We start from the raw sequence: 88756 nt of genomic DNA, 5'->3' as shown, positions 1-88756 counted from the left end.
AGGCGCGGGCCTCGGCGGTGTTGTAGTGGCCCGCACCGAAGTGCTGGGTGCTGTGGCGCACCAGGGCGTCGCCGTCGCGCAGCGCGTCGGACAGGCGCCCCACCAGGATGTAGGCGCGGATGGACTGGAAGGAGCCTTGGCCGAAGCCTTCTTCCAGACGTGTGTCATCGGCCAGCTCGCGCCGCAGCGCGTCGATCATGGGCACGGCTTCCTGCGCCCGACCCACCGCCACCAGCGTGTTGGCCACCCTGCGGCGGGCCTGGATCACAGCGGGGCTCAGCGGGGACTGGCCCGCTTCCGTCAGCGTGCGCAGGCTCCACTCGGCCAGCACGGTCGCCTCGGCGTTACGGCCGCGGTCGCTGTAGATGCGGGACAGGGAGGTGAGCGCGCGCCCCACCTGCCGCGAGTTGCGCCCCTCACGCACCAGCGAGGTCTTGAGCACCTCACGCAATATCACCTCGGCCTCGTCCAGGCGGCCCTGGGCGATGAGGTTGTTGGCCAGGTAGGTCTGGGCGCTGTCCTCCTGTTGCAGCAGGCGGTCTTCCGGCTGGGCGTAGCTGCCCCGCGCCTCCAGGGACGCGAGATTTTGCAGGCTGGTCTGCCGCTGCCGCTGCGCAGCAAGAAAGGCCCGCTCGGCCTCCTGCAGGCGCCCCGCGCTTTGCAGCAGCCGTCCGCGCGTGGTTTCAATCTGCGCCGCCCAGTGCGGCAATTGCAGGGACTTGCCGCGTTTGGCCGCCTGGGTGCGATAGAGCGCATCGAGCTTGTTCAGGACACGCCGGGCGTTGTCCAGCTCGCCCAGCTGGGTGTAGTTCTCGGCGGTATGGCGGTACACGCTGATCTGTATGCCCAGGTTGCTGTCCGGTGTCTGCTCCAGTTCGCGTGCGAAGTCCAGAAACTCGTCCTGCGCCGCAGCGATGCCCCGCGCCGGTCCCAGGTTGCCCGCGTATTCGTTGCGGATGCGCAGGTAGCTGCCCACCTCGGTGCTGTTGCGCCGGCCGGCCTGCCGGGCGTAGCGCAGCGCCTGTGTCAGGTACTCGTCACGGGGCCCCATCTCCTGCAGGGCGTCGGCGGCCATGGCCTTGAGGTGCCAGGCCAGGGCCAGCGCATTGGGGTCGCCGCTGGCCGGCACCGGCTTTTGCATGTCGGCCTTGATCTTGCGCACCCGCTCGAGGTCGGGCACATAACTGCGCAGCAGCAGCACCAGGTCCGCGATGCTGGCCGGGGGCGGGGCCACGGCAGCTTCGGTCGCGGGTGTGGGGGCGGGAGCTGATTCTGGTGCGGCCTGGGCCGGCGTCTGGCTCAACAGGGCAATCGTCAGGCCAAGGGCGTAGCTGCGGAAGTGTGATCGCATCTCAGAGCCGTGTGATGGGGGATCGGCCCATGATAGCGGAGGTAAAACGCCGCCGGCCCGGGCCGGCCATGCCTTACAGTGTCGCCACCCCGGGGCCAGGCCCCGGCCTGCATCTCCAAACAACATGACTTCCCAGAACCAAGAACAAGCCCCCGTCCTCATCGCCGGCGGCGGCATCGGCGGCCTCACACTGGCCCTCACCCTGCATCAGATCGGCGTGCCCTGCCAGGTCTTTGAGGCCGTGCCCGAATTGGCGCCCCTGGGCGTGGGCATCAACCTGCAGCCCAATGCCGTGCGCGAACTCTACGAGCTGGGCATAGGCGCGGACCAGCTGGACACCATCGGCATCCAGGCGCGTGAATGGGCCCTGGTGGGCCGCAACGGCAACGACGTGTACGCCGAGCCGCGCGGCCTGCTGGCCGGCTACAAGTGGCCGCAGTACTCGGTGCACCGCGGCCAGCTGCAGATGCTGCTGCTCCGTGAAGTGCAGCGCCGCCTGGGGGCGGGGGTCGTGCAGCTGGGCCAGCGCGTCACGGGCTACCGCAACGACGCGCAGGGCGTCACGGCCTTCATCGAAACGCGCCATGGCGAGCGGCGCGAAGTGCCGGGCCGTCTGCTGGTCGCCGCGGATGGTTTGCACTCCGCCGTGCGCGCGCAGATGCACCCCACGCAACCGCCCATCCAGTGGGGCGGCGCCATCATGTGGCGTGGTGTCACGCCGGGGGTGGCCCATCGCACCGGTGCGTCCTTCGTGGGCGTGGGCTCACTCAAACACCGTGTGGTGGTCTACCCCATCTCCCCGCCGGACCCGAAGACGGGCCTGTCCATGATCAACTGGATCGCCGAGATCACCGTGGACAACAAGGGCGGCTGGACCCAGGGCGACTGGAACCGTCGTGTCAAGCTGGAAGAGTTCATCCACCACTTCGAGGGCTGGAACTACGACTGGCTCGACGTGCCCGCCATGCTGCGCGGTGCCACGGAAGTGTTCGAGTACCCCATGATCGACCGTGACCCCGTGCCCACCTGGGTGGACGGTCGTGTGGCCCTGCTGGGTGACGCTGCGCACGTGATGTACCCCGTGGGCTCGGCCGGCGCCAGCCAAGCCATCGTGGACACACGCGTGCTGGGCGCGGCCATGGTGCAGCACGGCGTGAATGCGCAGGCCCTGCAGGCCTACGACCAGAAGCTGTGCAAGGACATCTCGGCCCTGGTGCTGCGCAACCGCGGCTCCGGCCCCTTCGCCATCCTTGGGGTGGTGGACGAACGCTGCGGCGGTGTCTTCGACAACATCGACGCCGTCATTCCCAAGGCCGAGCGCGACGAGTTCATGGCCCGCTACAAGCAGGCGGCGGGCTTCGCCATCGAGGCCTTGAACGCGGCGCCGCCCATCATTGCCGCGGGCGCGCGGGTGGGGGGCTGCTGAACCGGGCCTGCCGACCCGTTGCGCATCGCTTGTCTATACTGGCCCGCACCGTACTTGGGGAGGGTTCGCCATGTGGCCGTTCAGCAGCAAGCTGGATAAGAACCGGATCGAGATGCGCCTGCACTACTGGGGCGGGGCGGACGAGCCCACCTGGACCTTCAAGCTGGCCGTGGGCGGGCACGAGGTGCTGGAGAGCGTGGGCCTGATCCTCGGCCGGGACTTTCGCGTCAGCAACATCGTCACCGTGCCCACGTACCGGCGCCAGGGCTACGGCACCCTGGCCATCGGCACCCTCATCGCAGCCGCCCGTGCGCGCGGCTGCGGCAGCTTCACACTGGAGAACGTGTCACCGAAAAATGTGGAGGCGGTGAACCTGTACCGGCGCCTGGGGGCCGTGATCTTGCCGCCGGCCGAGGTGGGTGGGCATTCGGATCATCGGATTGCGCTGGACGCGGCGCCGCCCATCTCCACCCCGCTGGGCGCGCGCGTCGCCTGAGCGGCCGGTTCAACCGTTGAGGCGGGGCAAGAGGCGCAGCGCATTGCCGCGGCCGATGGCCTGCAGATCGGCGGCCGAGAAGCCGTAGTCGATCAGGCCCTTCACGTTGTCCTCGCCGGTGCGGTAGGGGTAGTCCGAACCCAGCAGGATCTGGCTCACGTTGACCAGGCGCGTCAGCGAAGCCAGCGCCATCGGGTGGGCCGACCAGGCGGTGTCGTAATAGAAACGCTGCAGCTCGTGCAGCACGCCCTTGGGCACGCGCGGCTGCAGCTTGGGGTCCAGCACGGGCATCTTGATCAGGCGCTCGGTCAGGAAGGGCAGGGTGCCGCCCGCGTGCGAGAAGATGAAACGCAGGTCCGGGCAGCGCGCGGCCGTGCCGGAGAACACGATGTCGGTGATGGTGCGCGTGGTGTCGGTGCCGAACTCGATCACCGTGGGCGGCACCTCGGGCGTGAGGATGTTGCGGCAGCAGTTGGCGGCGGTGGGGTGCGTGTAGAGGATGGACTTGCGGCGGTTCAGCTCGTCCATCAGCGGCGCAAACGAGGGGTGGCCCAGCCACTTGTCGCCGTAACTCGTCAGCAGGCCGATGCCGTCGGCCTTGAGCACGTCCAGCGCGTACTCCATCTCGCGCAGCGCGCTGTCCATGTCGTGCATGGGCAGCATGGCGAAGCTGCCGAAACGCCCCGGGTGGTCCTTGGCCAGGCGGGCAGCCCACTCATTGCTCTCGCGGGCTATGCGTTTGGCGTTCTCGCCATCGGTAAAGCCCACCTGCGGCGTGGTCACCGACAGGATGGCCGTGGCCACACCGGCCTTGTTCATGTCGTCCAGCGTCTTGGCCAGCGACCAGTTGCGCACGATGGGCGGCGCCTGGTTGGCCTTGGCCAGCTCGGCCACATAGGCCGGCGAGAACAGATGGTGGTGGATGTCGATGCGGTTCGAGATCGCGGCCGCAGCGTCGCTGGAGGCAGCGCAACCGGGCAGCACGGCACCGGCCCCCATGGCCAGCAGACCGCTCAGGAAACCACGCCGCTCGGGCAGGCAGGCGCAGCCGGGCGCCATGGAAAGGACGGGCTCATTCATCACAGTCTCCTCTTCTACTGGTTGTCTGTTGCGAGGCTGCAGGAATTCTGCGGCAGATGGTGTGTGCGTGTGGTGCCGCAAAACTGTTTTGCCGTACGGGTTTCCCCTCTAACAAACCAGGGTGTGCGCAGAGGCCTGTCGATGCGCTGGCCATGCTGCGGCGCAGCGTGCTGGCGCAAGCCCCTTTACCCGACCGGGGCTTACGCGCTACTACATAAGGTGTAATTTACATACTCACGTTAAACTGCGCGCCACAAGGGCAAACGCATCGAAAGGTGCAGTACGCAAAGCCACCGGTCTAAGGCAAAGAGCTACGACAGCGGGGTTGCAGGTAAAACAAATCAAGATGCAGATGCCCTCGTCCAGCCCGCTGGATGAGGGCATTTTTGTTGGGGCAGGGCCGGCGGTGGCCCCGCGGCGTTGGGTGACAGAGGGAAGAACAACAAGTGAAAGACACCGAGAAGGTTCTCGACATCTGCAGGCGCATCGAGCGTGTGCTCCAGCGTGACTGGGGCGGCTCGGGGGAAGGCTTGCGCCAATCGCTCAACTCGACGCAGTACGTGGTGCCCACGGACCTGGACAAACGCATCCGCTACCTCCATGGCCTGCAGAAAAAGGCCAAGGGCAACAGCAGCTTCAGGCTCAAGTCGTCCGAAGACTTTCTGTCCAAGGGCGAGCAGGTCATCAAGGAACTCGCGCTGGCGCGCAACACGGCCAAGCGCCGTTTGCTGCCTTGGCTGCGCGAGCTGGCCCTGCGCTACCGCATCATCCTGGCGGTGGCCTTTGTTGCCCTCGTCGCTGCGCTGGTCGGGGCGTATCTCATCTTCTTCCTGCCCGAACCTCCCCCCCCGCCGCCGGTCCCCACTCCAGCGCCCAAGCGCGTCGTGCCCAAACCAGCGCCCAAGCCCGCAGCGGCTCCGGCCCCTGTGACCGCGCCTGCCCCGGTCGCCAAGGCTTCGGCCCCCGCGCCTGCGCCCGTACCCGCTGCTTCGGCCCCGGCTGCCCCCGCATCTGCCACGGCCGTGGTGGAGCCCGCGCCCGGCCCGGCCGGTGTCAAGGTCCACATCGAAACACCGCCCGAAGTGATCGTGACGGTCAAGCGCGCCGAAGTCGTGCAGGGTGCCTCGGGCCGCGACGAGATCGTGGTCATCGTCGATGTGCAGAACATGGGCTACCCCACGCTCAAGCGCATCACCTTCGACGCCTGGCTTTACGACAGCAACAAACCGCTGCCTGTCATCGCGGCATCGGCGGCGGACGCCACGCCCTGGCACGCCTTCCTGCGTCAGGCCATCGCGCGGGGTCAGAGCGCAGAGGTGCGGCTCAACTACAGCACCTCGTCCAAGTGGTCTTCAGACCAGGCCATCGCGCTGGTGAACTCGGGGCGCTACCAGATCCGGCTCAAGGCCGTTTCGCTTACCGACGATTCGAACAAGTCCCTGGGCAAGTAGGTCGCCCGGCTGCGGGCTTTGTCATTGAGGCGCTGAATACTGCTGCGTTGACTAGTGCGTTGGGGCGCGGGTTAGGGCGAGATGATCTGCGGTCGACGTCTTGCCGAACCACTGCGCTTTTGGACCGTGCGACTCAATGAAGAAGTGGGTTTGTGCGCGCCATTCGAGTGCTCATGAGGATATGTGACAGAGCTGGCGATAACCAGAGCGCCCGCGAGACCTCACGATGGGTGAAAGGCAGGTCTTTTCCTGAGTGTGTGCACCAAACAGAGTTCAGTGCTCATGCACGCCAATTCGCCGTCCAGCTTGGAAGCCTTTCATTGATTGCCATGTAGAGAGTGTCACTCGTTAACCGACTAACACGCAGCCTCCTTTGACAGAGACCGAAGAGGAGAAGAACTCTACCTTTCACTTGTTAGTCTAGCTTATTGGTAGACCTGCTTCAACTCTTTCTTCTCGAGGAGACTCAGTAAATCGACGTCTGTCCAGCTGACCTGCCATTGCTCAGTAGCGAGAGATGTGATGAACCCAACGATCTCGTTCTTGGCGGGCATTGGTGCTTGAAAAGCCTTGCTATATGACTCCCTAATCCATTCGCGCTTCTTTTTGTCCGGAACGTAGGGGCAGCAAAGGGCATCGAGTAGAAGATATGCCTTTTCGCTATTTCTCAAAACATCAGACAAATCAGAGAGCTTGGTTTCGATGGACTTGACCGCACGAGCCCTCAATGAGCTATGGGTGACGCTATCTCGAACGTAATACAGGCAACACATGATCTCAAAATATGAGAGAGATTCCTCTTTTGAATTCATCAGCCCATTCACAGTTGTCTCAGGTAGCAGATATTCGGCCCCTAGTTCTCGAACAGCAAGCAGGACATTCAGCGTCTCCAGCGGGAGGAATCCGTCGACGTTACGGGCGCTGCTTTGACGCTCCTCGGCCAAGTGCGCTTCCGTTAGCTCGTACACCCGCTGGGCGAGCGTTGGATAGTGATCGGGCAAATGCTTCTGGGCGAATCTGATCGCCAAGATCACGGATGTACATAACTTGTAAGACCCGGCGACCGTTGGTGAGACACCATACAAGAAATAGATTACGTCCAGCAGTACAAGCAGAGCATTTAGGTAGTCTCTTCGCTCGTGCTCGTTCGCTTCGGTAAGCTCATTGCTCACTAGCTTCTTCGTTCTTTCGGCTAAGACAGCGATTAGGTATGACGATAACTCGTCGTAATGCACTGAATTTTGAGTGCACAAGGCCTTTGTGGTTGAAATAAAGCTCCGAGTGAGTGCCCAAGGTGAACGAATGGTTCCTGGTGAGAGATTCGTGGTTTCGTCGTCCGAATGCAGAAATTTTTCTAAGAACGAATTGACTTCCACGCTAACAGCGTGAATCAACCTGGACTTTTGACTCATGAATGGACGTTCGAGTCGAGTCGATTTGGCGCTATTGGCATGAAGATTGAACGACACGAGCGCATCGGAGTAACACTCATATACCTCGGCTGCACTTAGTTCGCTCTTGGCAAAGATGAACACATCGTCGACGTATCGTCTGAATGCGTAGTCCTTACCGAACTCAAGGCTTGAGCTGCCGTTAGCCAGTCGTTGGATAACTTTTACATCTACTCGCTGCAAAATGATTTCTGCAAAAACACGGCTTACCTCAGGACCAATAACGATCCCATTTGTCTCGTTATGGTTTGCGAACTGCATCAGAGCATCAAATTCCTGGGCGAATGTGCTATGGCAATTGACGTGCTTTTTCGTGAACTCCTTGTCTTTGATCGCCCATGACAAGCAGTGTGTATAGATGCTGTCAAAGCACTTCGAAACGTCCAAGGTCCACATTAGTTCGTACTTCTTTTCAAGTTCAAAGAAGTCCCTTGACTCGAAGAACTTGTAAAGACGATCGAAATTTCGATAAGTGAAAAATGACGGGCTGTGTTTGGTGAGCTCGTCTAGTGACATTACTGCGACAGCGTCTGTCTTGTACTGGTTAAGGTTTTCCCAAGAGCTTTTCTTGTAGAAGCTTCCAGCGACCTTTTGTGGAGCCCGTATGGATGCCGGACTGATAGAACAGTGATGAAGAATCAGCTTTTCATACTTCTCGTAGAACTGCTTGATCCGCCACTGAGCTCTTGGGTGGATGAGAGCTAGGCGTCGAAATTCCTTTGAATTCTTTCTAATCTTATATAAAAGTGGGATAGTCCCCCCACCTGCTTGCGGTGCATCCTCCCCCAAGATTAGACGTCGTAAGAACGTGTTATGGATGCTGTCGCCATCGCCCATTGCCCTGACTTGATCATAGAGACCTCCACTTGAGAAGATGATCGGCGTTTCGTATGGGAGGGTCTCGGTAATCAGCACACGGGCATAGTCGCGCCTGCTTATCTTGATCGGTTTACGCTTACTCATAGTTCCAGCACTTCTGGATTGCGGAAATTTTCTGCCCGGAAAAATGCGACAGGATCTGTTCCGTATGGCCTCGTCTAAAGCTGTAGCGCAAGAGTTGTCGCTTCTGCTGATTCGACAAATGCCGTGCAGAAAGTCCAAAGACTCGGCCAGTCTTTGATAGGACTGCGGCCCGAAGATACTGATCAAGACCTTCGAGCGCTTTAGCCTCAGGTGTCAGTTGTGGATAGCTGTGGTGAATGCCCGCAAGTCTTTTTCGTCCCGAATTTCTGTCTTGAACACTGAAATTTGAAGTGAGAAATTTGATTCTTTCGTGCAGCAACTGGAAATCCCTGCTTTTTGAGAAGTCAAGGAAGCTTTGGGCGATCCGCGTTTTGACTCGCCTCAGTTTTTGATCGGCTATGTCTACGTGGACATCTCGGTAGATAGGGCGCCTGGTTGCTTTTTTCTTCAACGGATCGAAGACGGTGAATCGATATCCTAGGTATTCAACAACGCAGTTTGGAGAGATCTGTTTGTCGACCGTCTTCACCTCCTCCGGGATTGTGATCATCTGCTGCTTGGAGCTATTCAGGCGAAGCCCAGTCGGGAGTCCTCTTATGAGTTGTTTCAAGAATTCATCGGGCTTCTCTGTCGTATTCGTTAGAACCACAATGTCGTCGACGTAACGACCATAGAAGTAGACGAATGGACTGCGCGAAGCCTGTAAATCAAAGTTCCTCATCATCAGATCAGCCAGGACGGCGCTAATTGCCATTCCCCGTGGTATCCCCGTTCCTCCTAAAGCCGAAAAATATGACAGCAGAGTCCTGAGGTGCCGTTTGCTGATTGGACTAAGGCCTTGCAGTGCCGTAATCCGCGCCAAGATCTCGTCCTGAGAGAAGCTCTCATAGAAGCTCTTAATGTCGAGTCGATACAGCCTGTAAGGAACACCTTCTTCAAGATGCAGTTGGAGATTTGAAATGACAAAATCTCTTCCCCAGTTCGGGGTTCCTATGTATTCAGAAAGATTCTTTGAGAGTTTCCGAATGACGAGATCGTCACCTAAATCTTGGATCCGATAAGTCGACTTCTTTTTGAGGTGAAAAAGTTCAATCGGATTTTTTCCACCAAAGTCTGTTTCCGCCGACTTACTGGCTCTATCCAGTAGGCCTTTTCGATACGCGTTCACGTTAGCGGCGGTCTGCCCTCTGACTGAATGGAAATCGCGCTTTCGCAATACGCCCTTGAGCGCGTTGACACTGTATGAATGGTCGTACATGGCGAGCCCCCCCCTGATTTATTGACGGATTTTGCCCCGTTACTGCAGGGGTGGCTATTGGTGGTTACCTTGGGCGCGCTCTGGGGATGAGCAGTAGATCGTTGGTGAACTCGTTTTGAGTCGTGACCAAAGCGCGTAGAACACTCTGCCCATCCGATGAAGACTTTTGCATGTCATCTATGCATCCTGTTGCATACATCATCAAACTAAATGCAAGCATGTCCCAAAGCAATTTGACCGTGTGTTGACCTCAGACTGACACTCCGCCTCGTTAGACGTGCCCATTCCCTGGGTGCGTCGCTGAACAGCGAGGCAGACATGACAAACAACAGCCAGGTCCAGAGCACCCTACGCCGGGTGCTGGACGACAAGCGCGATATGCCGGGGGCGCTGCTCCCCATCCTTCACGACATCCAGGACGCGCTGGGCCATGTGCCGACCGAGGCCGTGGCCGACATAGCCTTGGCGCTGAACCTTTCGCGCGCCGAGGTGCATGGCGTCATCAGCTACTACCACCACTTCCGTACCGAGGCGCCCAAGGGTGCCGTGGTGCAGGTCTGCCGGGCTGAGGCCTGCCAGTCCTGCGGCTCCGAAGCCCTGTGGGAACACGCCAGCCAGAAGGCCAAGGGCCAGAAGGTGACGCTGGAGTCGGTCTACTGCCTGGGCCTGTGCGCCACGGCACCGTCGATGAGCATCAACGACAAGCCCTACGCCCGCGTGAGCCACGCCAAGTTTGACCATCTGCTGGCGCAGCTGAAGGAGGCCGCATGAACTCCGCCGTGAAGATCTATGTGCCGCGTGACTCCGCGGCCCTGGCCCTGGGGGCCGACGAGGTGGCGGCGCTCATCGTGCTGGAGGCGCGCAAGCGCAAGGTGGGCATAGAACTGGTACGCAACAGCTCGCGCGGTATGTTCTGGCTGGAACCGCTGGTGGAGGTGGTCACGCCCCAGGGCCGTGTGGCCTACGGCCCCGTGCAGGTGGAAGACGTGGCGGGCCTGTTCGAGGCTGCTTTCCACACGGGCGGCAAGCACCCGCTGAACCTGGGCCTGACGGACCAGATCCCCTACCTGAGCAAGCAGGAGCGCCTGACCTTTGCGCGCATGGGCATCACGGACCCGGTGTCTTTGTCTGACTACGAATTGTTCGAAGGCTACGCCGGCCTGCGCAAGGCGCTGACGCTGAAACCCACCGAAGTGGTGCAGCAGGTGCTGGACTCGGGCCTGCGCGGCCGTGGCGGCGCGGCCTTCCCGGCCGGCATCAAGTGGAAGACGGTGGCCGCCGCCCAGGCGGACCAGAAATACGTGGTGTGCAATGCGGACGAGGGTGATTCGGGCACCTTCAGCGACCGCATGACCATGGAGGGCGACCCCTACATGCTCATCGAGGGCATGACGATCGCGGCAATAGCCACAGGCGCCACGCGCGGCTACATCTATGTGCGCAGCGAGTACCCGCACGCTATTCAAACGCTGAACGAGGCGATCCAGCGCGCCACGGCGGCCGGTTTCCTGGGCGACAGCGTGCTGGGTTCGGGCCAGGCCTTCCACCTGGAAGTGCGCAAGGGTGCGGGCAGTTATGTCTGCGGTGAAGAAACCGCCATGCTGGAAAGCATCGAAGGCAAGCGCGGTGTGGTGCGGGCCAAGCCGCCGATTCCGGCGTTGCAGGGCCTGTTCGGCAAACCGACCGTCATCAACAACGTGATCACCTACGCCTCGGTGCCCATCATTCTGGCGCGCGGCGCGGCCTTTTACGCCAACTACGGCATGGGCCGTTCCAAGGGCACGCTGCCCATCCAGATCGCGGGCAACGTCAAGTACGGCGGCCTGGTGGAAAAGGCTTTTGGCGTGACGCTGCGCGAGCTGATGTACGACTACGGCGGCGGCACGGCCAGCGGCCGGCCCATCAAGGCGGTGCAGGTGGGCGGCCCGCTGGGCGCCTATGTGCCCGAAGCGCACTGGGACCTGCCCATGGACTACGAGGGCTGGACGGCCGTGGGCGCCACGGTGGGCCACGGCGGCATCGTGATCCACGACGACACGGCAGACCTGTCCAAGTTGGCCCGTTACGCCATGGCGTTCTGTGTGACCGAATCCTGCGGCAAGTGCACGCCCTGCCGCATCGGCTCCACCCGCGGGGTGGAGGTGATAGCCCGCATCGTCGAGGGCGACCCCCAGGAAAGGCCGCAGCAGGTCAAGTTGCTGCGCGACTTGTGCGACACCATGGTCAACGGTTCGCTCTGCGCCATGGGAGGCATGACGCCTTTCCCCGTGCTGTCCGCCCTCAACCATTACCCGCAGGATTTCGGCATCACCGTGCCGGACCGCAAGGCCGCCTGAAGGAGATCACATGCTGAACCACCTCAAACTCGACATCGACTACGGCACACCCAAGCGGGAGTCCGCCCGGGAAGTGACGCTGGAGATCGACGGCCAGAGCGTCACCGTGCCCGAGGGCACCTCGCTGATGCGCGCGGCGGTGGACGCCGGCGTGAAAGTGCCCAAGCTCTGCGCCACCGACAGCCTGGAGCCCTTCGGCTCCTGCCGCCTGTGCCTGGTGGAAGTGGAAGGCCGCCGCGGTTACCCGGCCAGCTGCACCACGCCGGCCGAAGCCGGCATGAAGGTGCGCACGCAGACCAGCAAGCTGCAGGAGCTGCGCAAGAACGTGATGGAGCTCTACATTTCCGACCACCCGCTGGACTGCCTGACCTGCAGCGCCAACGGCAACTGCGAGCTGCAGGACATGGCTGGCGTGACGGGCCTGCGCGAGGTGCGCTACGGCCTGGAGGGCGACAACCACTTCCGTGGCGAGAACAAGCCCAAGATCGACGATTCCAACCCCTACTTCAGCTACGACGCCAGCAAGTGCATCGTCTGCAACCGCTGCGTGCGCGCCTGCGAAGAGACGCAAGGCACGTTTGCGCTCACTATTAGTGGTCGTGGTTTCGAGAGCCGGGTGTCACCGGGCCAGGACCAGCCTTTTATGGAGTCCGAATGCGTGAGCTGCGGCGCCTGCGTGGAGGCCTGCCCCACGGCCACGTTGCAGGAGAAGTCCGTGATCTGGCTGGGCCAGTCCGAACACAGCGTGACGACCACTTGCGCCTATTGCGGCGTGGGTTGCGGCTTCAAGGCCGAGATGAAGGGCAACGAGGTGGTGCGCATGGTGCCGTGGAAAGACGGCAAGGCCAATGAGGGCCACGCGTGCGTGAAGGGCCGTTTTGCCTGGGGTTACGCCACGCACAAGGACCGCATCACCAGCCCGATGATCCGCAAGAGCATCAACGACCCGTGGAGCGAGGTGAGCTGGGAAGAGGCCATCGCCTACGCGGCCAGCGAGTTCAAGCGCATCCAGGCCAAGTACGGCCGCGATTCGGTGGGCGGCCTGGTGTCTTCGCGTTGCACCAACGAAGAGGGTTACCTGGTGCAGAAGTTGGTGCGCGCGGCTTTCGGCAACAACAATGTGGACACCTGCGCCCGTGTATGCCATTCGCCCACGGGGTATGGCCTGAAACAGACGCTGGGCGAATCGGCCGGCACGCAGACTTTCAAGTCGGTGGAGAAGAGCGACATCATCATGGTGATTGGCGCCAACCCGACCGACGGGCACCCGGTGTTCGGCTCGCGCATGAAAAAGCGCCTGCGCGCCGGCGCCAAGCTCATCGTGGTGGACCCGCGCACCATTGACCTGGTGCGTTCGCCCCACGTCAAGGCGGACCACCACCTCAAGCTGCGTCCGGGCACCAATGTGGCCGTGATCAGCGCCATGGCCCACGTGATCGTTACTGAAGGCCTGGTGGACGAGGCTTTTGTGGCCGAGCGTTGCGAGGCCAAGTCCTTCAGGGAATGGCGCGAATTTGCGGCCAAACCCGAGAACTCGCCCGAAGCCATGGAGGCCATCACCGGCGTGCCGGCGGCGGACCTGCGCGCCGCGGCGCGGCTGTTTGCCACCAAGGGTAAGAATGGCGCCATCTACTACGGCCTGGGTGTGACCGAGCACGCGCAGGGCTCCACCATGGTGATGGGCATCGCCAACCTGGCCATGGCCACGGGCAATGTGGGCCGCGAAGGCGTGGGCGTGAACCCGCTGCGCGGCCAGAACAATGTGCAGGGCAGCTGCGACATGGGTTCCTTCCCGCACGAGCTGCCGGGTTACCGCCATGTGTCGGACGGCACGGCGCGCGCCGCGTTCGAGAGCGTGTGGAATGTGTCGCTGCGCGCCGAGCCGGGCTTGCGCATCCCGAACATGTTTGACGCGGCCATCGACGGCAGCTTCAAGGGCCTGTATTGCGAGGGTGAAGACGTGGTGCAGTCCGACCCGGACACCCAGCACGTGGCCCATGCGCTGGAGTCCATGGAGTGTGTGGTGGTGCAGGACCTGTTCCTCAACGAGACCGCCAAGTACGCCCATGTCTTCCTGCCGGGCGCGTCCTTCCTGGAAAAGGACGGCACTTTCACCAACGCCGAACGCCGCATCTCGCGCGTGACCAAGGTGATGCCGCCCAAGGCCAGGTACGCCGACTGGGAAGTGACACAGCTGCTGTCCAACGCGCTGGGTTACCCCATGAACTACCAGCATCCCAGCGAGATCATGGACGAGATCGCCGCGCTGACGCCCACCTTCAAGGGCGTGAGCTTCAAGAAGCTGGACGAGCTGGGCAGCGTGCAGTGGCCTTGCAACGACGAGGCGCCCGAGGGCACGCCGACCATGCACATCGACGAGTTCGTGCGCGGCAAGGGCAAGTTCATCATCACGCAGTACGTGCCGACCGACGAGAAGGTCACGCGTATGTTCCCGCTGATCCTGACCACGGGGCGCATCCTCTCGCAGTACAACGTGGGCGCGCAGACCCGCCGCACCGAGAACGTGCAGTGGCACAGCGAGGACCGGCTGGAGATCCACCCGCAGGACGCGGAAGACCGCGGCATCAAGGAAGGCGACTGGGTGGGCATCCAGAGCCGGGCGGGCGAGACGGTGCTGCGTTCCACCATCACCGAGCGGGTGCAACCGGGTGTGGTCTACACCACCTTCCACTTCCCCGAGTCGGGCGCCAACGTGATCACCACCGACAACTCCGACTGGGCCACCAACTGCCCCGAGTACAAGGTGACGGCGGTGCAGGTGATGCCGGTGACACAGCCCAGTGAATGGCAGAAGGGCTACGAGCGCTTCAACCGCGAGCAGCTGGAGCATCTGCAGGCGGCGCACCCTGAGGTGGTGGGGAAGTAGGGAGGCAGGCCATGCACATGCATGAACTGCCTTACCCCCCGGTGGCCGGCGCCCGCGCGGCCCTGGTGCGGGGCCTGCGCGGCGGCGAAGTCTTCGAGGCCACCGACTGGGTGGCCGAGGAGGTGCCCGTGGCCCTGGTCTACAACGGCGTCTCGCACGCGGTGATGCTGGCCTCGCCCTCGGACCTGGAGGACTTTGCCATCGGCTTCAGCTGCAGCGAAGGCATCGTGGAAGGCCCGGCGCAGATCTTCGGCATGGAACAGAGCGAGACAGCGCAAGGCATCACGCTCTCGCTCGACATTGCCTCGGCCTGCTTCGCGCGCCTGAAGGACCGGCGCCGCAGCCTGGCCGGGCGCACAGGTTGCGGCCTGTGCGGCACCGACAGTCTGGCGCAGGCGGTGCGCCAGCCCGGTGCCTTGCAAACAGCTTCGTCTTTCGAGGCCGTGGCGGTCTCGGCCGCGCTGGCCCAGATGCGTGAGCGCCAGCTGCTGCTGGGCGTGACCGGTGCCTCGCACGCGGCGGCCTGGTGCAGCGCGGACGGCGCCATCAACCTGCTGCGCGAGGACGTGGGCCGCCACAACGCGCTGGACAAGCTGCTGGGCGCGGTCTGCCGCGCGGGCCTGCCGGCGTCTGAGGGTTTCGTCGTCGTGACCAGCCGCGCGAGTTACGAGATGGTGCAGAAGACGGCCAGCGCGGGCGTGGGCCTGCTGGCCGCCGTCTCGGGCGTGACGGGCCTGGCCATCGACACGGCCCAGGCCTGCGGCCTCACGCTGCTGGGTTTCGCGCGCGGCGCGGACCTGTCGGTCTACAGCCATTCCCAACGCATTTCTCTCGAAGGTAAATCATCATGAACCGCGAACATTTGGTCCGCATGGCCAACCAGATCGGCACCTTTTTCGCTTCCATGCCCGACCAGGCCGAGGCCATGGAAAACCTGGCCAACCACATCGCGAAGTTCTGGGAGCCGCGCATGCAACGCGAATTCCGGGCCCTGCTGGACGCGGGCGGCGAGGGCGTGTTGCCCATCGTGCGCGAGGCGCTGGACAGGCACCGGGCGCTGATGGCCGCCTGAGGGGCGTTGACTTACCAAGGGTTGCTACCGGGCTCGTCCCGGGTGGTGTTGCCTGATATATTGGCCCAACCGCTGCGGGAGCGGGGCTTATATCCATCTCAGTGCGCACTCTGTCGATCCGAACCCATCTGCTGCTGTTGGTCCTCGCGGGTTCCATCCCGTTTGCGACCGTGGTGGGGCTGAGCATCTACTACGACGTCCAGCAGACCATCGCGAGCACCAAGACCTCGCTGCGCACCCTGGCGCAGGCCATGGTCAGCAACACGGGCGGCAAGATCGGCGAGGCGCGCGAGATGCTCGAGCGCATGGCGACACGGCCGCTGGTGCGCAAGATGGACCCCAGGCAATGTGACCCCGCCCTGCAGGGGGTGCACCAGCTGAGTTCGGGCTACACCAATATCTCCTACGCCAACGTTGACGGGCTGCTGTTGTGCGCGGCGGTGCCGCCCCAGGCCGGCCGGCAGGTCCGCTTTTCCGACGGGCCCTGGTTCCATATCCTGACGAAGGAGAAGCGTTTCCATATCAGTCAGCCCTTCAAGGGACCTATCACGGGCAAGTGGGTGGTGGTGCTGGGTGCGCCGGTCTGGAACGACAGGCACGAGATGGTGGGGTCCATCCAGCTGCCGCTGGACCTGGCAACCTTCGATCCGCACATTCCGGCCCAGCATCTGCCGCCCGACAGCCACTACGGGTTTTTCACGCAGGACGGCACGGTGGTCTGGCGCAACCTGGAGCTGCACAAGGTGATGGGCACGCGGCCCACATCGGGCGCCGCACTGATGGTGCCTCGGGTGCGCGACGGAGATTTTGTGGGTGATTCGGCCGACGGCGTGCGGCGCTTTTTCTCCGTGGTGCCCATGCCGGAGACCGGCTGGATCGCCTATGTGGGAGTGCCCGTGGCCGACGTGTACGCGGCTGCCAAGCGGCGGGCCCTCACCGCGGCGGCCATCGCGCTGGTGGCCATGCTGCTGCTGATCTGGCTGGCGCTGTACATTGCGCGCCAGATCGTCGGGCCGATCCGGGCGCTGGAACATGCCTCGCGTGCGGTGGAAGGGGGCAATCTGAAGGTGCGGGCTGCGGTGAGCGGCCCGCGCGAGATCGCGGCGGTGGCGCACGGTTTCAACACCATGATCGAGGCCCAGCAGCGGCATGTGGAGATGCTCAAGGGCAATGTGGAGGAGCTGCGCATCGCGGCCGCGGCTTTCGAGACGCAGGACGGCATGATGGTTACCGATGCCGACTACCGCATCCTGCGCGCCAACCGGGCGATGACGGACATCACGGGTTACACGACGGAAGAGCTGATCGGCCAGACGCCCAAGTTGCTGCGAGCGGATGGCATGGAGCCGCCGGCTTTCCACGAAGAAAGATGGCAGGCCGTCATGCGCGAGGGCAAGTGGCAGGGCGAGGTGGTGGGACGGCGCAAGAATGGCGAGATCTACCCGCGCTGGCTGACCATCACCGCCGTGTATGGGGATGATGGCGCCATCACGCACCTGGTGACGTCCGAATTGGACATCACGGCACGCAAGGCGGCGCAGGAGGAGATCACGCGCCTGGCCTTCTTCGACCCGCTGACGCTGCTGCCCAACCGGCGCCTGCTGATGGACCGGTTGCAGCATGCGCTGGCCTCCAGCGCGCGCAGCCAGCGCCATGGGGCGTTGATGTTCATCGACCTGGACCATTTCAAGACCCTGAACGACACGCTGGGGCACGACATGGGCGACCTGCTGCTGAAGAAAGTGGCCGAGCGCCTGCTCAGCTGTGTGCGCGAGGGAGACTCCGTGGCGCGCCTGGGGGGCGACGAGTTCGTGGTGATGCTCGAAGGCCTGAGCGAGCAGGCCGCCGAGGCGGCCACGCAGGCCGAGCAGGCGGGTGAGAAGATCCTGGCCCTGCTGCGCCAGCCCTACCAACTGGTCGGGCACGAGAACCGCAGCACGCCCAGCATCGGTGTGGTGCTCTTCGTCGGCCACGAGACCTCCATCGAGGATCTGCTGAAGCAGGCCGACCTGGCCATGTACCAGTCCAAGACCCAGGGCCGCAACACGTTGCATTTCTTCGACCCGAAGATGCAGGCCCTGGTGGCCGAACGCGCGGCGCAGGAGGTGCGCCTGCGCGAGGCGGTGCAGGCGCAGCAGTTTGTGCTGCATTACCAGCCGCAGGTGGTGGGGCGGGACCGGGTGTCGGGCGTGGAGGCGCTGGTGCGCTGGCGGCACCCGCAACGCGGCCTGGTCTCGCCGGCCGAGTTCATCCCCCTGGCCGAGGAGACCGGCCTGATCCTGCCGCTGGGTCTGTGGGTGCTGGAGACGGCCTGTACCCAGCTGGCGCGTTGGGCCGCCCGGCCCGAGACCGAGCACCTGACGATGGCGGTGAACCTCTCGGCCAGCCAGTTGCGCCAGCCCGACTTCGTGGAGCAGGTGCTGGCCATCCTGCGCCGTACCAAGGCCAACCCCAAGCGGCTCAAGCTGGAGTTGACCGAAAGCCTGCTGGTGAGTGATGTGGAGGCCAGCATCGCGAAGATGATGGCGCTGAAGGCGCAGGGTGTGGGTTTCTCGCTGGACGACTTCGGCACGGGGTATTCGTCCCTGTCCTACCTCAAGCGCCTGCCGCTGGACCAGCTCAAGATCGACCAGGGTTTTGTGCGCGACATCCTGATCGACAGCAACGATGCGGCCATCGCCCGCATGGTGGTGGTGCTGGCCGAGAGCATGGGCCTGCTGGTGATTGCCGAGGGCGTGGAGATCGAGGCCCAGCGCGATTTCCTGTCGCGTCTGGGTTGCCATGCCTACCAGGGTTACCTTTTCAGCCGCCCGCTGCCGGTGGCGGAGTTCGAGGCCTTCCTGGAGCAACGCCCGGCCCGCTGAAGGCGCTGGCCGCGCCCGGGTTTTTGCCGGGAGCTGTGCAAGCCCGGCCGGGATTGCCTACACTTGCCCGGCTTACCCGTTGCGCGCCCCTGGGCCGCGCGGTTGCATCAACCCCAACGAGACAAAGACCATGAAACTCTATATCAAGCCCGGCGCCTGTTCCCTTTCTCCCCATATCGTGCTCGAAGAGCTGGGCCTGAAGTACGACAGCGAAGTGGTGGACCTCAAGGCCAAGACCACGGCCTCGGGCGGCGACTACCTGGCCGTCAACCCCAAGGGCTACGTGCCCGCGCTGCAGATCGACAGCGGCGAGGTGCTGACCGAAGGCCCGGCCATCGTGCAGTACCTGGCCGACAGCCAGCCCGCCAAGAAGCTCGCCCCGGCCAACGGCACGGTGGAGCGTTACCGCATGCAGAGCTGGCTGACCTTCATCGGCACCGAGCTGCACAAGCAGTTCAGCCCGCTGTTCAACTCGGCCGCGCCCCAGGAGTGGAAGGACATCTGCCGCGCCAACATCGAGCGCCGCCTGAAGTACGTGAACGAGCAGCTGGCCGGCAAGGACTACCTGATGGGCAAGGACTTCAGCGTGGCTGACGCCTACCTGTACACCGTGGCCCGCTGGACCCACCCCGTGAAGATCGACATCAGCGGCTTCCCGAATCTGGTCGCCTATATGGCCCGCATGGCCGCACGCCCGGGTGTGCAGGCAGCGCTGAAGGCCGAAGGCTTGGCCTGAGCCTTGGTGTGAGTGGGACCGGGGCTAGCCGGCGGGCGCGTCCCGGTCGAGCAGGGCCTTGGTCTTCTCATAGGCTTCCGGCGTGATTTCCCCGCGCGCCAGGCGGCGCTGCAGGATTTCCAGCGGTGTCTCCGGATCCCTGCGCCGGGAGCGCTTCTCGGGGCTCAACACCGTGAACCACAACACGATGATCAGCACGAGCCAGATGAACCACCAGAAGCTGTGCATGCCGCCCATGTAATAGCCGTATTCAGAGAACATGATGTCACTCCTTGGTTCCTGTTTGTGGCACTGGGCGACCTGACTGTCAACAGGTTTCTCCGAGGTCACCGGCACCGCATGCCGGTTGGCGGCCTCAACCCTGGAAAACAATCCGGTTGCGCCCGGCCGCCTTGGCTTGCAGCATGGCCTTGTCAGCCAGGTCGATGGACTCGGATAGATCACGGCCGGCCAGAACTTCGGTCATGCCGACCGAGGCGGTGACCGGGGCCGGCCCACCGAGGTCGGTGATGGCCCGGCGCAACTTCTCCGCCACCAGCAGCGCGTCGTCATGTTGTGTGTTGGGCAGGCAGACCAGAAACTCCTCGCCGCCCCAGCGCATCACGCTGTCCTCGGGACGCAGGATGTTGCGCATGGCCAGTGCAATGCTGCGCAGCACCTGATCGCCGACGGCATGGCCCAGTGTGTCGTTGACGGCCTTGAAATGATCGACGTCGACCATCAGCAGGAAGGAGGGCGGCTCGGTCTGCGAGCTGCGCAACAGGCGGCGTTCGACGATGGGCAGGGCGTGGCGGTTCAGCGCGCCGGTCAGTGCATCGTGGTTGACGGCTTCTTCCAGAGAGGTGCGTTCGGCCAGGGATGTGAGGACCGAGGAAAACAATTCGCCCAGTGCCGTGAACAGGCTTTCGCCCACGTCGCGGAAGTAGTGTTCGTGGTCGGCGTAGATGACGAACAGCCCGCCCATGCCGGAGAAAGTTGTGTTCAGCGGCACGGCCATCACGCTGCGCACGCCATGATCCTGCGCCAGTTGGCGCCAGGGGGCGTAGGGGGAATCGCTGGCAATCAGGAACTGCTCCGGGGTCTTGCCGCCCAGGGTGCGAAACGCCGGGCCGGGTTCCGTCAGGCGGGTGCGCCGGATGGTGACGCTCGCGGCGTAGTCGCTGGCGACACCGGCATAGGCCTGCGGGATGATGACGTCTGCGTCTTCACTGCCAAACCAGGTCCAGGCCAGGCGGATGTGCTGGCTGGCGCCGCACATCGATACACAGACGCCGCGTACCAGTTCCAGTTCCCGCCGCACGGCCATCAACCGCGCTGCACTGGCCAGCAGGGTTTCGGCGATCAGGGCACGTTCGGCCAGGGGGTTGAAGGAGGCCTGCTGAGGCGGGGGAGCACCCCATCCCAGTTTGTTGACGAACAGCTTGCGCAAGGACATGGGTGGCTCAGAGATGAGCAGTGACTAGGACGAACCCAGTTTAGCGCTTCCCGGCGGGCGGGGCCCCGCGCTTCGTCGCTCAGCCGCGCTGGCCCAGCTTGCGGTAGACCGTGGCGCGGCTGATGCCCAGGTTGCGCGCGGCCTGGGCCACATTGCCGCGGGCGTCTTCCACGGCCTTGCGGATCAGGTCGGTTTCGACTTCCTTGAGCGGGCGCATGGTGGCCGCGGACACGCTTTGCAAGGTCACGCGCTGTGCGGCGGGCATGTTCTGCGGAACCAGGTGGGCCTGGGCCTGCAGGCGCAGGCCGGACCACAGGGGCACGTCGATGGCGCCGCCCTTGCGCGCGGCGTCGAACAGCATTTCCCAGGGCAGGGCAAAGAGGTCACGGCCATGCAGTTCCATGCCCTGGGTGTTGAGCATGGGCAGCAGCTGGCGCGCGGCGCGGTTGGCGGCGCAGACGCGGCCATCGGCGTCCAGGGTGACCAGGCCGTCGGCGTCGTCGCCCAGGGGCAGGCCGCACCAGTTCAGGCGCAGCAGCAGGCGGTAGGGACGCTGCAGCAGCAGGGCGTTTTCGATGCGGCGTGCGGTGTGCGTGGCCAGGTGGCGCAACTCCGAACGCTCGGCGGCTTCCACGCCCGTGAGATCGAGCATGCCGACGCAGCGGCCGTCGGGCCCGAAGAGGGGGGCGCCGGCGCAGCTGTAGACCGAGGTGTCCTGGAAGAAGTGTTCACCACGGTGCAGCCACACGGGCTGCAGCTCGCGCAGCGCAGCGCTGATGGCCGTGGTGCCCACGCTTTTTTCCGAGAGGTCCACACCTACGCGGGTGATCAGGGCGGCGCGCCGGTCGCTGCGGTCGATGGGGCCGTCGGTGTCGATCACCACGCCGTCATGGTTGGTGAGGATGGCGAAGTAACGCGTGTCGGCCAGCACGCCGCCGAGCTGCTTGAGGATGGGGCGCGCGGCCTGCATGAGCGTGTGGTTGGCCTCCGAGGCCTGGCGCATGACGGTGGTGCTGACGGCCTCGAAGTTGACACGCTCCTGCGGGCGCATGCCGCGCGCCAGGCAGCGCTGCCAGCTCTGCGCGATCCAGGGCTCGACCAGGCCGCCGGCCAGGGGCGATGATTCCTGCATGGCGAGCTGGCGCGCCTGCGCGATGCGGGTCAGGCGGGATGCGGGCGGGGGCGAAGGCGTGGCATGCATGGTGGGTGCGGCTGCGTAGCTGTCCGGGCGCCCATCATGCCAGCCTTTGGCTGACACCGCACTTGCAGGGCGAGCTGCATGGACGGGACCCTAGGGTTCTCCCTAGTGCGGTGTCGGATCTGCTCTACCAGCGGGCCAGCAAGCGCCCGTTGTCCACCCTGGATGCGATGGGCGTCAGCGGCGTCTTGCCGTTCTTGATGCAGGCGCCGCTCTTCACGTCGAAGGCCCATTCGTGCTTGGGGCAGGTCAGCGTGAGGCCCTGCAGGGCGAGCTGCGGTATGTCGGTGCTCTGGTGCGGGCAGATGCTGTCGTAGACCTTGTAGGTCGCGCCCTCGCGGTAGACGAAAAGGCCGCGGCCTTCGCAGTCCATGCGCTTGACCTCGCCATCGTCCAGGTCGGTGGCGGCCATGATGTCGTGCCACTGGGGCGCTGCACCGCGCAGGGCCTCGGGCGCGAAGCCCGGCAGCTTCATGGCCAGGATAATGTCGGTGGCCCAGACGATCTTGGTCAGGCCCAGGGTGGGGAAGGCCATGAGCAGGGCGTCGATGATTTCCATGGGCGTGCAGCCCTCGCGCAGCGCGCGCTTGAGGTACTGGCGAAAACCGCGTTCGGTCTGCGCATCGACCTTGGTGATCACGGAGATCAGGTTGCGTGTCTTCGGGTCCAGGTGCTTGCCGGCGTCCTTGAGGAAGCTGAAGTAGTGGGTCATGGCCTCGGGACGGGCCTGGACGAGGTAGTCGAGCGCGTCGCTCATGAAGGTCTCCTGGAATCAATGGGCGACAGGGGCGGCAGCTGGGCGGCCTCGTCGTGGGTCAGGCGCGTCTGCGCGCCGCTGTGGGGGTCGAACCAGTCGAGCATGCCGTGCAGCTGCACCACATCCCCGACGATCAGCAGGCAGGGGGACGTGAAGCCGCTCGGCGCCACCTTGGCCGGCAGGTCGGCCAGGGTGCCGGTGAGCACACGCTGCGTGGCCAGGGTGCCGTGCTGCACGATGGCGATGGGCCGTGTGGCCGGTGCGCCGTGGGCCATGAGCCGGGCGCAGATCTCGGGCAGGGCGCTCAGGCCCATGTAGATCACCACGGTCTGCTGCGGTCGTACCAGGGCGGACCAGTCCAGTTCGGGGTTGCCGTCCTTGAGGTGGCCGGTGACGAAGAGGCAGCTCTGCGCGTGGTCGCGGTGGGTGAGCGGGATGCCGGCATAACAGGCCACGCCGCTGGCGGCGGTGATGCCGGGAACCACCTCGAAGGGCACACCGTGTTCGACGAGTTTCTGCATCTCTTCGCCGCCGCGGCCGAAGATGAAAGGGTCGCCCCCCTTGAGGCGCACCACCTGCTTGCCTTCCTGGGCCAGTTGCACCAGCAGGGCGTTGATCTGTTCCTGGCGCAGGGTGTGCTCGTTGCGGCGCTTGCCGGCGTAGATGCGCTGCGCGGCGGGGTTGGCCAGCGCCAGCACGCCGTCGGAAACGAGGTTGTCGTAGACCAGCACGTCCGCCAGCGCCAGCAGGCGGGCCGCACGCAGGGTCAGCAGCTCGGGGTCGCCGGGGCCGGCGCCCACGAGGTAGACGCGGCCGGCAGGTGGAGCAAAAGAAGAGCTCATTGGCAGGCCGGGCTCAGCGCGCCAGGAACAGCTCGACGCTCTTGATGCCCAGCACCGTGAGCAGCAGCGAGCCGGCGAGGTGCAGTACCGCTGTGCCCAGGGCCAGCGCATAACGCGCCTGCTGCAGCATGGCCACCACTTCGGCCGAGAAGCTGGAGAAAGTGGTGAGTGCGCCCAGGAAACCGGTGACCAGCAGGAGGCGCCAGGTGGGATCGAGTTGGGGCAGGGCCTGGAACACGGCAACGCACACGCCGATGAGGTAACCACCGACCAGGTTGGCCGTGAGCGTGCCCCAGGGCAGCAGGGCACCGGGGGTGCTGAGCCACAGGCCCAGGCGCCAGCGCAGAAGCGCGCCGGCGCAGGCGCCGAGGCAGATGGCAAAGACGGGAAGCATGGGGGGAGTTTAGCGCCGCGGCGGGGCTGGTACGGGCTGAAGCACAATGTGTTTCCGCTCTGCAGGTCGAGTCAACGGGGGGCAGTCACAACCAGGAACGGAGCGTGTGGAGACGGTGCATGGAGTACACGAGCGAGTTCGACGCGGGCACTGGCATCTGCCGGATCCATGTCACGGGGGACTACCGGCGGGCCCGGGATTCCGATCAGTTCAAACGCTTCATAGGCAGGCATCTGGCCGAGACCGGCTGCTGGCGTTATCTGTTCGACATGCGCGATGCGCAGATGCAGTCCAGCACGGTGGCCACCTACGAGGCGGCCAATCCGGCCCCCGAGATGAAGGCCATGCTCGCCAATGTACGCACGGCCGTGCTGCTGGCCAGGATCAGCCAGGATGACCAGTTCTTCGAGAACGTTGCGGTGAACCGCGGCCTTCCCTTGCGCGTTTTCACCGACGAGGCGCAGGCCCGGGAGTGGCTGACGACACCCTAGGCTAATACCCTGTCGCTGGCGCGGCTATTGACGTCGGCCGTTCGATCTGGTGTACCTTGGGGAAAACAGGGCCGCATATCCCGTGACGGCCCAACTCAGGGGGTACCTTGGCTGCTGCCAACGCCATCGACGCATATTGCTCGGAGGTCATCGATACGCTGTTTGCCAGCGACCTCGATGTCGGTCTGGCCGTTCTGGACCATGACCTCCGTTACCGCCGCATGAACGAGGCGCTGGCGGCCTTCAATGGTGTGCCGGTCAAGGAGGCCCTGGGGCGCACCGTGGCCGAGGTGCTGCCAGCGGTCTATCCCGAGGTGGCCCTCCTGTTCCAGCGCGTCCTGCGCGGCGAGGCCATCGAAAAAATCAAGGTGACGGCCGAGGTGCCCAGCCTGCCAGGGCGGCCCTCGGAATGGGAGGCCAGCTACCTGCCCATCCGCGCAAGCGACGGTGCGGTGGTTGGTGTCCTGGTCAAGGCGGTCAACGTCACGCTGCAGCGGCAGGCGCTGAATGCCTTGCAGGAAAGCGAGAGCCGTGTGCACCGCGTGCTCGACAGCATCCATGCCTTTGTCGGCGTGCTGACACCGCAGGGCGTGCTGCTGGAGGCCAACCGCGCGCCGCTGGAGGCAGCCGGCATCCGGCTGGAGGAGGTCCAGGGCCGCCATGTCTGGGACACCTACTGGTGGAATTACGATCCGGCCCTGCAGGCCTGGCTGCAGGATGCGGTGTGTCGGGTGGCGCAGGGTGAAGTGGTGCGCTGCGATGTGGTGATACGCATGGTCGGTGACACGCGCACGACCATCGATTTCATGATGGTGCCGCTGCGCAACGACGAGGGAGAGATCACCCATCTGATCCCCTCGGGCATCGACGTTTCCTCCCGCATGGCCAGCGAGGCGCGCTTTCGCAGCCTGTTCGACCAGGCGCCCGAAGGCATGACGCTGGTGGACGCCAGCGGCCACATGCTGTTTGCCAACCGCAGCATGGGTGAACTCTTCGCCTGCCGTCCGGATCAGCTGGTGGGCCAGCACGTGAACTCCCTGCTGCCCGAGGCCCGGCGCAGCACGCACACGGCCGTGATGGGCGACTACCTGCACGCGCCGACCAAGCGTGTGATGGCCGCACGGCGCCAGCTGTCGGCGCGTCGGCTCGACGGCAGCGAATTCCCGGTGGAGGTGGCGCTCAACCCCATCCCGGGCCGGGTGCCGCCCGAGATCCTGGCCACGGTGGTGGACATCACGGACCGGCTGGCCGCGCAGGCCGCCATGGAGGCGTCCCTGCAGGAAAAGACGCTGCTGCTCAACGAGGTGCACCACCGGGTCAAGAACAACCTGCAGATCGTTGCCAGCCTGCTGGACATCCAGTCGCGCAGCGCCGGCGAGGCCGCCCGCGAAGTGCTGCGCGACAGCAAGAGCAGGGTGCGCGTGATCGCTCTCACGCATCAGCTGCTGTACGAGGGGACCAATTTCGCCAACCTCGAACTGGGGCCCTATCTGCGCAATCTCTCGCAGCTGCTCAAGCAGACCTATCTGGGCGAGACCACTGGTATCCAGGTGGACGTCCAGGTGCCGGACCAGGGCATGAAGATCGACCTGCAGCGGGCCATACCTTGCGGCCTGATCGTCAATGAACTCGTTACCAACGCGTTCAAGCACGGGTTCGCCGGCCGCGAGAGCGGTTTCATCCGCATCCAGGCCGGACAGGAGGGCGTCGACCAGGGATTTCTGGAGGTGGCCGACGATGGCGTGGGCATGCCCGCCGGCTTTGATGCACCCGCGGCAAAAACCATGGGCTTCCAGCTGGTGCAGATGCTGGCGCAGCAGATCGGTGCCGACTACGTCCTGCATACGGAAGACGGCACCCGACTGCGTTTCACGTTCCCGCTCGAGAGGTCCCTATGAATCCGCCCCTCCAAGACACTCCCGTCCGTGTGCAGATCGTCGAGGACGAGTACATCGTGGCGCACGATCTGCGGCAGAACCTGGAATCCATGGGCTACGCGGTGACAGGTATCGCGGCCAGCGAGCAGCAAGCCATGGAACTGGCCGAGCGCGAACGGCCCGACCTGGTACTCATGGACATCAACCTGGGGCGTGGGGGGGACGGCACGCACGCTGCGGGCCTCATCAAGCAGCGCTTCCAGCTGCCGGTGATCTATCTCACGGCCTACGCTGGCGACGACATCCTGCAAAAGGCCATCCGGGCCGCGCCCTATGGTTATGTGCTCAAACCTTTCGAGCCGCGCGAGCTGAACGCGACCATCCGCGCTGCGATGTCACGCGTCGAGGAGGAGAAGAAGACCCGCAAGGCCGAAAAGCGCTTCCGCCTGGCGCTGGACGCGGCCAAGCTGGGTGTGCTGGAAATCGACCGTGGCCATGGGCAGGTCGCGCTGGATGGATTCTTGCCGTCCATGCTGCAGACGCCGACCCAGAGCTTCTCGATCGACCGGTCGGACTTCCTGACCCGTCTGGAGGACCCGGAGATCCAGGAGCGGCTGCAGGGGATGCTGGTGTCCGGCAACATGGTGCAGCTCTGCGCGGCGTGGCGCGGGGAGGACCAGCGCCGCATCTGGCTGGAGATCCACGCCAGCTATTTTCCAGATGAAGACAAGGTCATCGGCATCCTGCGCGATGTGACTGAAAAGATCCTGGCCGAGGAGCATCTGCGACAGGCCTCGGTGGTGTTTGAATCGGCCGGTGACGGCATCCTGATCCTGGACCAGGACCAGCGGGTCTGCATGGCCAACCGCGCCTTCCAGAAGCTCACGGGCTGGCATCCGCAGGAGGTGATCGGCAAGCGCCCCGACGAATTCCTGCACACGGCCCGGGAAGGCGACCGCAAGGCGCACGGCGATGACACGCGCAAGGAGGCGCCGCATATCGAAGTGACCTGCCGGCGTCGGGACGAATCCATGTTTCCCGCCTGGGAAAACATTGCGCCGGTGCTGAATTCGGCAGGACACGTGACGCACTATGTCCTGACCTTCTGTGATATCACGGCCTTGCGCAGCGCCGAAAGCCGCTTGTCCCACATTGCCCTGCACGACGCCCTGACGGGCCTGGGCAACCGTCACCAGCTGGACATCTGCCTGCGCCACAACATCAGCCAGGCCAGTGCCCGAGGCGGCAGCGACCATTTCGCCTTGCTCTTCATCGATCTGGATGGTTTCAAGAACATCAACGATACGCTGGGGCACAGCATCGGCGACGAGTTGCTGATCGAGGTCACACGCCGCCTGAAGTCAGCGCTGCGGCAGGACGATATTGCGATCCGGATGGGGGGCGATGAATTCCTGGTGATGGTGGACGGCTTGCGTACCGCCGAAGCCGCAGCACAGCTATGCAGCAAGCTGCTGGCGGCGGTGGCTGAACCCATCGAGACCAGCATCGGGCAGACGGTGCGCACGACCGCCAGCATCGGCATCGCGCTGTTCCCGGAGCATGCCGACAGCGCCGACGAACTGATCCGTGCGGCCGACACTGCCATGTACGAAGCCAAGGAAAAAGGACGTAACGGCCACGCCATCTTCTCCAGGAGCCTGGCCAACCGGGTGCTTGAGCGCATGCAACTGGAGCAGGGCTTGCGCAACGCCATTGGCAACCACGAGCTGGAGCTGCAATGGCAGCCGGTGATCGATATGCGGGACGGCAGGATCCTCGGCGCCGAGGCGCTGCTGCGCTGGAACCATCCGGTATCGGGTCGGGTCAGTCCCGAGCGTTTCATCCCCGTGGCGGAAGAGACGGGCATGATCCTCGAGATCGGCGACTGGGTGATGGAGCAGGCGTGCCGGCATGCGGCCGCCTGGGCTGAAGAAGGCCTGGATTTTCGACGCCTGGCCGTGAATGTTTCAGCCAAGCAGCTGCAGCAGGAAGGCTTTGCCGAGCGTGTGCAACGATCCCTGGCGCATCACAAGCTCACACCCAGCATGCTGGAGATCGAGCTGACGGAGTCTTCCTTGCAGCGGGGCGAGCTGGTGCAGGTGTCCTTGCACAAGCTCAGGGCCATGGGCATCCAGCTGGCGCTGGACGACTTCGGCACCGGCTTCTCTTCTTTGTCCATGCTGAAATTCCTGCCGCTGAACCGGCTCAAGATCGATCGCAGTTTCATCCGCGATATTTCCAGCGATCCCAACGACCTGGCCATCGCACGCACGATTGCGGCCATGGCCAGCACCCTGGGGCTGGCGGTGACGGCCGAGGGGGTGGAAACAGATATCCAGCGCAACATCCTGTTGGGGCTGAACGTGCGGGAGGCCCAGGGCTGGCTGTACCACCCGGCCATGCCGGCGAACCGATTCGCCGAACTGCTGCGCGGGCAGAAGGCCGGCTGAGCGCGGTTGCGCTCAGCGCTCCACGCCCATCAGCCAGTTCGGTACGCTGGTGACGATGGAGGGGAAGAGCGTGATCAGCACGATGGCCAGGATCATGCAGGCGAAGAAAGGGAGGGTGACACGCGCAATGCGGTTGCTGTCCACGCCGGTCATGTTCTGCAGCACGAAGAGGTTGAAGCCCACGGGCGGCGAGATCTCGGCGATCTCGATCAGCAGGATGATGAAGATGCCGAACCACACCAGATCAAACCCCGCCTTCTGCACCATGGGCAGCACCACGGCGCTGGTGAGCACGATCATGGAGATGCCGTCCAGCGCGGTGCCCAGGATCAGGTAGACCACGACCAGCACGGCGATGAGGCCATAGGCCGAGAGGTTCATGCTGTGCACGAACTCGGCCAGCTCGCGCGGGATGCCGGTGAAGGCCATGGTCTTGGTCAGGAAGGCGGCACCGGCCAGGATGAACATGATCATGCAGCTCACGCGCGTGGCGCCGGCCAGACCGTCCCAGAAGTTGCGCAGCGTGAGCGTGCGGCTGGCCGCAGCGATGGCCAGGGACCCCACCACACCCCAAGCCGCGCTTTCGGTGGCGGTGGCGATACCGGCCACCAGCACCCAGACGATGAAGACGATGAGCAGGCCGCAGGGGATGAGGCTGCCCGAGCGGCGCAGCTTTTCCTTGAAGCTGGTGGGCGCTTCGGCCGGCGGCACCTTGTCTGGGTTGCGCAGGCTCCACCAGATGATGTAGCCCGAGAACAGGCCCATGAGCAGAAAGCCGGGCAGGAAGCCGGCCAGGAAGAGGCGGATCACGCTGGCATCAGCGGCGACGGCGTAGACCACCATGGTGATGGACGGCGGGATCAGGATGCCCAGGCCACCGGCGGCGGCCAGCGAGCCCAGGGCGATGTTGCGGTCGTAACCACGGCGCTCCAGTTCGGGCAGGGCCACCTTGGCGATGGTGGCGCAGGTGGCGGCCGAGGAGCCCGAGACCGAGCCGAAGATGCCGCAGCCCAGCACCGTGGTGTGCATCAGGCGGCCCGGCACGCGCGAGAGCCAGGGTGAGAGGCCGTCGAACATCTGTTCGGACAGGCGGGTGCGATAGAGGATCTCGCCCATCCAGATGAAGAGCGGCAGGGCTGCCAGTTCCCAGCTGGCCGTGGTCTCCCAGAAGGAGGAGAACAGGTTCATGCCGGGCTGCGTGTTGGTGAAGAAGGCCTGGCCCACCCAGCCGACGATGGCCAGGGTCATGGCGATCCAGACGCCACCGGCCAGCATCAGCAACATGAGGAAGAGCAGCAGGGCCCCGATTTCAAGCAGACCCATCTGAGATCCTTAGAGTTCTTCGGAAAAGTCACCGCGCGCGTGGCGCTCTTCGACACGCGCCACGTAGCTGGGTTTGGCGCCGCGCAGCACGCCCACGCATTCGTCGACCACCGCGATGACCAGGATGGCGGAACCCACCACGAAGCTCATCTGCGGGATCCAGATCGGGATGGCCACCATATTGCCGGCGATGTCGTTGAAGCGCCAGCTGTCGTAGGTGAAACGCGCCGCCCACCAGCCCAGGTAGGCGATGGCCACGGTGGCGACGAGCAGGGAGGCGACTTCCAGCCAGCGCCGCACGGCGGGTGTCACCGATTCCAGCAGCAGGGTGACGCGCACGAAGTCGCCGTTGCGAAAGCTGTAGGCCATGCCCAGGAAGGCGGCCGCGGCACAGAGCCAGGCCGTCACATCGTTGATCCAGGCCACGCGCCAGTTCGCCACGCGACCGACCGAGGCGCCGATCATCAGGACCAGGATGGCCAGTACGCACAGGGCGGCCAGGGCCCCTCCCGTGGCATACAGGCCGTCGAGCACGCGGCGCAGGGCGCCGGGGCGGGTTGCACGCATCTCAGGTGATCAACGCTGGTAGCTGTCCACCAGGGCCTTGCCTTCGGGGCCGGCTTTTTCCAGCCACTCCTTGAGCATGGTGTCGCCGACCTTCTTCAGGTCGGCCTTGAGTGCGGCCGAGGGGGCCAGCACTTCCATGCCGTTGGCCTTGAGCTTGGCCAGGGTCTCGGTGTTCACGCGCTGGCTGGCGGCCAGGCCACGGGCTTCGGCCGTGGCGGCGGCCTTGAGCAGGGCGGCCTGCGTGGGCTTGTCCAGTGCATCGAAGGCCTGCTTGTTCACGATGACCATGTTCTTGGGCAGCCAGGCCTGGGTGTCGTAGTAGTACTTGAGGTTCTCGTAGAGCTTGCTGTCCACGCCGGTGGCGCCCGAGGTCATGGTGGACTCCACCACGCCCGTGGCCAGGGCCTGCTGCAACTCGGCGGCCTGGACGGTGACAGGCTGGGCACCCACCAGGTCGGCGATGCGTGCGGTGGCCGGGCTGTAGGCGCGCCACTTGATGCCCTTGAGGTCGGCTGCGCTGTTGATGGGCTTCTTGGTGTAGATGCCCTGCGGCGGCCACGGCACCGAATACAGCAGCACCAGGCCCTGTTCGGCCAGCTTCTTCTCGATCATGGGGCGCTGGGCCTTGTAGAGCTTGACCGAGGCGTCGTAGCTGTCGGCCAGGAAGGGCAGGCCGTCGGCACCGTAGATCTGCCATTCATTCTGGAAGTTGGCCAGCAGCACCTCACCGGCCTGGGCCTGACCGCCCTGCACGGCGCGCTTGATCTCGGGGGCCTTGAACAGGGAGGCATTGGCGTGCAGCGTGATCTTGAGCTTGCCGCCCGTGGCCTGGTCCACGTCGGTGGCGAACTGCGCCATGTTCTCGGAATGGAAATTGCTTGCCGGATAAGCAGCCGCCAGATCCCATTTGGTCTGGGCCTGGGCGCCGCTGGCGGCCAGGGTAAGGGCCAGGCTGAGGCCGGCGAGTGAGAAATGACGACGCTGCATGAGGCACTCCATAGAGGTTGATGAAGGATGCTGGTGACTGTACGGTGAGGCAAAAACGATGGCATAGGTATATTCCCTAAACGTTGACAAATTGTCAACAAATTGTTTTTATATTTCTATAATCGGCCACAGAACGAGGGGCAGACCGCCCCAGGAGCGTGCTGTTTATGGCCAAGAAACCTACCTCGCCCGCTGCCGACCCGGGCGGTTCTCCCATCGTGTCCTCGGCCCATCTCGTGTCGCCGCGCAGCGCCGAGATGAGCGAGTTCGAATTCGGCCTGATCGTCTCGGGCAATGCCTTCCATCGCTGGATCGTGCATTGCATGTCGGCCGCCGGCCTGAAAGATCTGACGCCGCTGGATGTGCTGGTGCTGCACCACGTGACGCACCGTGCGCGCGACAAGCGCCTGGCCGACATCAGCTTCATCATGAATGTCGAGGACACCCACCTGATCAACTATTCGCTCAAGAAGCTGCAGGGACTGGGCGTGGTGGCCTCGCGCAAGAACGGCAAGGAAGTGACCTATGCCGCCACCGAGGAGGGGAGGCGTTACGTGCAGCGCTACCGCGAAATCCGCGAAAGCTGCCTGATCAATGCGCTCAAGGCCGACGAGGGGTTGAACCGCGACATCGGCGAGCTGGCGCGTCTGCTGCGCGTCTTGTCCGGTGTTTATGACCAGGCGGCGCGTTCCGCTGCGTCACTGTGATGGAGGCTGGCATGGCAAAGGCAGGCGCAAACCGCTGGCAATTCTGGATCGACCGCGGCGGTACCTTCACCGACATCGTGGGCCGCCGGCCCGATGGCAGCCTGGTCACGCACAAGCTGTTGTCCGAGAACCCCGATCAATACCGCGACGCCGCGGTGGCCGGCATCCGGCATCTGCTGGGGCTCCAGGCGACCGAACCCATCACGCCGCAGCAGGTGGACTGCGTGAAGATGGGCACCACGGTAGCCACCAACGCCTTGCTCGAACGCAAGGGCGAACCCACGCTGCTGGTTACTACACGGGGCTTTCGCGACGCGCTGCGCATCGCCTACCAGAACCGACCGCGCCTGTTCGACCGTCATATCGTGCTGCCCGAGTTGCTCTACAGCGCCGTGTTGGAAGCCGAGGAACGCATGGGCGCGCGCGGTGAACTCGTGACACCGCTGGACGAAGCGGCCCTGCGACGCGATCTGCAGGCGCAGTTCGATGCCGGTCTGCGCAGTGTGGCCATCGTTTTCCTGCACGGCTACCGCTACACGGCGCATGAAGAAGCGGCGGCACGCATGGCGCACGAAATCGGGTTCACGCAGGTGAGCACCTCGCATGGCACCAGCCCGATGATGAAGTTCGTGAGCCGCGGCGACACCACCGTGGTGGACGCCTACCTCTCACCCATCCTGCGCCGTTATGTGGACCAGGTGGCGGCCGAGATGCCGGGCGTGCGTCTCTTCTTCATGCAGTCCTCGGGGGGGCTGACCGATGCGCATGCCTTCCAGGGCAAGGACGCCATCTTGAGCGGTCCAGCCGGCGGTATCGTCGGTATGGCGCGGACCGCGGAACTGGCCGGCATGGAGCGCGTGATCGGTTTCGACATGGGTGGCACCTCCACCGACGTAAGCCATTACGCGGGCGAGTTCGAACGCGAGTTCGAGACCCAGGTGGCCGGCGTGCGCATGCGCGCGCCCATGATGAGCATCCACACGGTGGCGGCCGGCGGCGGCTCCATCCTGCAATACGACGGCGCGCGCTTTCGCGTGGGACCGCAGAGCGCAGGGGCCAACCCGGGCCCGGCCAGTTACCGCCGCGGCGGCCCCCTGGCTGTGACCGACGCCAACGTGATGCTGGGCAAAATCCAGTCGGCGCATTTTCCGCATGTCTTCGGCCCGTCCGCCAACGAGGCGCTGGACGACCAGGTGGTGCGTGAGAAGTTCGCTGCGCTGGCGGCACAGACCGGGCGCAGTGCCGAGGACGTGGCCGAGGGCTACGTCAACATCGCGGTGCAGCAGATGGCCAACGCCATCAAGAAAATCTCGGTGGCGCGTGGTTACGACGTGACGCGCTACACCCTGCAGTGCTTCGGTGGCGCGGGCGGGCAGCACGCCTGCCTGGTGGCCGATGCGCTGGGCATGACCAGGGTGCTGGTGCACCCGCTGGCCGGTGTGCTCTCGGCCTATGGCATGGGCCTGGCCGACCAGAACGTGATCCGCGAGCAGGCCGTTGAGCTGCCGCTGGACACAAAAGCACTGGACACCGTTGCCGAGCGTCTGGATACCCTGGCGCGGACGGCACGCACCGAACTGGAGCGCCAGCAGCTCAGCGCCGCCGCGGTGCGTGTGCAGCGGCGGGTGCACGTGCGTTACGAGGGCAGCGACGCGGCCCTGGTCGTGTCCTTCGGTTCCTTGACCGAGATCACGGCCGCTTTCGAGGCCGCCTACCGTCAGCGTTTCGCTTTCCTGATGCAGGGCAAGCGCCTGATCGTGGAGGCCGTGTCGGTCGAAGCCGTGGTGGCCGGCGACGCGCCGGCCGAGCCGCGCCACGCCTTGCATCCCCTGCGCGAGGTGCCACGCCGCGAGACGGTGCGCATGTACTCGGGAGGGGCTTGGCACGAGGCGGCCCTGGTGGTGCGCGAAGACCTGCGCGCAGGTGACCGTATCCCCGGCCCGGCCATCATTGCCGAGAAGAACGCCACCACGGTGGTGGAGCCCGGCTGGGAAGCCGAGCTCACGGCGCTGGACCACATCGTGCTGCAGCGGCGCACGCCGCGCACGGTGACCTATGCGGCAGGCACCACGGCCGACCCGGTGCTGCTGGAGGTCTTCAACAACCTCTTCATGAACATCGCCGAGCAGATGGGCCTGCAGCTGCAGAACACGGCCTATTCGGTGAACATCAAGGAACGGCTCGATTTTTCCTGCGCGCTGTTCGACACGCAGGGCAATCTGATCGCCAACGCGCCGCACATGCCGGTGCACCTGGGTTCCATGGGAGAGAGCATCAAGACGGTGATTCGCGAGAACACGGGCAGGATGCAGCCGGGCGATGTGTACGTGCTCAACGACCCTTACCACGGCGGCACGCACCTGCCCGATGTGACCGTGATCACGCCGGTTTATCTCGCAGACAGGACGGAGCCCACCTTCTATGTCGGCTCCCGTGGCCACCAGGCCGACATCGGAGGGACCACACCCGGTTCCATGCCGCCTTTCTCGACGCGCATCGAGGAGGAGGGCGTGCAGATCCAGAACTTCAAGCTCGTGGACCGCGGGGTGCTGCGCGAGGCCGAGATCCTGGCCCTGCTGGCCAGCGGTGAGTACCCCAGCCGCAACCCGCAGCAGAACCTGGCCGACCTCAAGGCCCAGATCGCGGCCAACGAGAAGGGGGTGCAGGAGCTGCGCAAGATGGTGGGGCAGTTCAGCCTGGAGGTGGTGCTGGCCTATATGCGCCACGTGCAGGACAACGCCGAGGAGTCGGTGCGCCGTGTGATCACGCGCCTGAAGGACGGACAGTTCACGCTGCCGCTGGACAATGGCGCGCAGATCCGCGTGAGCATCCGCGTGGATGCGAAGAAGCGCAGCGCCGAGATCGATTTCAGGGGTACCAGTGCCCAGCAGGTCAACAACTTCAATGCGCCCACGGCCGTGTGCATGGCGGCCGTGCTCTACGTTTTCCGCACCCTGGTGGACGACGACATCCCGCTCAACGCGGGCTGCCTCAAGCCGCTCAAGGTCATCATCCCGCCGGGCTCCATGCTCAACCCCAATCCGCCGGCCTCGGTGGTGGCGGGCAATGTAGAGACCTCGAGTTGCATCACGAATGCGCTTTACGGCGCCCTGGGTGTGATGGCGGCCAGCCAGTGCACGATGAACAACTTCACCTTCGGCAACGCGACCTACCAGTACTACGAGACCATCTCGGGCGGCTCGGGTGCGGGTGACGGGTTCCATGGAACCAGCGTGGTGCAAACCCATATGACCAACTCGCGCCTGACCGACCCCGAGGTGCTGGAGTTCCGCTTCCCCGTGCGCCTGCTGGGTTATGAGATCCGCCAGGGCTCGGGTGGCGCGGGGCGCTGGCGCGGCGGCGACGGCGGCGTACGGCGCGTGCTTTTCCTGGAGGACATGACGGCCAGCATCCTCTCCAACGGCCGCCAGAGCGGCGCCTTTGGCATGTCCGGTGGCCAGCCGGGGCAGCCGGGCATCAATCGCGTGGTCCGTGCCGATGGCCGCATCGAGGAACTGGACCACATCGGTCAGACGGCCATGGCGCCGGGCGATGTGTTCGAGATCCATACCCCGGGGGGCGGGGGCTACGGCAGCCCGGGCTGAACCCTGCCACGACCGGTTAGCATGCGTCTGTCGTCACGAAGGGAGGATGGACCATGGCAGATGTCGAAGAGCAGTTGCGTGCACTGAACCTGCGCCTGGCCCGGCTGGAAGAAGCCGTGCTGAATCTCTCGCCCCGCGCAGCGCCCGCGCCCGCCACCCAGCGCCCGGCCGCATCGGCACTGGATGTGGAAGACCCGCACTTTCGCAACACCGAGCCCCAAGCACCTGCTGCGACGACCCGGGCCCCCAGGTCGGCGCCAGTCTCGCCCTTCTTCGAGAAAACAGTGGACGAGAGCGAGCTCTCGGTCACGCAGATCATGGGATGGACCGGGGCCACGCTGCTGGTGCTGGCCGCAGCCTACCTGATCCGTCTGGTCTACGACGCGGGCTGGCTGACACCGCCGCGCCAGCTGGGCCTGGCGGTGCTGGGCGGCGCGGGACTCATCGTGGCCGGCCTGCGGCTACGGCGTCTGGACAGCGGCTACGCCAGCCTGCTGCCGGCCGGCGGCCTGGTGGTGTTCTTCCTGGCCATCTACGGCGCCCACCTCTACTACCATCTGATCGGCGCCAGCGTGGCCACCACAGCGGTGATCTGCAACTGCCTGCTGGCACTCTGGCTGGGGCGCATCTTCGGCAGCGAGATTTACGGTCTGTTCGCTGTGGTGGGGTCCTACTCCGCACCACTGTTGCTGCGGGCCCTGACAGGGTCGGTGGTGGACCTGGCGATCTACTTCACGGCCTGGAGCGTGGTGTTCTGCCTGTACGCGCTGGCCATAGGCAAGCGACGGCCCTACCTGCTGGCGGCTTACATGGCCCTGATCGCGTTCCAGGTGCTCTGGGAGCAGCTGGCACGCAGCCAGTGGGGCGTAGCCCTGGTGTTCCAGAGTCTGCAGTTCGCGGTGTTTCTGAGCGCGGCCATCGTCTTCTCGGTGCGCCATGCACGCCCGATGACGCAGGCCGAGGGCGTGACGCATCTGCCCTTGCTGCTGCTGTTCTACGCGCTGCAGTACGCCATCCTGAGCCGCCACCTGCCCGCGCAGGCGCCCTGGGTGGCGCTGGGCAGCGCGGCCGTGCTGTTGCTGGCCTATGGGGTGGCACGGCGCGCGCTGGGCGTGGCGCTGCAGGCGGGGGGCTTCATCGTGGGCGCCTATTGCGCGTTGGTGCTGTTCCACGCGGTCTACCTGGAGCTGCTGCCCGAACGCTGGGCACCCTGGGCCGTGTTGCTGGTGCTGCCACCGGCGGCGCTCTTCATCACGCGCCCCACGGCGGACGCCGAGCTGATGCTGCCTTTCAAGCTGCTGTTGGGGGCGCTGTTGGCCCTGAACTTCGCGCGCGTGGTGCTGCTGGGCGACACTGGCGGTGCGGGCCATGGGACGCTGCTCTCGCTGCTGTATGCCGCCGAGCTCTACGCCGCCTACTTTGTCGGGCGCGGCCACGTGGCGTTGCGGCAGTGGATGGTGTTTGCCCTCTACGCCGCGCACATCGGCCTGATGGTGGTGGTCCTGCGCAGCTTTGGCAATGAACTGCTGGTGTCCCTGGCCTGGGGTGCGCTGGCCCTGGCGTCGTTGCTGCTGGCCTTCCGCAACAACGACCAGGACCTGGGCAAGTCCTCGCTTTTCATTTTTGCGGCTTCGCTGGTCAAGGTCATCCTCTACGACCTGGCCGGCGCCGCACCCCTGGTGCGCATCGGCAGCCTGGTGGTGGTGGGGCTGACGCTGTATGCTGGTGGATTGCTCTACAAGCGTGTGGTGGCGCTGGAGCGCTGAGGCGGTCCCGAGACCCAGCCACTACACTAGCCTCTTTGTTTCGTCCGGGTCATTCATGGAGTTTTTGATACTGCTGCTGGTGCCCATCGCGGGCTTCCAGTTCCTCAAGGCGCGCGAGCAACGGCGCCGCATCTATCTGCTGGGGGGCTACCTGAGTCAGTACCAGATCGAGAAGCTGATGGAGAACGTCACCGAAGGCTATCTGCGTGCCCTTGGTGAGGAGGACGACGAGCGCCGCGCGCAGATCTGGAGCATGCTGGGCACGGCCGAGGCCGAGTTGAATAGCCAGTTCCAGCGTTTCGCCGCCGATTTCTCCAAGGTCTGGAACGGGCAGACCCAGGTCAGCACCCTGGGTGTTGCTTTTCCCTATGCCGACCGTATCCTGCCGCGTCAGTCATTCGATATGCGTCACGCGCTGGCCCTCCATGCCGAGGGCATTGCGGCGGCGGCAGAGAACCGCCGCGAGCTGTCGCAACGCGACAAGGCGTTCACGATGTCGGCGGAGCTTTTCCTGATGCAGCACAGTTGCCACTGGTTCTGCCGTTCCCGGGCGGTGGCCTCCGCGCGCCTGCAAGCCCGCCACCAGACCAGCCATGCGCAGGTGCTTGCGGCGGTGTCGCCCGAGACGCGTGAAGCCTACCGCAAGCTCACAGGCATTTGATCCAGTTTTTTGCATTTGGATACACGCAGAGTCGTTAGACTTCAGGGCTTACGTTTCTGTTGTTGATTGGAGAGACTATGCAGCTGTCGAAGAATTTGATGAACGTCGTGGCCCTGGGCCTGCTGGCCGCCGGCTTGACGGGTTGTGCCAGTTCGATGATCGGTGAGCGTGTCGGAGCTGACCAGGTGGTGCTGGCCAAGGACACGGACGTGGCCAAGTGCAGGTCGCTGGGACGTTCCACCCTCAGCGTGCTGTCCTCCCTGGGGCCCATCACGCGCAGCGCCGAGGCGGTGGAAGAGAACCTGCTGCAGATGGCGCGTAACGAGGCCATCGACAAGGGCGGCGACACCGTGGTCAAGGGCAATTCCCTGGAATACGGCAAGCGCTCCTACGAAGTCTTCAAGTGCAAGTGAGGCCTTGAACGTCCAAGGAAAAAAAGCCGGCGGTATGCGCGAGCCGTTCAATTAAAGTGTTGACGCGGCTTAGGATCTGGTAAAACCCCCGGTAATCCACCGGGGGTTTCTTTTTTGACGCGAAGCTACAAGCGCAAGCAGGTTGGGGATCAAGGGCGCATCCCGGCTGAGCATGAAGGGTTGCAGCTCAACTTTTGCCGCAATCTTGAGTGTGAGAACTTCGGAATTCCTCCTCTTGCTGTCGGCGGGTCGGGCAAGGCCTCGGCTGACGGCTATCGCTCAATTGGTGTGTCGGTAGAGTCCACCATGTACTGCTCGCGTTGCAACCAGAGCTTCTCCCTCAAAAGCAACCGCGCCACCATTGAAGAGTTTGAGCGGCAGCGCGCGCCCTACATGCAGCTCAATGATCCAGCATGTCTAAACCCGGTGTGCGTCAACCACACCGTGACCAGTCCGGATCTCTACCAGTCATTTGGCAAAAGCCGAGGTGGGTCGGCACGATACCGTTGTAAAGCCTGTCGGCGTACTTTCACAGTCTCGACGCGATCAACGCTGCGCCAGCGTCACCCTGAGATAAATGGGTTGGTCTTGAACCTGCTGGTCAACAAGGTGCCGATGCGACGAATCTGCGAGGTGGCGAACATCCAGCCTGCGGTCCTGTACTCACGCATTCAGTTCTTTCATAAGCAGGCCGTTCGGTTCGTGGTCGATCGCGAATCGGCGTTGAGAGAGCGGCTAAGCTTTTCGAGGCTGCGAATTGCAGTTGACCGTCAGGATCACGTATTCAATTGGGCTTCCAGTGCGGACCGGCGCAACACCAAGTTGTCCGCCTCCGGTAGCGCGGACTGCGAAAGTGGTTATGTGTTCGGAATCGAGCTTGACTTCGACCCCTCGATGAACCCTTTCGAGGTTGATCTGCACGCACGGGAAATCGGTGACTACCAGCTATCAGGGCCCTTTCGGCGATATGCGAGGTTTTTCCTGCCTGGGGACGAAGAGGCGGACAAGTCTGTTCCCGACGGCGTGGCGCTCGCGGAAGCGGGAACCAAACTACCAGCCGCAGGCCTGCGTATCCATGCCGAGTACGTTCTGATGGGACACTTTCAGTTCTTGCGCTGGCTGCTACCCAGCGTAGAGGCGTTTGAGTTCTACCTCGATCAGGAGCCCAGCATCCGCGGCGCGTTTCTCGCTGCTTGCCTGGATCTTGTGGCCCAACGAAGGGCCGATGCCTATTTTGTGCGCATCGGCAAGACATTGACCATCGATGAGCGCAAGTTGGCCGTCGCACATAGCGAAACCTATCTGGCCCGACTGCAAAAGCAATACCCGACGCTGACCCGGCGTCAGATCGCGCGAGAAGTCATGAGGCAACGCTATCTGCAGGTGCGAAAGGCAGAACCCAACGCGGCCAATCGATGGGTGGCCAGCGCGCTGCCCCATATGGGCGAGCCGCTAAAGGAGGTCAGTTGCCTGACGGACTGGGGTGGTGCAGATGCCGACCGGATCGCCGGCGGCATGCTGTCAGCCAGTCTGCACCCAATCGACCGCTTCTTCATGCAGCTTCGCAGGCGCGTCAGCCTGCTAGAGCGCCCGATCGCCTCCGCCAGTTCAGGCGGCCGGACCTGGCACGGCTACAGCGCCTATAACCCGGAGATTGCACAAAGGATCATGGGCCTGTTTCGCGTCATCTACAACTACTGCCTGGTCGGCAAGGACGGCAAGACTCCGGCCATGCGGCTGAGCTTGGCCGACAAGCCAGTGACGCACAAGGAAATACTGGACTTCGTTTAATCCCCGCCGAATCGGTAAGCGGTCGCCAGTTGCGGATCTTTCAAGGCTAGGTACGGGTGCTGCCCTGGGATCTGCTTGCTTGCTGAGCCGCCGCGCTCAAGTCTGTGGCGATACAGGAAGTAGCCCACCAAGCACTTGCGGATGGGAGAGGACCAAACAAACTCTCCGTTGCTGGTGGCCTTCATCCCGAATTCCCTTGCCACCACCGATTTCTGGTTGTCCGACAGACGGGCTGCTGGGATCACGTCCACGGTTTCCGTTTCGTGCCATCGTTTGTCTTCGGATGCAGCCGAGGGTGCATCCGATGTATCCAGTTTGGCTTTGCTGCATCTGGCCAGGACGAAATCCCGAAACTCCTTGTGACGGTCATCGAAGGCTCGAACATGCCAGCGATCGCCGTTGAACACGAGCGTGTGAGGCCACAAGGTACGGGGCACTGGCTCGGGTTCGTTGAACGATTGGTAAGTCAGGGCAAGACCTGAACCCTCGCGCAGCGCAAGCATCATCAGGCGCAGGACGTCCGGATCGATGCTGCCGGCTGGTTGTGTGATGGATTCGGCGGCTGCAACCTGTCCCAATGCAGGAACCACTGCGGTCGATTTGCTGGTGCTGTAGGCCTGCAGGAGCGACAAGTACTCCTCCGCGGAGCCAGAGGCAAGAAGTGGCTTGAAATCGCGTCCGCGAGTGTAGGCCTTCTTCTCCACGTCATATTCCAGGCAATGGGCGTGGTGGTGGCGGTAACGCCTGAAGTCGCGTGACAGGTGGTTTGGTGTGACGTCGAAGACCTCACACACCTGACCGCGGCGCACGGAGCCATCCCAGATCAGTCGCGCTTCTATGAACTGAAGACGCTGCTTCTGGGCAAAGCTCAACTCATCAAGCCAAGCGACATTCATACCAATCACGACGAGTATGTCATTTCAGACGAGTGTAGCACTACTCTTGATTTATTCAATCATTAGGTTAAACTAACGCAAATTGTTTTGAAAGGTCGGCCTCGTGGAAGGTGTGCTCGATAAGTGGCTAGACGCCTGGGGCTATTCAGATGCCTCTGGTTCGCTGCATGTCCGCTCCGAATCCGTCCCTGGCCAACATCCCTACGGCACAGAAATCCGCAGCCTGCTGGACCCCAAGGGGCAGATTCGCGCCAAGGCCGTGTTCGACGTTGAAGGGGTGCCGACCGTCTGTTTCCTGGAGGGCGACGGTAGCGCCCTGGATGATCAAGGCCTGATGCGCAGCGTGCGCGAGCGCGCCTGGAATCAGAATCTGGTGTCCATCGTGCTGGTGGTCGACGCCACGCATGCGCTAGCGGCGCCGACTTCACTGCCAGATGCATCTTTCGAGCAAATCGAGTTCAAGCAGGCCAAGCCTTTCGGTGCCTTCTCGCGAGCTGACGTCCAGTCGGGCGAGGTGTTCGCCCGACACGCTGACTGGTTCGCCCCCGAGAACAAGGTCGATCGCAAGCTGTTGTCGAACTTGGGGATCATCGTCGGAGCTCTGACCGAGGAGGGTTTGAGCAAAAGCGCCGCTCAGCTGCTCATGGCGCAGGTGATGTTCGTGGCCTATCTCGAGCATCGCGGGATCGTGGGCGATGAATATCGGAAGCAGCGCGAGGTGGGTAGCTTGTTCGAATTGGTCGCCACGGCCGACCGTAAGGGCATGATTTCCTTGATGGCGAGCGTCAAGAAGGATTTCAACGGGGATCTGCTTGAGCCTGACGGTGGCCGGCAGGTCTGGCGTGATTTCAGCGGCGTGGCGTTCGGACACCTCAAAGAGTTCCTGCACCATGTCGACATGGCCGACGGACAGCAAAGTTTCTGGCGCTATGACTTCCGCTTCATCCCGGTGGAACTCATTTCCGGGATCTATGAGTCTTTCCTTGCGGAGGACAAGCGCGATGTCGGGGCCTATTACACGCCGCGCCACCTCGCGACCTTGACCGTGGACCAGGCGTTCGCAGGCTCACAGGACATCCTCTCAGAGCGCGTGCTCGATGGGGCCTGTGGGTCAGGAATTTTGCTGACGACGGCCTACCGCCGTATGCTGGCCTACGGTGAGGCCAAGACTGGTAAGCAGTGGACGTTTGCTCAGCGCATCCAACTGCTAGAGAAGAACATCTTCGGATCGGACATCAACGAATCCGCCTGCCGGGTTACCGCCTTCAGTCTTTACCTGTGCGTTCTGGAAAATCTGCAGCCGGCTGATTTACTCAAGCTGACAGCGCAAGGTAAGGCGCAACTGCCAACCCTTGATGGGCACAACATCATTCGGGGTACCAAGGGCGACTTCTTCTCCGCTGAAAACCCACTGGTCAAGCGTGGTAACTTCACCCTGCTTATTTCCAATCCGCCGTGGCTTGAGCCCAAGGGCAGGCAGCTCCTTTCCTCCGATACGTGGGCTGCAGCCCAGGGATACAAGATCCCACGCCGGCAGGTTTGCCTCGCCTACATGCTTCGCGCGATGGATGCGGTCGACCCAGTGCGTGGACGGTTCTGCTTCATCCTGCCCGTCAGCAGCTTCGGTGCACAGACCAGTCAGCCCTTTGTCCAGCAATGGCTCGAGCGCTGTGAACTCAATACGGCGATCAACTTCGGAGATTTGCGCAAACTTTTGTTCGAGAACGCCAAGCAGCCGACTTTGGTCATCACGGCGAGGCCGCGCCGGCCGCGGACTGAGATTCCATTGCCTGAGACCTTCAATTACTGGACGCCCAAAGCCGATATCAGCCTAGCCTTCGGCCGACTGACGCTGCATGGAACTGATCGGCACACGGTTCAGACCGCCGTTCTTGCTCACGACAACTCGGTCCTCACCACACTGTACTGGGGCACTCCCCAGGACCAAGCGACAATCGCCGGCCTCGAAATGCTGGGCCAGATTGGGGATTTGCTCGATGAGGCCGGATGGCAGATGACCAAGGGCTTCCATCTTAAGGACAGCTCGGTCGAAGAGCCCGTGTCTGTCAAGTCGATTGCGGGCGCACCTTATCTGGACGCCAATAAGTTTGCGTTGCATGGGCCTCTACTGGATGAGGGCGTGCTTGTGCGGTTTCCAGCCAAGGTCACCCATGTCGCCAAGCTCTCGGAAAAGATCGTAGGCACTTTTCAGGGCCCACGCATCGTGTTCAAAGACGGCATGACGTCTGAACGCAGAATTTGCGCCGGCTACAGCTCCAAGAAATTCTCGTTCAACAGCAGTACAACGGCGATCGTAGCACCCAGGAAAGAGGCCGACTTGCTGCGCTTCCTGTCTGTATACCTGCATTCGGACCTGGTCCGCTATCTTCTTCTTCTGACGGCCTACCAAGTCAGCTTTGAGCGCGAGCGGGTGAGCCTGCTCAACGTCAAGCGATTGCCGTTCGTGCACCCGCGTGACCACTCCAACCCGCAACGCGCCGCCGCCATTGTGGCTGAAGTAGCAGCGTTCGTGAAGGAGCTGGAAGACTCACCCACGATCGGGCGCGAAGAGGTGTTCGAAGGCTGGCGCAAGCATGCGGAAAAGCTGATCGGCGAGTATTTCGGCCTGACCGCTTCGCAGGTGGCGCGAATTCATGAGGTTGCCGAACTGGTTTTACCTGGCATCCAGCCTTCTTCGTATGCAAAGTTGCTCACCCCACTTCAGTTGCGTACAAGCGATCGCGACTTGCAGCTGTACGTGAAGGCCCTGCTGTCCGAGCTCGCGCAATGGCGAGACGCGATGGGAGGCTCAGGCGGCTTCAGCGCCGGCTTGACCGTGGGCTCCGCGCAAGCCTATGGGGCGCTGGCCATCCTTCGGCTGGACGTCATAGGGGAAAAGTCTTCACATGCTGCCGTGCGGCCTGAGGTCGCCGATCAGGCAGTTGCGAAGTTGGTGAAAACGCTTCAGGACAAAGGACTGCTGCCGATCGCAGTGCGCGACAACCTGTATCTCGCCGCCGACGTTGTTGTGCGGCACGGTAACGCTCTCTACTTGGTAAAACCGATGGCCCGCCGACTCTGGTTGCAGGCAGAGGCATTCCGGGACGCCGAGCGGGTGGTGCGTTTCGTGCAGGAACAGGCGGCCCAGTGAACAAGGCCTTGGTATCCCGGCTGACATCTCGCGATCAGTGGCTTGAGGCGTTCCCTGTGGATGAGGCACGGCGTGCCGCGCAGTTCGTCCTGGACACTTGGAATGAGCTGTCGACCAAAGCTCCCAAGACATTCAATTCAGGCCAGCGTGAAAACCATATCACGGAACGGTTCGGCATGTACATGCCCAAAGTGTCGCTATCCAAAGCTCGGTTGCTAGGCTGGTGGAGTTACGAGGAGCCGGCCGGCGAGTCGGTAATCATCGACGAAGAGCTCACGGCCCGAGGCCGCATTCGCAAGGACTTGGTCTACAAGTCGAACAAAGGGGCTGTGCGCGTGGAGCTGATCTTCGAGTTCAAGAAGCTGGTTGCAACCCCTGGCAGTTACAAGATCTACCGTGGCAAGGATGGAATGCGGCGTTTCGTGGATGGTGAGTATGCCAAGGGCCTCCCCCTGGCGCTGATGGTAGGCATGCTGATCGGGGACCAAAACGCCTGCATGCAGGGCCTGCGCCAGTCACTGCTGTCAGCTGCAGCGAAGTCAGACCTGCGGATGGTGGGCGATGCGTCCGGCGCACTACTGCGCAATCCGTCAACCATGTTTCCTGGAGTGGCGCAGTTCGATACGGAGCACAATCGACCAGTGGGAAGCGCTCCCTCGCATGGAACCTTGCTGCTTTCGCACATGTTCGTACGATTACCTGCCCCCTAGAGTTGACCAATTAAATTTTTCCGGCCAATAAAGTCGTCGAGCAGCTACTGAGGGGGACAGATTTCGGCGGAATTCAACACTTCTTTATCAACAGTAGACACCATACTTGATCCGCGTCAGGGTATCCATCGCGAATTGCCATTTGGTCTCGTCTGGGATCGCATCAATCGGCTTCTCCCAGCCAAGTGGAAATTGGCGCTCAGTCAGCCAGTTATGCGCAGACTCTGGGTCTCCCAAAACCTCCGTAGCCAAGGCCTCGAGCTGAGCCAGGCGCTCCAGCTCCACCCCTGAGTATCGATGCCTCTCAACAATGGGCGGGAAAACCTTTCCGAGGCAGACGTCGCACAGGTTACCGATCAGCTGCAGAAGCTGGGGTCTATCGTAGGTATCCGCCATCAGGTGAAGGTAGCGCTTTGTGATTCTCGGCCTCCGGATGAAACAGTTCAGCAACTGTTCAGGGGACAGAACACCCGCAACTCGCTCGGGCTCGTTCTGTCCCTTGCCGGTTATGAGGTCACCGTTATCCGATTGGCCCGTCATGTCCTACTCCGTAAATGACTGAGGTCAAGCCTTATGCGCAATTGCGTATTGACCTTAAACGCATGGTCATCTTAGGTGGGTCAACAGGACCTGCAGGGCGTTTCGTAGCGGATGAGCAAGGTTTTGGCCGTTTATCCGTTCAATGAGCAAGCTCCAGGCTTGCGAGGGAGAAAAAAGGGCGCCATAGTTGACACAAGCTTCATGTGCGCGGTCAACGCATCTGCAGCACTTAAAAATTTGGAGGTGGAAGCTATGGAATGGAATTTCCTCCCAACGGAGCTACAGCCTGGAGGGACTGGCGTCCGTGCCTGGCGGGAGCGGTGGGGGTTTGGAGTCGCGATAAGTCGCCTAAATAGACGACCTGATCCACGATTTTCCCAGATGGCGGGCAAGGTACTTACCGTGAGTGAGATCGAGGCATTTTTCCCGCATTTGCGCGGCCTGACCTGGGAAGAAATTGAGGGCAGCGATCTGTCACATGGTGAGTGGTCTGCCCAGGAGGGTGACTACCGTATCAATTTCTTTGGGGGCACGGATAGCGGAGCGTGGCATCACGAGACGATGGCGGTGTGGCGCGAACTCTTGGCAACCTAAGTCGCTAGAAATGTCCATGCGCTCCTTGTCCGCGAGATTGAAGGACGTACAGACGCAAACAGCCCAAGCAATGTTCACCAGCCTCTACCTATTTCTCGACTTCGATGGCGTCCTACATCCTGAAGGAGTGGGCTCTGAACTAGAGTTCTGTCATCTGGGAGGTTTCGAGGCCCTGATCCGGCAGTACCCTCAAGTGCTGATCGTCCTGTCCTCGTCATGGCGCCTGCACTTGCCTCTTGCAGAGCTGATCACCATCTTCTCCGGTGATCTCCAAGATCGGGTTGTTGGTGCAACGCCTCAGCAGCAGGAACTGGCAAGCGCTCGAGGGCATCGCCAAAGGGAGTGCGAACAATGGCTGGCCTCAAATGCACCAGGCGCACCATGGCTGGCAGTGGATGACCGTGCCAGCTACTTCGATCAGGTCTGTCCCCAGTTGGTTCTGCTGCCCCATATCCACGCTGGAGGTACCGGATTGGAGGGCGAAGCGCTGGAATTGTTAAAGCAGCGAATTGGCCAGGAGATCGCGCGGCTGGTGAAGTCCTAGCGCTTATGCTGAAGTTCGGCGTGCATCGGGAGGCGTGTCCTGCTCGTCTCTCGGTGACAAGGAAGGATTTTTTTGCAGGTTTGTGCCGTCAGATGAGACCTGGCAAAGTGGATTCGGGAGCAGAGAGATGGTGAGAAAAGTCGGCAAGAACCTTGGCAAAGTGTCTTACACGAGCACCCTGACTGCCGTCGACAACGGAAAGCTTGGCATGAGGATTCTCCCGCCCCTTTACTCAAACTGCTCGGCATGCGCAGTCAGAAGGTATTTCTCTAAAGGTGATCCACCCAAAACCGCAAAAAAGTCGTCACCGACTTTTATCGAGAACCTCTGCGCCAACCGCCCGCCCCACTTTCAATCCCTCCTCGTTGTCGCTGCGGAAATGAATCCCCCCCCACAGCCGTGATACCGCAGCTTCATCCGCCATGGCATTCAACGCCGGTGCTTCCGTAGGCCAGAAGTGCGCCAAGACGATGGATGTCGCTCCCGAGAGTGTGGAGTGCCCGGATACATAACCCGGGAAGCTGGGTGTCACTAGGGGCGTCGTGAATCCTGGATCGAGATCTCGCCGGATTGCGGTGATGGGGCGTTCGCTCCAATCGCGAAACTTGATGCGCCAGCAGGCGACAAAAGAGTCTTCCATGGCGACGGCGGTGGCGGCCAGGACAGCAGTACTTGCCTCGAAGGTGTCGCCTGTAATCTGCGAGCGAAGTAGCAGATCTATGGCGTGTTGCATCCAGACGCCAGCAGGCGTCACTGAACCCGCATCCAGGTTCCAACGCTCGGCGACTTCGAATTGCTTGGCCGTCAGGTTTCGGATGACGTTCAAAACCTCCAGCGTCTCGCGGCGATGCTGCTCCGAGCTCGGGCGGGGTGCGGTGGGAGGTTGGTACCGCTGCAGATCCGGTTTCAGCCAAGTTCGCCATTCTCCTGCGTATGGCTCTGTTGGATTGACCGAATAGAGTGGATACGCAGCTTGCCAGATGCCTGGGAAGTCCTTGGGGCGGTCGCGGATAGGCCAAGTCCGGCCGGCTCCATCACGCAAACTGCGATTGATGATGGCTTGAGCAACGCGTGCGCCTGTGGCTTCGACGATGTCTTGGTCGATGCGGCTTGTCGAGATCAGTGAAGAGATCCAAACATATTGCGACTCAAAAAAACCAGGCGTCTCATTGGGGTAGAGATGTTGCAGCACCAGAGATGCAGCACGATGGGCGCTCATCTCCCGCGTCTCAAATGCTGCTCCCTGCGTTGCGGCTAGCAGCCACGCATCGTGCATGGCCACTTGGGTATGTGCAATGGTGCGCGATGCCCGAAGTGGGTTCTGTTGGTACTTCACTACCAGCTTCAACCACTGTCGCGTCCAATGTACAGCGCGCTGAACGGCGGGAGTATTGACCTGCGTAGTGGATGCGCGTTGCTGGGACGTCGCAAAGGGCAATCCCGATGGCACTTCAATGAACCACGGTTTTTTGATGATTCCGTATGCCAATTCAAGAGTGGTGGTCTTGGGTTCAGCGTGTGCAATGCATGGCGCCAGTGTCAGGAGGTGAGTGAACCCTGACGTTATGAAAAACTTAATCAGCGCCCGCTTATTTGCTTGGGTGTTGTTTATCGGGTCGATAGTTTTTTTGCGTAGGTGCATGTGTGACAGCTCAAAAATGTGTGTTAAAAACTCGCTCAATTAAAAGCGCCTAAAAAAATCAACAGGGCGCTAAAACGGGAGGAATGCATTTTGCTGCGGCTTTTTGCCAGATTGCAAACGCTGTTGCTGTCCAGCGTATGGGGCCTTGTGGCTCTTCTCGTATGCATTGGCGCCGGGCTGTATCAGTCGGCGCATGCAGCTGTCGAGCGCTACAGCTATGACCCGTTGGGCAGACTCATCCAATACGTGGATAGCGCTGGGCAGGTCACCGAATACACCTATGACGCGGCCGGCAACCTCACCGCTGTGACAGGTGCGGGTTCAGCCTCTGCCTACGTGCCTGTGCTGAGTACGGTCACACCTAACCTGATTCGCCGTGGGGAAACCAAAAGCCTGCTCATCACGGGCCAGCGTCTGCAGGCGGGTAGTCTGAAGACATCTGATCCAGGTCTGGACCTGCTCAACGTCCGGCAGACGGCCACTCAGATTCAGGCGGACTTGATCGCCGATCAGGCTGTCCCAGTTGGCTCACAAACCCTTAGCTTCACCAACGCACAGGGCGTCGCATCTATCCCCATCACGGTGGCGCCGGTGCTGCCGACGTTGTCTGTGGAGCCATCTCCACTGGCCTTGCCGCCGGACAACACGGCACGCAATATCACCCTGCGTCTGTCGAGCTCCGATGTGGTGTCGCATTCCATCAACCTGGTCATGAGCGACACGAGCAAGGCGACCATTTCGCCGGCCACGGTCACGATAGCCCCGGGACAGTCATCTGTGCAGGTCAGCGTGACGCCCAAGGTCGCGGGCTTCACTTCATTGCAGCTCACATCTTCTACTCTGGTATCGACGACTGTACCTGTGTTCATCACGGCCGATTTCAGGGGCGTGAATACCAGTCAGGCTATGCCTGTTGGTCTGGTCGTGGGCTCGACCACACAGCAGCCGTCCAACACGACTTCGACCTTGTTTAGCGCGCCGCTTGTTGGCATTGCCGTAGGTCCGGTGCTGACAGGCATCAACCCGACCGGCATGTCCGTGGGTCAAACGCAGAACCTGGTGGTAAGCGGCCGCGGCATACCCGCTGGGGCCACCCTGTCCGTGCTACCGGCTGCGGGACTGACCCTTGGAGTGCCGACGGTCACGGGTGATGGTTCGCAGATTTTTGCGACTCTGGATGTTGCCGCTAGTGCAACAACCGGAGGGCGCAGTGTCGTGGTCAAGGATGCGGCTGGCAAGGTGTTGCCATTCGTCCCGCCTGCGTCTTCTCAGCTGGTGCTGACATCGGGTCAGCCGGAGATTTCCTCCATCGAGCCGATGTACGCCAAGGCGGGAACCCTGCTGCAGCTCAAGGTTCGCGGTCGCCATCTGCAGAACGGTCGTCTGGCTTTGCTGCCCGCAATCGATGTGGCCATCGACCCGCAACCCGTGATCAATGCCACGGGCACCGAGCTCACGGCCACAGTCCAGCTCTATCCCTTGGCGGCCCTAGGGTCGCGCGTGGTGCAGATCACCACCCCTTCCGGCCAAAGTAGTGCGGAGATCAATGCGGCCAACCAGTTCAACATCGTGAGCCAGATCAATGGCACGGTGGGTCCCGTCTTTGCTCCGGTCGTGGGCGTCATGGTGGGGGACGGATCGACGACCACACCTGGCCAGTCCATCGGACCGGTCGCCGCACCCTCCTTGGGCGTAGTGGTTGGTGGGGCGGCTTACAGCGTCACGCCCAAGGTGGCTGTGGTGGGCACCTCGTTGAATCTGACGGTCACAGGTGTCGGCTTGCAGGCCGTGCAGTCGGTCAGCCTGCTGACGCCCGATGGCATCACCTCCTCTGCTTTCAGCGTGAACCCGGAAGGGACGGTGCTGACCCTGCCTATCACGGTGGATGCAGCGGCGGCCAAGATTTCGCGCAAGCTCGTGCTGCAGACGGCAACGGGCCGCATGCCCTTCGTGCGCGATGCAGAGAACAGTTTCCTGGTGGCTGCGCCTGCGCCCGAGATCATCGCCACAGCGCCACAGGTTATCAAGGCCGGGACGATCGCCACGCTGAACCTGCGCGGCAAGAACTTCCGCGATGTGCTGGGCGTACGTTTTGAGCCGGCCGAAGGCCTGGCTGTCACCGCCAATGCCACCATCACCGCTAGTGCAGACGGTACGCTGCTCACGGTTCCTGTGACGGCCACAGCTGCGGCGACGACTGGGCCGCGTACCGTGATCGTGGTGGCTGCCGGAGGCGAGTCCAGCAGCGTCGCCGTGGCTGCCAACACCGTGCAGGTGGCCCAGCAGGTGGGAGCCACCTATGCCGACATCAGTGCTTCTGCGGTGGGGGTGCAGGTGGGGTCGACGAGTACCGAACCCGCCGCCAGCGCCTTGCTGTTGCCGGCGCCCCTGGTCGGCGTGGTAGTGCAAACACCGCCCGTCACCGTCACTGACAACCAGCTTGTTGCCGGCGCCCATGTGGGGGTGGCGGTCGGCGGCTTCGTCAACAGTATTGCGCCCACGACGCCCGACGGCTTCCTGATCGGCTCGACCTCGACCTTGGCGGTACAGGGCTTGGGTCTGGACAAAACCAGCGCCATCACCTCGCTGGGTCATGCTGGAATTACTTTCGGCACCTGGTCGGTGAACGCGCAGGGTACGCTGCTGACGGTGCCGGTGACGGTTGCTGCCAATGTGCCAGCGGGCCGTTACGGCGTGTCCCTGAGCCAGACCGTCAATGGTGTCACCAGCAGACTGACGACGGTCCCTGCCAGTGCTTCGCAGTTCAATGTGGGGGCTTTGCCTACCTTGCTCGAATCCGTGTCGCCCATCGTGTTGGAGCAGGGCAAGAGTTACACCTTCACCGTACGTGGCGATGGGCTCAAGGATGTCTATGAGTTGCTGACCGAGCCTGGAGCCGGCGTGCAGTTCGGCTCAGTCCAGTGGGCCACAGACACGCTGGGTGAGTTGCTCACGGTCAGCGTGCGTATCGACCCGGCCGCGGCCATAGGCAGCCGTGTGGTGCGCCTGCGCGTGCCTGGTGGGCTGACCAGTTCCGAGGCCGTCCCGGCCAACACCATCACCATCGTTTCGCCGCAATGACGAGGGCATCACCATGAATACACCTGTTTCTCACGACACGTACGTGCCTCATGCATCCGGCGCTGCGCCTGTCTCTGCTTTACCCACTGCTTTTTCCAATTCGCTCAGGAGGATCGCCATGTTCAAGTCCAATTCCATCCGTTCACGCACAGGGTTCGGTTTGCGTCCGCAGGCTCTCATGGCGGCGCTGGCTCTTGCATTCACCGCCGTCGGAGCGCACGCTTTCAACAGCGGCAGCACCGGTGTCGACGGGGCGTTGAGTCCCACGGTCAATACCGAAATCCAGCTCCCACCCTCCGGTGTGCTGAACTACACCACGATCAACATTCCTGCAGGCGTGACAGTCAAGTTCAAGCGTAATGCACTGAATACGCCGGTTTATCTGCTGGCCAGCGGCAATGTGACGATTGCGGGTGCGATTGACATCAACGGCAAGACAGCCGCTGCAACGGGAACGGCCGGAGATGGCGTGCAGGCGGATGACGGAGTGCCGGGTGAAGGTGGGCCTGGTGGTTATGACGGTGGTCGAGGCGGGCGTGACGATTTGGTGCAGACTCCGGCCATCATTCGCGGTGGGGCTGGCCTTGGGCCCGGCGGCGGGGTTGGCGGGATTGAAGGCGGTGATGGTTGCGGTAGCGATAACCGTCAGTACCGGTATATGGGTATTTCTGCTGGCTATGCGACTAATTCCGCTGAAGGAACGCAGACGAACGGTAGCCAAGTATGGTGCGGTGTTAGTTCGGTCCTCGGCAAGGCCTACGGCTCAGCCATCCTGCAGCCGCTGATTGGCGGTTCCGGCGGCGGTGGCGGTCGCGGCGGCGCCAATTACCCGGGTTCAGGTGGTGGTGGTGGTGGTGGTGCCTTGCTCATTGCCAGTTCGGGTACGGTGACGTTGACTGGCAGTATTGGTGCTTCTGGTGGATACGGTGGAGCTGTGGCGGGCACTAACTCCGGTGGTTCGGGTGGTGGTGGTTCGGGCGGCGCCATTAGGATTGTTGCCACCAGCGTGGCAGGCAATGGAGCGGTCACTGCGCAGTATGCCTGTCCACAAGGGGTGACGGGCTCTGTCAATACCAACATGAACTGCAACTACTTCCGTAGTTCGCAAGGTCGTATCCGCATTGAAGCCGAAGCGCTGACTTATAGCGGCGCTAGTACGCCGGCCTACACCACCGACGTCCCTGGCCCCGTCTTCCTGGCCAGCCTGCCTTCGCTGCGCATCGCAACGATCGCTGGCGTGGCCGTTCCGGCAAGCCCCACGGGCAATGCTGATGTGACGCTGCCGACCGACGTGGTCAACCCCGTTACGGTGACCTTTGAAACCACCAATGTGCCCACGGGTAACACGATTCTGTTCAAGCTGATCCCGGCCTATGGCACGCCGACCGAGGTGCTGAGTGCAGCCATCGCCGGCACTGCGGCTGCCGGTACCGCCAGCATCACGGTCAATCTGCCGCAAGGTCCCAGCACCCTGCAGGCCACGACGACCTACACCGTGGTCGTGGCCATGGGTGAGGCGCTGTCGGTCTTTGCCCAAAACGAACGGGTCGAGAAGGTGCAACTCATCGCCACCTTGGGTGGTGCTGGCCAGGCCAAGCTCATCACGATCAGCGGCAAGGAATACACGGTGCCCATGTCCGTGCTGCAGCAAGTGGGTTTCGCTGGTTAAGCGGGCTCAGGAATTACAAGCAAGTTGATATCAGAACAGAAAGTGAGCATGGTCTAAGCGCTTGATCGGGGCGGGCTGGGAGGCCTGCCTCGCATGCCGTGTGCCAAGTGAGCCGCGGTTTGCACGCGCAAGACCTGCGATCTTCACACTCAGGGATAGGCGCGATATGTCGTGGATCACAAGCAGTAATGTGCGGACGCTGTTGCGTCGGCTGCAGGGCTGGCTGATAGGCTGGGGGGCGGTGCTGCTCCTGCTGGGGGCTTCCCACGCAGCAGCCCAGACCACGATCTATGGTCCCCAGAGTGCATCCATCACGCCCACGGGGCTGGGCGCGGCCAATTTTGCTGATATCGACAGCTTTGCCGTTGGCCGTAACGTCAGCGGTCCTTTCTATATTTCCATCAACAACAACTCGGCGCAGTGGCCCAGCGGCAAGAATGCCTCCGTCGAAATCTGGGTCAACTTCCAGAAAGTCGTCAGCACCAGCAACGTTTTCACGGCGCAGGGTGCGCCCATCCCCACCTTCCAGAAAAACATCTCGCTGCGCACCGGCATGCTCAACCTCATCCTGGTCAAGGTCAATGGCACCGCACCGGTGCGCATCAACTACCAGATCCAGGCCGGCCAGATTCCCGTCGTGCCTTCCACACTCAGCGGCTTGGCGCCCAATCCGCTGGCATTGATCAATGGCAAGAACGGGGTGCTGACGGCCACGCTCAATCCCACACCTTCCGCGGCCGGTGCCGTGACGCTGAGCAGTGCGGATACGGGTATTGCCACCGTTGCCGGCAGCGTGGCTTATGGCCCAGGCCAATCCCAGGTGGCGATTCCGGTGCAGGGCAAAGGCGTCGGCCAGACTTCTGTGACAGCCAGCCTCAACGGCAGCACACACAGCGTGGCCGTCAATGTGTCTCCGGTACCGCCGCGCGTCGTGTCCTTGCGGCCCATCTACAGCGCCGTGCAACAAGGGGCCACTAGTCAGTTGCAGCTTCGCATTTCGCCCAGCCAGCAGCAGGACACCACGGTCACCCTGGTCAGTTCGGATGCGGCCAAGCTCGGCGTGCCGGCCAACGTCGTTGTTCCGGCCGGGCAGACCACCGCCAACTTTGCAGTACAGGGACAGGCCACGGGCATTGCGTATGTCACGGCCACCTTGCCGGGCGAGTATCGACCATCGCGTGCTTGGGCCATCGTTCGCGTGGTGCCGGCCACTGTGTCGGTCACATCCCTGCTACCCGCTACCAGCGTGCTGACCAAGGGCAGTATCGCCCAGTTGACCGTGCAGCTCTCGGCGGCACAGAGCGCCAATACGGTCGTCGCGCTACAGGCTCGCACCGGCGGGGTCGTGAGCATTCCTGCCAGCGTCACCGTACCGGCAGGGGCCATTCAGGCCAGCTTCAACGTCAACGCGATCGAGGTGGGCAACACCCTGGTGGCGGCCACACTCAACGGCAGCACGGTGGAGTCGGCTGTGCAGGTCACCCCAGTGCCTGCCGCAGTTGCGGCGCTCGCACCGGCGAGCAGCACCCTCATCGTTGGGGCCAGCGGCACGCTGACGGTCCAACTCAACAGTGCGCAAAGCACAGTCACCACGGTGGCGCTTTCCGCTCAACCTGCGGGTACGGTGCAGGTGCCGGCCACCGTCAACGTGCCGGCTGGTCTAAGCCAGGCCGAGTTCCAGGTCAGCGCCCTGGCCGTGGGCCAGGCGCAGGTGATGGCCAGCCTCAATGGCACGAGCCAGAGCGTTACGGTCGTCGTCACCCCGCAACCTGCGGCCCTGGCCTCGGTGCTGCCCAGTCCCCTGGGCTTGCAGCAGGGGGCCAGCGGCGCCGTCACGGTGCGACTGAATGCCGTGCAGAACGAAGACGTCACGGTCGACCTGGCCGCCGCCAACCCGGCTCTGCTGCAGGTGCCCGAGACTTTGTTGATTCCCGCCGGCCAGATCGAGGCGGAGGTCAGCGTCCAGGCGCTGGCCGAGGGCAGCACCCAGCTCATGGCCAGCCTCAACGGCGCGACGCAGGCCATCACGGTCACCATCACGCCGCCGCCGCCCGTGTTGGCCAGCTTGATGCCAGCCAGCCAAGACCTGCCCAAAGGCAAACTGGGGCAGCTGCGCCTTACGCTGGACCGTGCGGCGCAAGAGCCGGCCCTCGTCAGTCTGAGCAACAGCAACACCGGGGCGCTGGGCCTGCCGGCCCAGGTGACGGTGCCCGCGGGTGTGCTTGCCATTGACGTGCCCATGACGGCCTTGGACTTGGGACAGTCCACGGTGGTGGCCAGTCTCAACGGCAGCACGGCCCAGGTGGTGGTCAATGTGGTGGCTCCCGAAATCACGGGCATCACGCTCACACCGTCCAGTGTCAGCCTCACGCCCGGCCAGAGCACCGAGGTGCAGGCCACGGGTACTTATTCCGACGGCAGCACCCGTAACATCAGCAACGATCCCAACACCAGTTGGGCTGTGGCCGATGCGGCACTGGCCAGCGTCAGCGCCCAAGGCCGCGTGACGGCCTTGCAGCAGGGCGAGACCGTGCTCAGCGCCAGCCAGACCGTGGCACCCACCTACGGCAACCCCACGCCCAGCGCTGTCGTTGGCCAGGCCAACGTGACGGTCGGCAGCCCGGCCCCGCTGGCCATGTCGGCCGCCAAGACGGCGCTGGTGGTGGGTGAGACCGTGGCGGTCAGCATCACGGCCCCCTATGCCGCTGGCGCCACCGCCTACACCGTCAACCTCAGCAGCAGTGGCACGGCTACGCTGCAGCATCCGTCCAGCGTCACCATCAACCCCGGCTTGACCAGCGTGACGTTCAACGTCCAGGCTACCGGTGCCGGTACGGTGGTGCTCAGCGCCTCAGCCGTGCCTTTCGCGCCGGGCCAACTCAGCTTCACGGCCACCCCGCCCGTGGCCACGGCTGTTCTGATCAGTGGTATCACGCCCACCAGTGGCACCGTGGGCAGTGTGGTCACGCTGACGGGTGAGGGCTTCGCCTCGCCGGCCAGCGCCAACACTGTCGCCTTCACAGGCAATGTGCCGGCCATCGTGCAGTCCGGCACGGCCATCGAGCTCAAGGTCCTTGTGCCTGAAGCGGCGCAAAGCGGCCCCATCACCGTGAGCAACAGCCTGGGCTCGGCCCTGAGCCCGGTCTTCACGGTGATCCGCGAGCAGGACTTCAGCTTCCAGGTCAGCCCGTCCACCGTGGACGTGATTCAGGGCTCCAGTGCCAGCTTGGTCCTGAACATGACCAATACCGGCACCAGCGCCTACCAGGGCCTGGCCAGGCTCAGCGCCAGCGGCCTGCCCACAGGGGTGACGGCCCAGTTCGATCCGCCCGCGCTCAGCGCCTACCAGACCGGCAAGCTCACCCTGCTGGCCGACAGCGCGGCCGCCCTGAACCAGGCCACCGTCACGGTGCGTGCGGAAGCCACACTCAACGGCCTGCCCTGGGTGCGTGAGAGCCAGGTGAGCGTGCGTGTCGTCACCAAGGACAACGTCACGGGCGTCAAGGGCCGTTTCATCACGCCTTCTGGTGCTGGCATCGCCGGCATCATCGTGCGCCAGGACACCACCACCAACCAGGTGGTGACGGACGCCGGCGGCAACTTCACGCTCACGGGTCTGTCCAGCGGGGTCACCACCCTGCGATTTGACGCCACGCCGGCCAACAGCCTCTACCCCATCTGGCCCTACAACATCACCCTGGCGGCCAATGAGCTGCTCACCATGTCGGACTGGATCCTCCAGCCGCCGCCGGCCGATGCGCTGTTCAAGCCCATCGACAACGCCACGCAGGACCAGCAGATCAGCGACGAGCGCTATCCCGGTTTTGCCATCACCCTGCCCGCAGGTGCCACCATCACCGGCTGGGACGGTGTGAAGAAAACCCGCATCGCCGTGCAGAAGATCGACCCCGACAAGCTGCCCGTCGGCGCGCCGCCTTTCCCCATGAAAGAGGCCTACCAGCTCTACTTCGGCACGCCCATGGGCGGCATCCCCAGCACGCCCATCCCCGTGACCCTGCCCAACGTGTCCGAAAAGGACCCGGGCGAAAAGGTGGAAATCTGGTGGTTCGACGGCTCGCCCATGGGCGGTACCGGCGACTGGAAGATGGCCGGCCTGGGCACGGTCAGTGCCGACGGCAAGACCGTCACCAGCGATCCGGGCGTGGGTATCCCGCGCTTCTGCGGTGTCTGCGGCCTGTTCAGTTTGAGCTGCCCGCCCGTACCCAAGCCGCCGCAGCCTTGCCCGACTTGCGATGGGCAGGCCCAGGCTGCGGGCACGGCCGGCAACCCGGTGGACCTCTTCACCGGCCAGGAAATGGCGCGCTACAACAGCGGCTTGTCCTTCGGTGGCGTGACGGCTGTGAATTCCGGTCTGCGCTACAACCCCGTGGACGCCTTCGACAACCGTGCCGGCACCATCACCAGCTTTGGTTATGGCTGGACGTTTGATTACGACATCAGCTTCTGGCCCATGAGTGGTGTGCAGAAGCGCGTGGTCATGCCCGGCGGCATCTACGTCAATCTGGTTGATGACGGCACGGGCAAGTACCGCCCCGTGGACGACACCCGCTACGCCGGTGCCTATGCACGTGCTGTGTCGGGCGGCAACTGGGAGTTCGTCCTCAAGGACGGCACGCGCTGGTATTTCGAGCCCTTTGCAGGCATTCCGGGTGTCATCCGTGGCGGTCCGCCGCAGTTCCTGACCAAGATCATCGACACCAGCGGCAATACCACCACCATCAGCCGTCAGAGCAATGGCCGCATCCTGTCCATCAACGGGCTGGCCAGCCGTGGCCTGAGCATGAGTTACGGCTCCAATGGTTTCGTGTCCCGCATCACGGACCACACGGGCCGCCGGGTGGACTATGAGTACACGAGCGAAGGCCGCGTGAGCAAGGTCACGGACGCCGCCAACCGCGCCACGCAATACACCTACCAGTCCGTGCCCCTCTATACCAACACGGACAGTGGTTCAGCACAGATCGCCTGCTCTGCGGACCTCGTGCCCCCCAGCATGCGTCTGCTGAGCTCCATCCTCTACCCGGATTCGGGCACGCCCACGGTCAACACCTATGGCACAGACCGTGTCGTCAAGCAGGTGACCTCCACCGGGGAGACCTGGAAGTTCGCCTACCGTCGCACCGGCGCCTGTGTGGTCAAGGTCCTGGGCGGTGAAGGTGGCCTGGAGCCCGTCGGTGGCGGTAGCGGCCGGGTGTGGGATTACACCTGCCGCGCCGGCCAGTCCCTGTCCACGCGCATCCTCGCGCCCAGCGGCGGCAACACCATCGCCATTCCCCTGGCGGGCACCTGCCCGGATGTGGAATCCGAAGAAACCCGCGCCGCCGGCTGGCGCTTCTTCGGCGGCACGGTGCAGGAAGTCATCGTCACCCAGCCAGACGGTCAGGTGCGTCGCAGCAAGTTCAACGCCCGCGGCCTGGCCACCGAGGCCATCGACCCCCTGGGCCAGCGCACCCAGTTCGTCTACGACGCCAAGCAGCAGAAAACCAAGTCCATCGACCCGCTGGGCCGTGAGACCAGATATGAGTACGACACTGTGGGTAACCTCACGGCCGTGGTCGATGCCCTGGGCCAGCGCATCGAGGCCCTGTACGACCCCATCTTCAACAAGCCTGTACAGGCCACGCGTTTTCTGCTCGGCGTGCCCAGTACTCAGGGGGGAGTGGAGCTCAGCTACACGCCTGTTTTTACCAGCAGCGCATATGACAATGCAGGTCGTTTAATCGCATTTACAAACCCTGTTGGAATTCAAACTAGCCTCGGTTACAACTCCCAGGGCTTGGTCAACCAGGCGGTAGCGCCAGCGCAGGTCAATGTGGCTAGTATCCCCGTGGTGCAGTCCGGCGTGGCCAGCAGCATTGCACCTAGTCAACGTAAGGTCAGTCTGGGCTACAACATCGCCGGCGATCTGGCCCAGATCACCGATGCACAAGGCAATGAAACCCGCCTGGGGATAGATGGATTGGGCCGTACGATAGGCAGCACGGACCCCCTAGGCTACAGCAGTAGTTTCCAGTACAACACCCTGGACCAAGCCATTCAGGCCACCGACCCATTGAGTCAAAACGCTTATCAAAGTTTTGACGCTGCAGGACGTTTGACGAGCATCACTAATTCCGCAGGTGTTCAGATTGAGCGCTATGGTTACGACGTAAATGGTAGGCTGATTAGCAAGACTGATGCGCTCAATCAGAGTGAGACCTATGAGTACGACGTCGCTGGCCGCCTGAGCAAGGTCACCAACCGCAAGGGCCAGCTCAGTACTCTGCGCTACAACGAGCGCGGCCAGCTGGCGAGTCTGGAGCTGCCGGACCGCACGGTGAGCTACCAGTACGATGCGACGGGCCGCCTCAGCGAGGTGCGTGACGCCAGCAGCGTCAACACTTATGTCTACGACGCCGTCAACCGTATCGTCCAGACCACCAGCACCACGGCCGCCGGCAGCCACACCCTGGCCTACCAGTACGACAGCCTGGGCCGCATGACCCGCCGCACCTTGAGCGGCACGGGCATCGCCGCACCGGAGGTGACGACTTATCGTTGGGACAACGCCGACCGCCTGCTGGGCCACACCACCAACGTCGGGGGCCAGGATCACGCCACCAACTACAGCTATGACGCCGCAGGCCGCCTGAGCGCGCGCAAGGTCCAGGCCGGTAACACCCCGGACCTGATCACCCAAGCCTATGGCTACGACAGCCTGGACCGCCTGAGCCAGATCAAGTACCTCAAGGCGGCCGGCACGGCCGGCGAGCAACTCATCGAGCAGATTGACTACGAGTACGACGCCAATGGCCGCCGTACCGCCCGGACCACGCTCAACGCCAACGGCACGGGCCAGGGCGAAACGCCCATGACGGCCGTCTTCGATGCGGCCAATCGCATGACGGCCATCACCCTGAACCTTGGCGGCACGAGTAAGACCTACAACCTGACCTATGACGCCAACGGCAATCTGGTGCAGAAGCAGAACGCGGCGGATACCAGTGAGCAGACGCTTTATGTATGGGATGCCAGTGATAGGCTGCTTCGGATTGAACAGAGTGGAGTAAGCGGGTCAAGTCTGTTGACAGCAAACTTCAACTACGACGCGTTTGGACGTCGGGTTCAAAACACGATCACGCAAGGCAGTCAAACCAGTACTGTGCAATACCTTTACGAGGGTGCACAAGCGTTGGGCGAAATCCGAGACGGTAAGCTAAGCCACCGTCTGCTCACGGGTTTGAGCCTTGATGAAACTATCGCTCGTACTAGCATTAACAGTGCTGGACAAAAGGACTCAGCCGATAGTCGCATTTATATAACGGATGCGCTCAATAGCGTGATTGCACAGTTTTCGGATGATGACAATTCGAATTTGCAGAATAGCTATGCATACAGTCCATATGGACAGAGCAATACAGTTGGGCCGGATTCCACAGGTAATCCAATTCAGTATACGGGTCGAGAAAATGATGGTACTGGTTTGTATTTCTATCGTGCTCGCTACTACGATCCTCAACTTGGAAAACGGTTTATTTCGGCTGATCCCATTGGGTTAGATGGGGGTGATAACGTCTATGCCTATGTCAATGCCGATCCTTTGGGACTAACTGATCCAACTGGATTGTCTCCATGGTCACCATGGTCTGGAGCGGGAAGTGGTCCAGTCTGCGGTGCCGGCGATGTGTGCAAAGCTGTTTGTAAAACAGTAAAAAGAAATTTTGTACAAGTGGTATTCTGTTTGCTTTGCTATGCAACTGATAGACGTCCGCCGCCGCCGCCGCCTAGACCACCTATACCTCAAAAACCAGTACCGGCACCACCTAAGCCTCCAGGCCCACCTGGTCCTACGCCGCCCGAGCCACCGCCTCCCCCGGCTCCGCCAACGCCATAAGGGAAATGTGATGGATGAGAAAGTGCAAAAACTCTTGAGCAACGCATATGCTTCTCTTGAGATCGAGCATCACGAAGAAGCTCGGATGTATCTCGAAGAGGCGCTTTCTTTGGGTGCTAAGGAGGGAGCCTTGCAATTAGGGTGGCTATATGAGCAAGGCTTAGGCGTGACAGCGGATACGGATCGATCTATTGGTCTGTATAGAACTGCATATGAATATGACCGGCAGCAAGGTGCGTACTATTTGGGCTCCTTGTTGATGCGTTTAGGACGCTCAGAAGAGGCCAGAAACTTTATGGAGGAAGCGTCTAATTTGTCGCATCCATCTGCAGCTTATTGGGCTTATGTTTTAAACGTTGATAGAGGCACACCTGAGGGTATAGAGCGCGCAAAGAAATTCCTGATTCGAGCTGCGGACTTAGGGCATGAATACGCTAAACGTGATCTGGCGCGATTGGAAATGAAAGAGTCAAAGTCCATGCGGCAGTGGTTGGTTGCATTTTGGAAGTATTTGCATACTAAATGTCGTGGTGTCCGTTTGGTGCTGAAGAATCAGAATGACCCCAGAGTTAGATAGTAGGTGGAGACCTAGTACGCCGTTGGATAATTAAGTCCGAACTTGATCGCATGAAAGCAAGACATAAATTGGGTGTGTACCAACCGACTAGATATGATGGTAGAGGCAAACTGAGAGGGTTTACCCTGTTAGAGCTTCTGGTGGTGGTTGCCATCATCGGCCTTCTCGCCGCCTACGTCGGCCCCAAATACTTCGGCCAACTCGGCAAGTCCGAACAAGCCGTCGCCAAATCCCAGATCGAAGCTTTCAGCCGTGCTCTCGGTGCCTACCGCATCGACACCGGCAGCTACCCCAGCACCGAAGAAGGTCTGGGCGCCCTGGTAAACCGCCCCGCCGACAGCGCGCGCGCCGCCAAGTGGAACGGCCCCTACCTCGAAAAAGCCGCGCCGCCCGACCCCTGGGGCAAGCCCTATCTCTACACCAGCCCGGGCAGCAAGGGCGACTTCGATTTGCTGAGCTACGGCAAGGACGGCCAGCCCGGAGGTACGGGCGATGCGGCCGACGTCAGCAACCATTGACGGGGCGCGAGGGGCGCCGTCATGAAATTCGAGGTGCGTGCACTCAGCGCGCAGCAGCAGATCGAGGCCTTTGAGCTGGAGGCCTTGGACGCGGCGCATGCGCAAACGCTGATTCAATCCCGCGGTCTGGCGCTGCTGTCGCTCAAGGTGGCAGCCGGCAAGGCTTGGCTGCCTGCGCGGCGCAGCAAACCCTTTGACCTGCTCTTGTTCGCCCAGGAATTGCTGGCCCTGGTCAGTGCGGGCCTGAGCGTGGTGGAGGCCTTGGACGCCTTGCTGGAGCGCGCGGGGCAAGCCCATCTGCGGGCTGTGCTGCAGCGCCTGCGGGATGCCCTGCAACAAGGGCAACGCCTTTCGCAGGCGCTGGCGCAGCAGGGCGAGGTGTTCCCCCCTCTCTTTGTGGGCGTGGTGCAGGCCGCCGAAGGCACCAGCGACCTGCCACGGGCGCTGGAGCGTTACGTGTCTTACGAAACGCGGCTACGAACCTTGAAACACAAAGTGGTCAGCGCGGCCATCTATCCCTCCATACTGTTCTGCGTGGGCCTGGCCGTCGCGCTGTTCCTGCTGGGTTATGTGGTGCCGCGCTTTGCCTCGGTCTACCAGGGCGGCGGGCGCAGCCTGCCCTGGGCCTCACAGGTGCTGTTGGCCTGGGGGCAGTTCGCCGCCCACTATGCGCTCTGGCTGGTGGGCGGCCTGGCCGTGGCCGTGGTGGCGCTGGTCTGGGGCGCGCGCCGTTTGCTGCGCACGGGCCAGTGGAGCCGCCTGCTGCGGGTGCTGCCCGGTGTGCGACAGCGCCTGGAAATCCTGACGCTGACGCGCCTGTACCTCACGCTGGGCATGCTGCTGGACGGGGGCATTTCCATCATGCGGGCCATGCAGCTCTGCGAAGCCGTCTTGCCGCAGGACACCGTGGGCCGGCTGCAGGCCGCACGTCTGGCCGTGGGCCAGGGCGAAAGCCTGTCCAGCGCGCTGGAGCGGCATGGCCTGGCTACACCGGTCTCCCTGCGCATGCTGCGGGTGGGCGAGCAGACGGGGCAGATGGGTCAGATGCTGGGGCGCACGGCGGCCTTTTACGATACGGAGACCACACGCTGGATCGAACAGTTCAGCAAGGCCTTTGAGCCCATCCTGATGGCGGCCATCGGCCTGGTGATCGGGGTCATCGTGGTCTTGCTGTACATGCCCATCTTTGATTTGGCGGGGAGCTTCTGATGACAGACACGGTGGCGGCACCGACGCTGGAGGGACTGCAGGGTCTGCGTGCTCGTGCACAGGTCAGTGGTCGGCCGCTGGTGGATGTGCTGGCCGAAGCGCATCAGATGCATCCGCGTGAGGCCGCCGCCTGGCTGGCGACCCAGTTTGACCTGCCTTTCTGGGACAACCTGGCGCTGAACCCGCAGACCGCCCGGCTGGACCTCTGGCCCATGGCCCGGGCGCAGACCCAGCGCGCTGTGCTGCTGCAGCGAGCCGATGACCCCGGCATCTGGGTGGCCGCCCTGACCGACCCTTTTGACGGCGATGTGCTGGCCCAGCTGGAACAGGCGGCGGGCCAGGCGGTGCAGCAGGTGCTGTGCACGCCAGAAGACTTGCACGCCTATCTGACGCAGCAGGAGGCGTCGCTGCGGGCGGTGGACAGCCTGGAGTCCATGCGCTCGGACAAGTCCGAGGCAGATCAGGGCATTGAGGTGCTGTCCCTGGTGAGCGCCACGGATGCGGCGAGCCCGGCGGTGCGGCTGGTGAACTCCACGCTCTACGACGCCCTGCGCGCCGGGGCCAGCGACGTGCACCTGGAGTCCACACCCATCGGGCTGGCGGTGCGCTACCGCATCGACGGAGTGCTGGACGATGTGACGGAGATCCAGGACCGCGCCGTGGCGGAACAGACCATCTCGCGCCTCAAGGTGCTGGCTGAGCTGGACATTGCCGAGCGGCGTGTGCCGCAGGACGGCAGCTTCCAGGTACGGGCCCAGGGGCGGCTGATCGACCTGCGTGTGTCCATCATGCCCAGCATCCACGGAGAGGATGCGGTGGTGCGGATTCTGGACAAGCAGGCCATGATCGAAGCGCATGGCAAGCTGAGTCTGGAGGCGCTGGGTTTTGATGCGGTGGCGCTCAAGACCATGCGCACTCTGACGGAGGCCGCCTACGGCATGTTGTTGGTGACGGGCCCCACGGGCTCGGGCAAGACCACCACGCTTTATGCCGCGCTGGCCGAGACCTATACGGGGCGGGACAAGATCATCACCATCGAAGACCCGGTGGAATACCAGCTGCCCGGGGTGCTGCAGATCCCGGTGAACGAGAAGAAGGGGCTGACGTTTGCGCGCGGCCTGCGCTCTATCCTGCGGCACGACCCCGACAAGATCATGGTGGGCGAAATCCGCGACCGTGAGACGGCCGAGATTGCGGTGCAGTCAGCCCTGACCGGCCACCTGGTGCTGACCACGGTGCATGCGAACAATGTGTTCGACGTATTCGGCCGTTTCACACACATGGGTCTGGACCCTTACACCCTGGTGTCGGCACTCAACGGCATCTGGGCGCAGCGCCTGGTGCGGGTGAATTGCACGCATTGCCGCCAGCCCTACCAGCCCGAGGCGCTGGAGTTCGAGAAGCTGGGACTGGACGCCGGGCAGTGGACGGATGCGAAGTTCATGAAAGGCGCGGGCTGCGGCGACTGCCGCGGCACGGGTTTCCGAGGGCGGCGGGCGATTGCGGAGTTTCTGCTGCTGGACGATGAGCTGCGCGAGATGATCATCCAGCGCCTGCCGGTGCGCCAGATCAAGGAGGCGGCACGACAGCGCGGCACGCGCACGCTGCTGGAGGCGGCGCTGGACCTGGTACGTTCAGGCGCGACCACGCTGGAGGAGGTGCGACGTGTCACGCTGGCGCAGTAAGTCCGCCTTACCGGTGCTGCCGCTGGTGCTCGGTGTCTCCGAGCGGGGGGTGGCCTGGCTGGCGCCGGAGGCGACGGACTGGCAGAACTGGGACTGGCCTGAGGATGTGGATGGACCGACCGCCGTGCGGGAGTGGGTGCTGAACCAGGCGCCGCAGGCGAGCGCGACGCGGCAGCCGGTGCAGGTGTGCCTGGCGCCCAGCCTGGCCCGGCATTGGGTGCAAAGCGTGCCGGCCCAGACGGCCTCCTTGTCCGAGTTGCATGCGGTGGCTGCGGCCAGAGCGCAGCAGCTTTGGGGCGCCGGCCCGTCAGGCGGGTGGATGGTGACGGGTGATTGGCAAGCCGAGGGCGCGTTTCTGTGTACCGCTGTGCCGGCTGTGTGGGAGCCGGTCTGGGCGGCCATGCGGGCGCGCTGGGGCGGGATTGCGCTGCACACGCCTCTGCTGCTGGCGCAACAACAGGGGCAGACCCAGTGGCCGCAGACGGGCTGGCTGGCCGTGGCCGTGGCGCAGCGCCTGTATGTGCAGCGGCGCGAGGCCGGGCGCATGGTGTCCTTGCGCAGTGTGCGTTGGCCGGGCGCCAGTAGCTTGAAGACTTTACAGACGCTGGCCGCACAGGAAGGTCGGCGTGAGATGTTGCGTGTGGACAGTGGGCAGGAAAACTTGCATTTGCTGGCTTTGTTCGAAGGGGGTGACAAGGCTGCAGAGCATGAATCTTTGAAGACCTTGCCCTGGCGCCCTGCTGGCAAGATGCCGACCGCGCCGCTGGATGCCCCGGAGGCGGTGCAGGCGGCCTGGTGCGCGCGACAGTGCTTGGAAGGGGAAGGGGCTAGGCATGCGGCTTGAACCTTCCACGGCAATGCTTCACTGGGAGACCGCGCCGCGCTGGACGCTGTGGGGCCGGCAGAGCCGGATGCGTACAACAGTTGCCGCATTGGCGCTGGCTGGTGTGGCGCTGACAGCTTTGGCCTGGGGTGGCTGGGTGGCTTGGCAGCAGAGGCAGGAGATGGAGGCGGTGCAAGCCCAGGTGCAGGCGCTGCGTTCTACGCCCGCGAAGCCGGTGGCGGCACGCACATCCACCGCGGTACGACGTGACGCAGGGCTGGTGGCGGGGCAGGCCTTGAGCACGGACCAGCGGCAGGGACTGCGGGCGGTGGCTCGGCAACTCAACATCCCCTGGCAGGAATTGTTCGAACAACTGGAACGCTCCACGCCACCGCAGGTGGCGCTGGTCAGCGTGGAGCCGGACGGGCAGCGCGGAACGGTGCGCTTGCAGGCGGAGGCCAAGTCGCTCGACACCCTGCTGCAATATGCCGCAGCCTTGCAGGGCCAGGGCGTGCTGGGACGTCTGACCTACAACAAGCATGAGACGAATGGCCAGGATGCGAACCGGCCCATGCGCTTGACCTTCGAGCTGATGTTGCTGCCCACGCGGCAGGCGACGCTGGTCTCGAACCTGCAGGAGGGGGCGCGATGAAGCCGGCTTGGATGAAAGTGGGGCACGGGCGTCTGCGGCTGGAGATCCTGCTGTGGCGCCATGGCATGGTCTGGCTGGGTGTGCTGGCTTTGCTGGTGGGGAGCCTGGCGCTCTGGCTGGTGTTGCTGCCGGGCGGCGCTCAGCAACTGGCACAGGCTCGGGCGGAGTTGCAGGGATTGCAGTCCGGGCAAGCCATGCGGACGGTGAGTCCATCAGAGCTGACCGGACAGCAGGATATGGCGTTGGTGGCGGAGCTGGACCGCGTGACATTGTCTGAGCAGGAAGTCAGCGAGGTGCTGCGGCGCCTGGGGCGGATTGCGCAGAGCAAGGGTCTGACACTGTCGGAAACGGATTTTCAGGTGACGGGCGAAGGGCTGGGCGGTCTGCGGCGTTTGCAGCTGACCTTCCCGCTGCGGGCTGCATACCCGCAAGTGCGGCAATTTGTAGAAGCCGTGCTGCTCGAATTTCCTGGAGTGAGTGTGGACCAGATGCTGCTCAAACGTGAGTCCGTGGGGCAGAGGCAAGGCGAGATACGCCTGCGCGTGTCGATCTGGACCAACCCGGCCAGGTCCGGGAAGGGGAGCACCTGATGGGCACCAAGGGGCAGCACAAGCGCTGGTGGATTTTGGGCCCCGTGTTCGTGGGTGCCTTGTTGCTGGCGGTGTTTGGTGACAAGACACCTGCGGATGGTGCCGTAGCCGTGGTGGCGCCGCGGGTGCAACCTGCAGCGCGGCTTGCATCTCCTGGCCAGCCGGTGCTTGAGTTGGCCACGCCAGCACCATTGCACGGCGCCCAGGTGCTGGTTCCGCGTGATCAATTGGTGAAGTCCGGGCAACGTGCGCCGGTGCGAGATCTATTCAGCCAGCACAGTTGGACGCCGCCGGCACCCAAGCTCAAGCCCGTGGTGGTGCCCGAGCCTGTACCGACGGCGCCGACCATGCCTTACGTCTATCTGGGTAAGAAGCAGGAAAACGGCAGCTGGGAGGTTTATCTGGGGCAAGGTGAAAAAACGTTTGTGGTGCGCGAGGGGCAGGTGCTGGAAGGCCAGTACCGTGTGGATTCGATCAAGCCGCCGCAGATGGAACTGATGTATTTGCCGCTGGGCCTGTCCCAGAATCTGGTGATTGGAGAAACGCGATGAAGTGGATCAGGGACGGGCGTATCCGGCGGACTCTGCTGGGCTTGCTGGTCGGCCTTGTGCTGGCGGGCTGTGCCAGCGAACGCGCTTACCGTGAAGGCCAGGACCTGGCCCGTGAAGGGCGCACCGAGGAGGCGCTGGCGCGTTTCGAGGAGGCAAGCCAGAGGGAGACGGATTCGGCCAAATTCCGCATTGCTGTCCTGCAGACCCGCGAAGGGCTGGTTTCCGCGGCTCTCGCGGCGGGACGCAAGGCGCTGGACGAGGAGCGGTATGACGATGCGCGTGCGGCATTCCGGCGTGCGATGACTTGGCAGCCGGGGAATCCTCGCGCGCAGGATGGACTGAATGCCATCGCAGCAGCCCAGCGTCATGCTAAATGGATGAATGCAGCCCAGCAGGCGCTGGATCGCAAGGAAGACAAGGTGGCCGAGAACTGGCTGCGCATGGTGTTGACCGAGGACTCGCAAAACCGCAAGGCCAAGGCCCTGTTGCAGGACCTGGAGGAGACCAACCAGAAAAAGACGGGCACGGTCCTGTTGGCTGAGGCCTACCGCAAGCCCATCACGATTGAGTTCAAGGATGCACCGTTGAAATCGGTGTTCGAAGTGATTTCGCGCACCTCGGGTTTGAACTTCCTGTTTGACAAGGATGTGCGCTCGGATCAGAAGACTTCCATCTTTCTGAAGAACTCGACCATCGAAGCCGCCGTGAACCTGACCTTGCTGACCAATCAGCTGGAGCAGCGGGTGCTTGACGCGAATTCGGTGCTGATCTATCCCAATACGCAGGCCAAGCAGAAGGACTACCAGTCCCTCACGGTCAAGGCTTTCTACCTAGGCAATGCAGAGGCCAAGGTGGTGGCCAGCACGCTGAAGACCATCCTCAAGTCGCGTGATGTGGTGGTGGACGAGAAACTGAACTTGCTGATCCTGCGGGACACACCGGAGGCGATCCGCATGGCGGCCAGGCTAGTGGCCATGCATGATGTGGCGGAATCCGAGGTGATGCTGGAGGTGGAGATACTCGAGGTCAAGCGCACCCGTTTGCTTGACTTGGGCATACGCTGGCCGGAGCAGATCAGTTTGAGCCCTTTGGCAGCATCCACGGGGGCCTTGTCAGTTGCTGACTTGCGTGGACTGAATGCGGAAACCATTGGCGCCACCATAGGGCCAACCACCATCAATGCCAAGAAGGTGGACACGGACGCGAATATCCTGGCCAATCCGCGTATCCGTGTGCGCAACCGCGAGAAGGCCAAGATTCTGATTGGCGAGCGAGTGCCCAACATCACGTCTACCTCGACTGCCACCGGTTTCGTGGCGGAATCGGTGAACTACGTGGATGTGGGACTGAAGCTGGATGTAGAACCGACGATTTCCATCGAAGGTGAAGTAGCCATCAAAATTTCACTGGAAGTGAGCAGCGTGACCAGTCAGGTGCAAACGAAATCGGGCTCTTTGGCCTACCAGATAGGAACGCGGACAGCGCAGACCATCCTGCGTTTGAAGGACGGCGAAAACCAGGTGCTCGCAGGTTTGATCAACAACGAGGACCGGCAGACGGGGAACAAGGTTCCCGGCCTGGGCGATATACCGCTCCTGGGACGCTTGTTCGGAGAGCAGCGCGACGATACCTCCAAGACAGAAATTGTTCTGTCCATCACACCGCGCATTCTGCGCAATCTCACTCGACCCGGTACTTCCAATTTGGAGTTTGATTCAGGGACGGAAACCAGTCTCAGCGGCTTCAGTTGGGGAAGTACGGACACAAACGCGAAACCTGCAACAGCGGCGGGTAATGCTTCAGCTGAGGGGGCGGTCAAGGCGGCGAACGGGGCGGCTGCATCGCAAGGAAATGGCGATGCTGGCGGGGCGCAGACCCCGACAGCGCTGGCCTGGCAGGGGCCAGAGAAGGTGAAGGTCGGCGATGTGTTTGCAGTGCAGCTGACGATGCAGTCCAGCCAACCCATGATGAGTTTGCCCCTGGCGGTCGGATTTGACGCGCGCAGCATGCAGGTGGTGTCCGTGACCGAAGGGGATTTCCTCAAGCAGGGCGGAGCACAGACGAATTTCAGCAGCCGGGTGGACCCGAGTGGCCAGATCGTGCTGACGGTGACGCGTTCCGGCGATTCGGGGGCGACCGGCAGCGGGGTGGTGGCGACGGTGAATCTTCGGGCAACTGCGGCCGCCAGCGCCGATGCGCGGGTCCAGCTGCTGAGCATGGCGCCCGTGGCTCAGGGTGGCAAGGCGGTGAGTGCGCCTTTGCCGTCACCGCTGGTGATCGGCGTTGCTCCCTGACGGCGTATGCGTAGGCCGCCAGCATTTTTGAAGCGGGGTGGCAGCTGGCCGCTGTGGCGGGAGTGCGGCTTCACGCTGGTGGAGTTGCTCGTGACCCTGGCCATTCTGGCGGTGCTGGCCAGTCTTGTGGTGCCGGTGGCACAGATTCAGGTGCAGCGGGGTAAGGAGCAGCAGTTGCGGGCAGCGTTGACTGAAATCCGTACGGCCATCGATGCCTACAAAAAGGCTGGTGACGAAGGACGGGTACATCGTGATGCCGGTACGACGGGTTATCCCAGAAACCTGGAGGTCTTGGTTGACGGGGTGACTGACCAGCGGGACCCAAAGCGTGGCAAGTTGTACTTTTTGCGACGTGTTCCCCGAGACCCTTTTTTCGAAGACCCAAACGTTGAGGATGCCCAGACCTGGGGCAAGCGCTCCTATGCGAGCGAGCCAACCGACCTGGCCGAAGGTGACGATGTGTACGACGTTTTCAGCCTGTCGTCGCTGATAGGTCTGAACGGTGTGACCTTGAGGCGTTGGTGATGACAATGCGCAATAGAGGATTCACCCTGATCGAACTGCTGGTGGTGTTGGCCATCGTCGCGGTGCTGCTGACTTTGGTGGTTCCACGGTATGCAGACCGGATCGATGTAGCCAAGGAAACCGTGCTCCGTGACAATCTGCGGGGCGTGCGGGATGTCATCGACAAGTTCTACGGTGACCAGGGCCGCTTCCCGGAGAGTCTGGAGGAGCTAGTGGAGAAGCACTATCTCAAGACACTGCCTGTCGATCCAGTGACGGACTCCGATGCCACCTGGCAGATCGTTGAGGTGCCCAGCGGTCACAAGGGGCGTGTTTATGACATCCGGAGCGGGGCGCCTGGGAACGGGCGCAACGGGCGACCCTATGCGGAGTGGTAGTGGGCAGGTCAGCCACGGCTGGCGGGCGCAGTATGGCTTTGCCTATGTGCTGCTGCTGATGGCCGTGGCGGTATTGGCTCTGGGTGCTTCTGCGGCTTTGCAGCTAGGCGCGCAGGCGGGGCGCCGGGATGCGGAACAGGCCTTGCTGTCGACAGGGGCCGAGTTCGAGCGGGCACTGTACAGCTATGCCGGGGTTGCTGTGGCGGCGACAGCCGCCAATACCAGCGGTGCATTGGCTGCACGGGGGCCCCGTGACCTGCAGGACTTGCTGAAGGACCCCCGGGTGCCTGGTGTGCGACGGCATTTGCGTCAGCTTTATGCGGACCCGATGACGGGACGTCAGGAATGGGGTGTGGTGCGAGACCCTGCGGGTTTCATCATCGGGGTTTACAGCCAGGCGCAAGGCCAGCCGATCAAGCGGCTGGGATTTGATGCGAGGCATGCCCATTTTGAAGAGGCGCCGGGTTATGCCAAATGGGTGTTCGGCCTGCCGATGGCACAGCTACAGACGATGCGTGGCGCCGGTCAGCCAGCGACACCGGCAGCGGCCAAACCGTGAAGGGAAAGAGACGATGTGTTTGACCTGGAAGCGATGGCTACTTTTGACTTTCTGCCTGATGTCGGCTTGGAGCGCATGGGCGCAGACCGGCTGCGAGCGCTATGAGCTGCTGACGCCAAAGCGAGGCAGCCAGATTGCAGATCGGCAACCAGAATTGCAGTGGGGCGGTGACGCCAATTCCAGCTACAGGGTGCAGGTGGCCGTGGTGCTGCCCGAGGGGCGCGTGCTTGAGTCTATCGACACTGTGGTGACGGGGGCGCGCTGGCGTCTGGGTGCGCCAGTTACGGTGCTGACTTCTGCTGTGAAGGTTATTGTGAGCCGCAACTGTCCGACTTACTCGGTGCAGGATCTGCATGCCCAGGGGCCATACTTTGTTATCCAGGCTGCCGACCAGTGTGCGTTGAAATCCCGGTCGGTTCAGCAGCAAGCGGATGCTTTGCATTGGAGCGCTCCCGTCAATGCAGACAAGTACGTCGTCCAGATTTTCTCGATGGCACAAGCGACCGATGGAGTAACGACGACTCAACGGCTAGGCGGGTACGACGTTGCGGGGATTTCCTGGAAGTTTCCAATCGACCTCAAAGCCCAACTGAGGCAGCCTGGCATGGCTGACCGGGCCTGGGTGGCAACAGTTCAAGCGCGCTGCGGTGCGTTGTTGAGTTATCCACAAGCGCTGGTCTTGGATGCTTCACTCATCTGATCATGTCTTCAGGGGTCTGGAATCCGGCTAGAAATGGCTCAGGTTTGGAAATGAATCAATAGCTTCGCGTTAAAAATAAAGCCCCCGGGTGGATACCGGGGGCTAACCAAATTCTCAGCCGCGTCAACACTTTAATTGAACGGCTCGCGGTATGCGCCGGCTTTTTTCTTGGGAGTAGGTGATCAGGCCCGGCTGGCCAGCCACTTCACGTACTGGGCCACACCGGTCTGCACGTCGGCAAACTGGTGATCACAGCCGGCAGCGCGCAGCTTGGCCAGATCCGCCTGCGTGAAGCACTGGTACTTGCCGCGCAGTGCGTCGGGGAAGGGGATGTACTCGATCAGGCCCTGGGCCGCGATCTTCTCCAGCGGCAGGGCGGTTTCTCCCTTGAGCGCACGCAAGGTGTTGACCACGCCCACGGCCACGTCGTTGAAGGGCTGGGCCCGGCCCGAGCCGAGGTTGAACACGCCGCTCTTGCCCGGGTGGTCGAAGAACCAGAGGTTGACGGCCACCACATCGTCCACGAAGACGAAGTCGCGCATCTGCTGGCCCGGTCCATAGCCGCCATATTCGCCGAAAAGTTTGACCTTGCCTTCGGCACGGAACTGGTTGAACTGGTGGAAGGCCACGCTGGCCATGCGGCCCTTGTGCTGTTCGCGCGGGCCGTAGACGTTGAAGTAACGGAAGCCCGCCACCTGGATCTTGGCTTTCTCGAAATTGGTGCCGAGTTCGCGGCGCATGCGCTGGTCGAACAGCAGCTTGGAATAACCGTAGACGTTGAGCGGAGCCTCGAACTCGGGCACCTCCCGGAAGGTCTCGGAGTTGCCATAGGTCGCTGCGGAGGAGGCGTAGAGCAGGCGGGTGCCATAGCGCTGGCAGGCCTGAAACAACTCGCACGAGAGCGTGTAGTTGTTGTCCATCATGTACTTGCCGTCCTGCTCCATGGTGTCGCTGCAGGCGCCTTCGTGGAAGACGGCCTCGACCTTGCCGTAGTGGCCTTCCTCGAAGTTGGGATAGAAGTCGTCCAGGTCCACGTAGTCGGCGATCTTGAGGTCGGCGAAGTTGCGGAACTTGTCGCCCTGGCTCAGGTCGTCGACAACGATGATGTCGTCGATGCCGCGCGCGTTCAGGCCCTTGACGATGTTGGCGCCGATGAAACCGGCGGCTCCGGTGACGACTACGCGTGTCATGGTGTATTCCTCTTGTCCGATTCGATTTACTTTGTGGCGAACAGCTCGTCGTAGCTGACCGTGGCCGTGCCGAACTTGCCCACGACGATGCCACCGGCCTTGTTGGCCAGGGGCATGGCTTCGCGCAGTGGCAGGCCGGCGCCCACCAGGGCCGCCAGGGTGGCGATCACGGTGTCGCCCGCGCCGGTCACGTCGAACACCTCGCGCGCCTGGGCCGCCACGCTGATCTCGCCTGCGGCGTCATAGAGTGTCATGCCTTCCTCGCTGCGCGTGAGCAGCAGGGCCTGCAGGCCGAGCTTGTCGAGCAGGGTGCGCGACTTGGCACGCAGTTCCTCTTCGCTGCTCCAGGAGCCCACCACCTGCTGCAGTTCGGCGCGGTTGGGGGTGATCACGGTGGCACCGCTGTAGCGCGAGTAGTCCGAGCCTTTGGGATCGATCAGCACGGGCTTGCCTGCTGCCTGAGCGTGCTCGATCATGTGGTGCACATGGTCCAGGCCGCCCTTGCCGTAGTCGGAGAAGAGCACGGCGTCGTGGGAGGGCAGCAGCTTGATGAAATCGGCCGTCTGTGAGGCCAGCACTTCACTCTTGGGGCTGTTCTCGAAGTCGAGGCGGATGAGCTGCTGCTGGCGGCCGATCACACGCAGCTTGACGGTGGTCTGCAATGCTGCATCGCGACCGAAATGCGGGGTGATGCCGGTCTGGGCCACCAGGGATTCGAGTGTGTGGCTGGCCTCGTCGTCGCCCACCACGGTCAGCAGCGTGGCCTTCGCACCCAGCGACACGACGTTGCTGGCCACGTTGGCGGCGCCGCCGATACGGAGTTCCTCGCGCGTCACGCGCACCACGGGCACGGGAGCCTCGGGGCTGATGCGGTCGACCGCGCCGTACCAGTAGCGGTCGATCATGGCGTCGCCCACCACGAGCACGCGGGACTTGGCGAGTTGTTGTTTGCTGATGGTCGTCATGGTGTTCAGAGTTCTTCGACGCGACGGGCAGGATAGCTGTCCCAGGTCTGGCAGCCCGGGCATTGCCAGAAATGCTGCTTGGCCTCGAAACCGCAGGCGGCGCAGCGGTAGCGCGTGAGCGGCTTGACGGCGTGGTCCAGCGCGCGCTGCACTTGGGGATGAAACTGTTCGTGCTCGAGCTTCTCGCCGGCGATCCACTTGGCGGCGGCGACCAGCGAGGGTTCCCGTTCCAGGTGGTGCACGTACCAGTCACGCGTGCTGGTGCTGCTGCTGCCGGCCGCGGCCTGCAGGGTCACCAGGGCTTCAAGCACATCCAGCGAAGGTGTCTGCTCGTAGATGTCCTGCAGCCTGGCCAGCACGGGCACGGTGCGGCCGCTGGCCACGGCAGCCTGCGCCAGAGGGGCGGCGATCAGCGGCGTGGCAGGCGGGCAGGCGGTCAGGGCGGCTTCCAGCGTCGCGCAGGCCTGCGCGGCCTGCCCTTGTTCCATCTGCAGGCGGGCCAGTTCGACGCGCGCGCGCGGGGCGGTGGGGGCGGTGCTGATGGCCTGGTTCAGTACGTCCTGTGCCTGCGTGACTTCGCCGTGCGCGAGGTGGGCGGCGGCCTGTTCGCACAGATAGTGCGCCAGGCGGCTGCTGAAGCTGCCATGGTCGGCACTTTCAAGCTGGCGTGCGATTTCGGCCGCCAGTGGCCAGTCACGTGAGCGTTCGTAATTGGCGAGTCGGGCCAGTCTGGCCTGGGCCTGGAAGGGCGTGCCTTCGAGCTTGATCAAGGCGTCTTCGGCCCGGTCGAGCAGGCCGGCCTTGAGGTAGTCCAGCGCCAGGGCATGCTGGGCCCGCTGGCGATCGGCTTCGGACAGGTCACCCCGCGAAAGCAGGTGCTCGTGTACCCGCACGGCGCGTTCGTACTCGCCGCGGCGACGGAACAGGTTGCCCAGGGCGAAGTGCAGCTCGGAGGTGTCGGGGTCCTGCTGCACGGCTTCGATGAAGGCGTCGATGGCCTGGTCCTGCTGTTCGTTGAGCAGGAAATTCAGGCCGCGGAAGTAGGCCTTGGGGTTGCGCCGGTTCTCGATGCGCAGTTGGCGCAGGTCCAGGCGAGAGGCCAGCCAGCCCAGGATGAAGGCGGCCGGCAGGCCGAGCAGGATCCAGCTCAGGTCAAGATTCATGGGGTGGCTGCAGTGTGGAGAGGGAAAGCTGGCTTTCGGCTGCGCTCAGGCGGCGCGCCCGGCGTGCAGCGCGACGCTGCTTGAGCCAGCGCGGCAGCATGGCAATCACTCCCGCGGCCAGGCCCAGGGTGAAGGCGGCCAGCACGACCAGCACCATCGGCGCGGTCCAGTCGTGGCCGAAGAAGAGGTGCACGCTGACGTCCTGCTGGTTGTTCAGGGCAAAGGCGAGCAGGGCAAAAAAAATGGCTGCCCGCAGTATCCACTTCAGCAGCCATGTCAGTTGTTTCATCGATGTCCCCCGGGTGAGGGCATTCTAGCGAGTAGCGCGTTCAAACTTTGGGTTCGTTCGCCTGCATTTCGCTGGTGCGCTGGTCCACCGCTTCGCGCAGGGCCTTGCCCGGCTTGAAGTGGGGGACGCGCTTTTCGGGGATGGCCACGCTCTCACCACTGCGCGGGTTGCGCCCCATGCGGGGCGGCCTGCGGTTGATGGAAAAACTGCCGAAGCCGCGGATCTCGATGCGGTGCCCGCGCACCAACGCATCGTTCATCGCGTCCAGGATGGCCTTGACCGCGAACTCGGCGTCGCGGTGGGTCAGCTGCCCGAAACGGGCCGCCAGTTCTTCAACCAGGTCGGAGCGGGTCATGAAATGAGACGTTCGCGTGGCTCGCAGGGTCTCGCCGCTGCACAGCAGCAGCGAGACCCATGCTTATCACTTCTCGGACGTGTCCAGCTTGGCGCGCAGCAGAGCGCCAAGGCTGGTGGTACCGGCGCTTTCGCGGGCCGACTGCTGGTTCAGGTTGGCCATGGCACCCTGCTCGTCGGCCAGGTCCTTGGCCTTGATCGACAGCTGGATGTTGCGGGTCTTGCGATCCACGTTGACCACCACGGCGGTGACTTCGTCGCCTTCCTTGAGCACGTTGCGGGCGTCTTCCACGCGGTCACGCGAGATTTCGCTGGCGCGCAGGTAACCCAGGATGTCCTGGCCCAGATCGATCTCGGCGCCACGGGCGTCCACGGTCTTGACCTTGCCGGTCACCGAGGAACCCTTGTCGTTCACGGAGGTGAAGGTGGTGAAGGGATCCTGGTCCAGCTGCTTGATGCCCAGGGAGATGCGCTCGCGGTCCACGTCGACGGCCAGCACGAGTGCTTCCACTTCCTGGCCCTTCTTGTAGTTGCGCACGGCGGCTTCGCCCGGCTCGTTCCAGGACAGATCGGACAGGTGCACCAGGCCGTCGATACCGGCAGCCAGGCCCACGAACACGCCGAAGTCGGTGATCGACTTGATCGGGCCCTTGACGCGGTCGCCGCGCTTGGTGTTCTGCGCGAATTCCTGCCAGGGGTTGGCCTTGCACTGCTTCATGCCCAGGCTGATACGGCGCTTGTCTTCGTCGATTTCCAGGACCATGACTTCGACTTCGTCACCCAGGGCGACGATCTTCGATGGAGCCACGTTCTTGTTGGTCCAGTCCATTTCGGAGACGTGCACCAGACCTTCGATGCCCGGCTCGAGTTCCACGAACGCGCCGTAGTCGGCGATGTTGGTGATCTTGCCGAACAGGCGGGTGGCGGTGGGGTAACGGCGGGAAACGCCCATCCACGGGTCGTCGCCCATCTGCTTCAGACCCAGGGACACGCGGTTCTTCTCGGTGTCGAACTTCAGGATCTTGGCGGTGATTTCCTGGCCAGCGGTCACCACTTCGGAGGGGTGACGCACACGGCGCCAGGCCATGTCGGTGATGTGCAGCAGGCCGTCGATGCCGCCCAGGTCCACGAAGGCACCGTATTCGGTGATGTTCTTGACCACGCCCTGCACCACGGAACCTTCCTTGAGGTTCTGCATGAGCTTGGCGCGCTCTTCGCCCATGGAGGCTTCCACCACGGCGCGGCGGCTCAGCACCACGTTGTTGCGCTTGCGGTCCAGCTTGATGACCTTGAATTCCAGGGTCTTGTTCTCGTACGGAGACAGGTCCTTGGTGGGACGGGTGTCGACCAGCGAGCCGGGCAGGAAGGCACGGATGCCGTTGACCAGAACAGTCAGGCCACCCTTGACCTTGCCGCTGGTGGTGCCGGTGACGAATTCGCCGGTTTCCAGGGCCTTTTCCAGGCTCATCCAGGAAGCCAGACGCTTGGCGGTGTCACGCGACAGGATGGTGTCGCCGTAACCGTTTTCGATGGAGCCGATGGCCACCGAGACGAAGTCGCCAACTTGCACTTCGAGCACGCCCTGGTCGTTCTTGAATTCCTCGACGGGGACATAGGCCTCGGACTTGAGGCCGGCATTCACGACGACGAAGCTGTGCTCGATGCGCACGACTTCGGCGGTGATCACTTCACCCGGACGCATTTCGGTGCGTTGCAGGGATTCTTCAAACAGGGCGGCAAAAGATTCAGACATTTAAGTTCCTAGACCATCTGGGCGTCCACGAAGGGGATCGTGGCGTGACAGTCGCACCATTGCGACTGGTGGGTAGCTTTCGATGGCAGTTTGTGCGGATGATCCGCGGGTTAAGTTGTTGATCCACACGGCCGTGCGCTTAGCGAGCGCGAGGGGAGCCGGGTGGGCCTCACCAGCCTCTCAGACAGGTCCGAAAGGCTGTTTGCCCTGCCACCAGTCCAGCACGAGATCCACCGACTCTTCAATCGACAGATCCGAGTTGTCCAGCAACCGGGCGTCCTGTGCCGGTTTGAGGGGCGCGACGCTGCGGGACATGTCCCGGGCATCACGCGCTTCCAGATCGGCACGAAGGGTTTCGATTGTAGTCGAAAATCCCTTTGAAATCAACTGCTTATGGCGCCGCTCGGCCCGTTTGGCAGCGCTGGCGGTCAAAAACACCTTCAAGGGGGCGTCCGGGAAGATCACGGTGCCCATATCGCGCCCGTCAGCCACCAGGCCGGGCAGACGGGCAAAGCTGTGTTGCAGGGCCACCAGGGCCGTACGCACGGCCGGCAGGGCCGAGACCTTGGAGGCGTTCATGCCGCCGTTTTCGCTGCGGATGGCGTCACTGACGTCCTCGCCGTCCAGCAGCACGCGCTCACCTGCGAAGCGCACGGGCAGGCGCTCTGCCAGGGCGGCGATGGCTTTCTCGTTGGCCGGCTCCAGCGTCAGACCGGCGCGCAGGGCGGCCAAGGCGGTCACGCGGTAGAGGGCGCCGGAATCCAGCAGGTGGTAACCCAGGCGCTCGGCCAGGACCGCGGCCAGGGTGCCCTTGCCGGAGGCGGTGGGGCCGTCCACGCAGAGGATGGGGACGGCGCCGGTTTGCGGCACTGTGACGGAAAACAGGGCCTCGAAGTAGTCGGGGAAGGTCTTGGCCACGCACTTGGGGTCCAGGATGCGCACGGGCCGGCCAGCCGGGTTGAAGGCGGCCAGCGAAAAACACATGGCGACACGGTGGTCGTCGTAGGTGTGGATGCTGGCGGCCTTCCAGCCGGAGGTGACCAGGGGCGTGATGCGGATGAAGTCCGCGCCTTCTTCGACCGTGGCGCCCAGCTTGCGCAGTTCGGCGGCCATGGCGGCGATGCGGTCGGTTTCCTTGACGCGCCAGCTCGCGATATTGCGCAGAGTGCTGGGGCCGTCGGCATAGAGCGCCATCACGGCCAGGGTCATGGCGGCGTCGGGGATGTGGTTGCAGTCCAGGTCGATGGCCTTGAGCGGCCAGCTGCCCCGGGAGATTTCGAGCCAGTTCGGCCCGCTCGTCACGCGCGCGCCCATCAGGCGGGCGGCGTCGACGAACTTGATGTCGCCCTGGATCGAGCTTTCGCCCACGCCTTCGATGCGCACCGGGGCGGTCGCTTCGGCCGCGATGGCGCCCAGTGCAATGAAGTAGCTGGCCGAGGAGGCATCGGCCTCCACGTGCAGCACGCCGGGCGACTGGTAGCGACTGCCGGCCGGGATGGTGAAGCGCTGCCAGCCTTCGCGCTGGACCTGGATGCCGTAACGCGAGAGGAGGTTGAGCGTGATCTCGATATAGGGTTTGGAGATCAGTTCGCCGATGACTTCGATGGCGATGTCTTTCGACGCGACCAGGGGCAGGGCCATCAGCAGGGCCGTGAGGAACTGGCTGGAGACGTCGCCGCGAACCTTGATCGGGGCGTCAAGGTGGAGACTCGGGCGCCCGATGCGCAGCGGGGGGTAACCGTCGTTACCCAGGTAATCGATGGTGCAGCCCAGCGGGCGCAGCGCATCGACCAGGTCGCCGATGGGGCGCTCGTGCATGCGCGGCACACCCGAGAGTTCGAAGTCGCCGCCCAGTACGGCCAGTGCCGCGGTGAGCGGGCGCATGGCAGTGCCCGCATTGCCCATGAAGAACTTCAGGGCGGTGGTGGGTAGCCTGCCGTCGATGCCGTCGATCACCACGGTGCTGCCGTCCTGTTGCACGCCGCAGCCCAGCTGGCGCAGGGCGGCCAGCATCACGCGGGTGTCGTCGGAGTCGAGCAGGTCATGCAGGGTGGTGCGGCCGCGGCACAGGGCCGAGAGCAGCAGCACGCGATTGGAGATGCTCTTGGATCCGGGCAGGAGCACACGGCCGTGCGCACCGGCCAGGGGCGGCAGGTCGAGAAACGCGGTGGAAAACATCGGGGCGGGATTACCGGCGGTTCTTGTTCATGCTCCAGTGGGCACGGGCCTGACTGGCCTGGCCGATCAGGTCTTCGAGCGCGTCGGCGTTGCCATTGGAGATCATGAGTTCGAGAGCCTGCAGATTGCGCTGGAAGAGCTTGGCCTGGGTCAGCAGCTCTTCACGGTTGGAGATCATGATGTCGCGCCAGACTTGCGGGTCGCTGGCAGCGATGCGGGTGAAATCACGGAAGCCGGGGCCGGCCAGGGAGAGGAAGTCCTTGCCCTGGTTCTGCCCGGTGATGGAGTTCATCAGCGCAAAGGCGATCAGGTGGGGCAGGTGGCTCACTGCCGCAAAGGCCGCGTCGTGCGACTCGGGCGTCATCTTGAGCACATGGCAGCCCAGGGCGGACCAGACGTCGATGGCCTGCTGCACCTGTGTCGCATGGGTACGGTCCAGAGGCGTGAGGATGATCTGCTTGCCCGAATACAGGTCGGGATCGGCATGTTCCACGCCGGAGACTTCCTTGCCCGAGATTGGGTGGGCCGGCACGAAGGAGCCAACCTGTTCGCGCAGGGCACGGCGCGCGGCGTCGACCACATCACGTTTGGTCGAACCCACGTCCATGATCAGCATCTGCGGCGTGACCAGGTGCTTGATGGCCTTGAAGGTGGCCTCGGTGGCAGAGACCGGCACGGCGATCAGCACGATGTCGGCGCCCGAGACGGCCAGCAGGGCCGAGGGGGCTTCGACGTCGATCACGCCCATGGCGCGGGCGCGCTCTGTGGTGGAGGGCGACTTGCTGTAGCCGACCACGCGTTTGACCAGTCCGGCGCGTTTGAGCGCCAGGGCAAATGAACCGCCCATGAGGCCGCAACCGATCAGACCCAACTGTTCAAACATCATTCACTCACCGGGTAGGTGCCCAACACCTTGTAGAACGCGCACAGGCTTTGGAGCTCTTGAAGCGCGGCTGCGACATGGGGCTGGGACGTGTGGCCCTGGATGTCGATGTAGAAATAGTATTCCCATTGTCCCGATCGCGCCGGGCGCGATTCGAAACGTGTCATGGACACGCCGTGTTTTTTCAACGGAACCAGCAGATCGTGCACGGCGCCCGGACGGTTGGGCACCGAGACGATGAGGCTCACGCAGTCCTTGCCCGAACTTTCCGGAGTCGCCAGGGTCTGCGGCAGGCAGACCACGGCAAAACGGGTGCGGTTGTAGGCGTCGTCCTGGATGGCGTGGGCCACCACATGCAGGCCGAATTCGCTGCCGGCGCGTTCGCTGGCGATGCCGGCCCAGGCCGGATTGGTGGTGGCCAGGCGCGCGCCTTCGGCGTTGCTGGCCGCGGCGTGGCGCTCGGCGTGGGGCAGATGGGTGTTGAGCCAGTTCTGGCACTGGGCCAGGGCCTGGGGGTGGGCATAGACGGCGGAGATGCCTTCGAGCGAGTCGGACTGGCGCAGCAGGTTGTGGCGTACCAGCAGGCTGGTCTCGCCTATCACATGCAGCGGCGAGGCGAGGAAGAGGTCGAGCGAGCGCGAGACCATGCCCTCGGTGGAGTTTTCCATGGGCACCACGCCGTACTGGGCGCTGCCCGCGGCGGTGGCGCGGAAGACCTCGTCGATGCTGCCACAGGGCATGCGCTCGATGCTGGAGCCGAAGAATTGCAGGGCCGCCTGCTCGCTGAAGGTGCCGGCCGGGCCGAGATAGGCCACGCGCTGCGGCGCTTCCAGGGCGCGGCAGGCCGACATGATCTCGCGCCAGATGGTGGCCACGCTTTCGCGCTTGAGCGGTCCGGGGTTGCCGGCCTGCAGGCCGGTGATGACCTGTGCCTCGCGTTCGGGACGGAACACCGGCGAGCCTTCAACCTTCTTGATCTCGCCGACCTCGTGCGCCAGTGCGGCTCGGCGGTTCAGCAGGGTCAGCAGCTCCTGGTCCAGGGCGTCGATCTGGGTGCGCAGTTGGGGGAGGGTCTTGGCCATGGCTCAGCTTTGCGTGCGCTCGAATTCTCGCATGTAGGCCACCAGGGCCTGCACACCTTCGAGTGGCATGGCGTTGTAGATGCTGGCGCGCATGCCGCCGACGGACTTGTGGCCCTTGAGTTGCAGCAGACCGGCGGCCTTGGCGCCGGCCAGGAAGGCTTCGTTGCGCGATTCGTCACGCAGGAAGAATGGCACGTTCATGCGCGAGCGACAGTCCTTGGCCACCTTGTTCACGTAGAACTGCGAGCCGCCGATGTAGCTGTAGAGCAGTTCGGCCTTGGCGATGTTGCGTGCTTCCATGGCCGGCACGCCGCCCAGCTTCTTGAGCCACTGGAAGATCAGGCCGGCCATGTAGATGGCATAGGTCGGCGGGGTATTGAACATGGACTCGTTGTCGGCCACGGTCTTGTAGTCGAAAGCGCTGGGGCAGACGGGCAGGGCGCGGCCCAGCAGGTCTTCGCGCACGATGACCAGGGTCAGGCCGGCGGGGCCGATGTTCTTTTGCGCACCGCCGTAGGCCAGTCCGACGCGTGACCAGTCCACTGGACGTGAGGCGACGTGCGAGGAGAAGTCGATCACCAGCGGCGCTTGCGAACCCAGGGCTTTCAGATCGGGCAGTTCGTGGAACTCGATGCCATGGATGGTCTCGTTGGAGCAGATGTGCACGTAATTGGCGTCGGGGCTGAGCTTCCAGCTGGCCGGCGCGGGCAGTTGCGTGAAGCCCCGGGCCTCGTCGCTGGCCGCGATGTTCACGCTGCAGTACTTGCGAGCTTCCTTCTGCGACTTCTGGCTCCAGGCGCCGGTGATGATGTAGTCCACCGTGCCGCCGCGCGAGAGGTTCAGCGGGACGATGGCGTTCTCCGCCAGGCCGCCGCCTTGCATGAAGAGGATGTGGAAGTTCTTCGGTACCGCGAGCAACTCGCGCAGATCGGCCTGGGCCTGCTCGTAGATGCTGATGAACTCCTTGCCGCGATGGCTCATCTCCATCACGCCCATGCCGCTGCCGTGCCAGTCCAGCATTTCGCTGGCGGCCTGCTGCAGCACTTCGGGCGCGATGGTGGCGGGGCCGGCGGAGAAGTTGTAGGGACGCTGCATCAGGAGGCGTCTTCCGCGTCGCCGGGCTCACTCTCGGCGCCTTCGACCCCGTTGGCGTCGTTCTCGACGATGCGCTGCAGACCGCTGAGCTTGGCGCCTTCATCCAGGCCGATCAGGGTCACGCCCTGAGTGGCTCGGCCGAGTTCGCGGATCTCGGCAACGCGGGTGCGCACCAGCACACCCTTGTCGGTGATCAGCATGATCTCGTCGTCGGTGTGCACCAGGGTGGCCGCCACGACCTTGCCGTTGCGCTCGCTCTGCTGGATGGCGATCATGCCCTTGGTGCCACGGCCATGGCGCGTGTATTCCAGGATGGAGGTGCGCTTGCCATAGCCGTTCTCGGTGGCGGTCAGCACGCTTTGCTGCTCGTCCTCCGCCACCAGCATGGCGATCACACTCTGGCCGTCGTCCAGCGTCATGCCGCGCACGCCGCGCGCATTGCGGCCCATGGGGCGCACGTCGTTCTCGTCGAAGCGCACGGCCTTGCCGCCGTCGCTGAAGAGCATCACGTCGTGCTGGCCATCGGTCAGTGCCGCACCGATCAGGAAGTCGCCCGGGTCCAGGTCCACGGCGATGATGCCGGCCTTGCGCGGGTTGCTGAATTCGTCGAGCGTCGTCTTCTTGACCGTGCCCATGCTGGTTGCCATGAACACATAGTGGTCGGCCGGGAAGCTGCGGTTGTCGCCGGTCAGCGGCAGCACCACGTTGATCTTCTCGCCCTCTTGCAAGGGGAACATGTTGACGATGGGGCGGCCGCGCGAGCCGCGTGAGCCGGCGGGCACTTCCCAGACCTTGAGCCAGTACAGGCGCCCGCGGTTGGAGAAGCACAGGATGTAGTCGTGGGTGTTGGCGATGAAGAGCTGATCGATCCAGTCGTCTTCCTTGGTCGCCGTGGCCTGCTTGCCGCGACCGCCGCGCTTCTGCGCGCGGTATTCGGACAGCGGCTGGCTCTTGATGTAGCCGGCGTGTGAGAGTGTCACCACCATGTCGGTCGGCGTGATCAGGTCTTCGGTGGCCAGGTCCTGGGCGTTGTGCTCGACCTGGCTGCGACGCGCGCCGACTTTGCCCTGGCCGAACTCCTGCTTGATGGCGGTCAGTTCTTCGCTGACGATGATGGCCACGCGCCCGGATTTGGCCAGGATGTCGAGCAGATCCTCAATCTCGGCCATGACCTCCTTGTACTCGGTCACGATCTTGTCCTGCTCCAGGCCAGTCAGACGCTGCAGGCGCATCTGCAGGATTTCCTGGGCCTGCGTGTCGGACAGGCGGTACAGGCCGTCGTTGCCCATGCCGTAATTCTTTTCCAGGCCTTCGGGGCGGTAGTCATCGGCATTGACCACGCCGCCATCGGCGCGCGTGCGGGTGAGCATCTCGCGCACCAGCTTGCTGTCCCAGGGCTTGGTCATCAGTTCGGCCTTGGCCACCGGTGGCGTGGGGGCGTTGCGGATGATGGCAATGAAGTCGTCGATGTTGGCCAGCGCCACGGCCAGGCCTTCCAGCACGTGACCACGGTCGCGTGCCTTGCGCAGGTTGAACACCGTGCGGCGTGTCACCACTTCGCGGCGGTGGTCCAGGAAGACCTCGACCAGGTCCTTCAGGTTGCACAGCTTGGGCTGGCCGTTGATCAGGGCCACCATGTTCATGCCGAAGGTGTCCTGCAGCTGGGTCTGCTTGTACAGGTTGTTGAGCACCACCTCGGGCACTTCGCCGCGCTTGAGCTCGATCACCACGCGCATGCCGGACTTGTCGGACTCGTCCTGGATGTGACTGATGCCCTCGATCTTCTTCTCGTGCACCAGCTCGGCGATGCGCTCGAGCAGGTTCTTCTTGTTGACCTGGTAGGGCAGCTCGTCCACGATGATGGATTGGCGCTGGCCCTTGTCAATGTCCTCGAAGTGGCAGCGCGCGCGCATCACCACACGGCCACGACCAGTGCGATAGCCTTCCTTGACACCCTGCATGCCGTAGATGATGCCGGCGGTGGGGAAGTCGGGCGCGGGCACGATCTCCATCAGTTCGTCGATGGAGGCCTCGGGGTTGCGCAGCAGGTGCAGACAGGCGTCGACCACCTCGTTGAGGTTGTGCGGCGGGATGTTGGTGGCCATGCCCACGGCGATACCACCCGAGCCGTTGACCAGCAGATTGGGCAGGCGGCTGGGCAGCACCAGCGGTTCTTTCTCGGAACCGTCATAGTTGGGGCCGAAGTCGACGGTTTCCTTGTCGATGTCGCCCAGCATTTCGTGGGCAATCTTGGCCAGGCGGATTTCGGTGTAGCGCATGGCCGCAGCGTTGTCGCCGTCAACCGAGCCGAAGTTGCCCTGGCCGTCCACCAGCATGTGGCGCATGGAGAAATCCTGCGCCATGCGCACGATGGTGTCGTAGACCGACTGGTCGCCGTGCGGGTGGTACTTACCGATGACGTCACCGACGATACGCGCGGACTTCTTGTAGGCGCGGTTCCAGTCGTTGTTGAGTTCGTGCATCGCGAAGAGCACACGCCGGTGCACGGGCTTGAGGCCGTCGCGCGCGTCAGGCAGGGCCCGGCCGACGATCACGCTCATGGCGTAGTCCAGGTAGCTGCGGCGCATTTCCTCTTCGAGGCTGATGGGCAGGGTTTCCTTGGCGAATTGGGTCATGGAAGAGGTGAGCTCGGACGTGGGCAATCCTCAATTCTAAAGTGCCGGCCATGTGGCATAGCTGCAACAGACCGTTGGAGGACCCAGCAGGCATGCGCCCCCGACGGGATGCGCAGGTTGACCCCCCCTTTTGATATGGCACAATGCATAAGACAGTCAGGTGGCGCTCATAAAGCTATGAATGCCTTCCATTTACCCGCCGTGCCGCTCAGGCCCCAATCCGCTAGAGGAGAACCATGAAGAAACTGAATTCCGTGGCAGCCCTGTTCGCTGCAGTCGCACTTGTGATGGCCGGTTGCGCGTCCACCCCCGAACCCGAGCCGGCACCGAAGGCTGCTCCCGCTGCACCGGCACCGGCACCCGCTCCGGCCCCCGTTGCTGCTCCCGCCCCCGCTCCGGCTGCTCCCGCGACCCCGCCGCCCCCGGCCGCTGTCAAGGTGACCTACGCTGCCGACACCTTCTTCGATTTCGACAAGGCTGTCATCAAGGCTGACGCCAAGGCCAAGTTGGATGACCTGGCCGAGAAGGTCAAGGGCATCAACCTGGAAGTCATCATCGCTGTGGGTCACGCCGACTCCATCGGTACCGATGAGTACAACCAGAAACTGTCTGTGCGTCGTGCCGAAGCCGTGAAGGCCTACCTGACGACCAAGGGCATCGACAAGAACCGCGTGTACACCGAAGGCAAGGGCGAAAAGCAGCCCGTGGCCGACAACCGCACCGCCGAAGGCCGCGCCAAGAACCGCCGCGTGGAAATCGAAGTGGTCGGCACCCGCGCCAACAAGTAATCATTCAGTTGATTGCCTGAAACAAACCCCGCTTCGGCGGGGTTTGTTGCTTCTGGAAGCGCTTTGGACATGAGCTGCCGGATAATCCATCTATGACGATGACTGTGAACGCCGATCCGGCCGAACTGGCCAAATTCTCCGAGCTGGCCCACCGCTGGTGGGATCCCGAGAGCGAATTCCGCCCCCTGCACCAGATCAATCCCTTGCGGCTGGACTGGATCAGCGGCCTGTCGCCGCTGGCCGGCAAGCAGGTGCTTGATATCGGTTGTGGCGGCGGCATCCTGTCCGACTCGATGGCGCGCAAGGGCGCACAGGTCACTGGTATCGACCTTTCGACCAAGGCGCTCAAGGTGGCCCAGCTGCACGCGCTGGAGGCCGGTACGCCCAATGTGAGTTACCGCGAGATCAGCGCCGAGGCGCTGGCGGCCGAGAAACCGGCGAGCTTCGATGTGGTGACTTGCATGGAGATGCTGGAGCACGTGCCGGACCCGTCTTCCGTGGTGCAGGCCTGCGCTACGCTGGTCAAGCCCGGTGGCTGGGTCTTCTTCTCCACCATCAACCGCAACCCCAAGTCCTTCCTGTTTGCCATCGTCGGTGCCGAGTATCTTTTGAACCTGCTGCCGCGCGGTACCCACGAGTACGCCAAGATGATCCGGCCCAGCGAACTGGCGCGGTATTGCCGCCAGGCCAGCCTGGATCTGGGGCCCACACGTGGCATGGAATACAACCCCCTGACCCGGCGCTATTGGCTCAGCGGCGACACCAGCGTCAACTACCTGCTGGCCACACGCAAGTCGGGGATCTGATGGCACGCTTTGCCGGTATCGAGGCTGTCCTCTTTGACCTGGACGGCACCCTGATCGACAGCGCCCCGGACCTGGGCGCCGCCGCTGACCAGATGCGCACCGCCCGCGGATTGCCGCCGCTGCCGCTGGAGCTGTACCGCCCGATGGCGGGTGCCGGTGCGCGCGGCATGATAGGCGTGGCTTTTGGGCTCACGCCGGAAGCTCCGAACTACAACGATCTGCGCGAAGAGTTCATGGCCAACTACGAGCGCTGCATGACGGCGCGCACGTACGCCTTTGCCGGCATCCCCGAACTGGTCCAGGCGCTGTTGCAGCGCGAACTGGCCTGGGGCGTGGTGACCAACAAGATCGAGCGTTTCACGCTGCCGCTGACCGGCGCCATGCCCCTTTTCGCCAGCGCAAGGGCCATTGTCGCCGGCGATACCACGCCACATCCCAAGCCGCATCCGGCACCGCTGTTCGAGGCGGCGCGCCGCCTGGGCCTGGAGCCGCAGCGTTGCCTGTATGTAGGCGACGACGAACGCGACATCGTGGCGGGCCTGGCGGCCGGCATGGGTACGGTGGCCGCCACCTATGGCTACCTGGGTTCCAAGGGTGATGTTTCGACCTGGGGGGCGCACGCCACGATCAATTCTCCAGCCGAGCTCTTGCATTTGCTTGAACAGGCCTAAAATGTGAGCCTTGGGGCTGCATTGGTTTCGACGTGGGTTCGGACGCGATGTGGTGCATGTCGAGCTGAATGTGCTCGTAAAACAGATTCAAAAAACCTAACTGCAAACGACGAACGTTTCGCACTCGCTGCTTAATTGCCAGTGAGCTTTACAACAGCAGGCCGATGGGCTGGGCAAGGGGGCGCAAGCCTCCCGGCTGTAAAGATAATTTCATCGGCTGGTCCGGGGCTGGGTACCTTAGCAACGGACGAGAAAATAGGGTGCTGGCGGCTGGCATAGCGTGCGACTGCGCGATGTCAGTGGCGAGATCCAAATCAGACCGCTAAACATGTAGATCTGCTCGAACAAGGCTTGCGGACGGGGGTTCAAATCCCCCCAGCTCCACCAAAAAACAAAACCCCGGCCGGGAACGGCCGGGGTTTTTTATTGTTCTGACGCGCTGGCGCTCAGTGCAACTCGCCGGATCGGCTGTCCAGCGGGGCGACGA

At 63.3% G+C, this 88756-nt stretch carries 69 protein-coding genes, 1 other RNA gene and 1 riboswitch; of the genes, 43 read left to right on the top strand and 27 right to left on the bottom strand.

The genetic code is table 11. From position 1 onward, the window contains the following. On the bottom strand, window positions 1-1351 hold a 1351-nt coding region (locus tag AC07NT_RS18455), incomplete at its 3' end, for a tetratricopeptide repeat protein (RefSeq protein WP_498596520.1). Between the two features lie 124 nt (window positions 1352-1475). On the opposite strand from AC07NT_RS18455, the gene AC07NT_RS18450 reads away from it, so the two are divergent. After that, entirely contained in the window at window positions 1476-2777 is a 1302-nt protein-coding gene (locus AC07NT_RS18450; RefSeq protein WP_498596521.1) for a flavin-dependent oxidoreductase, read from the top strand. Between the two features lie 70 nt (window positions 2778-2847). Further along, on the top strand, window positions 2848-3273 hold the full coding sequence (locus AC07NT_RS18445; protein WP_498596522.1) for a GNAT family N-acetyltransferase: 426 nt from the start codon (window positions 2848-2850) through the stop codon (window positions 3271-3273). Between the two features lie 9 nt (window positions 3274-3282). Here AC07NT_RS18445 and AC07NT_RS18440 read toward each other — a convergent pair whose 3' ends face one another. Then, window positions 3283-4353 carry an amidohydrolase family protein gene (locus AC07NT_RS18440; protein WP_498596523.1) on the bottom strand — a complete coding sequence of 357 codons (1071 nt, stop codon included), beginning with the start codon at window positions 4351-4353 and terminating at the stop codon, window positions 3283-3285. Window positions 4354-4601: 248 nt separating this feature from the next. Then, window positions 4602-4686: riboswitch (cyclic di-GMP riboswitch) on the top strand. Between the two features lie 113 nt (window positions 4687-4799). Between AC07NT_RS18440 and AC07NT_RS18435 the strand changes: the two genes are divergently transcribed. Beyond that, window positions 4800-5804, top strand: a complete 1005-nt coding sequence (locus AC07NT_RS18435; protein ID WP_498596524.1) for a hypothetical protein — start codon at window positions 4800-4802, stop codon at window positions 5802-5804. Window positions 5805-6229: 425 nt separating this feature from the next. Here AC07NT_RS18435 and drt3b read toward each other — a convergent pair whose 3' ends face one another. Together drt3b and drt3a are read right to left on the bottom strand one after the other, a co-directional pair. Continuing rightward, entirely contained in the window at window positions 6230-8218 is a 1989-nt protein-coding gene (gene drt3b / locus AC07NT_RS18430; RefSeq protein WP_498596525.1) for an antiviral reverse transcriptase Drt3b, read from the bottom strand. Continuing rightward, entirely contained in the window at window positions 8211-9476 is a 1266-nt protein-coding gene (gene drt3a, locus AC07NT_RS18425; protein ID WP_498596526.1) for an antiviral reverse transcriptase Drt3a, read from the bottom strand. The genes drt3b and drt3a overlap by 8 nt, the downstream gene beginning before the upstream one ends. Window positions 9477-9794: 318 nt before the next feature. On the opposite strand from drt3a, the gene AC07NT_RS18420 reads away from it, so the two are divergent. The 7 genes from AC07NT_RS18420 to gstA all read left to right on the top strand — a co-directional run bounded on the left by AC07NT_RS18420 (window position 9795) and on the right by gstA (window position 19371). After that, complete coding sequence (locus AC07NT_RS18420) at window positions 9795-10247, top strand: NAD(P)H-dependent oxidoreductase subunit E (protein WP_498596527.1); 453 nt, start codon at window positions 9795-9797, stop codon at window positions 10245-10247. Continuing rightward, on the top strand, window positions 10244-11812 hold the full coding sequence (locus AC07NT_RS18415) for a formate dehydrogenase beta subunit (RefSeq protein WP_498596528.1): 1569 nt from the start codon (window positions 10244-10246) through the stop codon (window positions 11810-11812). The genes AC07NT_RS18420 and AC07NT_RS18415 overlap by 4 nt, the downstream gene beginning before the upstream one ends. Window positions 11813-11822: 10 nt before the next feature. Beyond that, entirely contained in the window at window positions 11823-14699 is a 2877-nt protein-coding gene (fdhF, locus tag AC07NT_RS18410; RefSeq protein WP_498596529.1) for a formate dehydrogenase subunit alpha, read from the top strand. A gap of 11 nt (window positions 14700-14710) precedes the next feature. Further along, window positions 14711-15550 (top strand): formate dehydrogenase accessory sulfurtransferase FdhD, encoded by an 840-nt coding sequence (gene fdhD / locus AC07NT_RS18405; protein WP_498596530.1) that lies wholly within the window; start codon window positions 14711-14713, stop codon window positions 15548-15550. Further along, a complete protein-coding gene (locus AC07NT_RS18400) occupies window positions 15547-15771 on the top strand; it encodes a formate dehydrogenase subunit delta (RefSeq protein WP_498596531.1) in 225 nt (74 codons plus the stop codon). Before fdhD ends, AC07NT_RS18400 begins: the two co-directional genes overlap by 4 nt. Window positions 15772-15872: 101 nt before the next feature. Next, the gene (locus AC07NT_RS18395; RefSeq protein ID WP_498596532.1) at window positions 15873-18635 is read left to right on the top strand and encodes a bifunctional diguanylate cyclase/phosphodiesterase; all 2763 of its coding nucleotides are present in this window, start codon (window positions 15873-15875) and stop codon (window positions 18633-18635) included. Window positions 18636-18765: 130 nt separating this feature from the next. Beyond that, window positions 18766-19371, top strand: a complete 606-nt coding sequence (gstA, locus tag AC07NT_RS18390; protein WP_498596533.1) for a glutathione transferase GstA — start codon at window positions 18766-18768, stop codon at window positions 19369-19371. A 24-nt stretch (window positions 19372-19395) separates the two neighbouring features. Here gstA and AC07NT_RS18385 read toward each other — a convergent pair whose 3' ends face one another. The 6 genes from AC07NT_RS18385 to crcB all read right to left on the bottom strand — a co-directional run bounded on the left by AC07NT_RS18385 (window position 19396) and on the right by crcB (window position 23997). Beyond that, window positions 19396-19632 carry an SHOCT domain-containing protein gene (locus AC07NT_RS18385; RefSeq protein ID WP_498596534.1) on the bottom strand — a complete coding sequence of 79 codons (237 nt, stop codon included), beginning with the start codon at window positions 19630-19632 and terminating at the stop codon, window positions 19396-19398. Window positions 19633-19726: 94 nt separating this feature from the next. After that, complete coding sequence (locus AC07NT_RS18380; RefSeq protein WP_498596535.1) at window positions 19727-20806, bottom strand: GGDEF domain-containing protein; 1080 nt, start codon at window positions 20804-20806, stop codon at window positions 19727-19729. Between the two features lie 79 nt (window positions 20807-20885). Further along, window positions 20886-22007, bottom strand: a complete 1122-nt coding sequence (locus AC07NT_RS18375; protein ID WP_498596536.1) for a sigma-54-dependent Fis family transcriptional regulator — start codon at window positions 22005-22007, stop codon at window positions 20886-20888. A gap of 124 nt (window positions 22008-22131) precedes the next feature. Then, a complete protein-coding gene (locus AC07NT_RS18370) occupies window positions 22132-22761 on the bottom strand; it encodes a Rieske 2Fe-2S domain-containing protein (protein ID WP_498596537.1) in 630 nt (209 codons plus the stop codon). Beyond that, the gene (gene cobA, locus AC07NT_RS18365; protein WP_498596538.1) at window positions 22758-23603 is read right to left on the bottom strand and encodes a uroporphyrinogen-III C-methyltransferase; all 846 of its coding nucleotides are present in this window, start codon (window positions 23601-23603) and stop codon (window positions 22758-22760) included. The genes AC07NT_RS18370 and cobA overlap by 4 nt, the downstream gene beginning before the upstream one ends. Before the next feature lie 13 nt (window positions 23604-23616). Next, a complete protein-coding gene (gene crcB / locus AC07NT_RS18360; RefSeq protein WP_498596539.1) occupies window positions 23617-23997 on the bottom strand; it encodes a fluoride efflux transporter CrcB in 381 nt (126 codons plus the stop codon). A gap of 119 nt (window positions 23998-24116) precedes the next feature. On the opposite strand from crcB, the gene AC07NT_RS18355 reads away from it, so the two are divergent. The 3 genes from AC07NT_RS18355 to AC07NT_RS18345 all read left to right on the top strand — a co-directional run bounded on the left by AC07NT_RS18355 (window position 24117) and on the right by AC07NT_RS18345 (window position 28815). Further along, window positions 24117-24488 (top strand): hypothetical protein, encoded by a 372-nt coding sequence (locus AC07NT_RS18355; protein ID WP_498596540.1) that lies wholly within the window; start codon window positions 24117-24119, stop codon window positions 24486-24488. A 107-nt stretch (window positions 24489-24595) separates the two neighbouring features. Further along, a complete protein-coding gene (locus AC07NT_RS18350; RefSeq protein WP_498596541.1) occupies window positions 24596-26386 on the top strand; it encodes a PAS domain-containing protein in 1791 nt (596 codons plus the stop codon). Then, complete coding sequence (locus AC07NT_RS18345; protein WP_498596542.1) at window positions 26383-28815, top strand: two-component system response regulator; 2433 nt, start codon at window positions 26383-26385, stop codon at window positions 28813-28815. Before AC07NT_RS18350 ends, AC07NT_RS18345 begins: the two co-directional genes overlap by 4 nt. Window positions 28816-28827: 12 nt before the next feature. On the opposite strand, the gene AC07NT_RS18340 is transcribed toward AC07NT_RS18345, so the two are convergent. The 3 genes from AC07NT_RS18340 to AC07NT_RS18330 are packed head-to-tail and all read right to left on the bottom strand — an operon-like array spanning window position 28828 to window position 31692. Next, window positions 28828-30138 (bottom strand): TRAP transporter large permease, encoded by a 1311-nt coding sequence (locus tag AC07NT_RS18340; protein WP_498596543.1) that lies wholly within the window; start codon window positions 30136-30138, stop codon window positions 28828-28830. Window positions 30139-30147: 9 nt separating this feature from the next. Further along, on the bottom strand, window positions 30148-30705 hold the full coding sequence (locus tag AC07NT_RS18335) for a TRAP transporter small permease (RefSeq protein ID WP_498596544.1): 558 nt from the start codon (window positions 30703-30705) through the stop codon (window positions 30148-30150). Between the two features lie 9 nt (window positions 30706-30714). After that, window positions 30715-31692, bottom strand: coding sequence for a TRAP transporter substrate-binding protein (locus tag AC07NT_RS18330; RefSeq protein ID WP_498596545.1), 978 nt, complete (start codon window positions 31690-31692; stop codon window positions 30715-30717). A gap of 167 nt (window positions 31693-31859) precedes the next feature. On the opposite strand from AC07NT_RS18330, the gene AC07NT_RS18325 reads away from it, so the two are divergent. From AC07NT_RS18325 to AC07NT_RS18300, 6 genes are all read left to right on the top strand, one after another. Continuing rightward, window positions 31860-32399 carry a winged helix DNA-binding protein gene (locus AC07NT_RS18325; RefSeq protein ID WP_498596546.1) on the top strand — a complete coding sequence of 180 codons (540 nt, stop codon included), beginning with the start codon at window positions 31860-31862 and terminating at the stop codon, window positions 32397-32399. An 11-nt stretch (window positions 32400-32410) separates the two neighbouring features. Further along, the gene (locus tag AC07NT_RS18320; protein ID WP_498596547.1) at window positions 32411-36004 is read left to right on the top strand and encodes a hydantoinase B/oxoprolinase family protein; all 3594 of its coding nucleotides are present in this window, start codon (window positions 32411-32413) and stop codon (window positions 36002-36004) included. Between the two features lie 53 nt (window positions 36005-36057). Further along, on the top strand, window positions 36058-37770 hold the full coding sequence (locus tag AC07NT_RS18315) for a DUF2339 domain-containing protein (protein ID WP_498596548.1): 1713 nt from the start codon (window positions 36058-36060) through the stop codon (window positions 37768-37770). Between the two features lie 55 nt (window positions 37771-37825). Then, on the top strand, window positions 37826-38431 hold the full coding sequence (locus AC07NT_RS18310) for a hypothetical protein (protein WP_498596549.1): 606 nt from the start codon (window positions 37826-37828) through the stop codon (window positions 38429-38431). A 98-nt stretch (window positions 38432-38529) separates the two neighbouring features. Beyond that, window positions 38530-38844, top strand: a complete 315-nt coding sequence (locus AC07NT_RS18305) for a DUF4156 domain-containing protein (RefSeq protein ID WP_498596550.1) — start codon at window positions 38530-38532, stop codon at window positions 38842-38844. A 114-nt stretch (window positions 38845-38958) separates the two neighbouring features. Next, the gene (locus tag AC07NT_RS18300) at window positions 38959-40635 is read left to right on the top strand and encodes a transposase (RefSeq protein ID WP_498596551.1); all 1677 of its coding nucleotides are present in this window, start codon (window positions 38959-38961) and stop codon (window positions 40633-40635) included. Here the strand turns inward: AC07NT_RS18300 and AC07NT_RS18295 are convergent. Further along, on the bottom strand, window positions 40632-41531 hold the full coding sequence (locus AC07NT_RS18295; protein WP_498596552.1) for a BrxR family helix-turn-helix transcriptional regulator: 900 nt from the start codon (window positions 41529-41531) through the stop codon (window positions 40632-40634). The two genes, AC07NT_RS18300 and AC07NT_RS18295, sit on opposite strands and share 4 nt — an antisense overlap. A 103-nt stretch (window positions 41532-41634) precedes the next feature. Between AC07NT_RS18295 and AC07NT_RS18290 the strand changes: the two genes are divergently transcribed. Both AC07NT_RS18290 and AC07NT_RS18285 read left to right on the top strand, forming a co-directional pair. After that, window positions 41635-44682, top strand: coding sequence for an HsdM family class I SAM-dependent methyltransferase (locus AC07NT_RS18290; RefSeq protein ID WP_498596553.1), 3048 nt, complete (start codon window positions 41635-41637; stop codon window positions 44680-44682). Further along, window positions 44679-45392: a hypothetical protein gene (locus AC07NT_RS18285; RefSeq protein ID WP_498596554.1), complete on the top strand. Its 714-nt coding sequence runs from the start codon at window positions 44679-44681 to the stop codon at window positions 45390-45392. Before AC07NT_RS18290 ends, AC07NT_RS18285 begins: the two co-directional genes overlap by 4 nt. Before the next feature lie 87 nt (window positions 45393-45479). Here the strand turns inward: AC07NT_RS18285 and AC07NT_RS18280 are convergent, their stop codons facing one another. Next, a complete protein-coding gene (locus tag AC07NT_RS18280; RefSeq protein ID WP_498596555.1) occupies window positions 45480-45932 on the bottom strand; it encodes an antitoxin Xre/MbcA/ParS toxin-binding domain-containing protein in 453 nt (150 codons plus the stop codon). A 402-nt stretch (window positions 45933-46334) separates the two neighbouring features. On the opposite strand from AC07NT_RS18280, the gene AC07NT_RS18275 reads away from it, so the two are divergent. Beyond that, on the top strand, window positions 46335-46526 hold the full coding sequence (locus AC07NT_RS18275; protein WP_498596556.1) for a hypothetical protein: 192 nt from the start codon (window positions 46335-46337) through the stop codon (window positions 46524-46526). A 16-nt stretch (window positions 46527-46542) separates the two neighbouring features. Beyond that, window positions 46543-47070 (top strand): HAD domain-containing protein, encoded by a 528-nt coding sequence (locus AC07NT_RS18270; RefSeq protein WP_498642675.1) that lies wholly within the window; start codon window positions 46543-46545, stop codon window positions 47068-47070. Between the two features lie 304 nt (window positions 47071-47374). Here AC07NT_RS18270 and AC07NT_RS18265 read toward each other — a convergent pair whose 3' ends face one another. Beyond that, window positions 47375-48712, bottom strand: a complete 1338-nt coding sequence (locus AC07NT_RS18265; protein ID WP_498596558.1) for a phosphatase PAP2 family protein — start codon at window positions 48710-48712, stop codon at window positions 47375-47377. A gap of 246 nt (window positions 48713-48958) precedes the next feature. Here AC07NT_RS18265 and AC07NT_RS18260 point away from each other — a divergent pair, with 246 nt between their 5' ends. The 16 genes from AC07NT_RS18260 to AC07NT_RS18185 all read left to right on the top strand — a co-directional run bounded on the left by AC07NT_RS18260 (window position 48959) and on the right by AC07NT_RS18185 (window position 72416). Next, window positions 48959-51793 carry an RHS repeat domain-containing protein gene (locus AC07NT_RS18260; protein ID WP_498596559.1) on the top strand — a complete coding sequence of 945 codons (2835 nt, stop codon included), beginning with the start codon at window positions 48959-48961 and terminating at the stop codon, window positions 51791-51793. Between the two features lie 13 nt (window positions 51794-51806). After that, entirely contained in the window at window positions 51807-53462 is a 1656-nt protein-coding gene (locus AC07NT_RS18255; RefSeq protein WP_498596560.1) for a hypothetical protein, read from the top strand. A 166-nt stretch (window positions 53463-53628) separates the two neighbouring features. Further along, window positions 53629-61356 (top strand): RHS repeat-associated core domain-containing protein, encoded by a 7728-nt coding sequence (locus AC07NT_RS18250; protein ID WP_498596561.1) that lies wholly within the window; start codon window positions 53629-53631, stop codon window positions 61354-61356. A 10-nt stretch (window positions 61357-61366) separates the two neighbouring features. Beyond that, window positions 61367-61933 (top strand): tetratricopeptide repeat protein, encoded by a 567-nt coding sequence (locus AC07NT_RS18245; protein ID WP_498596562.1) that lies wholly within the window; start codon window positions 61367-61369, stop codon window positions 61931-61933. A gap of 50 nt (window positions 61934-61983) precedes the next feature. Further along, window positions 61984-62451 carry a type II secretion system major pseudopilin GspG gene (gspG, locus tag AC07NT_RS18240; protein WP_498596563.1) on the top strand — a complete coding sequence of 156 codons (468 nt, stop codon included), beginning with the start codon at window positions 61984-61986 and terminating at the stop codon, window positions 62449-62451. Between the two features lie 21 nt (window positions 62452-62472). Further along, window positions 62473-63660, top strand: a complete 1188-nt coding sequence (locus tag AC07NT_RS18235) for a type II secretion system F family protein (RefSeq protein WP_498596564.1) — start codon at window positions 62473-62475, stop codon at window positions 63658-63660. Next, window positions 63660-65345, top strand: coding sequence for a GspE/PulE family protein (locus AC07NT_RS18230; RefSeq protein WP_498596565.1), 1686 nt, complete (start codon window positions 63660-63662; stop codon window positions 65343-65345). The genes AC07NT_RS18235 and AC07NT_RS18230 overlap by 1 nt, the downstream gene beginning before the upstream one ends. Further along, on the top strand, window positions 65326-66189 hold the full coding sequence (locus AC07NT_RS18225; protein ID WP_498596566.1) for a hypothetical protein: 864 nt from the start codon (window positions 65326-65328) through the stop codon (window positions 66187-66189). The genes AC07NT_RS18230 and AC07NT_RS18225 overlap by 20 nt, the downstream gene beginning before the upstream one ends. Before the next feature lie 67 nt (window positions 66190-66256). Next, window positions 66257-66820 carry a hypothetical protein gene (locus AC07NT_RS18220; protein ID WP_498596567.1) on the top strand — a complete coding sequence of 188 codons (564 nt, stop codon included), beginning with the start codon at window positions 66257-66259 and terminating at the stop codon, window positions 66818-66820. After that, window positions 66817-67410, top strand: coding sequence for a GspMb/PilO family protein (locus tag AC07NT_RS18215; RefSeq protein WP_498596568.1), 594 nt, complete (start codon window positions 66817-66819; stop codon window positions 67408-67410). The genes AC07NT_RS18220 and AC07NT_RS18215 overlap by 4 nt, the downstream gene beginning before the upstream one ends. Further along, complete coding sequence (locus AC07NT_RS18210) at window positions 67410-67961, top strand: hypothetical protein (RefSeq protein WP_498596569.1); 552 nt, start codon at window positions 67410-67412, stop codon at window positions 67959-67961. Before AC07NT_RS18215 ends, AC07NT_RS18210 begins: the two co-directional genes overlap by 1 nt. Continuing rightward, entirely contained in the window at window positions 67958-70255 is a 2298-nt protein-coding gene (locus tag AC07NT_RS18205; protein ID WP_498596570.1) for a secretin GspD/PilQ domain-containing protein, read from the top strand. Before AC07NT_RS18210 ends, AC07NT_RS18205 begins: the two co-directional genes overlap by 4 nt. Window positions 70256-70261: 6 nt before the next feature. Beyond that, window positions 70262-70780 (top strand): type II secretion system protein, encoded by a 519-nt coding sequence (locus AC07NT_RS18200; protein ID WP_498596571.1) that lies wholly within the window; start codon window positions 70262-70264, stop codon window positions 70778-70780. After that, window positions 70780-71157: a type II secretion system protein gene (locus tag AC07NT_RS18195; RefSeq protein WP_498596572.1), complete on the top strand. Its 378-nt coding sequence runs from the start codon at window positions 70780-70782 to the stop codon at window positions 71155-71157. Before AC07NT_RS18200 ends, AC07NT_RS18195 begins: the two co-directional genes overlap by 1 nt. 46 nt (window positions 71158-71203) lie before the next feature. Continuing rightward, window positions 71204-71716: a type II secretion system protein gene (locus AC07NT_RS18190; RefSeq protein WP_498596573.1), complete on the top strand. Its 513-nt coding sequence runs from the start codon at window positions 71204-71206 to the stop codon at window positions 71714-71716. Window positions 71717-71729: 13 nt separating this feature from the next. Then, on the top strand, window positions 71730-72416 hold the full coding sequence (locus AC07NT_RS18185) for a hypothetical protein (RefSeq protein ID WP_498596574.1): 687 nt from the start codon (window positions 71730-71732) through the stop codon (window positions 72414-72416). Window positions 72417-72598: 182 nt separating this feature from the next. On the opposite strand, the gene rfaD is transcribed toward AC07NT_RS18185, so the two are convergent. The 11 genes from rfaD to gyrA all read right to left on the bottom strand — a co-directional run bounded on the left by rfaD (window position 72599) and on the right by gyrA (window position 86004). After that, window positions 72599-73606 carry an ADP-glyceromanno-heptose 6-epimerase gene (gene rfaD, locus AC07NT_RS18180; protein WP_498596575.1) on the bottom strand — a complete coding sequence of 336 codons (1008 nt, stop codon included), beginning with the start codon at window positions 73604-73606 and terminating at the stop codon, window positions 72599-72601. A 26-nt stretch (window positions 73607-73632) separates the two neighbouring features. Further along, on the bottom strand, window positions 73633-74571 hold the full coding sequence (gene rfaE1 / locus AC07NT_RS18175) for a D-glycero-beta-D-manno-heptose-7-phosphate kinase (protein WP_498596576.1): 939 nt from the start codon (window positions 74569-74571) through the stop codon (window positions 73633-73635). A gap of 5 nt (window positions 74572-74576) precedes the next feature. Continuing rightward, a complete protein-coding gene (gene lapB / locus AC07NT_RS18170) occupies window positions 74577-75734 on the bottom strand; it encodes a lipopolysaccharide assembly protein LapB (protein ID WP_498596577.1) in 1158 nt (385 codons plus the stop codon). Then, window positions 75724-76023 carry a LapA family protein gene (locus AC07NT_RS18165; RefSeq protein ID WP_498596578.1) on the bottom strand — a complete coding sequence of 100 codons (300 nt, stop codon included), beginning with the start codon at window positions 76021-76023 and terminating at the stop codon, window positions 75724-75726. Before AC07NT_RS18165 ends, lapB begins: the two co-directional genes overlap by 11 nt. A gap of 40 nt (window positions 76024-76063) precedes the next feature. After that, window positions 76064-76378 (bottom strand): integration host factor subunit beta, encoded by a 315-nt coding sequence (locus AC07NT_RS18160; protein WP_498596579.1) that lies wholly within the window; start codon window positions 76376-76378, stop codon window positions 76064-76066. A 66-nt stretch (window positions 76379-76444) separates the two neighbouring features. Beyond that, window positions 76445-78130 (bottom strand): 30S ribosomal protein S1, encoded by a 1686-nt coding sequence (rpsA, locus tag AC07NT_RS18155; RefSeq protein ID WP_498596580.1) that lies wholly within the window; start codon window positions 78128-78130, stop codon window positions 76445-76447. Between the two features lie 180 nt (window positions 78131-78310). Continuing rightward, complete coding sequence (locus tag AC07NT_RS18150) at window positions 78311-80308, bottom strand: bifunctional 3-phosphoshikimate 1-carboxyvinyltransferase/cytidylate kinase (protein WP_498596581.1); 1998 nt, start codon at window positions 80306-80308, stop codon at window positions 78311-78313. Window positions 80309-80318: 10 nt separating this feature from the next. After that, window positions 80319-81191, bottom strand: coding sequence for a prephenate dehydrogenase (locus AC07NT_RS18145; RefSeq protein WP_498598470.1), 873 nt, complete (start codon window positions 81189-81191; stop codon window positions 80319-80321). Further along, window positions 81191-82273 carry a prephenate dehydratase gene (pheA, locus tag AC07NT_RS18140; RefSeq protein WP_498596582.1) on the bottom strand — a complete coding sequence of 361 codons (1083 nt, stop codon included), beginning with the start codon at window positions 82271-82273 and terminating at the stop codon, window positions 81191-81193. The genes AC07NT_RS18145 and pheA overlap by 1 nt, the downstream gene beginning before the upstream one ends. Before the next feature lie 3 nt (window positions 82274-82276). Next, the gene (serC, locus tag AC07NT_RS18135; protein WP_498596583.1) at window positions 82277-83368 is read right to left on the bottom strand and encodes a 3-phosphoserine/phosphohydroxythreonine transaminase; all 1092 of its coding nucleotides are present in this window, start codon (window positions 83366-83368) and stop codon (window positions 82277-82279) included. Next, entirely contained in the window at window positions 83368-86004 is a 2637-nt protein-coding gene (gene gyrA / locus AC07NT_RS18130; protein WP_498596584.1) for a DNA gyrase subunit A, read from the bottom strand. The genes serC and gyrA overlap by 1 nt, the downstream gene beginning before the upstream one ends. Window positions 86005-86240: 236 nt before the next feature. Here gyrA and ompA point away from each other — a divergent pair, with 236 nt between their 5' ends. The 4 genes from ompA (at window position 86241) to ssrA (ending at window position 88656) form a co-directional block, all read left to right on the top strand. Then, complete coding sequence (gene ompA / locus AC07NT_RS18125; RefSeq protein WP_498596585.1) at window positions 86241-86792, top strand: outer membrane protein OmpA; 552 nt, start codon at window positions 86241-86243, stop codon at window positions 86790-86792. A 92-nt stretch (window positions 86793-86884) separates the two neighbouring features. Beyond that, window positions 86885-87598 (top strand): bifunctional 2-polyprenyl-6-hydroxyphenol methylase/3-demethylubiquinol 3-O-methyltransferase UbiG, encoded by a 714-nt coding sequence (ubiG, locus tag AC07NT_RS18120; protein ID WP_498596586.1) that lies wholly within the window; start codon window positions 86885-86887, stop codon window positions 87596-87598. Next, on the top strand, window positions 87598-88269 hold the full coding sequence (locus AC07NT_RS18115) for an HAD-IA family hydrolase (RefSeq protein ID WP_498596587.1): 672 nt from the start codon (window positions 87598-87600) through the stop codon (window positions 88267-88269). Before ubiG ends, AC07NT_RS18115 begins: the two co-directional genes overlap by 1 nt. Before the next feature lie 12 nt (window positions 88270-88281). Next, window positions 88282-88656, top strand: a transfer-messenger RNA (tmRNA) gene (gene ssrA, locus AC07NT_RS18110). The last annotated feature ends 100 nt before the right edge of the window (window positions 88657-88756 follow it).

The organism is Hylemonella sp. GW821-FHT10B10, from assembly GCF_059415585.1.
Note: the sequence above shows the minus strand (reverse complement) of the source record. Positions and strands in the feature narration are given on the sequence as shown.

Coding starts and splice junctions, on each gene's coding strand:
- AC07NT_RS18115 (WP_498596587.1), top strand. CDS start 87,598: ATGGCACGCTTTGCCGGTATCGAGGCTGTCCTCTTTGACCTGGACGGC.
- rfaD (WP_498596575.1), bottom strand. CDS start 73,606: ATGACACGCGTAGTCGTCACCGGAGCCGCCGGTTTCATCGGCGCCAAC.
- AC07NT_RS18280 (WP_498596555.1), bottom strand. CDS start 45,932: ATGACGGGCCAATCGGATAACGGTGACCTCATAACCGGCAAGGGACAG.
- serC (WP_498596583.1), bottom strand. CDS start 83,368: ATGCAGCGTCCCTACAACTTCTCCGCCGGCCCCGCCACCATCGCGCCC.
- AC07NT_RS18245 (WP_498596562.1), top strand. CDS start 61,367: ATGGATGAGAAAGTGCAAAAACTCTTGAGCAACGCATATGCTTCTCTT.
- AC07NT_RS18310 (WP_498596549.1), top strand. CDS start 37,826: ATGGAGTTTTTGATACTGCTGCTGGTGCCCATCGCGGGCTTCCAGTTC.
- AC07NT_RS18400 (WP_498596531.1), top strand. CDS start 15,547: ATGAACCGCGAACATTTGGTCCGCATGGCCAACCAGATCGGCACCTTT.
- AC07NT_RS18445 (WP_498596522.1), top strand. CDS start 2,848: ATGTGGCCGTTCAGCAGCAAGCTGGATAAGAACCGGATCGAGATGCGC.
- AC07NT_RS18215 (WP_498596568.1), top strand. CDS start 66,817: ATGAAGCCGGCTTGGATGAAAGTGGGGCACGGGCGTCTGCGGCTGGAG.
- AC07NT_RS18165 (WP_498596578.1), bottom strand. CDS start 76,023: ATGAAACAACTGACATGGCTGCTGAAGTGGATACTGCGGGCAGCCATT.
- AC07NT_RS18330 (WP_498596545.1), bottom strand. CDS start 31,692: ATGCAGCGTCGTCATTTCTCACTCGCCGGCCTCAGCCTGGCCCTTACC.
- AC07NT_RS18270 (WP_498642675.1), top strand. CDS start 46,543: ATGCGCTCCTTGTCCGCGAGATTGAAGGACGTACAGACGCAAACAGCC.
- pheA (WP_498596582.1), bottom strand. CDS start 82,273: ATGGCCAAGACCCTCCCCCAACTGCGCACCCAGATCGACGCCCTGGAC.
- AC07NT_RS18200 (WP_498596571.1), top strand. CDS start 70,262: ATGCGTAGGCCGCCAGCATTTTTGAAGCGGGGTGGCAGCTGGCCGCTG.
- gspG (WP_498596563.1), top strand. CDS start 61,984: ATGAAAGCAAGACATAAATTGGGTGTGTACCAACCGACTAGATATGAT.
- AC07NT_RS18220 (WP_498596567.1), top strand. CDS start 66,257: ATGCGTACAACAGTTGCCGCATTGGCGCTGGCTGGTGTGGCGCTGACA.
- drt3b (WP_498596525.1), bottom strand. CDS start 8,218: ATGAGTAAGCGTAAACCGATCAAGATAAGCAGGCGCGACTATGCCCGT.
- fdhD (WP_498596530.1), top strand. CDS start 14,711: ATGCACATGCATGAACTGCCTTACCCCCCGGTGGCCGGCGCCCGCGCG.
- AC07NT_RS18450 (WP_498596521.1), top strand. CDS start 1,476: ATGACTTCCCAGAACCAAGAACAAGCCCCCGTCCTCATCGCCGGCGGC.
- rpsA (WP_498596580.1), bottom strand. CDS start 78,130: ATGTCTGAATCTTTTGCCGCCCTGTTTGAAGAATCCCTGCAACGCACC.
- AC07NT_RS18325 (WP_498596546.1), top strand. CDS start 31,860: ATGGCCAAGAAACCTACCTCGCCCGCTGCCGACCCGGGCGGTTCTCCC.
- AC07NT_RS18355 (WP_498596540.1), top strand. CDS start 24,117: ATGGAGTACACGAGCGAGTTCGACGCGGGCACTGGCATCTGCCGGATC.
- AC07NT_RS18195 (WP_498596572.1), top strand. CDS start 70,780: ATGACAATGCGCAATAGAGGATTCACCCTGATCGAACTGCTGGTGGTG.
- AC07NT_RS18205 (WP_498596570.1), top strand. CDS start 67,958: ATGAAGTGGATCAGGGACGGGCGTATCCGGCGGACTCTGCTGGGCTTG.
- ubiG (WP_498596586.1), top strand. CDS start 86,885: ATGACGATGACTGTGAACGCCGATCCGGCCGAACTGGCCAAATTCTCC.
- AC07NT_RS18255 (WP_498596560.1), top strand. CDS start 51,807: ATGAATACACCTGTTTCTCACGACACGTACGTGCCTCATGCATCCGGC.
- AC07NT_RS18230 (WP_498596565.1), top strand. CDS start 63,660: ATGACAGACACGGTGGCGGCACCGACGCTGGAGGGACTGCAGGGTCTG.
- crcB (WP_498596539.1), bottom strand. CDS start 23,997: ATGCTTCCCGTCTTTGCCATCTGCCTCGGCGCCTGCGCCGGCGCGCTT.
- AC07NT_RS18385 (WP_498596534.1), bottom strand. CDS start 19,632: ATGTTCTCTGAATACGGCTATTACATGGGCGGCATGCACAGCTTCTGG.
- AC07NT_RS18320 (WP_498596547.1), top strand. CDS start 32,411: ATGGCAAAGGCAGGCGCAAACCGCTGGCAATTCTGGATCGACCGCGGC.
- gyrA (WP_498596584.1), bottom strand. CDS start 86,004: ATGACCCAATTCGCCAAGGAAACCCTGCCCATCAGCCTCGAAGAGGAA.
- cobA (WP_498596538.1), bottom strand. CDS start 23,603: ATGAGCTCTTCTTTTGCTCCACCTGCCGGCCGCGTCTACCTCGTGGGC.
- AC07NT_RS18420 (WP_498596527.1), top strand. CDS start 9,795: ATGACAAACAACAGCCAGGTCCAGAGCACCCTACGCCGGGTGCTGGAC.
- AC07NT_RS18250 (WP_498596561.1), top strand. CDS start 53,629: ATGTCGTGGATCACAAGCAGTAATGTGCGGACGCTGTTGCGTCGGCTG.
- AC07NT_RS18345 (WP_498596542.1), top strand. CDS start 26,383: ATGAATCCGCCCCTCCAAGACACTCCCGTCCGTGTGCAGATCGTCGAG.
- AC07NT_RS18150 (WP_498596581.1), bottom strand. CDS start 80,308: ATGTTTTCCACCGCGTTTCTCGACCTGCCGCCCCTGGCCGGTGCGCAC.
- AC07NT_RS18235 (WP_498596564.1), top strand. CDS start 62,473: ATGAAATTCGAGGTGCGTGCACTCAGCGCGCAGCAGCAGATCGAGGCC.
- drt3a (WP_498596526.1), bottom strand. CDS start 9,476: ATGTACGACCATTCATACAGTGTCAACGCGCTCAAGGGCGTATTGCGA.
- ompA (WP_498596585.1), top strand. CDS start 86,241: ATGAAGAAACTGAATTCCGTGGCAGCCCTGTTCGCTGCAGTCGCACTT.
- AC07NT_RS18305 (WP_498596550.1), top strand. CDS start 38,530: ATGAACGTCGTGGCCCTGGGCCTGCTGGCCGCCGGCTTGACGGGTTGT.
- rfaE1 (WP_498596576.1), bottom strand. CDS start 74,571: ATGACGACCATCAGCAAACAACAACTCGCCAAGTCCCGCGTGCTCGTG.
- lapB (WP_498596577.1), bottom strand. CDS start 75,734: ATGAATCTTGACCTGAGCTGGATCCTGCTCGGCCTGCCGGCCGCCTTC.
- AC07NT_RS18210 (WP_498596569.1), top strand. CDS start 67,410: ATGGGCACCAAGGGGCAGCACAAGCGCTGGTGGATTTTGGGCCCCGTG.
- AC07NT_RS18145 (WP_498598470.1), bottom strand. CDS start 81,191: ATGTTTGAACAGTTGGGTCTGATCGGTTGCGGCCTCATGGGCGGTTCA.
- AC07NT_RS18380 (WP_498596535.1), bottom strand. CDS start 20,806: ATGTCCTTGCGCAAGCTGTTCGTCAACAAACTGGGATGGGGTGCTCCC.
- AC07NT_RS18375 (WP_498596536.1), bottom strand. CDS start 22,007: ATGCATGCCACGCCTTCGCCCCCGCCCGCATCCCGCCTGACCCGCATC.
- AC07NT_RS18315 (WP_498596548.1), top strand. CDS start 36,058: ATGGCAGATGTCGAAGAGCAGTTGCGTGCACTGAACCTGCGCCTGGCC.
- AC07NT_RS18295 (WP_498596552.1), bottom strand. CDS start 41,531: ATGAATGTCGCTTGGCTTGATGAGTTGAGCTTTGCCCAGAAGCAGCGT.
- AC07NT_RS18160 (WP_498596579.1), bottom strand. CDS start 76,378: ATGACCCGCTCCGACCTGGTTGAAGAACTGGCGGCCCGTTTCGGGCAG.
- gstA (WP_498596533.1), top strand. CDS start 18,766: ATGAAACTCTATATCAAGCCCGGCGCCTGTTCCCTTTCTCCCCATATC.
- AC07NT_RS18185 (WP_498596574.1), top strand. CDS start 71,730: ATGTGTTTGACCTGGAAGCGATGGCTACTTTTGACTTTCTGCCTGATG.
- AC07NT_RS18265 (WP_498596558.1), bottom strand. CDS start 48,712: ATGCACCTACGCAAAAAAACTATCGACCCGATAAACAACACCCAAGCA.
- AC07NT_RS18335 (WP_498596544.1), bottom strand. CDS start 30,705: ATGCGTGCAACCCGCCCCGGCGCCCTGCGCCGCGTGCTCGACGGCCTG.
- AC07NT_RS18440 (WP_498596523.1), bottom strand. CDS start 4,353: ATGAATGAGCCCGTCCTTTCCATGGCGCCCGGCTGCGCCTGCCTGCCC.
- fdhF (WP_498596529.1), top strand. CDS start 11,823: ATGCTGAACCACCTCAAACTCGACATCGACTACGGCACACCCAAGCGG.
- AC07NT_RS18340 (WP_498596543.1), bottom strand. CDS start 30,138: ATGGGTCTGCTTGAAATCGGGGCCCTGCTGCTCTTCCTCATGTTGCTG.
- AC07NT_RS18370 (WP_498596537.1), bottom strand. CDS start 22,761: ATGAGCGACGCGCTCGACTACCTCGTCCAGGCCCGTCCCGAGGCCATG.
- AC07NT_RS18415 (WP_498596528.1), top strand. CDS start 10,244: ATGAACTCCGCCGTGAAGATCTATGTGCCGCGTGACTCCGCGGCCCTG.